Consider the following 115343-nt stretch of genomic DNA (forward strand, 5'->3'; position numbering starts at 1 on the left):
CGAAACAGTGTATTGATGAACTGAAGCAGATTCCGGAAATTCTGGATGAACAGCTGCTGTCCACTGCCAGCGAAGTCTATCTGGCCAAAGCCATGCAACTGGCCGATTCCTCCAATTGTAAAATCGGGATTTTAAGCAAACACCAGTCTGAAGAAAAACAGCAATTACAGCAGCAGAACTATCAAAAATGCCTCGATCAGCAGCTGTTTATGCTGGATAAAAGTATCCGTTATAGCTATGCCTATATGTTCAAGACCGAACGGGCGCCACAAGACCGGATTTTTGACAACCGTCAGGTACAAATCCGCGATTTTTATAATCAGGCCATTGCCAAACTAGTGTCCAGCTATACCCTGCGCTATCAGCCGGATGTGGTGGCCAGCCAGATTCAGGTCGGTGAAAGTACCTATCATATTGACTTCAATTATTTTCCAACCTTAAAACAGCAAAAAATCGAGCAGTTAAGAGCCACCTATGACCTGAACTTTTCAGGCTTGCGCTCCATTACCCGTCGTGATGGTTTTGGCTCGGAATTTCTGGTAATTCTGCCGGAGCAACGCGCAGATCAGCCAGAGAAAGCCCGTTATATTATTGATCCTTTAAGCCATCGTTATCCAAACAATCAGAATCCGAATATCCATCAGGCCCGTTATCTGGCGGCAACCCTGGTGGCTGAACCGCAGCAGTTTGGCAATGTAGAGGATATCCTGAACAAGGATTTTCGCCTGCGCGCCTATGATCCCTATAAATATGAACAGGCCCGCATTGCCAATAAAAACTATCCGCTGGCGGCTAATTTTTCTGCGCCTTATGGACTGTGGCTGGCGGAAAATAATCTGCTGAAATCGGCTTATCTGTCACTGATTGACCGTGATGACAAGCTGACCATGCCGCATTTATATTTTCTGGAACCATATAATCCGAATAAAAAAGTGCTGGTTTTGGTGCATGGTCTGGCCAGTAGTCCGGAAGCCTGGATTCGCTTAACCAACGATATTATGGGTGATCCAGTGTTACGCGAGCATTATCAGGTCTGGCAGGTGTTTTATTCGACCAATATGCCAATTATTGAAAGTCGTTTCCAGATTCATGCTCTATTGACCCAAGCCTTCCAGCAGGTCAATCCCAAAGCCGCGGCGAAAAAAGATGCGGTGCTGGTCGGCCACAGTATGGGCGGGATTATTGCCCGACTCCTGGTCAGTGATGCCGATGTGTCCAAAGAAGCCCTGTCGATGATGAGTGGCCGACAACTGGCCAAATACCGCCGTATTCCCGTGATTCAGCAGCGCCTGATTATGCAGGATATTCCTAACTTTAACCGGGCAATTTTCTTGGCCGCTCCGCACCGCGGCACCGAATATGCCGATCGCTGGTTTACCAAAGTGGCGCGTAAAATTATCCGTTTACCGGGGGCATTTTTAAATGCGGCCACCGATTCATTGTTAAATGAAGACCCGAGCCTGAAAGATCTGGTCAATGAACTAGATAAAGGCCTGATTCAAAATGGCCCAAGCGATTTAAGCCATCAATCCAAATTTATTGCCTTAACTCAAGATATTCAGCCACGTAAAGGACTGAAATATCATAGTATTATGGGCAATACCAGTCAGAGTAACGACCCTGCTCTCATCACCGATGATATTGTGGCCTATGAAAGTGCGCATCTGAAACAGGCCCAGTCTGAAAAAATTATTACCGGCGGCCACTCGATTCAGGAAACCCCGGAGGCGGTATTAGAACTGCGCCGGATTTTACGCTTACATTTGCAGGAGCTGGGTTTATATAAACCTTAACCTGCCAATAAAAAACCGAAGCCTTCAACCGCTTCGGTTTTTTATCTCTGGAAGATGGCTACATATTGCCACATATTAAAGTGTGGCAGGAGGCAAACCGGCATAAGCCTGCAGCAACAGCTGCTTTAATTCATCATCGTCATATTCACGCGGATTATAATACGGCGAATCACAAATCATCCGGGCAATGTCCGCCGGGGCATGTTCCGGTAACCCTAAGTCTTTTAAAGCCAGAGGAATCTGCAGGCGCTGGTTTAATTGATAGATAAAACGGCCCAGCTCCTCCCGACTGTCAACACCCAGTGCAGCGGCCAGTTGATCCATCGCCTGTACATCGGCATGGCGGTTATAGTGCACCGAATAGGCCAGCATAATCGCGTGGGTTTGCGCATGAGGCAGGTTAAAGGTGCCCCCTAGGCTATGACAGATTTTATGGTGAATCGCCATACCGACCGAACCCAGACAAATCCCAGCCAGCCACGCGCCATAGCTGACCTGTTCACGCAGCTGGATATCTTTCGGATGCTGTACCAGTTCCGGTAAAGCGGTGGCCAGACAGCGAATCGCCTCCAGCGCCATCAGGCTAATCACCGGATTTTTATTTTCTGCATACAAAGCCTCCACCGCATGCGCCATGGCATTCATGCCCGAACAGGCAGAAATATCTGCCGGCAGATTCAGGTTAAGCGCTGGATCATAAATCACGATTTTCGGTAACACCTGTGCAGCTTTGCCGGTGGTTTTCAGCTGATTTTCCGTAATACCATATACCGGGGTCATTTCACTGCCCGCATAGGTGGTCGGAATTGCCACAATTGGCAGATGGGTGTCCAGTGCAATGGCTTTGGCTAAACCAATAGCCGAACCGCCACCCAAAGCCAGACAGCAATCCACCTGTAATTCTTGTGCTGCCTGAACCGCCTGCCGTGCCACCTCTGCCGGCACGTGCATTACCGCATGAGCATAAACCGTAACGGTCAAATCACCAAGTTGCCGGGCCAGCTGCTCAGCGGCCTTCTGCTGGCCGGGCGTGGCAATCAGCAGAATCTTGTGATAACCGGCCTGCTTGAGAATATCCTGCGTGCGCTTGGCTTCCCCCGCACCAAAATACACCTGTACTGGCAAAGCCTGATAATAGAATTTGGGCATCATGGGCTCATCTTCATGTTGTTCTTTACCCCACTATAGAGTGCCTCTCCTGCTGCTTCGAGCGCATTGCTGCAACGCTGCTTTCCATATTTTCTGGTCTTCTCTGCTGCAATCTTCATCAGCTGTATTGCTCGCTTAATTTTCTCCGCCATAAGCTGCTCAGTTTCAGCACAGATTTTCCAGAATCGGTTTTTTCCGCCTAGCTAAATTTGTTAAGATGAAGCGCTTGTTGGGTCGTCAACAGCATCGACGTGCAGGATTTAAACACGATGTTTTATCTGCTCCAGCTGGCCCAAATGACATCCACGCGGTGAAAGCCATTCCAACACCCATGCGTTAATTGAAGGAACTGAATGTACATGAACATGCAAGAAATTGTGGCTGACTTATCTTCGCATACCCCGATGATGCAACAATATTTAAAAGTGAAGATACAACATCCACATTCTTTAATGTTTTATCGAATGGGTGATTTCTACGAATTATTTTTTGATGATGCGCACAAGGCGGCCAAACTGTTAGGCATTACCCTGACCCATCGCGGTAAGGCCAATGGCCAGCCAATTCCGATGGCCGGCGTGCCCTATCATTCTGCCGAAGGTTATCTGGCGCGACTAGTCAAAAAAGGCGAAACCGTGGTGATCTGCGAGCAAATTGGCGAGGTAACTGGCAAAGGCCCGGTGGAACGTGGCGTAGTACGGATTATTACCCCCGGCACACTCACCGATGATGCCCTGCTCAACAGCTATCAATCTTCCAATCTGGTCGCGCTCTGTTTACAGCAGAACCAGATCGGGATTGCACTGCTAGATTTAAGTGCCGGTATTTTCAAGGTCCAGCAGCAGGAGTATCAACCGGAACAGCTGGCGATTGAACTGTCACGTCTCATGCCAAGCGAAATTGTGGTCGATGAAGATATTGTCGATCCGAATATCATCGAGTCTGTTAAAAAACAGCTGGATTGCCCGGTTACCAAACGTCCAAATGTCGATTTTAACCTGAATAATGCCCAGAAAACCCTGTGTGACCAGCTAGGCGTAGCTACCCTATCTGGCTTTGGGATTGATCATTTGCCATTGGCCAAAGCCGCCGCCGCCGCCTTGATTCACTATGCCAAAGAAACCCAAAGAACGGCGTTGCCGCATATCCGCTCGATTCAGCTGGAACAAAGTAGCGATTTTATTGCGCTAGACCCGGTGACCCGGCGTAATCTGGAACTGATTGAACCTTTATTTGAACACGGCACCTCACTGTTTCAGCTGATTAATGACTGCCAGACCGCGATGGGTGGTCGTCTACTTAGCCGCACCTTAATGCAACCGCTACGTGATACCGCACTGCTGGATGCAAGGCTGGATGCGACCGAAGCGATTTTAACCGGTTATCACGATGCACCAATTCGTCTGGTACTGAAAGAAATTAGTGATATTGAACGTGTGCTGAGCCGGGTCGCTTTAGGCAGTGCGCGCCCACGTGATCTGGTGCAGCTGCGTCAGGCCTGTGCCCAGATTCCGTATTTACGTCATGCCGTGCAGCCGATTGTCAGTGCCGGCCAATCCAAATATTTACAACAGCTGAATGAAGAACTGGGCGATTTTCAGGACCTTTACCAGCGTTTAATGGCGGCCATTGTGGAACAGCCACCGGTGTTGCTGCGTGATGGTAATGTCATTGCCGAAGGCTTTGACAGCGAGCTGGATGAGTTACGTCAAATCCGTGATCATGCCGGCCAGTTCCTGATTGATCTGGAAATTCAGGAGCGTGAACGTACTGGCATCAACACGCTTAAAATTGGCTATAACCGCGTTAGTGGCTACTATATTGAACTGTCCCGTGCGCAGGCTGAACAGGCACCGGAGCATTATATTCGCCGTCAGACCTTAAAAAATGCCGAGCGTTATATCACCCCAGAACTGAAAAGTTTTGAAGACAAAGTATTATCGAGTGAATCACGCGCGCTGGCACGGGAAAAAATGCTGTTTGAAATGCTGCTGGATGAGCTGCGTCAGGACATTGGCAATTTGCAGATGATGAGCAGCGCCATTGCCCAGATTGATGTGCTGGCCAACTTTGCCCATCAGGCCCGCCTGAAAAACTGGACCCGTCCGGAATTTTCACCGGAAATTGGAGTCAAGATTGTCGCCGGCCGTCATCCAGTGGTGGAAGCCTTGAGCAAAACCGCATTTACCCCAAATGACACCACACTGGATTTTAACCATCGTATGGCAATTATTACCGGGCCGAATATGGGCGGTAAATCGACCTTTATGCGCCAGACCGCACTAATTGCCCTGCTTGGCTATTGTGGCAGTTATGTGCCGGCTCAAGCTGCGGTGCTAGGTCCGATTGACCGGATTTTCACCCGGATTGGTTCGGCCGATGACCTGTCTACCGGTAAATCAACCTTTATGGTGGAAATGACCGAAACCTCGCAAATTCTGCATCATGCCACCAATCAGTCACTGGTGCTGATGGATGAAGTCGGCCGTGGCACCAGTACCTATGATGGCCTGTCCCTGGCCTGGGCCTGTGTGCTGGATTTAACCAAACGGATCAAATGCTTATGCCTGTTCGCTACACATTATTTCGAGCTGACCGAGCTGGGCAAAGAATCAGGTATTGATAATTATCATGTTACGGCCAAAGAACTCAATGGCAACCTGATTTTACTGCATAAAGTCCAGCAGGGTCCGGCCAGCCAGAGTCATGGTTTGCAGGTGGCCAAACTGGCCGGTATTCCTGCCAATGTGATTAAAGAAGCACAAAATCGCCTGAAGATTCTGGAAAAGCAGTCACATCAGTCGGTACAAAAATCGGTCCAGCATGATTTATTCAGTGAACCGGTGGTAGAAACTGAAGTGATTGAACGGATTGTCGAAGTTGAAAAACCATCACCGGCCCTCGAAGCCTTACGCCAACTGGATGTTGATAATCTCACTCCACGTCAGGCTCTAGAACAATTGTATGCCCTGAAAGAGCAGCTAAACACCTGATTCAAGACTTGAATCTCATATATGGAAAGGCTCTCATTTGAGAGTCTTTTTCATTTATAAGTTTTTTTGATGGTTTTATAGCACTTTTATCAAATTTAGTAGCACTGTCTATATCAAATATCAGTAAAAGCAATTGTTAGTTCACATCATTTTTGCCTAAAATACAGCTTAGTTATTAGAACCATATTTTTAGGTAGCTGTCGCCATGACATTTGTTGTGACTGAAAACTGTATTAAATGTAAATATCAAGACTGTGTAGAAGTATGCCCTGTAGATTGTTTCTATGAAGGTCCAAATTTCCTGGTGATTAACCCGGATGAATGTATCGACTGCGCACTGTGTGAACCTGAGTGTCCAGCCAATGCGATTTTCTCGGAAGATGAGCTACCAGAAGGTCAGGAAGTATTTATCGAGCTGAATGCTGAACTGGCAGAAAAATGGCCAAATATCACGCAAATTGGTGAACAGCCTGCTGACCGTGAAGAATGGAATGGCAAGCCGGACAAATTACAATACTTAGAAAAGTAATTTTAAAAAGATCAGCAAAAGCTGATCTTTTTTTATACCTAAAACACACATTTGATTGCAATATTTTCAATTTTTACCGAAGCTTTTAGATTAGAATGCTTAGGATTTTAGTAAACGTTTGATTTGCATAATGACGCAATTTCTCAAGGCGGTGCTCTCGCTCAGCATCGTGCCCCTGATCATGCTCGGATGTACAACCACACCGCAGAAAGGGAAAACGATTCATTCGCCTGATGGAAAACGGATTTATATCCCACAAGAAAAAATCAGCTATGAACGCAAGGTCGCACCAAAAGTGGTGCCCTATGCCTATAACAGCTGGATTGCCGTGACCGATAACCTGCGCCAGGTCCGCGAATATGAAAAATTCCTGAATGCTGAAGGCGTCGGCAATATTATTCCAAGTTTTGAATTACTGCGCACCGCACGTGACTGGCAAAAATGTGGCCGCTCGCAATACATGGTGCCCAACCGCGAATTATGGCGCAATCAGATTCCAACCTTAAAAGTCTTTAAATATCTGGTTGCCTCCAAAGTCCTGACCGATTTTGAAGTCACTTCAGTCTATCGCGATTTACCGCTGAACCAGTGCGCCGGTGGTGCCAGTTCCTCACGGCATTTATATAATTCCGCTATTGATTTCCGGATTGGGCCGGAATTTCCACAGCCGCAAGATTATGCCTTTATTGAAAATACCAAGTTCAGACTGTGCCAGTTCTGGACCCAGTATGGTCAAAGCCTGAATATGGGCTTGGGACTGTATGCTTCAGGGCAAATCCATATTGATACGCAGGGCTATCGTACCTGGGGACCGGATTTAAGCCGCTATTCGTCAATGTGCTATTACGAATAAATCCGGATCTGAATACGGAGGTGCTGCGGCACCTCTTTTTATGTCTATTAATTCTGCAACTCTCCCGATAAAAATTGCACTCTAGGGGGAAAAGTTTAAAATGCATACATTGCAACAAAGGTGCCCCCGACTATGAAACAAATGTGGACCGACCTCGACCACTACATCGAAACACATTTAATTCCTGAAGATCCGATTCTGACCCAAACCTTAAAACATACCGATGATCGGGGTTATCCGGATCACCTTGCTGTTGCGCCCAACCAGGGCATGTTGTTACAGATGTTAATTCAGATGAACGGCTGTAAACGTATTCTGGAACTTGGTACCTTTGCTGCCTATAGCACCATGTGGCTGGCGCGTGCCTTGCCGGAAGATGGCTATATTCTGACTATTGAAGGTCGTGATGCACACGCCGCCGTGGCACAGGAAAATATTGATCAGGCCAAGCTGAAACAGACTATTGATTTGCGTGTGGGCCGCGCCGCCGATATTTTAAAAAGCCTGCCAGCTGATACTGCCCCGTTTGACTTTATTTTTATTGATGCGGATAAACAGAGCTATCGGGAATATCTGGAACTGAGCCTGAATCTGTCACGCTCCGGCACCTTAATTTTTCTGGACAATGTAATTCGCGCCGGTGACATCATCAATCCGGACAATCACAAGCCCAGCATTGAAGGCATTCGCGAGATGTTTAAGCTGATGCAGGAGCATCCACGTTTATTGTCCTCAACTGCCTTGCAAACGGTAGGCAGCAAAGGACATGATGGCTTTGCCTTGGCCATCGTTAAATAAGGCCCAAACAGAACAAAAAACACACAAAATAATATTTATTTTATTTTTTATAAACTTACATATACTGTCCATATAGTTATCCACAATAAATGCGGATAACCTTGGACAGTAATTCATCAGATGCGTGTAAGATATTTGGGCTTTATTTCACTACCAGTAACGGCACATTCGAATTCCGGAAAATGGTGGTGGTAATACTGCCCAAGAAAAACTGATGGATTTTGCTGTGGCTAAAGGCCCCAAGCAGAATCAGCTGAATACCATGTTCACGCTGATAATCCAGAATATTCTCCGCCACATCGCCATAACGATATTCCACCACCACATCTAAACCAGCGGCTTTTAAATACTGGGTCGGCTCATTCAATATTTCCGGATGATCACCCACATACAGCAAATGACATTGCAGCAGACGCAGCAAATCACTTTGGGTGATGCGCTTCATGATTTTTAAGCAGGTTGGTGAATATTCATAAGCGAAAATAAAACGGGTTGGCGGTTTAAACTGCTCGCCCACCGTCATAACGGCACAATTGGCTCCGCGGATAAAGTTTTCGACATTACTGCCCAGTGCTTTATTGCGTTCGGCGGAACGCTCCCCGACCCGGCCAATAACTGCAATATCATCTTCTTGTAAGACATTAAAACTTTGTTCAAGAAAATCGCCTTTTTCCTGAATCTGGGTCGGCACAATATTATATTTTTGCTGCACCATCTCGGAAATATGACGCAGCAGATTATTACTATATTCCAGCGCAATGTCACTCTGCTTCTGTTCCAGCTCGGCCAGTTCCTTCAATAACATGGCATTGCTTTCAAAACCAATGACCCCGCTAATTTCACCTAAGTGATAACTGGCCGGATAATAGTCCAGCACCTGTAACAGCACCAGTTCCCGCTGGGTCTGCTTGGCTATCCACGCTGCGGCTTCCGCGAGTGCATTGATACAGGGTGAAGAATCAATACAGGCAATTACTCGTTTCATTGTCGCCTCTCTTGTTGCCTGTCTGCCAGGCTTTCGTTTTAATTGTTATCTAAAACTTAGCATAAGTCCTCAGCGGATGACATGACAAAATGTAAATAAAACACAGACATTTGAAGATAGAGAGCTACGTATGAGATTAATCACGATAACGAATCAAACGTGCCGGATTCCCCGCAACAATGGCCCGGCTTTCAATATCTTTGGTGACCATGCTGTGCATACCGACAACCGCATGGGCGCCAATTTTAATACCATCCTTAACGCCGACATGAGCACCCAGCCAGACATCGCGTTCAATTTCAATGCCCTGCGAACGCACCGGCTGCTGGTAAATCGGCTGAGCCAAATCCATGCCATGATCAAAGGCATATAAATGGCAATAGGCGGCAATACGCACCTGATCGTGAATCTTAATCCCGACCCGGCCCCCATCTAGAATACTATGATGATTAATTGCCACTTCACTGCCAATATGCAGCGGACCATGCAAGGTACAATCTGCAGCAATGAAGGTATTATCCCCAATAATAATTTTACGTCCCGGTTCGGCAAAAATATGCGCCAGCGGTGAAATAAAGCAGTTCTCGCCAATTTCTACCGTTTCCATCTCCATCAAATAGGCCTGATAGTCTTTTTGCCAGGCTTCGGCCCAAACCCGGTTTTTCGGTTTCAGCGACCAGTACAGCCATGGCATATAATTCAGCCGATGTTTATGCTGTTCCCGATATTTCAGCAAAGGATCATGTTCAGTCATCTGCTGGCTCCTCCATGACTTTGAGCTGTTCCCGGCCGCGGGTAACGTCCTGAATTTTTAAGGCCAAAGGCTCAATCTGATGCACCTGTAATAAGGCATTGACTTGCACGCCATCTGCCCCGTACTGTTCCTCAAACTCGATATTCTGGCTATTCAGTTCATATTGGAAAATGGCCCATTCATTAAACTGGCACTGAAACTCGACTTTTTTCTTTTCAATCAGTTCAATTTTTTCTGCCAGCAACAGACATTGCCCAGCACACCCCCCATAAGCGCGCACCAGACCACCGGTGCCAAGTTTAATCCCGCCATACCAGCGATTGACCAGCACCAGCACATTGGTCAGCTCATTGCCCTCAATGGTAGCCAGAATAGGTCGGCCGGCAGTGCCAGAAGGTTCACCATCATCATTAAAACGCACCTGATGGCCAATTTTCCATGCCCAGCATTGATGGGTAGTGGTCAGGTCTTTGTTGGCTTCCAGAAAATCTTTAACCGCCTGTTCGTTTTCTACCGGTACGGCAATGGCCTCAAAACGGCTCTTTTTAATATCTTCTTCAAAGCGAACAAGGGAGGCAATGGTAAATGGCATAACACAGCTAAAATGCAATAATCTCTGAAATTATAACGTGTTTTCAGGCAAATTTTGGCAATAAAAAACCTCCCAAACTGGGAGGTTATGTTGAGTTGACGATTAACGCTCGCGTAATGCTTCCTGGGCCTTGTTAAACGGTTTAATCAGATAATCCAGTACGGTTTTAGAACCAGTTTTAATATCAACCGTGGCCACCATTCCGGGGGTAATACTGAACTGCTGGCCAGATTTATTGGTCAGTTTATCGGTATCAGTCCGGATATAGACCCGGTAATAAAACTGGTCCTGCTTGACTTCATCACGGATGGTATCCGGTGAAATCACCGTGACCTTACCCTTTAAACCGCCATAAATCGAATAATCATAGGCGGTAATTTTGACCAGTGCTTCCTGGTCTGGGCGAATAAATGCAATATCTCGCGGCGAGATCCGCGCTTCAATTAACAGCTGTTCATCTAAAGGCACAATGGTCATTAACTTGCCATTTTGCGGTACGACCCCGCCAATGGTCATCACATCAATTTCCTTGACCACACCCCGTACCGGCGACTTGAAGACTGTGCGGTTCAAGGTATCGGACTTGCCACGTACCACCTGTTGCTGGGTCTGTACATCGGTACTGGACTTGGACAGCTCTTCACGCGCTTTGACATAATACTGGTTACGAATATCATTCATCTGGTTACGCAGGTCATTGGCCTCGCGTTTCAGACGCAGCACTTCCACCTCACTGGCCGCACCTTTGGCCACCAAGGGTTCAGTCATACGCAATTCCTGCTCGACCAGCACCAGAGCCTGCCGTAAACCGGCCAGCGATTCTTCTAAGTTGGCCCGGCGCGAATTGTATAAAGCAGTTTCCTGCTGTACCAGTTTTGGCTCTTTCAGCACTTCTTCCGGAAAAACCAGGGGTGTGCCATTTACTTCAGCGCGTAACCGGGCCGAAGTCGCCAAGGAAGATACCAGCAAAGATTCCGATTCCCCCACATTAGAAGCAAACCGGGTCGGGTCCAGCTGGGCCAGCACCTGACCCCGATTGACAATTTCCCCTTCGCGGACATTCAAGGTGGTGAGAATCCCGCCTTCTAAGGACTGTACCACCTGCTCTTTCGAAGATGGCACCACTTTACCAGTGCCGGTGGATACTTCTTCCAGCTTGAACAGCCAGGCCCAGAGTAGCAAAACTGCCAGTCCAATACAGATAATCCAGATAAACAGACTGGCTTTAGGTAAAGGTGGCTCCAGCTCGGTCACCTGCATTGAACGTTTGCTTAATTGTTCACTCATGACTTCGCTCCTGCCATCTGACGTGGTTGAGATGCAGACTGATTAAGAATCTGATCTCGTGGCCCGTCCATCACAATTTTTCCATCATTGACCACAATAATCCGGTCCACCAGCTCTAACACTGCACGGCGATGGGTGGCCACCACCAAAGTCCGGTGCCCAAGCCACATTTTCAAATGATCAATCAGCTGTTTCTCGGAGACATCATCAATTGCAGCCGTCGGTTCATCCAGCAATAAAATATTCGGCTGACGTAGCAGCAAACGTGCCAGCAGCAAGGCCTGTTTCTGGCCGCCAGAGAACCCCACACCACCTTCCAGAATCAGATGGTCCAGCCCTTCTTTCTTTTCCTGCACAAAGGCCAGCGCACCGGTAATTCGAAGTGCCTGTAAAATATCGTCATCATTGGCCAATGGTGCACCCAAAGTCAGGTTTTCCCGTACCGTGCCAAAAAACAGATGTGCATTCTGATTCAAGAGGCCCATATCACGGCGTACATCAGCAGGATCAATCAGGCCCAACTCTACGCCATCGAGTTTAATTTTGCCCTGATTCGGGGTTTGCATGCCGGAAAAAAGCTGCAACAAGGTAGATTTCCCGGCACCATTACGACCCAGAATGGCAATTTTTTCACCAGCTTTAATTTCGAGCTTGGGCACCATCAAGGTCGGTTTAGGATCATCTTCGCCATATTTAAAGCTGACCCCGCTTAATTCATAATGACCATTTAACACCGGACGATGAATTAAGTGGCTATGTTCCGGCTGATCAACCGGTTTTTTCATTAATTCATCCAGTCCCTGTTTCGCCACTTTGGCCTGTTGCAAACGGCCCAGCACGCCGGCAATCTGTGAAATTGGTGCCAGCATCCGTGAAGATAAAATTGAACAAGCCACCAGAGCACCGGTGGTCATTTCTCCATCCATCACAGCAAAACAGCCGACCAGCACCACAATTGCAAAGGTCAGCCCCTGAATTTTCTGGGTCCAGGCCGTCATCACCCCAACAATTTTACGCTGACGCATAGCAATATCGGCGGAGACTTCATTCATATGATTCCACTGGTTCTGGAAGCGGGCTTCGGCGCGTAATAACTTGATGTCTTCAATGCCCTGTACCGATTCCACCAGCATGGCATTGCGGATTGCTCCTTCACGCATCCCCTCATTAGCCAGTTTAGCCAGAGGCTTTTGCGCCAGAATACCGGGAATAATCATGAGCGGTACCACAATCAGCATCACCCAGAACAGGTTCCCGCCAATCACCCAGAACACGCCCAGGAACAGCAGGAAGAAAGGCAAATCAGCGATTGCAGAAATGGTGGTCGACGTCACCAGTTCACGCACCCCTTCCAGTTCACGGATTTGAGAAATAAAGGTCCCGGTCGATTTAGAGCGTTCACTGTTTTTAATCCGCAGCGCATGCCCATAGACCCGGTCTGAAATACGCAGATCAGCACGCTTGCCGATAATATCGGAAAGGTAAATCCGTGCGACCCTTAAACTAAACTCGAAAATGGCTGCAATTAGCACCCCTCCTGCCAACACCCACAAAGTGGGAACCGATTGTGCCGGAATTACCCGGTCATAGACATTCATCGAAAACAGGATGGTGGCCAGTGCCAGAATATTGGCCATCAGGGAGGCAAACATTACATCGATATAACGTTTCCAGTCCCGTAGCACAATTGACCAGAACCAGTTATCTTCATAGGGTTTGACATATTCATCTACCCGCGCATCGGGAACCGATTTTTCCGGGCGCAGGATATAGACATGCCACACATGCTCCGCCAAAGTATCGCTGGCCAGCGTTTGTGATAAACCCTGATCGTCACTGAACTGAATGCTCAGGTTGCCTTCGGCATCGACCTTGTCAATTACGCCCACCTGACCATCCTGGAATTCAACCAGTACCGGCAAACGCCAGGGATTGATCACCTCGGCGCTAAAGTCGGTTTTGCGCAGACTTAGGCCCACCTGACGGGCGATCAGATTTAAAATATCATCAATGTTCTGGTTCGGATTCCAGTCCAGCTGCAAGCGGATACGTTCTGCGGATGGTTCAATCCGGTAATGCTTGGCAATGCTCAGCACTGCTTGAAGCCACGGTTGATAATTTATTTTAGTACTCATGGCTGAACTTCAAACCCCTGAATGGATATATGGTTTAAATCATAAATATCGCGTGTCCGTCCGGTAATGGAGATATAGCGCGCAATGGCTGCATAAATATCAAAACGCGTATTTTCAATTTCCTGGGCGGCACTATGAATTGCCTGTTCGGCATTCAGTAAATCGACAGCTGAGCGCGTGCCTAATTTATATTGTTCCTGATACAGCTCTTTGGTCTGGATGGTGGTGGCCTGACGCTTGACCAGAATATTCATCTGGCGCTGCTTGTTCTGGATTTCTTCACGCAGCATGCGGGTTTCATCCAGCACCTCTAGATACACACTATTGACCCGTGCCTTGGCCGCTTCTTCTGCATAACTGGCCGCCCGGGTTTGTGACGCAATTGCGCCGCCCTGATAAAAGTTGCTATTGGCTTCCAGCATGATCGAATTATAGAGGCCATCATCTTCATTGTTATTCGGATTACGACCATTGATGGCCTGACTTATAGAACCTTTCACATTTAAAGTGGGATAAGCACTTAAACGTGATTGCTGCTTGCGTAATTTGGCCACTTTAACTTCAGCCTGAGCAGCCATTAGTCCGGGAATCTGCTGAAAAACCGGCTCTGAATATAATTGCGCCTCTTTCACCAGCCGCTCTGGAATCTGCCAGTTACGCTGATGAACCTCAAACCCGACCAAGGTGCGCAGCTTTTGCTGAAATTGGCGCAGCTGGGTTTGCTGCACAATTAAATTGGCTTCCGCAGCTTCCAGATTGGAACGGGCCTGAATCGGGTCGGCCTGGGTACTAATTCCGGCCTCGGCACGTAAATTGGTGATTTCCGCAATGCGGGCAATCCCCTGAATCTGCTCTTCAGCAATACGGGTAATTTCCTGATAGCGTTTGATATTAATCATGGCATTGGCAGTCTGGTAAGCAATATCATCAATACTGACCAGCACATTGGCCTGCTCTGCGGCCAAACGGGCCTGTTCCAAGTTGACACTGCTTTTGACCTTGCCAAAATCATAAAGCACTTGCGTGGCATTCAGGCTCAGCAGCTGACGGCCGCGCTCGCCTTTGGTCAGGTCTGCTGTGGAAATACCACCAGATAATTGCGGATAATAACCGGACTTCGCCACATCAATACTGGCATTCTGGGCTGCCAAAGTGGAAATGGCCTGGGAAATTTCAGGATGACGCTGAACAGCAGTCCGAATGGTGTCATTAAAACTTAAAGGCTGTTGCACAGAGGATCGGGCTGATGCCGCTGTTTCTGAAACAGATGATGCTGGTACTGCCCGGGGCATTTCCTGAATATTTTGTGTATCGAGCTGAAACTGGCTCAGTTCACTAATACGGACACGAGTAAAATTCTGGTCAGATTGCGGGATAAATAAACGTGCCACGCTCTGTTGAAGTGTTTGCCGTTCTGAAGTCGTCGTTTCAGCATAAAGCGACTGGCTCAGCAGTCCACTCAGCAATAAAGCCTGCCACAGTAGCGTCTGCCTGAATAATTTATTTTTATGAACTGTTAAGCTCTTGCAACCCATCATTGTCGTCATTCAAACTAATATTTTTAAAATTGTAAATGTTTTTAAGCTAGTTTTTTATACTTTTGTTAATTATAAAACGCTTTCAGGATAAAACACATACAACAAATAACAATTATATGTGTTTTTCACCAACTACACCTTAAAATCTTCGCCCAAGTAGACCTGTTTCACAGTTTCATTTTCCAGAATTTCCTGTGGGGTTCCTTCGGCAATCACTGCACCTTCACTGACAATATAAGCACGCTCACAAATTGCCAATGTTTCGCGCACGTTATGATCGGTAATTAATACACCAATTCCGCGATCTTTAAGGGTGCTAATAATATCTTTAATATCCCCGACAGAAATCGGGTCCACCCCGGCAAAAGGTTCATCCAGCAACATAAATTTCGGATCGGCAGCCAGAGCACGGGCAATTTCCGCACGACGTCGCTCACCACCGGAGACACTCATACCCAGTGAATCTTTAATATGGGTAATTTTAAAATCAGCCAGCAGTTCGGTTAAACGCTGCTGACGCTGCTGCTTGTTTAAGTCTTTACGGGTTTCCAGAATCGACATGATATTTTCAGCAATGGTCAGTTTTCTGAAAATTGACGCCTCTTGTGGCAGGTAACCAATGCCTTTGCGCGCACGTTCATGCATGGCCAGGTCAGATAAATCCAGTTCATCCAGATGAATTTCCCCCTTGTCCATACGTACCAAGCCAACCACCATATAGAAGCTGGTGGTTTTACCAGCACCATTTGGGCCAAGCAGTCCAACAATCTGGCCACTTTGCATGCAGAAAGAAACATCTTTCACCACCCAGCGCTTACTGTAGTTTTTGGCCAGGTGTTTGATTGTCAGAGTTTGTGGCTGTACGACCTGATCCATTAATCGCGTGCTCCCGGGAATGATTTTGAACTGGATGGTGGAATCACAATCTGTACGCGACCTGAAGATGATCCGGTGTTGTTTGGCGTACCAATGGCTTCAATATCGCCTTTATTCATACTATAACGCAAGGTATTGCCGCGAATGCTGGCCCCATCCTGCTGTAAAAATGCCCCGCCCGACAAGGTAATAATACCGGTTTCCGCATTGTAGACAATTTTCTGCGCTTGACCTTTGGCCAGACCTTTATTCGGGTCAGTCTTTTGCTGGAACTGTGCCGGACTGCCGTTGGCGGTAATAGTGCTGATTTCTTTTTTACTGTTCAGATTGGCCACAATTGAATTGGCCTGCAAGCGCATTGTGCCCTGCTCGATAATCACATTACCGGTATAGGTGGTAATGCCGGTACGCTCATTAAATGTCGCACGGTCGGCCACCAAGGTAATTGGCTGGTTCCGGTCTGAAGGCAAGGCCCAAGCTGTAGCTGAGGACAATACTGCCAAACCTACAAGCGCGGCTTTCTGCAGGAAAGTACGAGGTGTTGCAAGCTTCGGATTAACGTTCATATGTTCCTCGAATATTAAAAAATTCGTATTGACCATCATTCAAATTGGCTTTCAGTCCTTGGCTTACAAATTCAGCTTGTGGAGACTGCACCATCACCTGTTTATCGGTTTCAATTTCCCGACTGTCCGGATAGCCCGTCAATTCTGTCGTCTGCAGTTCTAATTGACCTTGCGCTAAAATTTTGGTGGCACGCACCTGGTCAGATAACACCACTTTTTCATTGTCATTATAGCCATGCGCCTGCTTAGCATAAAAAGTGGCATCAACTTTCCCTTCTTTATACATCGACGCATTCAGGTTCTGTAATTGAGAGGTCTGCTTTTGCATATCCTGCTCTAAACGGTCAACCTGAGCGCGAACATATAAATTCCCCTGTTCATCGGTTTGAGTCAGGTTAATCTGCTCCGCCGTATAGGTCATACTTCTGGAACCCTCGGTATCCAGTTTATTGCCTTTACCGCTGTAATAGTAATAACCACCACTTACAGCTGCAATTGCAATCGCAGTAATATATAAAACTCGGGTATCCATAAGTGGGGTTTTAACTCAACTCAATCAGAGGAATATCTTATTAATGAGGGATCGCGGTATACTTTTCAAGTAACTGTTCGTATACGCCTTTTGACATCAGGATCATGTCGCAGATTTCACGTACCGCACCGCGGCCTCCTTGGGCCTGAGTCACCAGATCAGCACGACGACGCACTTCAACATGACCATTCGGCACCGTGACTTTCATGCCAGCAATGGCAAAGGCAGATAAATCTGGCCAGTCATCGCCCATATACAGACAGTCTTCTGGTGCCAGATTCAGCTGGGCACAGGCTTCACGTAAAGCCACACCCTTGTCTTCACGGCCCTGATAAATCAGGTCCACACCCAAGGCATTCATACGTTTTTCAACAATATGGCTGGTACGCCCGGTAATGATGATGACTTTCACCCCGGCCTGCTGCACCAGTTTCATGCCCAGACCATCACGAATATCAAAGTTTTTAATTTCATCACCGCTATTGGTTAAGGTAACAAAGCCATCACTTAAAATACCATCGACATCTAAAACCAAAGCCTCAACGTGACGTGCCTGTTCCAATAAAATATACGATGCCATTTTTTAATTTACCCCGGCCTGAATCAGGTCATGCATACTGATCACACCAATCACCTGATGTGCATCATTGACCACTACAAATTGATTAATTTTTTTATCGCGTAACTGTGCCAGTGCTTCAACCGCACGGGCTTCCTGAGAAATGGTCGCAGGCTGCTTGATCATGACTTCAGCCACCGGCAGATGAATATCAAAGCCCTGCTGTTTGTCGATTAAACGGCGCAAATCACCATCAGTGAAAATTCCCAATAAGGTGTCCTGTTCATCCACCACCGTGGTCAGCCCCAAACGCTTGTCGGAAATTTCATACAGCACTTTGTTCATTGGGGTTTCTGGCGCGACTTTTGGCAGCTCGGCGCCGGTATGCATTAAGTGTTTGACATGCAACAGCAAGCGTTTACCCAAAGCACCCGCAGGATGGGAACGGGCGAAATCATCTGCGGTAAACCCACGCGCATCAAGTAAGGCCACAGCCAGTGCATCCCCTAAGGCCAATGTTGCGGTGGTGCTCGAGGTCGGTGCCAGACCCAGTGGGCAGGCTTCCTGAATGTTCCCTAAAGTTAAAGCCACATCGGCATTTTGTGGCATTGGGCCGCTGTCATCTCCGCTGATGGTAATTAACGGCACTTGCAGATGTTTGATCAGCGGCATCAGCATCATGATTTCATCACTTTTGCCAGAATTGGAGATGGCAATCAGCACATCACCCCGTACCAGCATGCCTAAATCGCCATGTCCTGCTTCGCCCGGATGCATAAAGAATGAAGGTGTACCGGTCGAGGCAAAAGTCGCCGCCATTTTACGGCCAATATGCCCGGATTTCCCCATACCGGTGATCACCACACGGCCTTTACATTGCAAAATAATTTCGCAGGCGCGGCTAAAGCGCTCGTCAATTTGTGTGGCCAGTGTTTGCAGAGCTTGTTCTTCTATACGCAAGGTACTGAGCGCCACACCTTGAAAATCAATCGGGTTTGACATGTTTTCAGAATTCAAATTTTTAACCTTCGTTCAGGGCTGAACGGTCTTCATTCAAGCAGAAATTAATTTTCGCAATTTTAGCATATCTATGCAAATGTCACGTTTTTAAATGTATAAGATTTCACACGATTTCTTCATGATTCCGCCTGTTGTTGATAAACCACAGCACAGGAAGATGGTGAACATGAGTCTCATTTTTTAGCTCAGGCAGTTAAGCTAAGTTTGAGTGTAGATAATGGATAATGTTTCATATCTGGATAAAAACGCATAAAAAAAGCCTCAATCATTTGACTGAGGCTTTTAAAATTTTGGAGCGGGAAACGAGACTCGAACTCGCGACCCCAACCTTGGCAAGGTTGTGCTCTACCAACTGAGCTATTCCCGCAATATGGAAGTGCATTATAGAGAGTTTCATACAACTGTCAACTCTTTATGCTTCCAAGTGGTGATTTAATCAGCACGACGCCAAACGGTACCCTGACGGGTATCTTCCAGCACCACGCCCTGATCCAGTAAAGACTGACGGATTTCATCGGCACGGGCAAAGTTTTTGTCTTTTTTGGCATCTTTACGCTGTTGAATCAGATCTTCAATCTGTTCTTCAGATAAACCAAGTGCATCCTGGCCAATGTCTGACTTCAGGAATTCATCGACATTGTGCTGTACCAAACCAAGAATATTGGTCAGATGACGCAAGGTAGCATAGAAGATTGCTGCCTGTTCGGCATTTTCTTCTTTCACCGCGCGGTTCAGTTCTTTATTGACTTCAAACAGCACTGCAATCGCTTCCGCGGTATTAAAATCATCCCGCATTGCGGTATTAAAGCGTTCGACCAATGTGTCATCTAGCGTTTCTAACAGCTTGTCGCCATACACGGCCTGATAGGCTTTAAATGAATGATAGAAACGGGACAGCGCCGTCTTGGCTTCTTTTAGTGCTACATCCGAGAAGTTCACCGGACTACGATAGTGTGAAGACACGATGAAATAACGGATCACTTCCGGATGGAATTTCTCCATCACATCCCGAATGGTGAAGAAGTTGCCGAGCGATTTTGACATTTTCTCGCCATCGACATTAATAAAGCCCACATGCATCCAGTAATTAACATACTGCTCACCGGTAGAGGCTTCAGACTGGGCAATTTCATTTTCATGATGCGGGAACATCAGGTCTGAACCACCACCATGAATATCAAAATGATTGCCCAGGCAGCAGGTCGACATCGCCGAACATTCAATATGCCAGCCCGGACGACCTTTGCCCCACGGTGATGGCCAAGCCGGTTCATTTTCTTTGGCATGTTTCCAGAGCACAAAGTCAAATGGATGTTTTTTCTCTACTTCGACATCGACACGCTCTGAAGCACCAGCCTGCATATCTTCCAGTTTACGACCGGATAAACGGCCATATTTTGCAAATTTTTCAACCTGGAAATAAACATCACCATTTGAAGCCGGATAAGCGGTGCCCTTGTCAACCAGATTGCCAATCATGTTTTGCATCTGGTCGATATAGTCAGTGGCACGCGGTGCTTCATCCGGGGCCAGACAGCCAAGGTTTTCTGCATCTTCATTCATGGCCTGAATAAAGCGGTCGGTTAAAGCGGTAATACTCTCGCCATTTTCATTGGCACGTTTGATAATTTTGTCGTCAATATCGGTGATATTGCGTACATATTTGACTTTCCAGCCCTGACTCCGCAAGAAACGGATGATGTAGTCAAATGCAACCATGACACGCGCGTGACCAATATGACAGTAGTCATACACGGTCATACCGCAGACATACATGTCGATCTGTCCATCGACGCGTGGCACGAATTCTACTTTTTTGCGCTGCTCTGAGTTATAGAGAACAAATGGTTGCATAGCTGTTCAAAAGACTTCAAATAAAAGGATGGTTCATCTTAACCTAAGCATTATTTTTCATAAAGTTTTCTCGTTATTTTTATCAAAAATCACTTATGCGGGCTTAAACTCAGGCACAACCCGGCTATTATGAGGATGAGTGCCCAGTTGAACGGGCTTTTAGCTGCGCTAAGCTCTGGTAAATTTGCTGAGCGATTTCCTCTCGCAGCGTGGTCAAATCTTCAGAACCTAATCTCTGCCCGACCTCTACCGGTGGCAAAAACTGAAAATAAAAAGGTACCCGCTTGGGAATCAGGTGTTTCGGTAATGATGGAATCACATCGCCATGACGTAATAATTTATCCAGTTGAGGGACTTTGAGCAGTTTCTGAAACAGACGATGCTGCACCACGGTTCTGGCATCAAAACCAAACTCGAAAATATCATCAGGGCCAAAGGCAGCAAAAGGAATAATGTCGTACTGAAATTCCTGTGCCAACTGTAAAAAGCCGTAGCGCTGTTTCCAGATCAATTGATACTGCTCACCCGGATGTTTCAGCACTTCACGTCCGCCACCCGGAAAGACCAGAATCGAATAGCCCTGCTGCATCAAGGCACGCACATATTCACGCTGGCCATCGACTGCGCCGAACTTTTTGACAATATCGCGCCAGATTGGCAAATAAAAATGGCTGTGGTCGGCAATACTAACCACAGCCACCTGATGTTCATTGAACAGATAATCAATAATAACGGGGGCATCAAAAATCCCGTAAAGGGAATGATTGCCCACATACATGGCAGGTCGGGATGCATCAATATATTCACTGCCTAAAAAGGTCGGCGTGAAATAGCGTTTAGATAAGGCGCTCAGCGTCTTGATCCATTTTGCATCATGCTGGACCTGCAATCTCTGCCCCTTAAACCACGTGTTTTTGTACCAGGATACAGCCCACCGAGTAGCCGGCACCAAATGAACATAACACGCCATATTCGCCATCATTCACTTCATGCGCAGTACGATGCAAGGCAATGATGACCCCGGCAGATGAAGTATTGGCAAACTCATCAAGAATAATTGGCACCAACGCCGGATCTGCTTCCGCAGCCGCTTTACCAACCACCAGTTTCAGAATCAGTTCGTTCATGCTGGCATTGGCCTGATGCAACCAGAAACGTTTTACATCGGCTGGTGCAATCGCATTTTTCTCCAGCTGCGCGGTAATCATTTTCGCAACCAGTGGACACACTTCTTTAAAGACTTTACGGCCGTCCTGACGGAAACGCTTGTCATCAATATCGGCATTTTCAGACAGATTCAGGAAACCGAAGTTGTTACGGATGTTGTTCGAGAACTGGGTAAATAACTGAGTGTCCACAATTTCAAAACCGGTTTTGCTGTCGGTGTCTTCAATAATTGACGCAGTGGCAACATCGCCAAAAATAAAGTGGCTGTCACGCGAACGGAAATCATTGTGTGCCGATGTAATTTCGACATTCACCAGCAAGACACGGCGCGCACCGCTTTTAATGGCATCATACGCCTGTTTTAAACCAAAGGTTGCTGCTGAACAGGCCACGTTCATGTCATAGGCATAGCCCTGAATCCCGAGTGCAGTCTGAATTTCAATGGCCACCGCCGGATAGGCACGCTGCATATTCGAGCAGGCCAGAATCACCACATCAATGTCTTCAGCCGTGACACCGGCATTTTCCATTGCCTGTTTGGCTGCAATTACGCCCCACTCGGCCTGAAGCGAGATTTCATCATCAGCGCGTTCTTTTAAATGTGGACGTAAACGGTTTGGATCAAGCAGACCGGTTTTCTCTGACACGTAGCGACGTTTCACGCCAGAGGCTTTTTCAATAAATTCTGCACTTGAGCCACGGCGTGCTTCTAACTCGCCCGCTGCAATTTTGTCAGCATTGGCCGAGTTATACTGTTCCACATAAGCATTTAAACTTTCAACTAACTCTTCATTGGTAATGACATCTTCAGGATGGAATAAGCCCGTACCGGTAATGCGAATGCCCATGTAAAACTCCTTTTTGAAATTCTCTCTATCTTAACCGATTCCCAGCTTTTCCCATACTTTTTGTAGCCGGTTTGGCGAAATTGGCATCTTGGTCTTCATTGGCTGCGAGAATAACGAGATGCGCAATTCTTCCACCATAAAGTACAATTCTTTCAAGCGGCTGTCATTTTTAAACTTGAACAGTTTGTCCATCCACGGGTCAATCTGCACAATGGCGGCATCATCACGTTGCAGGTTATTCGGCAAACGTTCCAAACGCAGCACCAGCGCTTTCAGATAACGTGGATATTCGCTCCAGACGTCTGCTGGCTTGTTATACACGAAATCGGCCAGGTTCATGAGGTCCAGCTGATCTTCAATATCATCCATATTTTTGGCAAAGACCGACTCATCCAGCATCAGCAGTTTACGGCGGATATCCTGCCATTGAATATAAATCTCATTAAAGCTGAACAGCGCTTTCTGTCCATGACTGAGGAATGATTTTTTTACCTCAAGTAGCAGCGTTTGGAACTGTTCAGCGTTGACTGGCAAGTCATCAATTGACATCTGCAAGGTGGCATAGACCAGCATCTGTTCCAGCTGTGCTTTATCGCCCAACGGAGAATAAGCCAGCGCCAGCGGTTTAGAAATCTGTTTTTTCAGCTGGCGGATTAAATCGCCCAGCTGCATATGAATCAGGCGAATCACCCCGGCCCGATGCTGTTTAATTGCCTCTGCCTGATCATTAAAGGTTTGAATCACCACACCAGATTCATCTTTCTGTTCCAGCGCAGCAAAGTCTTTGGTCGGTACCAGCGCCTGATACTGCTTGACCACCACGCCAGTGACTTTTTGCGAGGCTTCAAACACAAAGTTGTCAGGGAAGGTTTTAAATTCACCTTTCAGCTGTTTCACCGGACTATGGGTTTCGGTGCGGCAGCGGGCTTTCAACTCACTCAGGTCACGGCCCTGTTCGATGACCCGGCCTTTTTCATCAATCACTTTAATAAACGGCAGCAGATACTGATCGATCCGTTCAAAGCTAAAGTCTTTTTCAGTGATCTGATCGCCGCGCAGCTGAAAAGCTAGGAAGCTGAAAATATGCTCACGCAGATGTGTCGCATCAATTCGTGCACTCAGTTTGCGCGCGGTATCCGGAATTGGCACCAGGTTACGGCGTTTATCTTTCGGCAAGGCTTTCAGTAGCGCTTCAATCAGCTCTTCACGCCAGCCCGGAATCCCCCATGACCAGATATTTTCATCGACCTGTGGCAGGGCCTGAACCGGAATTTTTACCGTCGCACCATCTTCATCATGGCTCGGATCAAAACGGTAGCTGGCCGCCAGACGCAATTCGCCATTACGCAGATAATCCGGGAATTGCTGCGTGGTCGGGCGATCATTCAGCCACAAGGCATCATCATCAACAAATAAATAACGTGGCTCTTTCGGCTCGACTGTCGCGCGCCAGTCTTCAAAAGAACGGCGGCTGGCCACATCTGTCGGCACTTTTGCGGCATAGAACTGATAGATGGTTTCTTCATCTACCACCAGATCGCGGCGGCGCAGCTTGTCTTCGACCCGCTCCACTTCTTCCAGTTTGAGTAAATTATGCTTTAAGAACGGCGGCATAATTCCCAGGTTACCGGTAGTCAAGGCATCGCGCAGGAAAATCTCATGCGCCGCCGGCTGATCGACCTTTTCATAATTCACCTGACGTTTCGGTTCAATGATTAAACCAAACAGTGAAATCTGATCATAGGCATTGACCACTCCGGCTTTTTTCGACCAGTGCGGTTCAAAATAATGATGTTTTAACAGATCACGCGCCGCCAGAAGAATCCACTCCGGCTCAATTTTGGCCAGGGTCCGCAAATACACCTGCGAGGTTTCCACCATCTCAAAAGCCATCACCCACGGGGTATTGGTCTTATGCAAGGTTGAGGCCGGGAAAACCCGCGCTTTTTGCTGACGCACTGCCATAAACACATTACGTTCATCGGTTTTATTGGCAATAAACGATAACAGTCCGGTTAATAAAGCCCGGTGCAGATTTTCATAACTGGCTTTCTTTTCATTGAAAGACAGTTTTAAACCCTGTGCCAGATCGACCAGCTGCTCATGGGTTTTCTTCCATTCACGTAAACGCAACCAGCTCAGGAAATGATTACGGGCAAAACTGCGGCGCTTGTTTTCACTCAAGTCACGATTGGCCAGCAAGGCATCCCAGAGTTTGAGATAAAACAGGAAATCGGAATCGGCTTCACGGAACAAGGCATGTTTTTGATCGGCCTGCATCTGTTTGTCGGCCGGGCGTTCCCGTGGGTCCTGCACCGCCAGTGCCGCCACAATTACCAGAATTTCATTTAAGGCACCAAAATGTGCCCCGCCCAGAATCATTCGTGCCAGACGTGGATCAATCGGCATTTTTGCCATTTGCTGGCCAATTTTGGTTAAGGAATCTCCCCCAACCCCTCTTTTAGACAGAGGGAGATTATTATTTTCGTCAGTCGCTTTAGACGGATTCGCTTTCTTCTCCGTCATTGCGCCAAGCTCAATCAAAAGCTTGCGACCATCATTGACCAGTCGATGATCTGGGGGCTCGATAAAATCAAAATCTTCCAGCGAACCGAGGCCCAGACTTTGCATCTGCAAAATCACCGAAGCTAAGTTGGTGCGTTTAATTTCCGGTTCGGTAAATTCCGGACGGCTTAAGAAATCTTCTTCCGAATACAGACGGATACAGACACCCGGTGCAATACGGCCACAACGGCCTTTACGCTGGTTGGCTGCGGCTTGCGAAACTGCTTCAATTGGCAGACGCTGTACACGTGAACGATAGTTATAACGTGAAATCCGGGCAAAACCACTGTCAATCACATAGCGGATATTCGGTACAGTTAACGCCGTTTCCGCGACGTTGGTAGCAATAATAATCCGTCGGCCACCGCCCGATGGATTAAAGATTTTCTGCTGCTCGGCCAGGGCCAGACGTGCATATAGCGGCAACACTTCCGTATGGCGCGGGCCATGCTTGATCAAGGTTTCCTGTAATTCACGGATTTCCTGCTCGGTGCTGGCAAATACCAGGATATCGGCATGTTCAGGATGACCTTTTTCCTGTGCATCGGCAAAGCATTCTTCCACCGCCTGCACTACCGCACGCGGCAGGTTTTCTTCAAAGTCATCAAACTCATCATCATCACTACCGCCAATGCTCAGTTCGGAAATGGGACGGTAACGCACTTCGACCGGATAGCTGCGCCCTTCAACTTCAAAAATCGGCGCGCCATTAAAGTAATTGCTGAAACGGTTTACGTCCAAGGTCGCTGAGGTAATGATCACTTTGAGATCTTTACGCCGTGGCAACAGCTGCTTTAAATAGCCCATGATGAAGTCAATATTCAGGGAACGTTCATGCGCTTCATCAATAATAATGGTGTCGTATTTGCTTAAGTAACGGTCATTGGCCAGCTCTGCCAGTAAAATACCATCAGTCATTAAGCGGACAATTGAATCCTGCGAGCCCTGTTCATTAAAACGGACTTTAAAGGAAATGGATTCACCAAGTTTTTCACCGACTTCTTCGGCAATCCGCTGCGAGACACTGCGCGCGGCCAGACGACGCGGCTGGGTATGACCAATCAGACCGGTTAAACCGCGCCCGGCCAGCATGGCAATTTGCGGCAACTGGGTAGTTTTCCCCGAACCGGTTTCCCCCGCCACAATAATCACCTGATGTTTTTGAATTGCCTCAACCAGCTTGTCGGCGTATTGGGTGACCGGCAAATCCTGATTCAGTTTGATGTTTGGAATACGGCCCAGGCGTTCCCGAACTTTCAGATTGGATTTTTCAAATAGCTCAGAATATTGTTTTTCATTTGCATCTTTTCCTTTACGCAGTCGATTTAAACGATGACGGTCACGCGCCATAACGAGTTGATCTACATTTAAATGACTCTGCACAGAACAAGATTCCTAATTTAAATAAAAAAATATCAATCGGCTATTTTACGCTGTAATGACAGCCAGCGGAAGAATCCGCCCATGAAATGAACGAACAGACCCTCCAGCCTGTCTGCTTTTGCAGCGAATCCGCTGTCCGCAAACTGAGTACGGTGGCTTCTAGATTGTGACGATGACGAACATTTCCAAGCAGTCTGCCTAAAAATAAAAAATATTTTTGCTTTACCCTTGAATTTTACCGAGCTTGACATCATGTTTGATGAGGAATGAAAAAGGTGTACTTTTTAATTGTCATGTGGTCATCATATTTTTCGGCTACATAATAATACACACCGCCTGAATATGGCTTAAACAATCATCAATTCGGTTTTTCCGATGGTGGTAATGTAAAAATACCATTTCAGCAATAAAGCAAATTTCTATAATCTAATTGAAATTCAAAACAAACCTCAATCATGGAGACAATGATGAGCTTAATTAATACTGAAGTTAAACCATTTAAAGCAAATGCCTACCACAACGGTCAATTCGTTGAAGTAACTGAAGCTGATCTTAAAGGCAAATGGTCAGTTGTATTCTTCTACCCAGCTGACTTCACTTTCGTTTGCCCAACTGAGCTTGGTGACCTTGCTGACAACTACGCTGAATTCCAAAAATTAGGCGTTGAAATCTATGCAGTTTCTACTGACACTCACTTCACGCACAAAGCTTGGCACGATTCTTCAGAAGAAATCAAAAAAATCCAATACGTAATGGTTGGCGACCCAACTTGGACACTGTCTAAAAACTTCGAAGTATTAATTGAAGCTGACGGTCTTGCTGATCGTGGTACTTTCGTCATCGATCCAGAAGGCAAAATCCAGATCATCGAAATCAACGCGGGTGGTATCGGCCGTGACGCGCAAGAACTTCTTCGCAAAGTAAAAGCTGCTCAATACGTTCACGCTCACCCAGGTGAAGTTTGCCCAGCAAAATGGAAAGAAGGCGACGCAACACTTGCTCCTTCAATCGACCTAGTTGGTAAAATCTAATCTGTATTAGATTAAACTGATTGAAAAAAACCACGCTTGATCGCGTGGTTTTTTTATTGAGGCACTTACATTTTTACTCAATTTTAGCTGCTGTAGATTCTTTTTATTTTCATCTGCGTTGATTAAGCTACTGAAAAATGCGCTATGGATAGACCGATGAAAACCCTATTAATTGCAGCCTTATTCACCACCCTGTCCCTGCCAGCCTGGGCTGATGTGCAGTGTAGCGGCAGCTTAAAAGATCGTTCGATTTCCGACAATATTTTCGTTGGCAAGCAATGCACCTTAACTAATGTGCAGGTCGATGGCAATGTCATGCTGGCCGATGGTGCCAAAGCCATTCTCCGAAACAGCCATATTGATGGCAATCTGGAATCCAAAGGCCGTTTTGCACAGCTGGTGGCGACCAATAACCGCATTGAAGGCAATATTCAACTGGAACGCGGCAAGCTGACCCAGCTGCACAATAACCGTGTAAATGGCAATATCCAGCTCAAAAACAATCGGGGTACGCTGAATATTAGCCGTAATCAGGTCGATGGCAATCTGGAATGTGAAAATAACGCGACACCACCGGTGGGTGGACGTAACACGGTACAGGGCGATAAAACAGGACAATGCCGCCGTTTATAAGGTGGGATGATTTTATGATAGATGAGGGTTTGATGATGGATCAAGCATTAACCATCTACAGGAATTGGATTGTCCGAAACTGGCGGCAAACCATGGATCACCTGATGAATCAGTTGTAATTTTTCTATCACCTTCGGACTAATCACAAAGGGATAAAAATCTTCCTGCCCCATACTCCGATTCACACTATTCATGGCAAAAGCCACTGGCAACCAGGCCTGAAAAATCTCGTTAAAGTCGGTCAAAAAATACGGATTTTCACGTTGCTTGAAGTACATAAAATGCTGCTCTTCATGCACAATTTGCGGATGAATACTCATGCCAAAAGAAGTTGCCGTTTCCAGCACATCAACAATATGTAAATAATGCGCCCAGCTTTCCGCCCAGTCTTCCCACGGATGCATGGTGGCATAGGCACTAATATAGGCATCCATCCAGTTGCTCGGCGCACCGTGCTGATAATAATCCTTCACCGCCTGCTGATAACAGGCGCGTTCATCCCCAAACAGTTGCCGAAAGCGTGCCAGATAATCACTGTTGGCCACCAGAACATCCCAATAATAATGGCCAATTTCATGCCGAAAATGCCCCAACAAGGTCCGATACACTTCGGCCATATTCTGCTTGGCCATCATCCGCTCGACATCATCGGCTTCGGCAATATTTAAAGTAATCACCCCGCTGGCATGACCGGTCATGACTTTGGGAGCACGATCATCATTCGGATTGGCCTTAAAATCAAATACCAGCCCACGTTCAGGACTTTCCAGCTTGCTCAGTAAAGGTAAATTCCAGCGCAGCAAGGCATAAACCAGACGATGCTTGGCCAGCTCGATTTTTTGCCAGCGGCAGTAATATTGCGGCTGGTTTAAATCCGGGATAATCCGGTTTAAACGGCAGGCCGGACAAAACTGCTCCGGACTGTCAAACGGAATAATCCAGTTACAGACCTGATGCTGATGATTCTGGCAAAAACGGTAAGCCTTTTGCGTGACCGCTTCAACAAATTCCCCTGCCCGCTGGCCCGGTTGCAACGCCAGCATATGCATATATTGCGCATCAAAACCTAAATGATGCTGGCACACGGTACACTGGGTATTGTCGAAATAAATCGGATGCTGACAATAACTGCACTGAAAAAGTTGCATGAGAATGGCTCAGTCGATTGTTTTTATTACAGAGATGCCGCTAAGCTTAGAAGATTCTGATTTTTCTGAGTGTAGTTTTTTTGCAGTGAATGTTTAGTGTTGCTGCAACCGTGGTGCAGATTGTCCCCATACGCTGCGCTTTGACCGGGAGTGTTGGCACACAACACTCGACTTTCGCGGATAAAGTTGAAAATTCTTACAAATCAGTAATACATCCGGCTCTGCATTTGGCATATGGTCAAACTATAACGATTCCAAACACAATAAAGGAGGAATGGCTAATGGAAACTGTCCTGACTGTAACCTTCTGCAAATACAATACCTCAACACGCTACTTAAAAATATTTTATAACAATGGGTTGGCAGAGCTTTATCATCCTGTGCCAGAATTTATCTATAACAATCTGCTACGCAGTCATGATAAAGCTGCTTTTGTGCAAAAATATCTGGAGTACGATTTACACTTTAACAAGGTCTCGTTGCGACCTTGAATTGAGGTGCAGCAATTTCACCTCTCACATCATTTCCTGAACCAGTTTAAAACGCGGTAATTCACGATCATCTTCCAGACTGATCGATTCGGTAAACATGCTCAGTGGTCGAACCCAAATGGAATAATCACCATATAAACACTGGTAGACCACCAGCTTTTCCTCGGTTTCACTGTGCGTGGCCACATGCAACACCTGATACAACTGCCCTTTATAATGCTGATAAATGCCTCGGCTTAAACTCATCTTGATACTCACCTTTGTAATTTTAAATGCCATTGCTCAGGATAATGCCTAGTTTTAGTCACAAATAGCAAATCTTTGATTTTCTTATTGTCAATTCTTGAAAATTCCAGTGACAAGCCACATCTTAGAAGATAAAGCCATACATTTTTATGTGCAACTTCTGCATAAATACATGATTTTTATTATTTGATTTAAAAAACCGATTGTTTTGATAAAAACAAACCGTTTCACCAATTAAATATTTTCTCCTATCATGTCTTTATCAAATACATTTTACTCCTCTGGAGACGTTAGCAATGTTAGATCAAAATACCACAGCCCAATTAAAAGCCTTGTTAGAACGCCTTGAAGGTCCAATCGAATTAGTGGCCACTTTAGATAGCTCTGACAAATCAGACAAAATCAAAGAACTGGTAACTGAAATTGCCGCCCTGTCTGATCAGGTGACTGCACGCTTCGATGGTAACAACAAACGTGCACCAAGCTTTGGTGTCGCCAAAGCCGGTGAGCAACCGCGTGTATTCTTCGCAGGTTTGCCAATGGGCCATGAGTTCACCTCTTTGATTCTGGCATTATTACAAACCTCAGGCTATGCACCAAAAGTGTCTGATGAAGTATTAGCTTCTATTAAAGACTTGGGCATCCAATCGGACTTTGATGTGTTCGTATCGTTAAGCTGCCATAACTGTCCAGACGTGGTGCAGGCATTGAACCTGATAGCCATCTATAACCCGGGTACTACTGCCACTATGATTGATGGTGCATTCTTCCAGGATGAAGTGGAAGAACGTAAGATCATGGCGGTACCGATGGTATTCCAGGACGGTAACCACATCGGTCAGGGTCGTATGACACTGGAAGAAATCATTGCCAAATTAGACACCAACTCTGCAGCCAAAGAAGCAGAAAAGCTGAATGCCAAAGCTGCGTTCGATGTACTGGTGATTGGTGGTGGACCTGCCGGGAACACTGCAGCGATTTATGCAGCACGTAAAGGCATTAACACCGGTATCGTGGCGGAACGTTTTGGTGGTCAGGTGATGGACACCATGGACATTGAAAACTTCACTTCAATCAAGAAAACCCAAGGTCCAAAATTTGCCGCTGAAATGGAAGCACACGTACGTGAATACGGTGTCGACATCATGAACCTACAACGTGTATCTGACATTAAAGGTGCAGATGAAACAGCCAACGGTTTAGTTGAAGTGACCTTGGAAAACGGTGCCAAGCTGGAATCGAAAACTGTGGTGCTTTCAACCGGTGCACGCTGGAGAGAGATGAATGTCCCAGGTGAAGCAGAATACCGTACCCGTGGTGTGGCGTATTGCCCGCACTGTGATGGTCCTTTATTCAAAGGCAAACGTGTTGCAGTCATTGGTGGGGGTAACTCGGGTGTAGAGGCCGCAATTGACTTGGCCGGTATTGTTGAGCATGTAACCTTAGTAGAATTTGATACCAAATTACGTGCGGACCAGGTATTGCAAGACAAACTGAACAGCTTGCCCAACACCACTGTCATCAAAAATGCACTTTCAACAGAAGTCGTGGGTGATGGTTCACAAGTGACAGCGCTGAAATATAAAGACCGTGCAACAGATGAAGAGCACACGGTTGAACTGGCGGGGATCTTTGTACAGATCGGTTTGTTACCAAATACCGATTTCTTGAAAGAAACAGCAGTTGAGCTGAGCAACCGTGGTGAAATTGTGATTAATGACCGCAACGAAACCAACGTCAAAGGTGTATTTGCTGCTGGTGACTGTACTACTGTTCCTTACAAACAGATCATCATCGCGACTGGTGAAGGTGCCAAAGCATCATTATCTGCCTTTGATTACATCATCCGTTCGGGGCAATAATTCTGCTGAATTAACTCTAGAACACCACAAGCCTATAGCGTGCACTACCCTATAGGCTTTTTTTGTATTTCATTTTCTTACATTTAATCAACAATTTGTTATCTATTGCCAGATCGGAACTGGTTTATATTTTTGAATATTCACTGCTGTTGTGGATATTTGCCTTGAGAATAGAATTAAAAGGAATATGACAATGAATAAATTACTTGTTGCTTTAGGTCTTGCTGCTACCGTTGCTTTAGTGGGCTGTAACCGTGATCAGGCGCCTGAAACAGGTGCAACCACTGGCGAGCATCTGGAAAATGCTGCTGAACAGGCAGGTCATGATATTTCCGGTGCTGCTGAAGAAGCTTCAGCTGAAATGGATGCTGCAACGGATGAAGCTGCTGCAGAGTTAGATCAGGCCGCGGATAATGCCGCTGCGGCAACCAGTCAGGCTTGGGATGAAACCAAGGAAGCCACCAAAGATGCAACTGCAACCGCAGCCGGTGCTGTTGAACAAGGTGCTGCGAACGTGCGTGAAGAAGCCCAGCAATAAAATTCACTTCCTCGCTAAAAGCTCCCTTCCGGGTAATGCCAGTCAGTTAAGAGATTGACTGGCATTACCCCAAAGTTGGGGCTTTTTGCATCTCTGGGTTAAGATAGCCGCATACAATAAGAAATCAGGCGGGCTATGAGTTATTCACATCATCATGAAAAACATTATATTTTAAGAACGGGCTGGTTACGTGCTGCGGTGTTGGGGGCCAATGACGGGATTATCTCAGTGACCAGTCTGGTGATCGGGATGGCGGCCAGTGGTGCTTCCAGCCAGACTCTGCTGATTACTTGTATTGCCGGCCTGATTTCAGGCGCCAGTTCCATGGCTGCCGGCGAATATATTTCGGTCAAATCCCAGGAAGATATCGAGCAGGCTGATCTGCACATGGAATCCAGAGAACTGCGTAAAAACCCCGATCTGGAACTAAAAGAACTGACCCATATTTATACCTTGCGCGGCCTGACGCCTGAGCTGGCGCATGAAGTGGCAGTACAGCTGACCGCCAAAGATGCCCTGGCCGCCCACGCCCGCGATGAAATCGGCATTCATGAAAATACTGCCGCCAATGCGGTACAGGCAGCGGCATCCTCGGCGATTGCATTTTCTCTAGGGGCGCTATTACCTTTACTGACCATTGTCTTTAGTCCGGTGGAATATCTGGACCGAAGCATTGTGATTGTAGGTGTCTTATCGCTGGCCTTACTGGGTGCCCTGTCCAGCTATTTTGCCGGCACCTCCATGCTCAGAGGCAGCTTGCGGGTCACGGTCTGGGGCGTGGTGGCCATGCTATTCGCACACTGGATTGGCTCGTTGTTCCATGTCACACCTTTATAAAAAAACCGCCCAGCAAATCGGGCGGTTTTTTTACCTTAGGGCTGTGTTTACTGTAAAGCCGCTTTCAGGTTACAGCCATAATTCATGGTTTGCTGCACCTGACGATAGCTGGTATAGCGGTTTAAAATAAAATCATAAAAATTGTCGGCATTGGCAAAATTCTGCTTTAAATTTTCCTGTTGAGCCTGGGGCAGCTGGATCTGATCAAGCAGTTCCAGATTATAATGTCCGAGACGATACATCTCGGCAAAATAGCCATTCATCATATCGCAATAGCCGGCTTTGGTCGGCTTTAAGGCGGTACTGCTGACCAGATGCTGGTTCAAGGTCATCAGATTATCGGCATCTAAAGGAAACTGCTGGGCAAAGGCAATACTTTCCAGCTGCTTAAACTGCTGAAAATCGGCTTCCAGTTGACGGTTTAAGGCACTAAAGCGCTGCTGTAGCTGCTCTGCACTGGCCACCTGGTACTGTTCAGGCTGGACCTGTACCTGCTCTGCCTCATGTGGTCCACATGCTGTCAAACCTGTTATTGTGAGCAAAACAGCCCCTACATACCCCTTCATGCTTTTACCTTTTCCACGATACAACCCGGGCATTATACTGATGAAACCGGCCGGGATGAAAGTTAGAGCGACTTTTCATTCATATAGCGCCAGTAACGTTTCGGTACATACTGAATATGCAGCTTCATGTTCTGCCGTGCCTGAATATTGACGCTGTGAAAATAATCTTTCCACAGCTGGTCATATAAAAATTCTTCAGCATCCAGCTCGATACTAAAGGCCTGACTGTGGCCACTGTCCAGCTGGAGATCCAGCTGCCGGGCATTCATCTGAACCTGATGCACATCATCCAGATCATAATAAATGCCGTAATCACGCTGTTCGTCATAAATCAGCCAGCGCTGATCTTGGTAACGCGCCTTAAAATGCCGCTCGATCAGCGGTAATACATTAAAATCTGGCCGCACCAGACTTAAGAACAGACCATCCTGACATTTTTTAAAGCGTACAAAAGCTTCCATGCGATGTTTTTCCCGGCCCACCTGCTTGGCCCACTGTGCCATGCCCAACACCGCCGGATGGCCATAATTACCATCCACCGCATGGCCGTGTTGAAAAACATAAATGCAAAAATCAAACAGATGCTGAAAGGCCTGTTCCTGCTCCGACAAAAAGCACAGATAAAACTGACGCAAGCTGCCGGGCTGGATTTTCTGTTTCAAGCCCTGCCAGACCCGCTGCCCCTGCACATCCTGTGAAGACACGACAATAAACTCATCAAACAGGCCATGCTGGGACTGCGGATTGGCGGTAATGTGTACATCAAACTCTTGAAAGCGAAATGCCCGAAACACACAGCAAAGCAAGCCGGTGAGCGTGCCATCAAAGCAGTAGGTGGCCATTAAAAAGCAAAGCCCAGTTGTGGCGAGAGCTGCTGCTGATATTTGGATTGCCCCGACTGTAAAATCTGCTGGCGAATCTGCTGCGCTGGCGGCTCTTTTTTAAATTTCGGGCTGTCGGCACAGCGAATAAAATGCTGGGCACGGTTATAGGCCACGCCCATGCGTTTTAGCTGATCTATATGAATGTGCCCAAACCGGCGCGCCTGCACAATTTTCTGCGCCGAACGCACGCCTATACCCGGCACCCGTAAAATCAACTGGTAGTCGGCACGGTTGATATCTACCGGAAAAGCCTCTGGATGACGCAGTGCCCAGCCCAATTTCGGGTCGACATCCAGGTCTAAATTGGGATGTTGATCATCCACCAGTTCATGCGCAGCAAAACCATAAAAACGCATTAACCAGTCACTTTGATAGAGCCGGTTTTCACGCAGCAACGGCGGCGCTGAACCGACAGCGGGCAAGGCCTTTTCCTGTGTATTAATTGGAATATAACCAGAAAAATAAACCCGTTTTAGCTTGAATTCTTTGTAGTGCCGATCGGCCATCATAATAATGTCTTGGTCGGTTTCATTATGTGCACCCACCACCATCTGCGTGGTTTGTCCGGCCGGAACAAACTTCGGTACCGATTTGATGATTTTCGATTCATCTTTCAGTTGAATCAGGCGATCGCGGACAATACCCAAATCCTTCTGCACTTCAGCATGACTTTTTTCCGGGGCAAACTGCTGTAGTCCGGCTTCGGTCGGCATTTCCAGATTAATACTCATCCGGTCAACATATAAACCGGCTTCGGTAATAATTTCCTGAGATGCGCCCGGGATGGTTTTTAAATGAATATATCCATTAAAGTTTTCTTCCAGCCGCAGCTTTTTCACCACCTGTAGCATTCGTTCCATGGTGTAATCGGCCGATTTAAAAATACCGGAACTTAAAAACAGCCCTTCAATATAATTGCGCCGGTAAAAATTTATGGTCAGATCGACCACTTCCTGTACGGTAAAGGCTGCGCGTTTCACATCATTGGAACGCCGCGACACGCAATAGGCACAGTCATAAATGCAAACATTGGAGAACAGGATTTTAAGCAGCGAAACACAGCGCCCATCTTCGGTATAGCTGTGACAGATGCCATTACCGGTATTGCCCAGCCCTTGGTCTTTATTTTTGCGCCGACTGCCACTCGATGAGCAGGACACATCATATTTGGCAGCATCGGCTAAAATTTGCAGTTTTTCACGGATACGTTCAGACATGCGTTTCAGCAGAAATCAGGAGATAAGCTGATTATAAAAAAGCGAAAATGTTGCGCCTAGCAAGCCGATGCGTTAGCACGACCCAGCTTGTCGCAACGAATGTAACTGCTGTGTAAAAACCGGCAGATTATTTAAAAAATAAATAATGATTATGATTTGCTAATTTTGTTCAGCTTGGGCAAAGTGTAGGAAGAATAAGGAGAAATCGCATGTCTATATTGGAACAGCTCGGCATTAAACATCCTATTTTTTTAGCGCCGATGGCCGGTGTTTCGACACCTGAACTGGCTGCCGAAGTTTCCAACCAGGGCGGCTTGGGTTCACTGGGTTTAGGGGCCAGTTCAGTGGCGTCTGCCCGAGAACAGATTTTAAAAACCCAGGACCTGACCGACTGCCCTTTTCAGGTCAATTTCTTCTGTCATCAACCCGAGCCGCTGGATGAAGCTGCTGCTCAGGTCTGGCTGGATTATTTAAGTCCGCATTTTGTACATTATGGCGTAGCGCTGCCGACCCAGCTCAAAAATCTGTATCCTAGTTTTTTAAGCAATGATGATTATCTGAATCTGGTGCTGGAAACCCGTCCTCAGGCGGTGAGTTTTCATTTTGGTATTCCGCACGCGCATCAGATTCAGGCGCTAAAACAGGCCGGGATTATCACCATGGTCTCTGCCACCAATCTGGCCGAAGCACAAGCCATTGAAGCGGCGGGTATTGATATTATTATTGCCCAAGGCGTAGAGGCTGGCGGTCATCGTGGCCTGTTTAATGCCGCTATTGATGGCGGTATCCGCACGGTAGATTTAGTGACTTTACTGACCCAGCACTGTCAGATTCCGGTGGTTGCGGCTGGTGGAATTATGAATGGTCAACATGCACAACGTGTCATGAACCTTGGCGCAGTCGCGGTACAGCTCGGGACCGCCTTTGTGCAATGTAAATCTTCCAATGCCAATGAGGCGTATCGCAAGGCTTTATTTAGCCAGAGCTGTACCCAAATTACCGATTCAATTTCCGGCCGTCCGGCACGTGGTCTGGTCAATCAGTGGCACCGTCTGGTGGATACGCCAAACCGTCCGCCGGTACCGACCTATCCGTATACTTATGATATTGGCAAGCAGTTACATGCCGCAGCTAGCCAGCAAGGTGAACAGGGATTTGGTGCATTCTGGGCCGGTGCCAACGTGGGCCTGATTCGTGACATGGAAGCCGGTGATTTAATTAATCAACTGGTGCTGGAAATGACCAGTCACTAAGCGCGAACAATAAACAAAAAACATCTCCGCGGAGATGTTTTTTTATTGGCCTGATAGTGTCTTGAATACTTTAACGGGTGACACGTTGCCAGGCATCTTTAGCTGCAAATTTAGCTTCTTCCCAGTTTAGACGGGAATCGCCTTTCATCTGTTCCCATTTGGTACGCAGTTCTGGCTCGGCCCGGTCAAAATCGACATTTTGTTCATATAAAGGACGGTTTTCATAGCCCAGTCGATAGGCGCCGCGATAATCACGATCATAGTCGACATCGGCATAGACACTGCGGGTTTCATTATAATATGGACGGTTCTGGTACTGATCACGCCAGTATACATCTTCTGCAGTCGGATCAATCGCATCGGCAATTTCATTACCGGCCAATCCACCCACTACACCACCGGCAATACCGCCTACTACGGCACCGACCGGTCCAGCTGCAGCACCGACGGCCGCACCGGTTGCCGCACCCCCTAATACACCGACACTAGTACCCACAGGATGATCGCCTGCTTCATTCATATCCGGGACACGATTGGTGTCCAAATCAGGACGTGCGTTGACATCGGTCGGGTCGACATTTAAACCCTGGCTTCGTTCTTGTGGTAATTCTGTTGAGGTCTTATGGCTAAATTCAGTCACAGGACGATTAGTATTGGTCATGTTGAAACTCCCTGGATCATTGTTATTAACAAGACTGGAATATCATCTTGCCAAGTGAAGACTTACCTAGCATAGAGCAAGCCAAGCCCTGCAATGTCCAAGTCCTGTCCGTGTTCAGTGAGCGTATGTTGCCCTGTGTTCAGGTCTGTAGAGATTGTAAACGGATAAAATCGGGGATAAAAAATGGCGCTCTAATGCGCCACAATTATGATAGATATTTAATCATTTGGTTTCTAACAGATTCACCTGTTCAACCTGCACATCACTCATGATGTTGCCATGTTCTAACAGTTGATTAAAATAGTTTTCCACCACCTGATACTGCTCGGCCGTGCTTTCCACACGGTACATATTCTGGCGGAATTCATTGCTAGAACGCAGTCCTTTGGTGTACCAGGCAATATGTTTACGTGAAATACGGCAGCCTGAATATTCTCCATAAAAGCTATAAAGTTCAGATAAATGCCCAAGCAATACCTGTTTGACTTCTTCAATACTCGGTGCAGCCAAATATTCACCGGTCGTCAGATAATGGGCAATTTCACGGAAAATCCAGGGACGGCCTTGTGCCGCACGGCCAATCATAATTGCATCTGCACCGGTATAATCCAGCACCATTTTGGCTTTTTCCGGACTGTCGATGTCGCCATTGGCAATCAGCGGGATATTCAGCTCGGCCTTAACCTGCTTGATTAACTCATAACGCGCCGTGTTCAGGTACATATCTTCACGGGTACGGCCATGCAGGGCCAGTGCGGCAATACCGGCCTGTTCCGCACGCTTGGCCACACGCAGAATATTTTCCTGACCGTTTAAAAAACCGAGTCGGGTTTTTAAGGTCACCGGCACATCGACTGCTTCTACGACTGCATCTAAAATCCGGGCGACCAGATCTTCATCTTGCAACAACGCCGAACCGGCCAGCTTGTTACATACTTTTTTGGCAGGACAGCCCATATTGATATCAACAATCTGTGCGCCATTCGCCACCTGATAGCGCGCGGCTTCGGCCAGGTCAGCCGGATCGGAGCCGGCAATTTGTGCAGAAATCGGGGCGATTTCGCCATCAAAATTGGCCCGATACAGACTTTTTTTGCTCATGCGCAAAGTCTTGTCCGAGGTCATCATTTCACTGACTGCATGGCCTGCGCCAAAATATTTGCACAGCGTTCTAAACGGCCGATCCGTGACGCCTGCCATTGGTGCCACCCACAGCTTTCGTTCAATAGGACGATCAAACAGTTCTTGAATGACAGGATGTGAACTCAATGTAGGAACCTCGGGAAACAGAAAATGCGCAGCGAATCTTTCAGATGGGAGAAAATTGGATACGGCGCTGCAAACCGGGCTAGTTTAAAGCCTTCTGACTAAAATTTCTATGCATCTGTACCGGCCGCAGCACATGTGTTTTTAGCAGATGCTAAAAAAACAAAAGCCCATCAGAAGATGAGCTTTTTGCAGCGAAACCGGCAATTAGATTGCAGTAATACCGCTGGCCTGGTCGCCTTTTTTACCCGCTACGATGGTAAATTCAACGCGCTGGCCTTCATGTAAAGTTTTGAAGCCCTGGTTGGTAATTTCGCTGTAATGAGCAAAAACGTCCTGACCTGAATCTGCCTGAATAAAACCAAAACCTTTAGTTTCATTAAACCATTTCACAGTACCAGTAACTGTATTTGACATAAGATAATCCTGTATTAAAAAACTTTTAAATTGGTCATAGATAAACCAATAATTAACTGGAAAATGACTTTGAAACTAAAAATCTGATACTACGAAGGATATTAAAAAACGACGGAGGGAAAAGATTTGCTGAAACAATAGTAATTCTTCTAGTTAACGACCACTATACAGACTTCTGTTCTGAATGCAATAAAAATAAATTAATTCAATTTATATAACTGATTTAAAGCAATATAAAAACTTTTACCATCCAGGTTAAATTCTACCTGCTGTCCGGACTGAAGCTCAATCATTTTACCGACTTCCACCCAGATAAAACCCTGGCTCGAGCGCTGCTTCTTTTTCAGCGGCATTACTTTTACAAAAATTTCCTGACCATTGACTGCAGTGGCCAACTGCCAATTTTCTACATTATTCAACATAACTGACTCATTATATGAGCTTAGGTGATCATTTAAGAAAGCTGTTCAATTTTATTAAAATTTCATCTTTCAAAAATCGGAGAAAAACACAATCAAATTTGATTATTTTAAACTTTTCACTGTCCCAATTCTCACAATTATGGACAAATATTCAATCACTATAAGCATTAAAAGTTGGATGCGGGAGCCGGATTTGAACCAACGACCTTCGGGTTATGAGCCCGACGAGCTACCAGACTGCTCCACCCCGCAAAGGAGAGTTAGCTTTATACGCTCTATATTTGCTAAACACAAGGTTTATTTAAAATACACACTAAAATAACCACGGTTCTACGCTAAAATAATTCCCTTTATTTTGATTAGAAAATTTTGCAATCATTAAAAAATAATTCAGATGATTTTATACAGCATCTCCCTTATTTATTTAAATATTTTCTTAAAATAACAGAAGATCATCAAATTAAAATCAGTGCTTTATTTTGAAATAGAACTCAGTATCTAACCCTACAATATCCGCTTTTTGAGCCACTCAATTCTCTGGCATCTTGCAGATAAAAATTGACAGTGCAACGTAGGCCGTATACATATATATTCACACCTGTATAGCCGAATTTCTGTATACTTCATCTGCCCTGTAGGCTGACCCGTCTGGACCGAGTTTTCCTGTTTATGAAACACACCTTCCTGTCATCTGTAATCAAACCTTTAAGCCTGATTGCGTTATCTTTAAGTTTAGCTGCCTGTGGCGACAGCGCCTGGTGGAATAAAGGCGATGAGCCAAGTCTAGATGCAGATCAGATCAAACGACTAATTCCTTCCCGCGTGAAAGATCGTGATTCATGGGCCAAAGATATTTACGATATTAGTGAACAATTGGGTATTCCGCAGACCAAGGAAAATATGTGTACCATTGTCGCCGTGGTCGATCAGGAATCCAACTTTGTTGCCGATCCGCAGGTTTATGGTTTAGGTGAAAAAGCGGTTAAAGAAGTCCAGGAACGCTTAGACGAGAAGTTTAAAGATAAACTCGGTGAAGCCATTGGAGGCACCATTGCCGGCTATTTTCAGGATGTACTGAAAAACCATCCAAGCCCGGAAGATAACTATTTAAGCCAGATGCGCCGGGTCAAAACCGAAAGGGAACTGGATGAACTTTACCGTGAAATTTTTGACTATATGGCCAAGCATTATCATGTGTCGGCCCTGACCGGCGCCGCCAAGCTGTTTGGTCAAAATATCGGAGAAAAGCTGAATCCGATTACCACCTTAGGTTCAATGCAGGTGCATATCAGTTATGCCAAGGAACATAAACGCCAAGGTGGCAATATTGCAGAATTACGCACCGATTTATACAGCCAATATGGTGGCCTGTATTATGGTATTCATCGTCTGATGATGTATCCGGCCGACTATGATAAACCGCTATATCGCTTTGCCGATTATAACTCGGGCATGTATTCCAGCCGCAATGCCGCTTTTCAGAGCATGCTGAATGATTTAACCGAAGCCGAATTATCTCTAGATGGTGATTTACTGCTCTATAGCAAAGATGGCGGTGTTCGCAGTGCCAAGAGCCAATCTGAACGCGAGCTGATTAGTGTTTTTGCCAAACATAATATTGTGCTCACCCCACGTCAAATCCGCTCCGATCTGAAAAAAGAAAAAGAGCAGGATTTTGAAGATACCGCTTCGTATCGCGCCTTATTAAAACTGTATCAGGAACAAACTAGCAAAGAACCATTTTATGCGATGATGCCGGAGGTGGTGATTTCCGGGCCAAAACTCAGCCGTGATTATAATACCAACTGGTTTGCTACTCGGGTCAACGGGCGATATACCACATGCATGCAAAAAGCCAAAAATATAAAAATCTAGCCTTATTCGATTTTGATGGAACCCTGTATGAGCATGACAGTTTTACCGGCTTTATTTTCTACAGTCTGGACAAACGGCATATTCTCAAGCGTGGTATAAAAGTTTTGCCCTGGATCATGGCATATTATCTTAAGCTGTACCCTGCCCATAAAATGCGCCCCAAGCTATATTCGGCCATGTTTAATGGCTGTGATCTCAAAAAAATTTACCCTTTGGCTCAACAGTATGCAGGTAAAATATTAAAAAGCCTTGAACCTTCTTTACTCAAACAATTAAAACAACATCAGCAATTGGGACATAAAGTTATCCTCGTTTCTGCAACCATTGACCTATATCTTGAAATAATTGCTCAGGCTTTAAATATAGAGTTAATCTGCTCCAAAGTTGAAATGAAAAATGGAAAACTGACAGGTAAATATCTGACACCGGACTGTAGTTGTATGCAAAAGAAATTACGGGTTTTAGAAGTCATTAAGCTTGCAGATTTTGAGACGATTTATGCGTATGGGAATAGTGAGGAGGATGCGGAGATGTTAAGTCTGGCTCAATATTATTATATGATTGGACAGCATAATGTATTGCCTAATCCATATTAATAAGAGAATAAAAAACCACTTCAGTTGAAGTGGTTTTCCATATTACATATAGCGAATCGTTCCGGTGGTAAATGACTTTATATATCCTGGCAAAGCGGAACTTGCATCATCAGCACCTAAAAGTTTAAGTTTAATATTACCGTTCATCTCGGTAACATCTGTTTCACCAGTAATCATAATATTGCCTTGAATTTTAATAATACCAGTACCCACGAATTTCCCAGATGCTTTACCAGTGCCACCCGCACCCTTTGAAGCTATAATATTTCCGAAAAAATCAACAGAGTTGGCATCCTCTTTATTACCATTTCCACCTAGATTGCCAGAATCAAGTTCAACAGTACCATTAGTCATAAATAGGATATTACCAATATTAGCTGGGAACTCTTTCAACTCTTCTGCATCTTTTAAAGTCCCATCAGAATTGCAATACTGAGAGGGAATAGCAGGACTTACTCCACAAATTTTTGTAATGACAGCATTATTACGAACCAATTTATAAGGTAAAGGCGCGTAAGCATAATAACTTTGTTTGGTATTACCATTTGGAATTGTAGATTCAATTCCAGTTTTACTAATAATTGAACTTACCAAAGGAGTTGAAGTGATCTTGACTTGAACTTGTTCTTCAAACCATAACACTCCAGCCGGGATATTTTTCGATGTATCCACAGTCCATTCTGAACCCGAAAAACTAATTCCATTAAAATCAGTACAAGTAAACCTTTCTTTAGCAGAAGGCGTATTATTCCCTGTACTTAAAAGATTTTGTTTCTCACATTTGTCTTTCGAAAAAACATAATTAGCATAAGGTTTTAATACCTCCGAATCTATGAAACTTGTAGGTTCATATTTCTCGACTGTAATACCTGTTAACTGATCATTAAGAGTTTTCCCACTATTATCAACAATTTTTTTATCTTTAACTGTAATAGTAACCCCATCACCACTGATGGTATCTTTACTATTTACTTTTAAACCACCTGCAAATATTGAACCTGTCGCCGTTGTCTTACTTAATTGATCAATGATTTCAAAATTTGCTCTGAGAACCGCACTTGCTCCACCACTTTTACCGATGACATCAAAGCAATAGTGATTAACTGCACACGATGCAGCTTTTTCATAATGAATTGTTGTACCACTTTTGGTGATATTACCCTGTTGGATCTTGATTATATTTGCTAACGGTTGATTTTTTAAGAATTCAGCCAGTGCCTGATAACCTATCATTGCCTGCATTTGTGCTTGAGTCTGTGCATGTGCAGTTGTCGCACTCGACTGCAAATTGCGCATAGAAGACATATAGCCAGCAGTTAAAACAGTCAGCGAGAAACCAACCAATACAATAAATAAAAGCGAGGAAATACCTGCCTGCTTAGCAAAAGAAATCGATTTTTTAGAATTTCTTTGATGTTCTGCCGCATTATGCATGACTTTATCCTCCCCTATTTAAAATTAAATAGGCATGTAATATTTTGAATTGTTCTTGCTGTGCTATCACTACTTGCCGCATAAGTATTCGCCTCAAGCACTACCTGATATTTCCCTAAGTCAATACCAGCTCCTCCTTTAATCCCAAAAGGACTACAGCCACCGGTTACAGGTTGAACTTTAATATTAATTGCACCAATTTTATTCGTATCATTGCCAAGACCAGAATCAGTTAAAGCAGCCTGATCAATTTGAATAAGTAATTCTTTTGCAATCGTATCCACAGGTTTGACAAGGCCTGAGCATGTATACCCCGCTGCTGTTGGGCCATATAAATACAAGCCATTCTCATGGCTATATAAGGCTCGGCAATGAGTATCGGAAACTTTCCAGACCAGATATTTACCTATCGTATTTAAGGCAACTGCATCTCCGGCCGCATCTAATACTTTAAAATCGGCCTGAGTTGGACTGGTTAAACCATAACCCATTCCTTGCAAAATCCGGTCTGTGGCAATTAGACCAAGCATAATATGGCTATCTACTTTTGCACCTAATGAAGCTTCTGCTGTCACTTTTCCTGTAGTCACAAAAGCACGTAGCATGGCCAGAATAATAATAATAGACAATGCCAGGGCGATTAGAATTTCAATTAAAGTCACACCACGCTGTGAAAATTTTAGGCTATTCATCTTCCTCTCCTTTTCACGGTGCAATTTGCACTTTAACCGGTACAAAAGTATCAGCTTCGTCAACTTCAAGAGTTGCTGCACTCACTTTAATTCCGCCCACCGTAGAGGAAGCAACCCCACCTCCAGTGGAGTCATTGGCGACCACCGTATAAGCACCCTCGCTCACAATACAGTCCAGGTTTACATTGTTGCCCGCTACCTGTACCTGAACAGTATGTGTGCCTAGAGCTTTCCCACCACATTCATTGGAGTTTTCCAACTGCTGTCGCATTTGATTAATGGTATGCAAATGAATATTCTGATCACGGTGCACCACTGCTGTTCGACCAGAAATATAAGCAGCACCCAAGCCAATCACAGCCATCAGCACCATTGAAACCAATACTTCGATTAAAGTCGCGCCCTGCTGATACTTTGGTATTCCAAGATCGTTAGAAGTAACCTGCTTCATCTTGACCTCCTGATGCTTGAATCAAATACTGGGTACATGTGTTTGTCTGTAAAGACGCATTATTATTTAATTCAACCTTTTGAGTTGCTGAGTCACAGGTTGCTGAGGCTGGTAAAGTTGACAACTGAATTGTCACCGTTGGAGTAATATTGAAACTCCAAATAGTCGCATTGTTACTGTCTTTTACCACCACTGTAGTAGAAGTCACTTCCAGACTGGCAGCCTTAGCTCCTTCCTTGACAGCATTCGGGTTTCTTAACGCTTCATTTTTAGCACGCGCATATGCTTCCAATAGTTCTTTTTCAGTTTTGGTAATTTGCGCATTCGCCACCCAAGCCCGGCCCAATGGAAAAATAGCCACAGCAAGAATTGCAAGCAAAGCAATCCCAATCATCAATTCGATGAGGGTCACGCCACGTTGCCTTACCATGAGCTTAACCCGCCACAGCCATTACTAGTTTCAGCAATATTTTTATAATTATTACTTCTGAAGGTCAGTACACATCCGGCATTCCTCCCCTCTCCCGTAGCAATCAACTCATAACCAGGTTTTGAATCAATATCTTTAATTTCTACTGTATATTTAAAGGTATCTGCTGCCGCGGGTTGCCAGCCTTTTGCGTGATTTTGAGTTTGAGCAGTAGTTGTTGTTGGATTTGTTGTAGGGGCTGCATAGCTTAAGTTGCGCTGATACATACTTTCCAATACCAAACTTAATGCAACTAAATCTGACTGGGCACTACGTGCTTTGGCTTTGGTAATGTAATTTGAATACATAGGCATGGCAATGGCTGCGAGAATAGCCAAGATAATGACAGCCACCATTAATTCCAGGAGCGTAAAACCTGCGCTAGACGTGTGGAAGTTCGAGCCTTGTTTCTTATACATTTTCTTTCTTTACCAAAAGCATACTTACTTCTATAAAACTAGCATAGGATTTGTTTAGTATATGTTGTATAAACTTTCAAATTGTTTAGCAATAATTCACTGTATTTTAATTATGATTATGATTTTCAATTAAAAAATGTTTAATCCTAAATATTTTTACCAATTGTTAAAATGTGTAAATAATTAACATGTTTTTCATATACATATTTAACTGAGTGTCATCAATCTTGTTGTGCTTTAAATTTTCATCAAAACTATATACTTATACTCACATAGAGTATATAAGCTTGGATATCATTGTACTTATCAAGTAATTGGCATAAATGCTCAAAGTTAATCATTTATGTGAATTATTTTATAAAGAATTAAAAAAATCATACCAAATAACCTTTTTCTCCAAATTTCCGAGTTGGCGGCTTGGTTTTAGTTTTTGTAACTCTTCTATTCAATAAAAAAGGCAATTTCCTATGAAAATTGCCTTTTTGTCTTAACGCATTTTATGCCTATTTTTTAAACGGAAACGCATACTTGGCAATCCGTTTCAGTACACTGCCATATTGTTTAAACAGGCTGGCATTGTTGTAGTGCAAACCATATTTTTCACATACTGCCTGTACTTTTGGCGCCATCTGACGGTAACGGCGTGCCGGCACATCCGGATATAAATGGTGTTCAATCTGGTGGCTTAAGTGGCCAGTCAGAATATGGAACGCTTCTGAACCAGTCAGGTTAGAAGAACCGCGAATCTGGCGCATATACCAGTGACCACGGCTTTCATTTTTCAGTACCGATTTTGGGAATACCTCAACATCTTTGGTGAAGTGACCACAGAAAATAATACTGAAGGTCCAGATGTTACGAATCCCGTTGGCCACCAGGTTGCCAGTGAATACCGGTAACGCAGCAGGACCAGCAATCAGCGGGAAGAACACATAGTCTTTAAACAGCTGTTTAGAGATTTTGCGCTGTAAAGGTTTCCACTCTTCTTTCAGCTCAGCCTTGGTTTTACGGCCCATCCACACTTTACCAAGTTCCAGGTTTTGAATCGCAACACCCCACTGGAACAGTAAACAGAATGGAATACTGTAAATCGGTTGTAGCAGATGACCCGGTTTCCAGCGTTGTTCTGGAAACAGACGTACCAGACCATAGCCGATATCATCATCCATACCTTTAATATTGGTATAGGTATGATGCTTGTAGTTGTGGGTTTGACGCCAGTTTTCAGAGGTACCGACAATATCCCACTCATAGGTCTGACCGTTGAATTTTGGATCGTTCATCCAGTCATATTGACCGTGCATGACGTTATGGCCAAGTTCCATATTTTCCATGATTTTGGCAAAGCCGAGCAGACCAGTACCCAAAATCCAGGCTGGCGGGAACCAGCCAGCAAACAGGCAGGCACGACCCGCAATAGAAGCATAACGGATGGTTGAGTATACACGGCGGATGTATTTGGCATCTTTTTCGCCTAAATCATCCAGCACTTCCTGCTTGATGGCGTCTAATTCACGCGCCAATTCATCCAGTTCTAATTGGGTTAATTCGCGGTTTTTAGGATTTTTAAAATATTCAAATTTGACTGGCATATTCATAGTGAGTGTACCCGCTTATAAGTCAATAACTAAGTCTGTTTGTGCCGAATTCACGCAAAGCTTGAGCAAATTACCCGGTTCGGTGTTTTGCGCACCATTCACCAGATTTTTGGTCGAGCCTTCGACTTTGTTGCAGGCACATTTATTACAAATTCCCATACGGCAGCCATGCTTCGGTTGAATATTCTGCTGCTCCAGGCTGGTCAAAATAGATTGGCCTTTGGGAATGGTCACGGTTTTATTCGATTGGGTTAAGGTCACCTGCACAAAACCAGCTTCTTCATTGAGCATTGGGCTCATGCTAAAGGCTTCAGTTTTTAATTGCTGTGCATGCGCAAACAGTTCTTCTACCCGTGCAGCAAAACCCGATGGACCACAGGCATAGACTGCGCTCTGTTCAATCTGCTCAAGGGCTTGCAGATGGCTTTCATTCAGACGCTGTGCCGGTGTTTCCCCTGCCTGGGTATAAAACACGTCAAAGCTAAAGTGTGGATATTGTGTCGCCCATTGTTCAAACTGGGTTTTAAAAGCAACATCGGCAAAGGTTTTTACCCAGTACATCAGTTTAACCGGGGTCTGCTTTAATTGACCCGATTTGGCCAAAGCATCGACCAGGCTATACATTAGGGTAATACCACTACCGGCAGCCAGCAAAATGAGTGGCTGTGTCGCTTCAGGCAACAACATATCGCCATAAGGCTGGCCAAATTCCAGAATATCGCCCACATTGGCCTGATTGACCAACCAGCTGCTGACTTTACCCTGATCGACTTTTTTAACGGTTAACAGCACATGCTGAGTATCCAGTTGCGTCAGGCTGTAGGTACGCTCATAGCGAATTCCTTCAATGGTGACAAAGACCGGGTGATGTTGGCCCGCCTGTCCAAGCTGGAATTTCTGATTGAACTGCACCATCAGGCTGACCGTGTCCTGCGCGGTCTGCTGCTTTTGCACAATCTTGCCCAATGCCTGATTCACAGACCACAACGGATTGATTTTTTGTAACCAGAAGTTTGCCGAGTACGGATCAACAATCGCACTCGCAAGAGATTTGAGGGGAGATTTCGACTTTTCGATAACGTGCATAGCCTACACCACGCGATGAATTCTCAATTATTATACACATGTATATATATTTGTATATACGCCTGTATTGTTTCTATTCATTTCACAAGTTCACACACAACGGCTATACTACTGAAAAGCCTTTCAGCTCTGGACCCTATGACTCAGCCTGCCATGAAAATAAGTAATGATGTTCTTGCCCAAGATGTTCCCAACATCCGTGAACCCATGACGGTGCGTACGGTCGGCAGGAAAGCGACCATTACCAAGGAAGAGCTGTTTCAGGCTGCACTGAATCTGATCGGACCCCAAAAAAGTATTGCCTCTTTAAGCCTGCGTGAAGTCGCGCGCGAAGCCGGTATTGCACCGAATAGTTTTTATCGTCACTTTAAAGATATTGATGAGCTGGCCATTGCCCTGATTGACCGGGCCGGCCATGTGCTGCGTCAGATTCTGAATCAGGCACGTTTAAAAGCATCCAAACAGAACAGCATTATCCGCACCTCGGTTGAAGTCTTTATTGAACAGCTAGATGCTGATGAAGGTAATTTAAGTCTGCTGTTGCGTGAAGGCTATACCGGATCGACGTCTTATAAGCAGGCAGTGGAACGTCAGCTGAACTATTTCCAGCAGGAACTGAAAGATGACCTGATTCGTCTGGAGCGTTTGAATAACAGCAAACTGTCCCATCCGGAGATTGTTTCTTCAGCCATTACCCAGCTGGTGTTTAATATGGGTGCCAAAGTGATTGATATGCCCGCCAATGAACGTAAAATCATTGCCGAGCAAACCATGATCATGATCCGGATGCTGCTCGAAGGCGCACGCCATTTAGATGAAGCACAAATCCGTTAACTGGATTTTAAACTGCTTATTTAAAGTGTTGATCGAATCCGCTGCTGCACATCGCGTGCGCTCTGCTCAGGAGATTCCAGCGGGAACATATGCCCACCCGCTACAACACTAAACTCAATGCCATATATCTTTTTTAGTCCCTGCGGGAAACCTTGCTTATAAAAAGCACTCTGCTCTGCCGTGATTAAATGCACCGGTAAATTTGGGGCTTTACGCGGCCAACGCCACCACCAGCTTGGTACAGTTCTAAAAATATCTGCCTCGACCTGTTTTGGAATCTGTAAGCTGATGCCGGCCTCATCTTCTCTAAGACCATGCCGGATAAAATCCTGAAAACAGCGCTCATCAAACTGTTTAAACAAGGCATTGCCACGTAACTGCTGATAAGCCTGCTCACGGCTAGACCAGGCGTCTTTACGTTTCAGACTCAGCCCGGCCGGGGTTAAACGGTCAATCTGTTTTGAACCCAGCTTTTGCAATAACTCGAATATCGGCGCTGTTTTACCAATCACAAAAGGCGGGTCCATTAAAATCAGCTGGCTAAATAAATCTGGCCGTTGATAAGATGCCATCAGCAACACCAGCGCGCCAAAAGAATGCCCCAAACCGACCACCGCCTGTTTTGGTGTTTGTAACTCGATATCGGCAATGACCTGCGCCACCAGTTTTTCCCATTTTGGCTCAACCGGATAGTCCGGATTCAGGCCAATGACTGGAATATATTTCAGCTCAATATCGGCATCAAAATAATCAAAAAAGGTCTGATAGCAAGGACTGGCGATGCCATTGGCATGGGCAAAATAAACAACAGTTTTGGTCATAAAGGTATTTGAAGCAGATAATCCATTTTGCAGGAGGTAATTTTAATTTTTGCTGCGATTCTCAAGATTAGCCAGGCTGGTTCAACACTCTACGCCTGACCAATATATTTATTTAGCCGACACCACCAGATTCTGGCTAGGCAAGAAAGTTGCGCCGCAGGTGGTTTTATCACCAACAATCACCACACCACGCCCTTTGACCTGGGTGGTTGGATCGGCCGCAATGGCCGCTACTGTAGTTTTACATTTTGGACAATAATGCTTCATGCCATTTAAATGCACGGCAATGCCATTAATAACAAATGAACTTTCACATTCAGCAACCACACCGCCATGTGAAGTTTTAGAGCCTAAAGTGACTAATGCTTTACCCATCGTTGTTATATCTTTTAAAAATTTGGCTCATCTTAGCATGAACATTTTACCGGACTCTAGTGCACTGATCGCCGGGCTGTTTATGTCAGGCAAATCAGCATAAAAAAGCACCCTTCAAATTAGACTAAAAGTGTCCAACTTTCGGGGTGCAGTTCACGAAGGTGCTTTTCTAAAAATTACGACTGTTATGGTTTAACCACCACCATCACCTGAATTGCTTCCGGGGTAACCGCAATACCGTCAAGCAGGCTTAAACCTTCTTTTTGCAATTTCTGCAAACGGCTGATTTCATCTTCACGGATGCTTGGGTTAAATTGCTTCAGATACGTTAGACGGTCAATTTCATATTGCCATTTCGCGCCATACATCTCTTTGGCCTGCTCTTTTAAGCCCGGCAAGGCAGTTTTGGCAATGTCCAGCGCCTGTGCATAACGCTGCTCAATCACTTTACGGCGTGCTTTTACCACCTGACGGCAGCTATTGCCATCTAAATGATGTAAATACGGTTTTAAGATTTCAGGGGCAATTTTTTGCGACAGATCCTGACCTTTTTCACTCAGCAATACACGAATCAATTGCTGCGGCAAGCTTGATGGCAGGTTCAATGCTTTTGGTGCAATCACATCAACCTTGAACCACACTTCCAGCAGCACCGAACCTTGCGGTAATGCAGCTGACTTTAACACCGCCACATTGGTACTACCAAAGCTTTGGGTATTGATCATTTCCATCACGCTTTCGGTAAATGGATGTTCCAAAGTCAGATATTGTGCATCTTCGCGGATTTGAGCCTGATCACGATAGAAAGTCGCAGTCATGCCCTCTTCATCTAAAGTCAGACCTTGTACCTGCATCTGGTCTGTTGGCTTGATGATGACTGTGCCATTGCTTTGTTCATCAAAGTCGATGTTGGTTGAAGCCATAAAGCGCTTCATGAACATTGGCAAGGTAGTGTTGTCATCATAATCTTCCAGCGCCTGGACAATTTCCTGCGCCACCACCGGACGGCAAGAGTTGTATTCCAGTAAACGGTCACGGCCTTCCTGCAGTTCAGCTTCCAAGGCTTCGCGCTGTACGCTAACCGCTTCCAGCAATTCTTCAAACTGCTGGCCTTGATCTGCCAGTAAGCAGTCTTTTAATTCAACAATGAAGTTTTCCTGCAAGGTCTGCGCCGTTGGGGAAATATTGCTGAATATATTCAACGCTTCGTTATACCAGCGGAACATGCGTTCTTGCGCCGTGCCAAGTAAATACGGCACGTGAATCTGAATCCGGTTTTCCTGACCAATCCGGTCTAGACGGCCAATTCGCTGTTCCAGTACGTCCGGGTTCGCCGGTAAATCAAATAAAATTAAATCCGATGCAAACTGGAAGTTACGCCCTTCTGAACCAATTTCCGAACAGAGCAGGATTTGCGCACCATAGGAATCTTCTGCGAAATACGCCGCCGCCTGGTCACGTTCCAGCAGGCTCATACCTTCATGGAACATCGCAGTACGAATACCGGCGTGTAAACGCAGTGCATTTTCTAGCGCTTCCACCACCGGACCACTACGTGCAATCAGTAGCACTTTTTTGTGTTTTAAATCGCTGCGCAGCTTTTCCATCAGCCACATTACACGCGGATCGGTTTCCATCCACGCACCATCAAGCTGGCCTTCTTCTGGCCACATCTGTTCACGTAGCTTGCCCTCTTTGGCCCAGTGGTCTGGGGCTGGCAGTGGTGCTGGCTGACAGTCACGGCCCGGGAAACCCTGAATCGCTTCACGGGTGTTACGGAATAAAATACGGCCGGTACCATGACGGTCTAACAGTTCATGAATGGCGCGAAAACGCTGTTCCGGATGGTCTTCAATACGATGACCGAGCAAGCCTTCCAAAGCAGCCAGATGACCTTCTTCCAGTGGCATGTCGGACATCAGCACTTCGGCAATTTTGGCCGTTTGCTGATATTGTGCTTCTTCAGCCAGGAAACGGTCCAACGAACTAAAACGCTGCGGATCGAGCAGGCGTAAACGAGCAAAGTGGCTTTCAACACCCAACTGTTCCGGGGTTGCAGTTAAGAGCAGCACACCCGCCGTTTGTTCAGCGAATTCTTCGACCAGATCATAACGGTCATTGCCGCCTTCTTCTTCTGACCACATCAGGTGATGCGCTTCATCGACCACGAGTAAGTCAAAACCAGCTTCAAGTGCCTGCTCACGCAGATCTTCGTGGTCAATCATCAGGTCAATGGAGGCAATAATGCATTGCTCGGTCAGAAACGGGTTTAAATCCGGGTCGTGTTCTTTAATTGACGCTGTACGGGTCAGATCAAATAAAGAGAACTGCAGGTTGAAACGGCGGCGCATTTCAATCATCCACTGATATTGCAGTGAATCTGGCACCAAAATTAAAATACGTTCAGAACGGCCGGTTTTGAGCTGCTGATGGATAATCAGACCGGCTTCAATGGTTTTACCCAAACCCACTTCATCGGCCAGTAATACACGCGGTGCAAAACGCTTACCGACTTCGTGGGCAATATAGAGTTGATGCGGAATCAGGCCAACGCGTGAACCAATCAGGCCACGCAGCGGACTGCTGTGCATATTGGCCTGCATCAACAGCGCTTCAATACGCAGGTCGTACCATTCTTTATAGTCAATCTGGCTGGCCAGTAAACGGTCTAAGGGTTTAGACAGCTGGATTTGCGCGCCAATTCGGGTTTCATTCAGCGATTTCTGTTCTTCTGAACCATCTTCCAGCTGACGTACCACGTTATAACGCACCACGCCACCGCGATCTTCCAGACTCTGAACCGTCCATTTCAGGCCTTCCTGGTCCTGTACTTCATCGCCCGCATTAAACACGATACGGGACAAAGGTGCATTGTTACGTGCATAGACACGGGTTTCGTCACTCTTGGGGAATAAAATGCTGATTGAACGTTCATCTACATCAATAAGAACGCCTAAGCCCAGTTCTGTTTCTGTATCTGACAACCAACGTTGACCAATAGCAAACTGCTGCAATTTTTCCACCTTTTTCTAGAAGTTAGGACTGTCGCGTTATCACTCAAGGACTGCTTGCCATTTGAGCAAAATTTGACATCGTAAAGCAATATATTTTGACATAAAGCCCACCAAAAAGTGAGCTTAAATTCATGAGGATATATTTCCCTTAAAACGGCACCTGGCAATTAAACTCCAGTGTTTCTCCCGTTTGAGGATGTTGAAAACTTAAATACGCCGCATGTAAACACAGGCGTGAAGACAGCTGTTGCTGCTCTGGCGTGGCATATAGGGTATCGCCAATAATCGGATGTCCCAGATATTGCATATGCACCCGCAGCTGATGCGAACGGCCGGTAATTGGAATAAGTTTGACCCGCGTAACCGCCTGTCCATTTATTTCAAACTGTTCCAGCGCCTGCCAGTGGGTAAGCGCCGGTTTCGAATGAGAAGGATCGGCCATATGCAACGGTGGACGGGTTGGATCATAGACCACCGGCACATCAATGGTGCCTTCGCCGTATAGATGCCCGGCCACCACTGCCTGATAATGCTTATCGGTCTGGCGTTCCTGAAACTGGCGTGAAATCTTGTTTTGCCCCAAGCGGCTAAGACCAAACACCAAAATACCTGAGGTGTCACGATCCAGACGATGAATTAACAGGGTTTTAGGCTCAATGGCGACCAAACGGCTGATCAGGCAGTCTTGTAAATCTGCTGTTTTTCCTGGCACTGTGAGTAAGCCGGCCGGTTTATGGATGAGCATAAAATCTTCATCTCGATAAATCAGGTGTTCGGTTAGAAAATTACTCAAAGTACACTTCCAGGCTGATCGCGAAAATAAGGCGGCAATGATAAAAACCTTGCACCACAATTACAATGCAATTTGCGCAAATTGCAGACGTTTTTTCCGATTTTGCTGAATAAAAATGTCAATTTTCTGAAAATGGCAAATTTAGTCCGTTAAAATCTGCAGCAATCCGTGAAGTGTGGGTTTGGACTGCAGATCTTCATAGCGAATATTGGCACCATTGGCACGCCATAAACCGACCAGACTGACCATACTCACCGAATCCAGACCATAGTGACGCAGGTCTTCATGCGGGTCGATGTCCAGCGCATCCATATCCAGCCGTTCGGCTATGGCCAGTAAAATGCCTTTGCGGGACAGGATATATGCCAAGGGCGCACTGAGACTCCAAAGCCGGTTCAGGCTATAGCTAGTCAGATGATGCAGCCCCTGCTGGGAGATATTTTCAATCCATTGGATATGCTGCTCCTGATTGGCCAGTAGAATCGCATCATCCACCACACAGAGCTGTTCGGTCACGCTATACAGATGCGGTAAAATCTGTTTCAGCATTGGCGTGACCTGCCCTGCAAAAATCAGTTGTGGATGCGTTGAGGCATATTCTCCCAATTGCTGCATGCCTTGCATCAGGTCATCACCATAGAGATCAACAATGGGAATATCCAGCGCTTTGGCTTTATTGGTCAGTTGAATCAAATTTGCCATGAGTCCACTCTCTTGTATCCCCTGCTGCATACGTAAGTTTTGCAATCCGACTAAAACCAAAACGGATTCATTTGATGCAAGCTGCCATTTGGCTTGTGATGGCGCAAGTTGGATTTTTTTGGGCACGGGGTAAAGCATTTAAAAAAACTTCATAAGATAATTTAATAAATGAGAATATGCTAACTCACAACATCAAAAGCACATATTATTTTCTGTACTGACTTACATTCCAAATACTTAATAAATGCCAAATATTTCGATCTACAACTTTCCAGTCATTCAAGGAGTCACGAGTCATTCTCCACTCGACTCGCACATTCGGATATAAGGGTGTTTCAACTGTTGTTGTAATGATCTGTTGATTCTCAATATTTTTGGTAATTTTCATTAAAAATTCTGTTTGGTATTGGTCTGATGCACGACCAATACAATGATAAGCGATCGAAGAGTCAAAATTTAATGAATAGCAATCTAGATCAAACTTTTTAAATGAGTCTTCATATTTTACATATTGATGCGATATTAAATAATTTATCCATTCTCGTGGTGTCTGTTTATATTTAAAATATAAGGGATCAGCTTTACTAAAATTTTGCACATGTACTTTAACTTGGTTTTTATGATTTTTATCATAAAAATTATTTATTGGTATATCTTTAGCTTGATTGAGTAATAAATTAAATTGCATTGGATTTTCAAAATCCGCAACATTTTCGATATTATCTAGACTATTCGAAATATGTGTGGTTGGCTCAAAATTTATTGGAAACTGGCCTAGAAAAGGACTACTCAACACTGTATTTTCAGCAATATTCTGTTTCGCGCCAACATAAGTTTTAATGATTAATTCAGGCGAAATTCCCCACATAATTAAATCGCCAGTTTGGGAATTATCTTCATAATATTGTACATCATCATAGCTATGATCCACTTCTACTGAATCACTACAGGCGCTAATAAAGATACTATTAAGCAAAATGAAAATTATTTTTTTGATCATCCATTATTCCCAAAATTTATTCTTATTTAGTTGGTATCAGCTCAAGTAATATTCAAATCTTAGATAGAGCTTTGTTTAAACTGATTCGCCTAGAACTATCAGTCTAGGCTGTTATATTTTGATTTCCTACTGTAAATCAATCTAAACCACATGTTCTAAAAACTTCTCAATCGCTACCTGTGCAATCTCCGCATCTTCAAACGACTTCACACCCGACACACCCATCGCACCGACGAGCTGCCCTTGGTACATAATTGGCTCACCACCCTCCAGCATTCCTGAAAATGATTCCATAGTCAGAAAGCCCATCTGCCCACCTTTGATAATGTCTTCAAAAAGTTTGGATGGATGGCGACTCATGGCAGAACATTTAGCTTTTTCGATGGCCAGATTTGCAGTCATTGGTGCTGCACCATCCATACGCTTCATCACAAGTAAATTACCCGTTTCATCCACCACAGCAATACTGACATTAAAACTGTTCTGAATCGCATATTGATGAGCTTGATCTAATAAAAATTCAGCATCACTTAAAGTCAAATAGTGTTTGGTTTGCATGAATAAATATCCCTAATTTTAAATGTAATTTTCCCTAAGCCTGAGCCCTATATGGCGCAAGAATACAGTAAGAAGTCTTTAAATTTTCATTTCTATTCGATAGATGAAAGCCCTCTCCTTTAAGGAGAGGGTTTGGGAGAGGTATAAATTACGCTTTCATCTCAGCAAAAGTGGCTTTTGCCGCCTGAATGGTAAACTCGATATCTTCATCGCTGTGCGCGCTTGAAATAAAGCCAGCTTCAAATGCAGATGGCGCCAGGTTCACCCCACGCTCTAACATGCCGTGGAAGAATTTACGGAAAGCGTCGACATCGCATTTCAGCATCGAATCAAAGCTGGTGATATCTTCCTGATCGGTAAAGTACAGACCAAACATCGCGCCCACTTGCTGGGTTTTAAACGCAATACCGGCTTCATCTGCCGCTGCCTGTAAACCGGCCAGCAGTTTTTCCAGTTGTGTACTTAATTTTTCATAGAAGCCTGGTTCCCGCAGATGCTTAAACATCTCGATACCGGCACGCATTGCCAGTGGGTTCCCCGACAATGTTCCGGCCTGATACACCTTACCCAGTGGCGCAATACATTCCATCACTTCGCGTTTACCACCAAAAGCACCGACCGGTAAGCCGGCACCAATGATTTTACCCAAGGTGGTTAAATCTGGGGTAACGCCATAATGCGCCTGCGCACCGCCTAAGCCAACACGGAAACCGGTCATCACTTCATCAATAATAAACACCGAGCCATGTTCATCACAGACATCACGAATGGCTTGCAAGAAACCATCAATTGGCGCAACCAGGTTCATGTTACCGGCAACCGGTTCCACAATCACCCCGGCAATTTCTGAACCAAACTTGGCAAAGCATTCTTTTAAGGTGGCAATATCGTTATATGGCAGGGTTAAGGTGTGTTTGGCAAAATCCGCAGGAACACCGGCAGAGGTCGCTTCACCCTCACCTTTGGTTAACAGGCCAGAACCGGCTTTCACCAGTAATGAATCTGAGTGACCGTGGTAACAGCCCTCAAATTTCACGATCTTGTCACGGCCGGTATAACCACGTGCCAGACGAATCGCGGTCATGGTCGCTTCAGTACCGGAGTTGGTCATACGCACCAGTTCAATTGATGGCATGATGTCACAGATAATATCGGCCAGCGTCGTTTCATGAACGGTTGGCGCACCAAAACTTAAACCGTCTACTGCAGCATCCTGCACCGCTTTAATAATCGCTGGATGGGCATGACCCAAAATCATTGGCCCCCATGAACCGACATAATCGACATAGCGTTTGCCATCTACATCATATAAATATGCGCCTTGGGCTTTTTCAATAAAGACCGGCGTGCCGCCTACACCATTGAACGCACGTACCGGTGAGTTCACGCCACCTGGAATATGTTTGCTGGCTTGTTTAAATAATTGTTCTTGCTTTGGAGATAGGCTCATGAATCGACTCAACTCAAAATAAAATCAGACAAAAATTTCGGCTTAAACCGCCTTTTTAAATAGTTCAGACCAGTCATATACGCGTTGAGCAACGGTATGCATCGGACGACCTAATATATCACTAATCACCGCACAAAGGTCTGCACCGGCATCAATCACCTGCTGACCATTTTCAACGGTTAACCCCCCAATCGCGCAGATCGGTACATTCAGTTTTGCTTTGGCCTGCTTTAAGGTTTCCAGACCAATATTGCCGGCTTCCGGCTTGGTGTCGGTGGCGAAAATTGCCCCAAATGCCACATAGTTAGCGCCATCGGCAATGGCCTGCTCTGCCAGTTCAAGTGAATTGTTACAGCTGCGGCCAATCAGGACATTCTTCGGTAAACGTGCTGCGGCTTCGACAATTGAGCCATCATCCTGCCCCAAATGCACGCCGACACCATATTTTACCGCAGCCTCCAAATCATCATTAATCACAAATGGCACTTTGTACTCTGCACACAATGATTTCATATATTCAATTTCATAAGCCTGATCTTCTTTTGCCACCTTTTTACGGCGATATTGCAAGACTGCAACTTCATAGGTCGCCATTGCACCTTCAAGTTTGGCTAAAAGCAGTTCAATCGGATCATCATTGGTAATTAAATATAAGCCACGCATTTTGCCTGCCTGAAACACCTCAAAAAATTGGCTCTCATTATTACATAGTTACAGCTCAAGAGCAGGCCTTGCCTGTATTTTCGCTGATGCTTTGTTTCAGTTCAGATTTTTATGCAAAATCCCTAGTATTGGGGATAGAGTCAGCGCCAGTTTCGGTATTTACTAAGACTCACAATAATAACGATATAAGTTGTTGTTTTTTTATTTTTTTATATCAATAACAACCAACGTGCATTCATGGTCTCATGGACGTACTAGAATTTGATGCCAGGACGCATTTGGGGAAATGTGATCAAACGCTAGTACGTCCACACTCTTTTGACTCTCTTCATTCTTTTTATTTCAATGATTCCAGCTATAAAAAAAGCCCGGAGAAAGGTCACTCCAGGCTTGGAAAGTTAAAAACTGATGTCATCAAAGTGTCATACACTCTGCATTGCTTCAATTAATAGAACATTCACTCTACAATTTCAATGAATTTTTTGACCATTCATCTTATTTTTGACCGAAAGTTTTAGTTTTGCTCGAAAAATGAAGATTAGCTGTCAATTTTATCCAGTGCGCGGTCTTTAAGACTCAGGTTGCCGCGCAGAATGTCGGCAAACATTCGCCAGTCAGAAATAAAGCTATACAGCGGCTGTTTAAAGCTGGCCGGCTTGTTTTTTTCAAAGAAAAAATGACCGACCCAGGCGCAGGCATAACCGGCCACCAGTCCATAGACAAAGTAACGTGGCTTACGCTGCCTGACCATTTGCGTCAGGCAAATCAGGCCGATACCACTGCCCAGCATATGCAGACGCCGGCTCATGATATTGCGGTGTTCGGTTAAATAAAAACGATAAAACTCGTGATAATTTTGAATTGGACCTTGAGGCGTGTCATCCGGTTTTTTCGCCCATTCGGTGTTGAGGGGTGCGTTCATATTCATCATCCTGATGCTCTGTTCTTGCTCAAATTACCGCATTTTCTGTACAAATAAAAGCCACTTTGTTCGCGCTATTTTTCTGGCTACTTTTTTCAGGACAGATTTTGGTTACAATCAGAAGCCTTAAACAATGAACGCCTTTTCTGGACGCTTGATAATAATTTGGTATAGCGGCGTCATCTGCCAGAAAGCTACTTTTTTGCTGTATTGCTCAATTTTTTAGGACCAATTGAATGACCGAGATTGAATTAAAATTTCAAATTCCTGATGCGCGCCGTAATGCCTTACTTAAAGCGCTGGATCCTAAGAAATCTGAAACCATTTCGCTGCAAGCCCGATATTATGACACTGCCGACCGCCTACTGGCACAGCATGGTATTGCGCTGAGACAACGCTTGGAAGGCACGCGCTGGGTGCAAACACTGAAAGCCGGCAAAACCCATATTGAACGTTTTGAACATAATCATGACTTGGGCGAACTGCACCAGCCACCTGCGCTTGATTTAAGCATTTACGATGCCGCTCCCGAAGCCAGACAGCTATTAGATGCAGTTCTCAGTCAGACTGAAAGCCCGCTGCAACTGCAATTTGAAACCGATATGACACGTACTTTGCGTGTTATCCAGCTAGATGAAGTCGAGATTGAAGCCAGTTTAGATGTAGGCTGTATTCGCAGCGGCGAGCGTGAATATCCCGTCCATGAGGTTGAGTTTGAATTAAAATCTGGTTCGGTGCAGGCCCTGCTGGCCTTCTGTTTTGAATGGGTCAAGAAATACCAGCTCTGGTTAGATGTACGCAGCAAGGCCGAAATGGGCAATTTGCTGGCTTTAGACTTACAAGTCAGCCCGCCGCGTCTGGCAGAAGAATTCCGTTTAAATAAAAAAGCCTCGGCCGATCAGAATTTAAGATTGTTAATTGCCCAGCAATTGCAGCATTTACTGCCGAACATTGCGGCCATTTCAGCCGGTGTTAATGAAGCCGAGCATATTGTGCAGGCACAGAATGCACTAAATCAGCTGTATTTAACCGTGCATTTGCTCAAAGACTGGAGTGCGTCTATTTCGGAAAAATGGGCCAATCAGTTACTGGCGTTTAGACAGCAGTTTGACCAGCTGCAACATTTGCAGCACATGCAAAATACCCTCGGCACCTTTTTGCAGAACCCGAATACCGCCTCGAATCTGGCCAAAGATATTTTATATGCCAAAGAGAAACTGGCCAATCTGGTGAAATCGACCCAGAATGTACATCATTATCTGGAACTGTTGATGTTTAGCCTGGATGAAGATGCCTCCCACCCTGCGCAGGATTTAAAACAGGCCGCCCAGCAGACTTTGCAGCATCAATATAAATTACTGCAAGAACAGTTGAACCAGACCAGCCAGACCGATTTTGACAGTCTGGATCAGCTGGCGCAGAAAATTAATGCCCTGAAGTTTATTTTCCCGGTCCTCACCACGATCTATGATGTTAAAAACCTGCAAAAGTACAGCAAAGCCCTGAACGATGCTCAGCTGGCCACGCAGGAATATCAGGTTCTTTCCTCCGCTGCGTTGTATATCCAGCAAACCGAGCTGGAAGCCAGCGACTGGTTTGTACTCGGCTGGCTGACCGCAAAACAGGAAGTCCATGCACAAGCCTTGCTGGATGCCACCGAACAATTCCTGGTGAGTCGCAAGTTTATTAAGTAAGTTCAGCCACTCCCCGCTCCGGCCAGACAAAAGAATACGCTTTATGGCTACTTTTTATGCATGGCTTGGCCTATAGTAAGGCCAATGAAAGATAAAATTGCAGGAGTTGGTTATGGCGGAAATCGAGCTGAAATTTCAGGTGCCGGAGCATCAGCGCCGAGCCTTTGAAAAAGCCATTGCCAAGAAAAAAGCCGTGCCGCTACAGCTGTGGGCCAAATATTATGATAGTCCCAAGCAGCAGCTGGCACAGCATGCCATCGCCCTGCGTCAGCGTCTGGAAGGTCAATACTGGTGTCAGACCCTGAAAGCACCGGGACAACATCATTTTGAGCGTCTTGAACTGGAACTTGCCCTCGGTCCGGATGAACCGCAGCAGCTGGATTTAAGCCTGTATCAGGAACATAAACAGGCACAGACTTTGCTGAAACAGGCGCTGGAGCTGAAAAAGGCCGATTTAAAAAATACCGGTCTGGAGCTGCAATTTGAAACCGATGTGCAACGCCTGATTGTGCTTGAACAAGTCAAAGACAGTGCAATTGAACTGGCCTTTGATCAGGGCGAAGTCCGCACACCAACAGCACAAAGCGATATTTACGAAGTCGAGTTTGAACTGAAACATGGCGATGTTAGCGACCTGATTGATTTTGTGCAGCCATGGGTAAAACGCTATCAGCTCTGGCTTGATGTTCGCAGCAAATCACAGCGCGGCCAGATGCTCAAGAATCAGCAGGACATCTTGCCCGTTCAACATCAAACGCCTTTTAGTCTCGATAAACATGATTCGAGTAGCCGCGCGCTGGCCAAAATTGTCAGCAACTGTCTGACTCATTTATTACCAAATGCCACCGCGATTGCCAACAATCATTATCAGAGTGGTCATGTGCATCAGGCCCGTGTGGCCATTCGCCGTTTACGCAGCGCGCTGAAAATTTTTGGACACTGGTCCGAACAGGTACAACCCGAGTGGCAAGCGCAGCTGGCAGAACTGTTCCGGCAACTTGGTTCCACCCGCGACCGCGATGCGCTGAGTGAAAGCCTGATGCCACGTCTGGCCGAGGCCGGCTCTCCCCTCGCAGAACTACCGGCAAGTAGCGAAAGCAGTGATGAAATTGATGCACTATTTCGCGCGCCAGAAACAGTACGCCTCTTGCTGGAGCTGCTACAGTTTAGCCAGGGCACAGCACATGAAAATGATCAATCGCTGAAAAAACAGGTACGAAAACAGCTTACAAAAATGCATCGGCAAATTTGTCAGAATGCCGTGCAGTTTGAACATCTGGACAGTGAACAGAAGCATCGCACCCGTAAACGGGTCAAACGCCTGCGTTATTCGGTCGAGTTTATTGCCTCTTTATTTGAAGCTGATGCCGTCAAACAGTATCTGAAAGCATTGAAACCGGCACAGGAATCTTTGGGGCAGTTTAATGATCTGGTGGTGGCCGAAGCCCTGTTTCAACACGAGGTTCAGCAAAATCCGCAGGCTTGGTTTGTTCTGGGCTGGATTGCTGCCGAGCAAAAGCATGTTCTGGCCGAAGCCCAGCAGCATTTGCTGGAATTTACCCACAGTAAAACCTTCTGGTCCGACTGACTCCGTACGGAGATAATCATTTAGCGGTACTTGCCAAATACCTTCCAGGTACCGTTATCGGCCAGCGGATCATGATAACTATCGCTCCGCTGCTTGCGCGGTTTTTCCCTAGCATCCACCAGCTGAAAATGCGGTTCGACACTCAGCACAATACCGTTGACATAAAAACGGGTGCGGGTGTATTCACTTTGCCCATGCTGAAACACATAGGTACGCAAATCAATAAACTCACGGTGTGCCACCAGTGCGGCGCTGTCGTCACTCTCCAGCCACTGTTTCATCGCCAGCATCTGCGTAGCATCAAACTGGCCGCACTTTTCCATCAAGCTGGCCAGACCGCGAAAAGTTTTTGATTCTTTGGCCCGGGTTTTATTAATCCGGATTCGGTCAACATGAAAGAAAAATAAAGGCAGGTTTAAGTGACTTGGCAGATGAATGGCATCCAGCACTTCATCTTCCATAAAGGGCTGAAACAGCTCTTGTGCCCGCTCAATCAATCCGGACCATTGCTGGAAATAGGCTTCAACTTCAGCCGGATTGCCATAATAAATTGGCAGCCCTTCTACATTGGCCAGATGTGCCGGCGGCCAGATGTTTTGTCGCAGCAGCGCAATATCACTTTTTAGACTTTGAACCGCAATTGCATCTTGCATCGTGATTCCTTTTTCTTGCTTAGGCTATTTTTAGAGTAAGACAAAGGTTTAGTTTCTGCAAGGCTTTGCCTATAATTATTGTTTATGATTTTAGCTTAGGAAAAATTCATGGTTCAAAAGATTGAAGCAACCGATGTTACCGAAGAAGAAGCGTTAAATGCTGCTTTCTTTGAACGTGCTGATGAATTTATCAAACAGGCCAACGAATTTTGTCGCGTCGAAAAAGGCTCACAGGAACAACCGGCGGAAAAACGCGGTCAGGTCAGTGCTGCCATGTTGTTCGGCACGGCGCGTTTTAATACCTGGGTCGCAGCCAATAACTTCAAAGATGGTGAGGAAATGCGTGCTGCCAAAGATCAGGTCATGTCCTACATTTTGCAGCAGTTCCAGATGATGCTGGAAGACAATTATGATGAATACTGTGAACAGTTCGAGAACTATTTACGTTTCCGTCGTAATGAAGAATTTCACAGCAATAAACACAAACATGATCACGATCATTAAATTGCTAAAAAAAGTCCATCCAGTTGGGCTTTTTTAATGTCATCTTTTCGATAAATACCCTTTTCTTTTTTGCAGACTTGGCTTTGAATAAAATAGACATCTTCAAGGATCAAACCAACCTGCTATGCAAAATCTTGGATTTGCACTGATTGATGCGCATATTCATCAATGGGACCCATATAACACACCACACAGCGCACGCCTGGCGGTCAAGCTGCTGGGGAAATATCCACGCTTACTGGATAAAACCATCCGTACGCTAAAATCCAAAGCGCTAATTGACACCTTGGGACACACCCAGCATGTCACCGCACCGTATTTGCCCGAGCATTATTGCCGCGATGTCGGCTTTTATCCGGTTGAAAAAGTGGTACATGTGGAGGCCAGCTGGCATGACCACAAAGGCAAAGGTGTGGTCGGAGAAACCCGTTTTATTGAATCGCTGGATTTTGCCAAAAATGGTATCCAGCTGGGTGCAGTGGTGGCCACGGCCGACCCGCGTGACAGCCAGTTCAAGCAGATTCTGAAAATGCATCAGAAAGCGGCGCCGCAGCATTTTCGCGGAATTCGCAAAATGGCTGCGGTACATGAAGATAAAGACATTTATGCCTGGGCCGATGATCCGCATTTATACCGCGACAAAAAATTCCTGAAAGGCTTTGAACTGCTGGCACAGCATAATTTAAGTTTTGATGCCTGGGTCTATTCCAGTCAGCTGGAAGATGTGATTACCCTGGCAAAACAGTTCCCGGAAACCTCAATTGTGCTGGATCACCTCGGTACACCGGCCGGTCTGTTTGGTCCGGTCGGCTCGCATACCGGCATTACCCAAACTGCACGCGACAATATCCTGTTTCGCTGGCAGGAAGATCTGGCAGAACTGGCGCGCTGCCCAAATGTCTATACCAAATTGTCCGGGCTGTTCATGCCGGTGCTGGGCCATCAGTTTCACCAGCAGCAACGGCTGGCCTCAAAACAGGAAATTATTGATTTAACTGCCCCGCTGATTCAGCACGCACTGAAAAGTTTTGGCATGTACCGGGTGATGTTTGGTTCCAATTTCCCGATGGATCGGGTCAGTAGCGACTTAGTCACGATTATTGATGCCTTTAGTGATGTGGTAACGACGTATCATCCACAGGCGTTGCAGCAGGTGTTCCATGATAATGCCAAACAATTCTATCGGCTCTAATTCGCTGTGATAAATTCACCTCATACTTGCCCATAGCGCCTATAAGGATTGCAGGTGGATGATATCAGTGCCAACATAACTGGCTTCATAAAAAATCTCCCATTGCGGGAGATTTTTTATATGAATGATCTGTAGTCAGCGCTTATTTCACCGGCTGGCCATATTGATCGGCCATGACTTCGACCCAATGTTGCGGCAGCAGATATTTCTGGATCACCGCATCAATATCGGCTTTGCTGAGTCGGGCAATGGCCTGATCGCGTTTTTCCCGATACGGTAAATCACGGTCAAGTTCCAGCTGTGCCACCAGCATCCGGTGAATACGGCGCTCATCTTCCAGCGCTGTGACACGCTGTTTCAGAATGTCAGCCTTGGCCGCCGCTACTTCCTGTGCAGTCACGCCATTTTTGCGCAACTCCTGAAAGACTTTATGTACCGCCTGCGACAACTGCGCCGCTTTACCGGCAGTATAGTTGGCACTCACACTGAGGGCACCGGAATTTTCAAAGCTGCTTAAACTGAGCGAACTGCCAAAACTGTAGACCAGCGCATTTTTTTCACGCAGCTCTTGCGCCAGACGTGAGGTCAGTTGTGAGTCCCCTAAAATATGACTCATGACCATTAATGCGGCTGCATCGGGATGATCATTTCCCACGGGCAGGGTCATCACGCCCTGATAACTGCCAAACTCACGCTGTTCGGACAGTACATGCTGTTTTTGCGCCGCATAGCTGTTATACGGCACGCTTAAACGCTGATACGGCTGTGCTCCGTTCCAAGTGGCAAACTGCTGTTGCAACAGCTTGAGAACCGGCTTGGCCTCATAATCGCCGGTAATGGCAATCCGGGCATGATCCATGGCAAAAAACTGCCGATACAGCTGTTTGACTTTCTCATTGCTGGCCTGGCTCAACTGCTGCTTGGCAAATTCCGGCTCGAAGTGATAACGCAAATCTCCCGGCTGATAACGCTCGATCAAACGTGCCATATTTAAGGCAGCCACGGTTTCCGGCTCGGTATACGGCCGGTCCAGACTGGCCAGACTTTGTGCCTTGATCAGATCAAACTGGGCCTGTTCAAACAGCGGCTTTTTCATGATTTCCAAGACAAATCTGAAAAACTCATCAAATTTATCTTTTTTGGCCACAATCGAAATGGCCACGCCATTGCTATTGGCCTGTGCCGAAGCTGAACCACCGGCGTCAATGGATTTGTCGGCAATATCCTGCAGGCTGTACTGATCTGAGGCACGCAGCATTAAATAGGCCATCAGGTCAATAATCTCGTCCTGATTAAACAGCGATTTTTCATTGCCAAAATCCACTATAATGGTGGCGTAGGTTTTATCGTCCCGGGTCGAGGTGGGAAACAGTGCATATTTCATGCCATTGGCCAGTGTGCCACGCTGGATTTTGGCTTCAGTCTGGCTTAAGGCCTGTTTGGATGTGTGCAGATACTGCTGAATTTCCTGCTCATAGCTGCTGATGTCTTTGAGTGGCTCGGCCTGTACATCCATTTGATCGAGGGTTTTCAGCGGTTCAGCAGCCTGCTGTTGCTGGGCCTTTTTCTGCTCTTCTGGTGTCGGCTGAATATGCCCGCGCATACGATGTTCAGGAATCAGGAATTGCTGTAAACGTGTATTGACCTGATCCACCGTTAAGGCCTGTAATTCCTGTTGATGGACAAAATACTGTGCCCAGTTGCCCTGCTCCGATACCACATAATCACTTAGCATACCGGCAAGAGCACTGGCATTGCTAAACAGACTGTCCTGGCTATTGCGAATCAGGGTTTTGACCCGGTTCAGCTCGGTCTGATTAAAATTTTTGCCCTGCTCGACACCCTGCTGCAAGGCAGTTTCAACCTGCTTGGCATTATGAGTCGGTGCATACAAGGCACCCATAAAGACCAGATTAAAATCCTGATCCAGCCAGGTGGTCGATTGCACCATGGTGCTGATACCGGTTTCAACCATGCCCTGATACAAATGCCCGCTCGGCTGCATGGTGTATAAATACGGCGCCAACACCAGAGCGGTTTTATGCTGGCCGTTCTGACCATTTAAATAGATATTGAACTTGGCCAGCTGGCTGCCTTTTTGCACTAAAAAATCCCGGTTTTTGATGGTACGGGCATCCAGCACTGGCACCTTGACCTGTGCCGGAATCTGGCGTTTGGCCAGCGGACTAAAATGCTGATCAATCTGCTTGAGTACCTGCGCTTTATCAAACTTGCCGGTCAGCACCATCACGGCATTATTCGGTGCATACCAGTTACGATAAAAACGCTGCAATTCCGGCATCTGAATCGACTGCAACTCATTCAGATCACCAATCGGTAAACGGCCCAGATACTGGTTGCCATAGGCCGCTTTCCAGACCTGATCCATTAACACCGCATAGGGCTGATCCATACGCACTTCGCGTTCACGCTTCACAATCGCAATTTCTGCCGGCACAAATTTTTCTTGCAGCACCAGCTTGTCCATACGCTCGGCTTCAAGATAAATCATCTCATTAATGGCTGTCTGATCTGGGCGGATGGTGTTCAGATATTTGGTCGAGTAGTAATCGGTGCTGGCATTATTGCTTAAGGTGTACTGGTTTAAACGGCGCTGGAATTCATCTCCCGGGACATTCTGGGTGCCTTTAAACGCCAGATGTTCCAGTAAATGCGCCATACCGCCTTTGCCTTGGGGATCATTCAGGGAACCGGTAAAGTAGATGGTACTCATCACCACTTTATTTTCTTTGGCATTCGGCGCCAGAATCACCCGAAAACCATTATCCAGCCGGTATTCTTCAATCTGCTGTTCAGATTTTACCAACACCGGCTGGGCAAATGTCGTAGCCCCCACACCCATGATCAGCAAAGACAGGCTGAGCTGTTTAAACCGCATTAACATAATTTTTTCAATACCTTTTACCTGCTGCAGCCGCTTGCATGACTGCAGCATTAAATTGTTTGTTGTTGTGACTTATGTTTGAAAATCACCGGCATACCCAGCGTGATTTCCCTGTTCTGTTTTAATCTAAAAATAACTCGGCCACCAGATATAATTTGGCATAACCGGAAATTTCAATACGCTGCTCTGCTTGTAAGGCACAGTACAGCATTCCACCTCGCGCCGAAGCCTGATAAGCCACCAGTTCAGTTTTGCCAGTTTTTTCTGCCCATAACGGCGCCAGACCGGTATGCATGGAACCAGTCACCGGATCTTCATCAATCCCTTTATGCGGGGCAAAGTAGCGAGCAATATAGTCATAGTCCTGAGAGGGCGCGGTCAAGACCACATCTAGGTCTGTCGCGGTAATTGCGGTGCTGACCTGATGCAGCTCTGCAATCTGCCGGATTTTGGCCAGAGCGGGCTGGGCGGCTAACACTGCCTGCTCAGATTCCAGTACCAGAATATAGGCCTGTGCATTTAAATAGACTTCCTTAACCGGCTGATCAATCACATCCAGCAATTGCGCCGGAAATTCATCTTGCAGTACCGGCACACGGGTTGGAAAATTCATGCGGATTTTGCCATCATCATCTTGCGTGACAATAAAAAGACCTAAATTTTTGACATGAAAATGAATGGTTTTGGCGCGGGTATAATCCTTAAACAGTACAAAGCTGCTGGCCAAAGTGGCATGGCCGCAAAAATCGACTTCAACTGTGGGGCTAAACCAGCGAATCTCGAAATTTTCAGCATCCATCGGCTTGACAAAGGCAGTTTCGGAAAGGTTATTTTCCAGTGCAATATTCTGCATTAAAGCGTCATCAAGCCAGTCTTCGACCACTATTACTGCGGCCGGATTTCCCTTAAATAATGCTGTTGTGAATGCATCAACCTGATACATTTTCATGAATCTGTCTCCCGCTGTATTTTGTGCTTTTTCCCAAGCATGCATCAATGATATAAGTTTTAACACCCGGTACAATGCAGAATTGTTGTTTTCCTGCATATCTCAAGAATGATCTCTGATTGAGGAATAAAAAATATGACGCTCCCTGCTGATCTGCAAGCCGTGCCTTTGGAAAAGGCCTATCGTTTGATCAATCATGGTCCGACCGTGCTGGTGTCTGCACAAGATCAGCAGGAAACCGATGTCATGGCTGCAGCCTGGGCCTGTGCGCTTGAGTTTAATCCCGCTAAAGTTACGGTAGTGCTGGATAAAAGCACCAACACCCGCGCCATCATTGAACAGTCAGGTTATTTTGCCTTGCAGGTGCCGACCTTAAAACAGCTCAAGATGGTGCATCAACTGGGAAGCATCAGCCTGTTTCAGGAACCGAACAAGCTGGACCGCTGTGGGGTCGAGCTATTCCAGTTTGAGCATTCTCCTGTGCCGACAGTGGCCGGATGCGCCGCCTGGCTGATCTGTGAACTTATTCCGGAGCCGCACAACCAGCAAACCCATGACCTGTTTATAGGCAAAGTCATTACAGCCTATGCCGATCAGCGGGTATTTCGTGACGGGCACTGGTATTATCATGAAGTGGCCGATGAATGGAAAAGTATCCACCATATTGCCGGCGGGCATTTTTATAGCAGTGGTCAGCCGGTTTCAGTGGAATAAACAGTTGTTAGATTAGCAAACAAATTGGCCAGATCAGCGCGCAACTGTAATAGCCCGCGCGCCATACAACAATATTTTAAGCATAATAAAAAGCGCAAGGAATCTGCATGGATGCACAGCAACGCCGCCTCAGCCTGTTTTTACTGCTGGCCACCTGTTTAGGTATCGGTATTTTTCGTTTTTCTTATACCGCCTTATTACCCAGTACCCGTCTGGCTTTTGAATGGAGTAGCGAGTTTGCCAGCCTGTTAGGCAGCGCCAATTTACTCGGTTATTTAATTGGTGCGGTCTGGGCCATGCGCTTAAACCGGCAGCTATTAAGCTGGATTCAGGCCGCGGCCTTTCTCGGCAGTTTAAGTTTATTCTGCTGTGCGTTCGCCGGTTTTGAGGGCAGCTGGTATCTGTTCTGGCGAATATTGTCCGGCATCTGCGGTGGCTGGCTGATGATTCTGGCGCCGAGCGTGGTTGCGCAGCACTGTGAATTGCAGCATCGGTTTAAAATTAATGTGATTGGTTTTAGTGGCATCGGACTTGGTGTGCTGCTCGCCACATTATTTTTGCCCTATTTAGATCATATCTCCACCTCAAGCGCCTGGCTGATTTTATGTGCCTTTGCCGTGCTGTGCAGTCTGGGTTTAATCCTGCTCAAACCCAAAGCCCTACCGGTTAACATCCAAAGCCAGCCTCAAAGCGCTGCTGCTGTGCCCATCAATAAAAAGGTCTTTGCCAGCCTGCTCTTGGTGTATAGCTGTAGCGCGTTTTCCTATGTACCACACTCACTCTTCTGGATTGACTATTTAAGTCAGGTGCAACAACTCAGCCTGTTCTGGATCAATAGCCACTGGATTTTATATGGCCTGGGCAGTGCCTGCGGAGCGGCCTGTGCCTATTTTCTGGCAAAACAGCTCGGCAATTTCAAAGCCCTGAAAATCCTGTATTGCCTGTATGTGGCGGCCATTTTAGCGGCAATCGCCCCTTGGTCAGTGATGACCTTTCTGTCTTCCTTTTTTACTGGCCTGCTGAATCCGGCGGTGGTGTTTCTGACCTCTTATACCCTGCTCCAGCTGTATGGTCTGGCCTATAAAAAATTATGGGGCATGGCTACTTTATGCTTTGCCAGCGTGCAGCTGATAGGAGGCTTAAGCTTTAGCGGCTTACAAGTCGCCGGCTGGTCTTATCCGCAGCAGTTTTTACTGGCCGGTGCGGTTCTGGCACTGGGAAATCTATATTTTATTTGCAGCCTGCCGGCCACCAAAACACCGGTTTCCACAGCCGAGGTAAACTGATTTAGCTTATTCATCGGTCAGCTCTTGTACCAAATAGGGATAAGGATTCACGGCGCCTTGACCACTGAGATAAATCCCATAATGCAAATGTGGCGGTGTATTTTGAGCATTGCCGCTATTACCGACATAACCAATGATTTCACCGGCTTCAATCCAGTCGCCTTCCTGAATCTCCGCTGCATAATCCTCTAAATGTGCATAATAATGATGGCTTAAGCCCGGACCAATCACCCAGACCACTTTACCCCCAAGGTTGTTGGTGCCCACCCGCGATACAATTCCAGCCGTGGTTGAGCGTACCGGCGTGCCGCGTTTGGCAAAAATATCAGTGCCTTCATGCCGACGCCCTTCACTGCGCGCCGCACCCCAGGTATCACTGATCTGCCTGGCCTGCACACCTTCTACCGGGACCGGTAAAGGCGCCATGAATTCCTGCTGTTGCAATTTCAGATACAGCATCGGATAGCGCATACCGGCGGCATCACCCGAAGGCGGTGGCTGACAGCCGACCAGCAGCACACTCAAACTTAAGCCAAGCGCCAGACCGGCGAGCCGTTTAGAAATCAAGATATTCATGGCACCTGCATCATCAAGGGATGACTTGATCTTAAGGTCTGCTCAGGGGTAGATAAAACACGGTTTTTGTACAGGTTTTGCTGATCTGGGTTTGGAGATGATTCCTCTGCTGCTTTCCGATCTAGATCGTCATGGGCTATATAGATATGACAAAGGCTCTCATCATGAGAGCCTTTGTGAGTAAATCAATTTAAAAACCTATCTGCGCCTTTAGGCGATGAAAAAGTTTTTAAATTGGGGGTGCGACATCATTGCTGACGTTGGTTTTTCTGTTTTTGATTTTGTTGCTGAGGCTGTTGCTGCTGTTGACGTTGATTGTCATTCTGCTGCTGATTTTGTTGACGTTGGTTTTGCTGATTCTGTTGATTCTGCTGGTTTTGTTGATTAGCCATTTCATATCACTCCTGTATCAGTTCGATATGTCGCACAATATGTACAGGTATTACTCTACCGGGTTTTGTTTTTTGCCCAAGTCATAAGCTGTATCAAATTGCCTCAATGTAATTGGGCACAGGATTATCCATTACAAATCAAGTGAAAAAAGTTCTGTCATTTTACTTTACTCACCCAAAGCATCACTGTGGTTACTTGTCATTACATTGACACAAATAGATGGGAAGATAAGGCATAAAAAACCCGCGTTAAACGCGGGCGGTTACACCGAATAGATAGTGTTTTTATTGGTCCATCTTGTCAATAATCGCCTGACCAAATTCGGAGCAGCGCAGCAAGGCGGCATCTGGCATCAGGCGTTCAAAATCATATGTCACTGTTTTGGCCGCAATCGCACCGGATACACCCCGAATAATCAGATCGGCCGCTTCGGTCCAGCCCATATCACGCAGCATCATTTCCGCAGACAGAATAATCGAACCCGGATTGACCTTGTCCTGCCCGGCATACTTTGGCGCAGTGCCATGGGTGGCTTCATACATATGAATTGCCCCGCCAATATTGGCTCCCGGTGCAATGCCAATCCCGCCGACTTCTGCCGCCAGTGCATCGGAAATATAATCCCCGTTCAGGTTTAAGGTGGCAATGACCGAATAATCTGCCGGGCGCATTAAAATCTGCTGTAAAAAGGCATCGGCAATTACATCTTTAATCATAATCTCTTTGCCGGTTTTCGGATTTTTCAGCTTTACCCACGGCCCGCCATCGAGCAATTCGCCGCCAAAACGCTCCAGCGCCACTTCATACCCCCATTCCTTAAAGGCGCCTTCGGTATATTTCATGATGTTGCCTTTATGTACCAAGGTCACACTCGGCTTGTCATTATCAATCGCGAACTGGATGGCTTTACGCACCAGACGCTGAGTGCCTTCTTTGGAGACCGGTTTAATGCCTATACCGCAGTTTTCTTCAAAGCGGATTTTGGTGACACCCATTTCCTCTTTCAGGAATTTAATAACTTTTTTCGCTTCCGGTGAATCGGCTTTCCATTCAATCCCGGCATAAATATCTTCCGAGTTTTCCCGGAAAATCACCATATCGGTCAGTTCCGGATGTTGCACCGGTGAAGGCACGCCTTCAAACCAGCGTACCGGACGCACACAGACATACAGGTCCAGTTCCTGACGCAAGGCCACATTCAATGAGCGGATCCCACCACCAACTGGTGTGGTTAGCGGTCCTTTAATCGACACCACAAATTCACGCAAGACCTCAAAGGTTTCTTCCGGCATATAGGTGCCATAAATCTTGTTGGCCTTTTCGCCGCAATACACTTCCATCCATTCAATCGCACGTTTGCCACCATAGGCTTTTTGTACTGCCGCATCCACCACGGCTTTCATAGTCGGGGTAATATCCACCCCAATCCCGTCACCTTCAATAAAAGGGATAATCGGATTGTTCGGCACATTCAGGGATAAATCTGCATTTACCGTAATTTTGCTGCCATCTGCAGGCACGACGATTTTCTGATAACCCATAATCCTTGCTACTCCCTGTGATTGGTGGGCGGGCAAATCCATACTATTCTTGCCCGGCACCGGTCTTTTTTGGCTGTCTGCTTAATTGTATTTTTAACTCGATGATCTTTTCAGTTTAATCAAAATTTAACCAGCCCGGGATTTATAAGGGAAATGGCCTTATTTCTGTGCTTAATAAATCGGCATATATCCTGTGGCATCTCTCAGCAAGTTTTACATTTCCAATCAAAATCATCTGCTCAGCTTTGCCATAAAGTTCAGGCAGATCAGACAGAATCTGCTATAGTAGCCCGATATTGTGGACCTTCTTTTTGCTCATTGTCACCCTTTCTCTCCCATGCCGGGTTGTATTACAGTTAGCATAAGAATCACACCCATATTTTGTTATATTTTTTAGCAGGTTACAGTGAAAATAGTTATTCTTAACAAGCCTTATGATGTGCTGTCGCAGTTTCGTCCCGATGAAAAGCACCCAACCATGGCCGACTTCATTGACGATCCGGATTTGCGGATTGCCGGTCGTCTGGACATGGATTCAGAAGGTTTAATGTTCCTGACCGATCATGGCGGTTTAAACCAGTTTATTACCAACCCGGCCAATAAAAAGTTTAAAACCTATCTGGTCCAGGTCGATGGTGACATTACCGAAGAAGCGCTAGAACAGCTGCGTAAAGGTGTAGAACTGAATGATGGCATGACCTTGCCGGCCAAAGCGATTAAAGTGGCTGAACCGGAGTGGTTATGGGAACGTCATCCGCCGGTACGTTACCGTGCTTCGGTGCCGACCTCCTGGGCTGAAATTTCAATTTGTGAAGGCCGTAACCGCCAGGTGCGCCGCATGACCGCTGCGGTCGGCTTCCCAACTTTGCGTTTAATTCGCACCAAAATCGGTTCGATTGATCTGGTTCAGCTGGGCCTGCAACCGGGTGAAACCCGTGAAATTGAACCACTGCTCTATAGCGACTTTAAAGATGTACCAGCCGAACAGCCGTATCGCTCACGTTCTTATGTGAAGAAACCGGGCGGCACTGGTGGCAAACCGATGCAGAAAAAAGTCAACAAAGATGGTACCGCCAAGAAAAAATCCGGCACACCACGCATCTGGCAAATGGAAGAAGGTGAAAAGCCACGTCGCAAGACCAATGGCACCACCCGTCCCAACACCAAATCACGTGGTCGTCGTGCCCGTTAATGGGGCTGGCATCTGTATAGCTAAAAAAGCTGTTGCAAAGATGCGTTGAATAGACGATGAAAATAAGGCTCCAACGGGGCCTTATTTTTTTGCTTGTATTTTCAGCATCACAATGCTATTTATGATTCACATAATTTTAAATTTAAAATAAAACGTATCTTAAAAAAGGAGTCTGCTATGGATCAGCAAGTTAATCCCATGTTTCATCAGGACCGATTAATGCAGCATCTGGGCGCCCATTTGGTGTCGTTTGGTGAACACAGCGCACAGATTGAATTAAAAATTACCGAGCAGCATTTACAAGGCCATCAAACCTGTAACGGTGCGGTGATTTTTGCGCTGGCGGATGCGGCTTTTGCCATTGCCTGCAACACCGGCGAACATCCGGCGGTGGGTCAGCACTGCGGCATTCATTATTTAAAACCGGGCCTGCTCGGCGATACCCTGACTGCGGTGGCAGAACATAAGGCCAGCAGTGGCCGCAGCGGCATTTATGATATTCGGGTCACGAACCAGAAGCAGCAGATTGTGGCGGAGTTTCGCGGTACTTCCCGCCTGATCATCAAATAAGGTGTGATTACGATAGGGTTTATGACGATAGATCTGCATAAAAAAACCGATGCCTGAGCATCGGTTTTTTATAGTATAAATTTCAGACTATGATTTTACACTTTTAACCAGCGATCCAGTTTGGCCTGATCTTCAACTTTTAATTCAACTTCAGTCAGTTCAGAACCTGCTGCATTCACTTCAAACTGCATCAGTTCATCACGGCGGAAAGCATGTACTGTAAAGCTGCCGCTCTGTTTGGCATACTGTTCGATCAGTTTGCTGCTGGCTTTGAGGCCATCAATGGCAATGATTACATCATGCGCCGACAGACCGGCTTGCGCTGCCTGACCATCACGGCGTGCGGCCTGTACCAGTACGCCTTCCGGTTTATCGGCCAGTTTTAGCCCCAATGGCAAACGCTTGTCATTTTTTAAGCTGTAGCTCAGACCAAATTCCGGGAACAGCTGATCCAGCGGTAATTCTTCGGTGGTGTTAATCAGATGGTTAATCTGCTCAGCCCAGCTATCACCGGTTAATTCCTGACACAATTCATAAATCGTGCGCTCATGCACCTGAATCCCCTGCTGCGCATTGTCATACAGCTTGCGCATTAAGGCATCCAGACTAGAGCCACGCAGACGTAAACCAAGATCTAGACACAAGGCCACCAGACAGCCCTTGTTGTAATAGCTGGTGCCGGCATGGTTGGAGTTTTCATCCTGACGGTAGAATTTCACCCAAGCATCAAAGCTTGATTCAGCCACGGTTTGGATTGCCCGACCCGGATTTTGCAAATAACGGTCAATCTGCGCTTTTAATAAAGCAATATAAGACTCCTGATTAACCACACCGCTGCGTAATAAAATCAGGTCATCATAATATGAGGTGAAACCTTCAAAAATCCACAACAAAGAGGTGTAACCTTCCCGGTTCAGGTCATAATTGACAAAGCTGTCCGGACGGATAAATTTCACCAGCCAGGAGTGGAAATATTCATGGCTGCACAGCCCCAGAAAACGCTGATATTCTTTCGACGGCTCTTCCGGCTCATTGGCTTTTGGCAAGTCATCGCGCGGGGTAATCAGGCTGGTACTGTTTGGATGCTCCAGACCACCATAACTGTTCCCGGTCGCCATGGTCATAAAGGTATAATCCTGAAACGGTGCAGAACCGAACATGGCAATTTCAGTGGCGCAGATTTTTTCCAGGTCCTGCTGCATTCTCGCAGCATTCATGGCATGTTTGCCCGACACCACAAATTCATGTGGAATGCCTGCTGCATCAAAACTAAAACGGGTCTGCTCAGCCAGTTCAAACGGCGCATCAATCAGTTCGGCATAGTTTTTGGCTTTTAAGGTATAACGCCCCTTCACCAGACTTTTGGCCGCCAGTCCGGTCGCCAGCTGGAAATGTTTCAGTTCATTGGGTAGGAACACTTCGACTTCAATGGCTTTATCTTCCTGACCTTCCAGCCCTAAACAGGCACAGGCCGGATTGACATATAACCGGGTCTGATCAACATAGGCACCACGCACCGACAGGTCGTAGGCATAAACATCATATTCCACCGTAATCAGTTCATGATCGGTATTAAACAAACGCCATTTGTTCTTTTCAAATTTCTGGATTTTTAAAATACGCCCGGCTTCATCATAAGCCTTGACCGCTTCAATATGTTTGGAAAATTCACGAATCAGATAGCTGCCCGGAATCCAGGTCGGTAAAGCTAGAACCTGTGTCGGATTGGCCAGAAAGCGCAAAGTGACATGAATAAGATGCTGACGATAATCGTCAAATTCGATTTGATAATGCAACATAATGGGCGATATAAAAGATCAAAGAGATAACTTATCAATTAGCTTAACATTTTTTTGTCATGCAATGCGCAGTCGTCTTCATTGTCGAAAATTATCGCTAGTCAGGCGGCAAAAAAAAGCATAGCATGCCTAAAATTTTTATGTTTATGACCAACGGACTGGTTAAAAAAGGAATCCCCTTGAAACGTGTCATCTACCTGATTGCGCTGCTGTGCTGGCTATGCAGCTCGCTTGCGCATGCCACCTTATTATCTTTTAATCCTGAAACGGTTGAAGCAGAAGCCTGGACCGTGCTTGATCCACAATCGGGTCAGGTCATTGCAGAACACAATAGCCAGATTCAGCGCGCCCCGGCCTCGCTGACCAAGATGATGGTGGCCTATATTGTGCTCAAGGACATTCAGGCCGGCAAGCTGAACGTGGCAGATGTGCTGACCGCAACGTCGGTGGTGAAACAGGTGATGTGGGATGAATCCCAGATGTACCTGAAAGAAGGTGAGCAGATTTCTGTTGATCAGCTGCTAGCTGGTTTAATTGTGATGTCTGCCAATGATGCCGCCCTAACTCTGGCCGAACGGATTTCTGGCAGCGTACCGCAGTTCGTGGCACGTATGAATCAGGAAGCACAGGCCTTGGGAATGCAAAATACCCATTTCCAGAATCCGGCCGGGATTACCATGCCAGAGCATTATTCTACCGCGGCCGATCTGGCCCGTCTGGCACAGGCGGTCATCAATGACACTCCGGATTATCTCGCTTATTCCAAACAGACCAGTTTTACCTATAACCAGCGTTATCACCGTGCCACTAACATTCTGCTCAAACAGGACCCGACGGTGGATGGCTTGAAAACCGGTTATACCCGTGCCGCCGGTTATAACCTGGCGCTGACGGCCAACCGTCTCACCCAGAATTTTGATGATCCGAACCGGCGTTTAATTGTGGTGGTTTTGGGTGCCAAAAGTGCATTTAAACGCGCTGAAATTGCCCAGCAACTGATGAACATCAGTTATGCCTACACCCGCAACGAAGTGGCTTTAAAAAACAAGCAGCTGATTGCTGAGTTGCCAGTGGTAAAGTCGACCCTGAAAATGTTCAAGGTTGAAGTGCAGCAACCGAAAATTGTCACCACGTCTTTATATGGCGAAAATAGCGCGATTGATTTAAAACAGTTTGATGTGACCCAGCAGCGCCTGTTTGTTAACGATACCTTCGGTCAGACCCGACTGATTGAACCCTTAACCCAGACCGAAACCCATTTGAATGTCGAGCTGAAAGAAAAGTTACTGACGGCCCCGCTGGCACAGGTGATGCAGCTGGCCACCGTGCATGTTTATCAGAATAACCGCCTGATCAATACCATTCATCTGGAAGAAGAAGTACATATTGCCGAAGCCAGCCTGTTTGAAAAACTGCTGATCTGGCTAAAAAGCCTGTTTAGCTTTTCCTCCAAGGATGAAACCGCAGCCAAAACTTATCCGCTGGTTTAATCCTGTGAACAAGCACAGTGGAAATGCTACATGATGTAAGTTGTCGAACAATCTGAGCCATTTTCCTGACCGGGAGATGGCATAAATTGAGCCTGTTCTTGCATTAAAAATAACAATATAGGTTCATCATGTCAGTATTACATCGTATTGTGATTGTCGGTGGCGGCGCCGGCGGTCTGGAGCTTGCTACCCAACTCGGTCATCGTCTGGGTAAATCGGGCAAAGCACAGATTACTCTGGTCGATCAGAAACTGACCCATATCTGGAAACCGCTGCTACATGAAATTGCAGCCGGCACGCTCAATCCGCATCAGGAAGAAACCAACTATTTTGTGCATGCTGCCCAGCATCATTATCAGTTTACATTAGGCACACTGGTTGGCATTGACCGGACCCAGAAAAAAATCCAGCTGCAGGCACCGCAATTTTCCAAAAAAGAGCAGCCACCGAAGCAGATCGACGTAGACTATGACACGCTGGTGCTGGCGCTGGGCTCCACTTCCAATGACTTTAATACCGAAGGGGTGAAACAGCATTGTCATTTTCTGGACAGCCTGCCTCAGGCCACGGTGTTTCATCAGGACCTGCTGCACCTATATTTAGAAGCCCAAAATCAGCCGCAAAGCCGCGCCCTGAATATTGCCATTATCGGTGCCGGTGCCACCGGTGTTGAACTGGCGGCAGAGCTGTATCAAGCCAAACAGACCTTTGCCCAATATGGTTTAAACCGGATTGACCCGCAGCAGGTTCTGATTACGCTCATTGAAGCTGCCGACCGGATTTTGCCGGCCCTGTCACAGCAAATTTCCCGACATACTCAAGCCCAGCTGGAGCGCTTTGGCATTGAAGTGCTGACCCAGCATCGGGTGGCCAAGGTTGATGAAAAACAGGTTTATTTTGCTGCAGGTAATCCGCTAGAAGCAGAAATTAAAGTCTGGGCTGCCGGAATTCAGGCCCCGGAAATTTTTAAACAGTGGGATGATTTTGAAAAAGATCATCTGCACCGTTTAAAAGTCTATGCCACCTTACAGACTTATACCGACCCCAACATTTTTGCCTTTGGCGATTGTGCCCATTGCCAGCCCAAAGCCGATGAACCGGTGCTGGGTCCGCGTGCGCAGGTGGCCAGTCAGCAGGCCGGCTTTCTGGTTCGTTCCCTAACCCAGCACGTGAATGGGAAACCGCTACCGATGTTTAAGTTTTCCGACAAAGGCTCGCTGATTTCTTTAAGCCAGTATACTGCCGTGGGTGAATTACTCGGTCGGGTCAATGTACAGGGTATGGTCGCCAAGTCAATGTATGTGTCTTTATACCGGCTGCATCAGGCCACCATTCATGGCTATACCCATGCCGGGGTGCTGACCGCCAAAGACATGCTCGGCAGAAAAATTGGCCCTAAAATAAAATTGCATTGAAATTTTATCGACTGCCCCAATATCTGGGAAAATGTCATAAAAAAGCCAAATGTGAGTTTTTTGAGTAAAAGTATTCAACAAATTTGCCTTTTCACTTTATGATGTACCCTTAGAAAACTAAATGGATCTATAACATGACTGCTATTGCAAATGACCTCGTGGTTTCTTTCCACTACACATTGACTAACGCAGAGGGTGAAACTCTCGACCAATCTCAAGGTGAACCACTTGCCTATTTGCATGGTGCGGGTAACATCATCCCTGGTCTTGAAAAAGCCCTAGAAGGTAAAACCGTGGGTGAAAAATTCACTGTAAACGTACCTGCTGCTGAAGGTTATGGCGAATACAACCCTGACCTGGTTCAAGAAGTTCCAGCGCAAATGTTCCAAGGCGTAGACAGCATTCAGCCTGGCATGCAGTTCCAAGCACAAACTGATGATGGCGTACAGATCGTAACGGTTAAAGCAGTTGAAGGCGAAAACGTAATCGTTGATGCAAACTTCCCGCTTGCTGGTCAAGACCTGACTTTTGAAGTTGAAATCGTAGAAATCCGTGAAGCGACTCAAGAAGAGTTAGACCACGGTCACGTACACGGTGTTGGCGGTCATCACCACTAATCTTGTGACAAGATGGAAAAGGCAAAGTCTGACTTTGCCTTTTTTTATGCCTGAATTTTAGTGGGTGAATAAACCATCACGATGCTGATTCGCCCGCTGCAGACAAGGCTTGGGCCAGATTGTGTTTGGCCTGTGCTTCATAATGCTGCTGGAAATACCGGGTCTGATATAGCGGTTGCATCTGATAAAACTGCATCAATACCGCACGGCGCTTGGGCTGATAAAGCTGCTGCTCAACCAAGGCATATTCCTGACGAATCTGTTGCTGATATTCAGCAAAACGTACTGGCGGCGCAGCCAGAATTGCCAGATCAATATCCAGCAAGGCATTTAAATCTGGCTCATCACTAGGCTGATGCTGCCGGGTCGCGAGAATCCAGCGGCTCACGGTTTCCAGTTGTGCTGCCGTTAAAAAATCTGCACATAACTGCTGGCACAATGTCGCACTTTGTGCTTCATTGTCCTGCGCTTTAGGATGATAGACCGCATCATGAAACCATAACGCCAGCTCGACCAGCGATGCTTGCTGCAACTGTGTGCGAATCTGATCGAAATGCTGTAGACATTCCAGAATATGCTGCACGCCATGATAGTGCCGCTGCGGCTCACTATAGGCCGCCAGCAGCCGCGCATACAGCTGCTGCGTCTGGCAGCGATTCAGCGAAAACTGCTGAGCGCAGCGTTGCCAATACAACTGAAAATCAGCAAGTTCTGATTGCATGGCACGCACTCCCCTGTTTATGCGGCTTGCTCATCTCGCTTAAACACCAGCTCACCTTTTAGGGAGCTGTCAGCATCGAAATAATAGCCATCGCTATTAAAGCCTTTTAAATCTTCAGCACGTTCAATTTTATTTTCGATGATATAGCGCGCCATCAAACCACGGGCTTTTTTGGCATAGAAGCTGATGACTTTATATTTGCCATTTTTCTGGTCTAAAAATACCGGCTTGATGATTTCTGCCTGAATCTTGCTTTCTTTCACCGATTTATAATATTCATCCGAAGCGATATTCACCAGCAATTCAGACTTGGCCGCAGCCAGATCTTCATTGATCAGATCAGTAATGATGGTGCCCCAGAATTCATACAAATTGCTGCCACGCGGATTTTTCAGCTTGGTGCCCATTTCCAGACGATACGGCATCATTAAATCCAGCGGGCGCAATAAGCCATACAGACCTGATAACATGCGCAAATGCTGCTGTGCATAATCAATGTCCTGATCCTTCAGGCTATAGGCATCCAGACCGGTATAGACATCGCCTTTAAAGGCAAACAGCGCCTGACGCGCATTGGAAAAATCAAAATCGGCCTGCCAGTCGCGGAAGCGTTCTACGTTTAAATTGGCGATTTTTTCGCTCACACTCATTAAATTGGCGATTTCTGAAGCAGATAGCGTACGACTAACGTCGATAAGTTCTTGTGAATGCGCTAATAGTCTTGGTAAGGTGTGGCTGTCGGTGGGTAATGCAGATTCATAATCTAAAGTCTTAGCAGGAGAAATTAAGGCGAGCATACACATCCTGATCAAAAAGTGGTTAAAAAATAATTAATCAAACTATAACAGTCAGCTTATTTTAATGCCAATCTGTGTTTTTCCTAAACATAATCGGTAAAATAATCGATTCTCCTGCCATTATTCGATTATCTTATGTCCGAGCAAATTTTCATTCCAGGTCCTGTGGGTCGAATTGAAGTTTTCGTAGATTATCCACAGGGTGAAGTGAAAGGATTCGCGGTTGTCAGCCACCCCCATCCATTGCAAGGCGGCACCCCGCAACACAAAGTTCCTGCATTATTAGCACAAATGTACCTAGAGCGCGGCTGCGTGGTATATCGCCCAAGCTTCCGCGGTTCAGGCCAGAGTGAAGGTGTGCATGATGAAGGCTTTGGCGAAACGGATGATATTCTAGAAGTCATCAAATATGCGCGCAGCCAGCACATTGGCCTGCCGTTCTATGCCGGCGGTTTCAGCTTTGGTGCGCATGTGATGGCAAAGAGTTATGCAGCGCTACCGGTTGAATTACAGCCAAAACAGACCATTTTATGCGGCCTCCCAACTGCGACAGTAGCTGGTGTACGTCATTATGTAACCCCTGAAATTAAAGGTGACATCCTGTTTATTCATGGCGAAGCCGATGATGTGACCCTGCTCTCGGACATGATTACTTGGGCCAAACCACAGCGTCATCTGGTTACCATTTTACCGGGCGCCAACCATTTCTTTACCGGCTATTTAAAACAGCTGCGGATTGCAATTACCCGCTTCCTGGCCTTAGGCTAAAAACAAAAAACCCATCTGCTGATGGGTTTTTTTATGGGGGGGGGAGATCAGTGACGGTACTGTTAATTTTAAAATGGATACAGACGAAATAGCTTCGCGATTTCCTTCTGGAATTGTTTTAATTTTTCCATTCAAAGGCCGTAAAGTTTTCATCCTGTTTTAAGGTCTGCTCGACCGCCTGGGCCAGCTGATTTAGCAGGCTTTGCGATTCAATCCGGTCAAACCAGTCCTGCTCTTCTTCCGGATAAGACAGGATTTCACACACCAGTCGTCCTTCGGCATCGCGGCTTTCACAGCTCACGCTTAAGGGCAAAGGATGCTCTTCCACACTAACCGCAATTTGTGCGCCACTTTGCGGCAGGGTTTCAAAGCCGTGCTGGTTTAACTGTCGGGCCAGCAAATCTGCCACATAGTTCTGGGCAATCTTACAGTCCTGTAATTCGGCCTTGTTATCACATTGTGCGGTAAACTGGAGTGTTTTCATAAACGACCCTACTGCTGTTCTTGTTGTATTTTTAGCATAAGCAATATAAAGCAAACAGCCAAGCAAAAGCTTGGCTGTTTTGGGTTATTTTTCTCTTTATTCGGTCACTTCAATCTGCAGACCGGCCTGAGCGGTCAATTGGGTAAAGGTCGGGAAGCTGGTCGCGACCGTTTCTGTACCCACAATTTTAATTACTTCCGAGTTACGTAAACCGGCAATCGAGAAGCTCATGGCAATACGGTGGTCATGATGTGACTCAATTTCACCGCCGGTGAACACAGGCGACCAGTCACCTGCTTTGCCCTTGCCTTCAATGATGATGCCATCTTCAGTTGGGGTACAGTCAATGCCCATGGTTTTCAAGCCATCTGCCATCACCTGAATCCGGTCAGATTCTTTGACGCGAAGTTCAGCTGCACCAGTCAATACAGTCTGACCTTCCGCACAGGCTGCTGCAATAAACAGCGCCGGGAATTCATCAATCGCCAGTGGCACCTGATCTTCCGGAATATGAATGCCTTTTAAGGTACGGCTGCCCTGAATACGAATGTCGGCAATCGGTTCACCACCGGCAATACGCTCGTTGGATACAGTAATATCTGCACCCATTTGTTTGAGGATTTCAATCACGCCAGTACGGGTCGGGTTAATGCCCACAGCTTCTAAAGTGACATCGGCATTTTCAGTAATGGCCGCGCCCACCATAAAGAACGCTGCAGATGAAATATCTGAAGGCACCTGAATATTGGTTCCCACCAGTTTACCGCCGCCTTGCAGGGAAATACGGTTACCTTCGGTTTTCACTTCATAACCAAAAGCACGCAGCATACGCTCGGTATGGTCGCGGGTTGGTTCCGGTTCAGTTACTGCAGTTTCACCTTCGGCCCACAAACTGGCCAGTAAAATTCCTGATTTCACCTGTGCCGAGGCCATTGGTAAATCGTACTGAATGCCTTTTAACTGCTGGCTGCCCGTAATTGACACCGGTGGCGTACCACGCTCACCTGTGGTCTGGATTTGCGCCCCCATTTCACGTAATGGCTTGGCAATACGCTCCATTGGACGCTTGGACAAGGATGCATCACCGGTCATCACCGAATCAAAGGTCTGCGCCGATAACATGCCTGACAGCAAACGCATGGAGGTGCCAGAGTTCCCCATATACAGTGCACCGGCTGGAGCTTTGAGGCCCTGCATACCAACACCATGAATGGTCACTTCACCATTTTTCGGGCCTTCAATACTGACACCCATATCGCGAAAAGCCTGCAAGGTCGCCAGCGCATCTTCACCTTCCAAAAAGCCGGTGACATGGGTGGTGCCTTCTGCAATCGCACCAAACATGATTGAACGATGTGACACAGATTTATCACCTGGCACAGTAAATTTACCCTGGAAATTTTTAGAGCCCGGTAAAATCGTAAATTGTTGTGTCACTTTATTGTTCTCCATCAACGGTTTTTTGGCCAGCATATGATTAAAATGCTGACGCGCTGCTTGAGCATGTCCCAGCAGGCCCATTAAAGCCTGCGAGTTTTCCTGTTCGATCAGCTGGCGCAAGATTGCCAGCTGTTGTTCAAAGCCATCGACTGCATTCAAAATTGCCTTTTTATTGGCAAAGAAGATGTCGTGCCACATTTGTGGATCACTGGCTGCAATTCGCGAGAAATCACGAAAGCCGCCTGCAGCATAGCGAAAAATATCTAAATTGTCTTCCCTGTTGGCCAGTTGCTCCACCAGGTTAAATGCCATTAAATGCGGAAGATGACTGGTATGTGCCAGCACTTCATCGTGCTTGTCCACATCCATACAGATCACTTCCGCTTTGGCTGCTTCCCACAGTTGAATCAGTTTATTGACCGCCCAATCCGCACTGGTCGGTAATGGAGTCAAAATCACTTTATGATTGGCGAATAAATCGACCTTACCGGCATGGACCCCGGTATGCTCGGCTCCAGCAATCGGATGCCCCGGCACAAAACCGGCAGGCAGCTGCTCACCAAAAACTGCTTTGGCTGCATCGACCACATTGCCTTTGGTGCTGCCGACATCGGTCAGGATTGCATCAGGTTTTAAATACGGTTTAATCTGCTGCAATACATATTCGGTGGCACGTACCGGCAAGGCCAGCACCACCAGATCAGCATCTTTCACCGCCTCGACCGGATCGCTATAACCGGCAGCAATTAAACCCAAGGCTTTGGCATCTTCTAGCGTTTTTTGCGAACGGGTCGATGCCACTACCTCATGAGCCAGCTGTTCAGCCTGAATCACACGCGCCAGACTTGAGCCAATCAGCCCAAGTCCAATAAAAGCGACTTTTTCAAACAGGGGTTGCGTCATGGCTTATGCCTTTGCGTCCAGACCTAACACCTTCGCCAGTGCAGTCAGGAATTTGGCATTTTCTACTTCTGTTCCAATCGATACACGAAGATGGTTTGGAATACCAACCGGACGTACAATCACACCTTCTTTAAGCAAGGCATTAAAGGTTTGTGCCGGATCAGCCTGTACATCAACCAGAATAAAGTTGGCACGTGAAGGCACATAGTTCAGGCCCAGTGCCTTAAAGCCCGCTTCCAGCTGCGCCATACCAGCCTTGTTCACTTCACGTGATTTTTCGATAAAGGCTTCATCTTTCAGCGCTGCTACAGCTGCCACCATAGCTAAATGGTTCACGTTAAATGGCTGACGGATACGGTTTAAATAGTCAGTCACCTGTACAGAGGCCAGAGCAAAACCAACTCGTAGCGCTGCCAGACCATAGCACTTCGATAAAGTACGGCTAACAATCAGGTTTGGATACTGATCCAGATATTTCAGGCTGTTGAAGTTTTCCGGGAAGTATTCCACATAGGCTTCATCCAGTACCACAATTACATTGGCCGGTACTTTCTGCATGAAGGCTTCAAATTCAGCTTCTTCAAACCAGGTGCCAGTCGGGTTATTCGGATTGGCAATGAACACCAGCTTGGTGTTGGCCTGAATAGCCGCAGCCATCGCATCTAAATCGTGCGAGAAACCTTTGGCTGGCACTTCAATGGCCTGCGCATTAATGGCCTGAGTCACCAGCGCATAAACCGCAAAGGCGTGCTGGCTATATACGATTGAGTCCTGCTCGGACACAAAAGCGCGGGCAAACATTTCCAGCAGGTCATTTGAACCATTACCCAAAGTAATCCGTTCATGACCAAAACCAAACTGCGCTTCAATCTGATCTTTTAAAATAAAACCACCACCATCTGGATAACGACCAATTTCTGCCAGCTCGGCAGCCACGGCCTCTTTGACTTTGTCTGAACAGCCCAACGGGTTTTCATTGGATGCCAATTTCACAATATCGGTAATACCCAATTCGCGCTCAAGTTCACTGATCGGCTTACCTGGTTGATATGGCTTTAACTTAGAGATGCCTTCATTGGCTGGGACAAACGACATTTTTTACTTCCAGATTTACAGGTGAAAAGCAGCCGCATGCAGCGCACACGGCCACCAGAGAATTTTATAAAACTGCCGCCGGATAAGAGCCGAGTACACGGACTTCTTTCACCAATGGACGGATTTCTTCAATCGCAGCTTTAACATTGTCTTGCTCAATATGACCTTCCAGATCAATAAAGAACACATAGGCCCATTTTTCAGGTAAAGCCGGACGGGTTTCAATACTGGTTAGACTAATGTTGTGTTTGGCAAATGGCGCCAGAATTTCCAGCAAGGCACCGGCACGGTCATGTGCAGATACCAGCAATGAAGTTTTGTCATTGCCGCTTTGTGGCACTTTCTCACGGCCAATCACCAGGAAGCGCGTGGTGTTTTCCGGGTTGTCTTCGATATTGCTGTGCATGATTTCAAGATCATAAATGGTTGCCGCAATTTCAGATGCAATGGCCGCAGAATGCCATTCATTGCGAATACGGCGCGCTGCTTCACCATTGGAACTTAAAGCCACACGCTCCACCCCAGGATAATGCGCATCTAGCCATTTACGGCACTGTGCCAGCGTTTGCTGGTGGGCATAAATCTGTTTAATGCTATCTTTACGGGTATTTGCAGAAATCAGGAACTGATGGTGAATCGGCAATTCAACTTCGCCAATCACATTCAAATTCGAAGTTTTAAAGCAGTCTAAGGTATGGTTCACCACCCCTTCAGAGGAGTTTTCTACCGGTACCAGACCATAATGCGCACTGCCCGCTTCCACTTCACGGAAGACTTCATCAATGGTTTGTAAAGGGCGCACCAGGGCATCATGACCGAAATGCTTGAGTACCGCAGAATGGGTATAAGTCCCAACAGGCCCCAGGAAGGCAATACTTTGTGGTGCTTCCAGTGCCAGACAGGCCGACATGATTTCACGGAATAAACGCGCCATGGTCTGATCCGACAATGGGCCTTCATTACGATCCATAACATTACGTAAAACTTGTGCTTCACGTTCCGGACGGTAAAACAGCGGATTCTCTTCAGCGGCAAATTTGGCTTTGGCCACCGCTTCTGCCAATCGTGCGCGACGGTTAATCAATTGTTGAATCTGCATGTCTACAGAGTCAATTTCCTCACGAATATTGTTCAGGTCAAGAGAAGTCGTTGTGTTTTGATCGTCGTTGATCATTGTTATGTCGCCCTTCATAAACGGTATGCAAACAGTATAACAATAGTTAGCTTTCAAATGTTGCGCAATACAACTTTGATTGATTCAGTCTTAAAAACAAACAGTTGGTTAAACTCTCTGCAACTTGTGAAACTGTTTATCAATTGAGCAGCTAAAGCTCATGAATAATTCTGAACAAGTCACGACGCTTTGCCTGTTTTTCCATCCAGAGTGTAGCGAATTTAAGCAGATGAAATAGGGTCTTTTTCCAATCAGCCGATAGCTTTTGCATCTGAATTCGATAAATAGTGATAGGATTTTGCAAGTTTATTGCGTAAACTGAACAGGCGTCATAATTACTTACATAGAAAATTACGCCCATAAATATTGAATAAAATTCCAGAAATTTTAACTTGAAAAAGAAATAAGAAAACTGGTTACAAAGCAGCAATGAAATTTTGCTTTTTCCCCTTTACTCTTTTATTTAAAGCAATTCGGAGAATAATAATGTCAAAAAGAATCGCGGTGCTGATTACCCATGATTATGAAGATGCAGACTATCCAGAATTGATCCACGCCTTCCGTGCAGCGCGGCATAGCGTGGTAAATGTTGAAAACAAGGCCGGCAATATTATCTATGGTTATCAACGGCGCAGCTCGGTAACCATCGACCAAAGTATAGATGATGTGACCATTCATGATTTTGATGCGCTGCTGATTCCCGGCGGCCAATCTCCGGCACAACTGCGTGATGATTTACGTTTTGTCGATTTTGTCCGAAACTTTGCCAATGCCCAGAAACCAATTATGAGTACCTGTCATGGTCCGCAACTGCTGATTCATGCCAGCGTGGTCAAAGGCCGGCGCATGACCAGCATTGCCCCGGTGATGCTGGAACTGATGGATGCCGGCGCCGTGTATTTTGATGAGGCGGTGGTAAATGACAATAACCTTTATATTTCCTCACGCTCACCAGCAGACCTGCCGATTTTTATTCGGGAAAGTCTGCATGTACTCAGCCTGCACTAAAAAGCATGCTCAGAAATATACCCACAAAAAACACCCGCCCAGTCCATGCTGGGCGGGTGTTTTCATTTGCTCTGATGTACAGGACTTAACGGCCCAATAAACCGCGCGCCACAATCTCTTTCATAATTTCATTGGTGCCGCCATAAATCCGCTGGATACGGGCATCGACAAAGAAACGAGAAATTGGATATTCAGTCATATAACCATAACCACCAAACAGCTGCAGCAGCTGATCGGCCACTTTCATCTGCATATCGGTCGAGAAGCTTTTCAGTGCTGCTGCGGTTTCAACATCCAGTTTGCCCTGCATATACAGCTCGACATTCTGGTTGTAAAACGCAGCCGTGGCCAGCTCATCAATTTTGGTCTGCGCCAAAACAAAACGGCTGTTCTGGAACTGGCCAATTTTCTGACCAAAAGCCTGACGTTCCTGGACGTATTGCGTGGTGATGTCAATTGAACCGCGGATAGCGCCCAAGGCGGTGGCGGCAATCGCGGTCCGTTCACGTGGCAATTCCTGCATTAAATAGGCAAAGCCCTGTCCCGGCTGGCCCAGTAACTGTTCTTTGGGTACTTTCACGTTATCAAAGAACAATTCCGAGGTGTCCTGAGCGTGCAGGCCAATCTTGTCGAGGTTGGTGCCTTTTTTAAAGCCATCCAGATGGGTATCGACTAATAATAAAGACACGCCTTTGGCGCGTGCCTGCGGATCGGTCTTTACCGCCAGCACCACCAGATCGGCATGTTGACCATTGGAAATAAAGGTTTTAGAACCATTTAAAATATAATGATCATCCTGCAAAATGGCATGACTGCGCATGGCTTGCAGGTCAGAACCGGCACCCGGCTCGGTCATACCAATCGCACCGACCACTTCACCGCTAACCATTTTGGGTAGCCAGTACTGTTTCTGTTCTTCTGAACCAATATTTAAAATATACGGCGCAGCAATTTCTGAATGACAGGAAATACCGGTAGACAGTGCGCTATAACCAGCACGTGCCGATTCTTCCACCAGCATCAGCGAATAATGGGTCGGTACACCATAGCCGCCATACTGTTCCGGTACATCTACACATAAAAAGCCGTTTTCACCCAGCTGGTTCCAGACCGAGCGCGGCATAATTCCTTCCCGTTCCCACTGTTCATAATGCGGGGCAATCTGTTCGCTCATAAAGCGGCGGAAGTTGTCACGGAATAATTCTAAATCTGCATCATAAGCCAGCATAGTCCATCCTTGTAAGGTATACATTCTTGTTTTACATTCAGCCCCATGCTATGCATTTTTAAGCGTACTGTCATGGTCTCGCCCGGCTTTTTTATTGACTGCCAAGTAATAAAAAAAGGAAGCCGAAGCTTCCTTTAGTCACCGCCCTGCTGTTAAGCCGAAGCAGATTGCTGGCTTTGTTCTGCCATCTTGCGGTCAATTTCTTCCGGATTATTTAATGCATATTGCAGCTTTTCCTGATCCAGCTGACCGACCCACTTCGCTACAACAATGGTCGCCAATGAATTACCCACCAGATTGGTCAAGGCACGCGCTTCAGACATAAAGCGGTCAATACCCAGAATTAGCGCCAGACCGGCCACCGGAATATGCCCCACAGCCGCCAGTGTTGCCGCCATCACAATAAAGCCTGAACCGGTCACCCCTGCTGCGCCTTTAGAGGAAATCAACAGCACCAGCAATAAAGTAATCTGATGATGCAGTTCTAAAGGTGTATTGGTGGCCTGAGCAATAAAGATTGCGGCCATGGTCAAATAAATCGAAGTACCATCCAGGTTAAAGGAATAACCCGTTGGAATGACCAAACCCACCACCGATTTTTCACAGCCGGCAATTTCCAGTTTCTTCAACATGCGCGGTAATACCGATTCTGAAGATGAGGTCCCCAATACAATCAGTAATTCTTCGCGAATCATGCGGATCATTTTTACGATACTGAAACCGGTCATACGCGCAATACTGCCGAGTATGATAAAAATAAACAGCACACAGGTCAGGTAGAAGCAGATAATTAACTGCGCCAGTTGCGCCAGACTGCCAATCCCGTATTTACCAATGGTAAAGGCCATCGCACCGAAAGCACCAATTGGCGCAACTTTCATGATCATGTTCACAATGTTAAAGAACACATGCGAAATCTGATCAATTAGTTTCAAGACCGGCTTACCTGCTGGCCCTAAACGGTGTAAGGCAAAACCAAACAGAATGGCAAACATCAGCACCTGCAGGATTTCACCTTGGGCAAATGCACCGACCACGGTATTTGGAATGATATTTAACAGGAACTCGACTGTAGATTGTGCTTCACCAGTTTCTACATATTTGGAAATACCTGTGGTATCCAAAGAAGCTGGATCAACGTTCATGCCAACGCCTGGTTTCCAGACGTTAATCACCACCAGACCAATAATCAGGGCGATGGTAGAGACAATTTCAAAATACAGTAATGCCACGCCACCGGTTTTACCGACCGATTTCATGCTTTCCATTCCGGCAATACCACTCACCACGGTACAGAAAATCACCGGCGCAATAATCATTTTGATTAAACGGATGAAGCCATCACCTAAGGGTTTCAGCTGCTCACCCAGACCCGGAACATACTGTTCCACGCCATTAATAATTTGTGTGCCACTAGGAGAATAATGACCGACGAGAATACCTGCAATAATTGCAATAATCACCTGAAAATACAGGGATTTATAAATAGGTTGTTTGGCCATAACAGATCTACTTTTGTTCTTGTCCAGAGGACAAATACCCTTGATTTTTTACCCACGACCTGTTCTGCCTGTTTTTAAAACAACAGGCATACGCTGCCTTGAGCCATGGCTCAAAACATTCAACGCTTTATTTTCATCGGCAAAAGTCGGACTTACTTTGAGCCGCCAGAATCAACAGGCTCAAACGCAAAAGCGGCTTTTAGAACAGGAGATGAGTAAAAATAAAAAACAATATAAAACGCTGCGAATTTTACCTAAAATTCAAATGTAGTGCTGCTAAAAACAGCGAGAACTGGCGAACTTTAAAGCAGAAGCAGCTTAGACATTAGTCTAAATCCGAGCAAAGCATACGGTTTTTAAAAAGCCGCAAACATGTGTATATTGTGGGAAGCGACCGGCGCCATTTATTTGAGATTCAGGCAGTTACATGAGCACGAAAAGAAACATTTATAAAGACGTTGAACATCCTTTTGCCCAGTACGTACGTATTGTGGGAAAAGGCAAAAATGGTGCACGTTCCCTCACCTATGAAGAAGCCTATCAGGCCTTTTCCATGATCCTGAAACAGGAAGTACTCGATGTTCAGCTCGGTGCTTTTTTGATGCTGCTGCGGGTCAAGGAAGAATCGGTCGATGAACTGGCCGGCTTTGTTCAGGCCACCCGTGACCAGTTGCAGTTTAAAGCTTTAGATGTAGATCTGGACTGGTCCTCCTATGCCGGGAAACGCAAACATTATCCGTGGTTTTTACTGGCCGCGCTGACTCTGGCCAAACAGGGTTTTAATATTGTCATGCACGGCGCTGCTGGGCATACCATTAACCGGGTCTATACCGAACAGGTGCTGGAATACTTAGGCTATCCAATCTGCCAGTCAGATACGGAAGTCGAACAGCAATTACAGCAGCGTCATTTTGCCTATCTGCCTTTAGACGTGATTTCTCCGGTGCTGGCCGATTTGATTGCGCTACGGAATGTAATGGGCCTGCGTTCACCTATTCATACTCTTGCCCGGCTGATTAACCCCTTTAATGCCAAAGCCACGGTACAGGCCATTTTCCATCCGGCCTATCGCAGTTCCCATCAACAGTCGGCGTTTAAACTGGGCTATCTGAACAGTGCGGTGATTAAAGGTGAAGGCGGCGAGTTTGAACGGAATCCGGATGCCAAAACCTTAATTTGTGGCATTCGTAACGGCGAGCTGTATGAACATGAATTGCCAAAGCTCACCAACAACCGCAGCCCGATTGAAGAAGAACTGGACCTGGCGGTATTTAAAGCCGTCTGGGAAGGCCAGCAATCGCATGACTATGGTGAAGTGGCGGTGGTGGAAACCATGGGCATCGCGCTGTATACCATGGGCGTCTGCGACAGTTTTGCAGCAGCCATGGACAAAGCACAGCAATTCTGGGCTGCGCGTTTAAATGCTTAAGCCACAAAAGACTGCCAATAAAAAAGGTAAGCCGCGGCTTACCTTTTTTGCATGAATCCGTTTCCTTAAAGTTTAAATAAACTTGATCGGCTGGAAATCTTCATTTTTGTGATGATCATCATCACATTGTTCACCTTCTTCCTTGGTGCCACGGTCGATATAACCGCTACGTTCAGTTTCCGGTAAATGCTGGATTTCCCAGGCATACACGGCCTGCATACAAATTTCGCGCTGCTCTTTGGTCAACGCCACACCATTCGGCCATTTACCAATCTCTACCGCGGTTTTTAGACGACCAACAATTTCAGGATTGAGTACGGCCAGCATCTGTTCAATATTCATCATAAATCCTGCTGTTGCAAAGAATCAAAATCTTGGTTCCAGCCGAGCTTGGTACGACATGCCATATAGAAATCATAACCCGGTGGATGAAGTAGGTTTAACTTATAGGGATGCTTGCGGATATGCAAACTGTCCCCGACACTGAGTGAAACACTGTGCTGACCATCGGCACTTACCATTGGCAAGACACGGTTTTCACGAATCTGTATTTTAATTTCACTTTGTCCACCCACCACAATCGGGCGTGAAGACAAGGTATGCGGATGCATCGGCACCAGCACAATCGCATCCATACTCGGATGCACAATCGGGCCACCACCAGACAAGGCATAGGCGGTAGAACCAGTAGGCGTAGATACAATTAAACCATCACTGTGCTGACGATAAACATACTGACCATCAATATTCAGGTCAAAATCAATCATGTGTACCGATTTACCGGAATGCAGCACCACATCATTTAAAGCCACTGCTTCATAAATGACTTCACCTTTGGAGCGTACTTCCATTTCCAGCAGGAAACGGCGGTCCAGCTGAAACTCGCCTTTTAACACCTGATCCAGCTTGAAGATGACTTCCGTGGGTTTAATGTCGGTCAGGAAACCTAAACGGCCACGGTTTACCCCGATGACCGGCGTATTGTATTTGACCAGTGCGCGCGCTGCATGCAGCAACGAGCCATCACCGCCGACCACAATCACCAGATCAACCACTTCGCCCAGTAAGGCGCGGCTGACGGTTTGGGTGTTCGGATAAGGGACCAGTTCTGCTGTTTCTGCATCAAATACCGGATGCAGGCCTAAATTCAGCAGATGATCATGAATTAAACTGAGCGTTTCTACGACCGAAGTTTTGCCAGGACGTCCAATCAATCCGATATTACGAAAGTTCTTGTGTGAAATTTGCACCTACGACATCGCTCCGCTACGATCCGTTGACTATAATAGCACTAACCCGAATGTTTTAAAAAAACTTTAGAAATCTGAATCCAACCGTTTTTTCTCCTCGATTGGCCGCTTCATTCACAGATTAAATATTGCAAATTATGTAAAAGCTTCGCATGATTAGCCTAATTTCTTAGGGTTTTATTGCGATTTATGAAGTCTGAACGTGGCATAGGTATTATTGCACTTCTATTTTGTATACTGGTGATTGGGGCATTTCTGGCATTAAGTATCTACCTGATTCGATTAGATAATATTGTTAGAGATAAATTTGAAGGACAGCGCTGGGACATTCCAGCCAAGGTCTTTGCTCGTCCGCTGGAAATCTATACCAATGCACCGCTCAATAAAGCCGATTTCGTGCAGGAATTAAAACTTTTAGGCTATAAAAGCGCAGAAAGCTATAACAAAACCGGCAGCTATGTCGATGCGGGTGATACCTTGTTTGTACATACCCGCGGCTTCGATTTTGGTGAAAGTGTTGAACCGGAACAGGTACTCAAAGTCAGCTTTGCCAATAACCAGATTGCTGAAGTCAGTGCGACCAAACCATCGACCACCGGTATTGCCCGTTTAGAGCCCATGCTGATTGGCGGGATTTATCCGCAGCACAATGAAGACCGGGTGCTGATTAAACTGAACCGGGTGCCAAAACCGTTAATTGAAGCCTTAATTGCCACCGAAGACCGTAATTTCTATCTGCATCATGGCGTGTCGATTCGCGGGACTGCGCGTGCCATTGTCAGCAATATTACCGGCGGGAAACGTCAGGGCGGTTCGACCCTGACCCAGCAACTGGTGAAAAACTTTTATCTGACCCCGGAACGTACATTAAAGCGTAAAGCCAATGAAGCGCTGATGGCGATGCTAATTGAGCTGCATTATGACAAAGATGAAATTCTGGAAGCCTATTTAAATGAAGTGAACCTGGGTCAAAACGGCAACTATTCTATTAATGGTTACGGTCTGGCCTCACAGTTCTATTTTGGTCTGCCGCTGCGTGAACTGAATATTGCCCAGCAGGCTTTTCTGGTTGGTCTGGTGCAGGGACCGTCTTTATATAATCCATGGCGTAATCCGGAAGCAGCAGAAAAACGCCGTAATATTGTACTGAACAATATGCTGGTGATGGGCTATCTGACGCAGGAACAGTATGAAACCGAAACCGCGCGTCCGTTAAATGTGATTGCCAAACCGACCATGGGCCCTGCCCGCTTCCCGGATTTTCTGGACATTGTGCGTCGTCAGTTACGTGCTGAATATCAGGAAGGTGATCTGACCAATCAGGGACTACGGATTTTTACCACTTTAGACCCAATTGCACAGACCAAAGTACAAAGCGCATTTAAAGAATCAGTAAACCGTCTGGCCAATGCCAATCCGCGCCGTTTAAAAGATTTGCAAGGGGCGGTGCTGGTGTCCCATCCTGAAAATGGTGAACTGGTGGCTGCAGTCGGTTCTACCCAGGACTTTACCGGCTTTAACCGTGCGCTGGATGCCAAGCGTCAGGTCGGCTCGCTCTTGAAACCGGTCATCTATTTAAGCGCACTAGAATCGGGTCGCTATAACTGGGCCAGTCCGGTACAGGATACCGAAATCAGTATTCCATCTGCCGGCAAGTCATGGACACCGCGTAATTACAGCGGCAGCGAACATGGCGTAGTCCCGATGGCGCAAGCGCTGGCCAATTCCTATAACCTGTCGGCGGTACGTTTGGGTCAGGAATTTGGTCTATCGACCTTCCGTAACCATCTGATTAAATTTGGCGTCAGTAGCGAAAATATTCCACAGTATCCGTCCATTTATCTAGGCGCGGTCGATTTATCACCTATGCAGGTGATGAATATTTATGGCAACTTTGCCACCGGTGGGTTCCAGTATCCAACCAAAGCCATTCGCGCGGTGGTCGATTCTAATGGTCGTCTGCTCGAGCGTTATGGCCTGTCAGTACAGCAGACCATTGAACCGTCTGCGGCCTATATGCTGAATTATGGCCTGCAACAGGTAATGAGTGCAGGAACCGGACGTGCAGCCTATAACAGCCTGTCCAGCGATTTAAAACTGGCCGGTAAATCGGGCACCACCAATGATACCCGCGACTCCTGGTTTGCTGGTTATTCGGGTAACTATTTAAGCGTGGTCTGGTTAGGGCTGGATGATAACAAAGTCACCGGTTTGACAGGTTCATCGGGTGCCCTGCCGGTGTGGAGCAATGTGATGCGTCAGCTGCGCCAGAAGCCGGTGAATCTACGCCAGCCGGACAGCGTACAGTGGCACTGGATTGACCGTGACTCTGGTCACTTGTCGGCTCAAGGCTGTGCCGGTGCGATGTATATTCCGATTTATCGTAATCATGTGCCGCGTCAGGCCACCGCCTGTGGTTTACCGCATTATCAGGTTGAGCCGGTTTACAATCCGGATACCGAATATTACCAAGCTGTACCTGAAAGCAGTGACAGTATCGAGAATTATATCCAGGAAAGTGAAGCCGAGATGGAAAGACAACTTTCCGAAAATGATGCACGCATCATTTCAAGCGGCAGTTATACGCAATAAGTGGACCCTTAATTAAATGACCTTGAAATATCTGATCTTGGGGATGGGACTGGCTGGACTGGTGGGCTGTCAAAGCCTGCCGGAATCCAAGCCGGCACCGCAACCGGACCAAGAAAAAACGACTGAACGAAAAACCATTCGCACACCCACCGGCGTGGTGATTCATCCTTATGAACAGGAAGAAATTCAGCGCAAGAAATTACAGGTCGTGGTTCCTGAACAAAAAGTACAGCAGCGTTTTGAAGATGGCCGCTCTTTACCAGCGTTTAAGAAACTGATGCAGCAGACCCAGACGGCTTATCGTCAGGGACAATGGCCGCGTGCCGAAGCTGCCGCCTTACAGGCACAGCGTCTGGCACCGCAATCGGCTGAAACCTATATGTATTTAGGGCTGGTGGCGAACCAGAAAAAACAGCCGAAAAATGCAGAAGCCCTGGCCCGCCGTGGTCTGAGCTATGCACAAACACCGGCGATGAAACGCCAATTATGGCTGATTATTCAAAAAGCCGGCCAGCTACAAAACAATAGCCGTACCGTGCAACAGGCACAGCAAGCGCTGAAACAACTTTAGGCTGAAGCGCTATCCAACGCATCCATAAAGCGGATCCCAGCAATACCATAGGCATGGTGTTGCTGGGCCTGCGCCAAGTCCTGCCGATGCATCCCGCCTAAGGCAAACACCGGAATATCGACCTGTTTGGCCCAGTCCTGAAACTGTGCCCAGCCTAATGCCGGAGTATCCGGATGGCTGGCTGTTGGCAGCACCGGACTTAAAATTGCAGCATCACAGCCAATATTCTGCGCATGTTGTAACGATTCCAGATCATGACAAGCGGCAATATAACGCTGACCGGCCTGCAGGCTGCCCTTGTGCAATTGCATACATTGTTGCTGCTTTAAATGGATGGCAGCGACCGAGACCTGCTGCACGCTATTCAGCTGCTTCCACAGCTCCAGATTAACAATTAATGATTTTAAACAGCCAATATTCTGCTCAGCCAGTTCAATACTGCGTTCCGGTGCCGGCGCAACTCGCCAATACAGTAGTTGCTGGGTATCCGGGGTATCCAGACAGTTTAAGTCTTCACTAATTTTGATACATTCAGGCCAGTAGAGGCGTTGCAGCATACGCTGGTTGGCTTGCGGGAAATTCAAACGAGCCAAATCCTGCCGTTTATACCAGGTCCACGGTTGCTGGATGTCTGAGAGCAACGCCGCCGGCACAAAGGCATGGAACACATGCAAATTGACAATCACATCTTCATATTCATGCCGGATAAAATCAAACTCATGCCACTGGATCAGGTCAATGCCTACTTCTTCGCGCACTTCACGGCGACAGGCCTGCACTGGCGTTTCATGCTGCTCTACCTTGCCGCCGGGAAATTCGTGCTTATTGCCCTGATGCTGTTTGGCTTCGCGCCAGCCGACCAGGACCTGGGTCTGATGCAATAAAATCCCAATCGCGATATGTAGATGTGGCTTTGACATGAAACGTCCTGTTTTTGAAATATGAGCAAGTGTAAGCAAATTTATACTTTTTATAAATTCCCCAAATCAAGCGTTGACAGATATATTTGATAATGATTATCATTTATATCGTTCAACATACACCACGGAGTCGAAGGAATGAACGCACCATTTAGCCTGTTTAGCCGTAATGCAGATCAACAGCATGCCTTACCAATGTTACATTCTAATAACCTGTTTGCTCTCGGTCGTGAAATTCGCATCATGCATGCCGGAGAAGAATACCGCCTACGCCTTACCCGTAATAATCGCCTTATTCTCACCAAATAAGAAACATCTGAATAATAATAATCGTGGGAAGCAGCAGTATGAATCAGCGCATACTGCTTTTTAACTGCCCATGCGTATCTCAAGATTGAACTCAATGTTGTTATTTTCGATTTTGTTATTTTTGCTTCACACCGGGCAAACTCAGTTCCACCAGTAAACCGCCTAAAGCTGAACGGCTAAACTGCAATTGGCCCTGATGCAGGCTGATAATCTTTTTACAGATCGAAATACCAAGACCACTGCCTTGGGTTTGTGTGCCCAGCGCCCGATAAAAACGCTCACCCAGACGTTGTAACACCTCATCACTGATCTGTTGACCATTATTTTCAATACACAGCTGCACCTGTTCAGCATCACCATTGATACTGACCACCACCTCACTCTGTTGCGTGGCATAGCGGATGGCATTGTCGATCAGGTTACGGATACAGGTATATAGCAATTCCGGATTGGCCTGAATGATCGCCGGTTGTAGCTGCAAGCGCGGTTTAATCTGTTTTTCCAGACTAAACGGTGCCAAGGCCTCGAGCACATCCAGCACCAGCTTTTGTAAATCAACCTCGGTTATAGGCAAGTCTTGTAGATGTGCCGGGTCTAAACGCGCCAGTAATAGCAGATTCTCCAGTACCTGAGTGCCGCGGTTGACATCGCGTTGAATCTGGGCCAGATCTTCCGCTAATTGCGGCTGATCCTGATATTTGCGTTTTAACACCTGCAAGCGCATTTGAATGGCAGAAAGCGGCGAACGCAGTTCATGTGAGGCGTCAGAAGTAAAACGCTGCTCGGCTTCTAAAGAATGTTCCAGCCGGCTAAGCAAACGGTTTAACTGCTGCACCATCGGCTGTAATTCCAGCAATTCTGGCTGGGTACTTTGTACCGGACTCAGGTCCTGCACATGCTTTTGCGCAATTTGCGCAGACAAAGCCTGTAAAGAGCGGAACTGTTTACGAATAGCAAAATGTACAATGCCCCATTGAATCAGCCACAATAAAATTAAAATCGCGGCATAGCCCAGACCTGTGGCCCAGATTTCCTGGAAACGCACATTCATTTTCTGGGTCATCAGTACGCTTAAATCATCATCACTGGCCACATAAACACGCCATAAACGCTGATCCGCCCAGACAAAGGAAAACCCCTCTTCCTGCTGTGTGATTGTAGCTGGTGCTAAGGGAAAATCTTCCGTTTCGGTCAAGGTCTGCTGACCCAGTCGCAGCTGATAATGCATCTTGAACTGTTCAGTGAGTTCATCAACCTGCTCGCCAGCGCCACTGCTAATATCCTGCAATAACAGCATATCGGCCGCTTCATCCATGATTTCATCTTGCAGCTGCATGGTCTGATAAATTGACACGGCAAACAGCAGCACCAGTGCCAGCAGGCCGGCAATCATCGAACTCAGTACCGAGGTTTTGACCAGGGTTTTCTGTAAAGAAACCGCACCCGTTTGCTTCATTTACGCCTGTTCCTGCTGCATGCGATAGCCCAAACCGCGAATGGTTTTAATTAAATGGCTGCCAATTTTTTTACGCAGCTGATAAATAAACACTTCAATGGCATTGCTTTCAATTTCATCGCCCCAGGCATACAGCGATTCTTCCAGCTGCTCCCGGGTTACCACATGCTCGGGCTTTTGCATTAATTTATACAGAATCTGAAATTCCTTAGCGGTTAAATTCACCGCGTGGCCATCCTGGGTTAAGGTTTTGGCTTGAGTATCTAACAGCAGATTGGCAAAACGGATCTGATGATCGGGCTGAGTCTGCCGGGTGCGTAACTGGCTGCGCACCCGTGCTGACAGTTCTTCCAGACTAAAAGGCTTGACCAGATAGTCATTGGCGCCTAAATCCAGTCCATCGACCCGGTCCTGAATGCTGTCTTTGGCGGTAATAAAAATCACCGGGGTATCCAACTGTTTACGGCGCAAAGCGGTCAGAATTTCATCGCCGGTATTGCCCGGCAGGCCACGATCCAGCAGCACACAATCATAGTGATGCTGCTCAATGGCCAAAATGGCATGATTGCCACGCTCGACCCAATCGACGTTATAACCGTCCATTTCCAGCCAGGTTTTAATACTTTCTGCCTGAGAGGCGTCATCTTCTGCCAGTAAAATACGCATTGGTTCTACTCTAGCTTTTTTTACATCATGCCTGATTTTTCACAAGATTCAAAAAAACCACATGCATGGAGCCTGTGGTTTTGTGTGGAGCTGCAATCAATCTGATTAAAAGGTCGGCTTAGAAACGAACCTGCTCGACATCAATTTCAACACGTTTAGAAGGTTTATAATCAATGTCCACTTCACCGGTAATCACTACTGGAGTTTTGGCAGAAATCGCTTTACCATTCCACAGGTCATCATCAATATCTACTGTGATGGTGCCAGTGCTGTCACGGAACTGGTATTTTTCATCACCAATGGCTTTTACGATATAACCTTTCAGCTGGACATTGCTGTCATCTTTCATGGTTAACGCCTGTTTCACCGTGGTTGCTTGCGCCAATGCAGACTGGTTCACCGCGGTATCTGCAACAGCAAATGTAGTTGCGCCCACTAGACCTGCAGTTAAAAGTGCTTTTGAAAATAGGTTCATCTGTCTTTCCTCATTCAGTGTTGTTCGTTTCGATGTAGTCATTAAAACAAAGCAAGATGAGCTGAATCTTAAGATTTCCTCATATTCAAAAATTTTTCACTTTTTTGGGTTTTAGTTTAACGGTACCACCCGCAGTACTTCTTCCAAGGTGGTAATACCGGCCATGACTTTACGCGCCCCGGCAATCCGTAGTGGCTCGATGCCTTCTTTCTTGGCCTGCTGGCGTAACTGGGTCAGATCAGCATTGGCACCAATCAGCTGTTTGGTGTCCAGACTCAGCGGCATAAACTCATAAATCCCGATCCGGCCTTTATAACCGGTCTGACGGCAGGCTTCACAGCCCACCGGCTTATAAACTTTTTCCGGCATCTCCATGACATAGTCAAACGTCAGATGTTCCCATTCATTGGTATTAATCATGCCTTCCTGTTTGCAATGCGGACACAGCTTGCGCACCAGACGCTGCGCCAATACCCCCAGAATGGTGGCTGCAGTTAAAAAAGGCTGCACACCTAAATCATGCAAACGGGTCAGACTGGACGGCGCATCATTGGTATGCAAGGTCGATAACACCAGGTGACCGGTTAATGCCGCTTGAATGGCCATATTGGCCGTATCCTGATCACGAATCTCCCCGACCATAATAATATCCGGGTCCTGACGCATCAGCGCGCGCACGCCATCGGCAAAGCCCAGCTCAATGCCCTGATTGACCTGCATCTGGTTAAAGCTCGGTTCAATCATTTCAATCGGGTCTTCAATGGTACAGACATTGACTTCATCGGTGGCCAGCTGTTTCAGTGATGAATACAGCGTGGTGGTTTTACCCGAACCGGTCGGCCCGGTGACCAGAATAATGCCATGACTATGACCGGTCAGACTTTGCCAGCCCTGTAACAGACGTTCTTCAAAACCGAGCTGCTGGAAGCTGCGTACCAGCACTTCCGGGTCAAAAATACGCATCACCAGTTTTTCACCAAAAGCCGTCGGTAAAGTCGAAAGACGCAATTCGGTTTCCTGCCCTTTGGGAGTACGGGTTTTTAAACGGCCATCTTGGGGTTTGCGTTTTTCTGCCACATTCATGCGGCCGAGAATTTTAATCCGTGAAATGACCGCAGTTAAGGTATTGGCCGGCATGTTATAAATGGTATGTAGTACGCCATCAATCCGGAAACGGATTTTACCCTTGTCTTTACGTGGCTCCAGATGAATATCACTGGCGCCCTGTTCAAAAGCAAACTGCAGCACCCAGTCCACCAGTTTAACAATATGCTGGTCATTGGCATCGGGGTTTTGGGTATCGCCCAGCTGTAATAAGGCTTCGACACCTTTATTTTCACGGTCATGTGCTGCGGCTTTTTGTGAACCACTGACCGCACGACTGACCTGATAATATTCTACCAGATAACGCTGTAACTGCTCTGGACTCAGCAGCACGCGCTGGATTTTACGCGGCAATAAACTGTGTTCTAAATTGGCGACCCAATCGGTCATAAACGGCTGATCGGTGGCAATGAACACCGTATCGGGCTGAATCTCTACCGCCAGAATTTTATTGCGCAGGGCAAATTCCTGGGACATCACCGCGGTTAAAGCGGCCACATCGGCCTTTAACGGATCAATCACATAAAAAGGCAGCTCGGTCTTTTCTGCCAGCCACTGACATAAACGGTTCAGTGTCAATGTGGTTTGGGGATGTTGCTGATCGGTCAGGTTAAAATGCGCAATCCATTGCAACGGATGCCATTTCAGCTGCTCACGCTGGCGATGCGTGGTCTGTACCAGCATTTTATCGCGTTCGCTGATCCGGCCATCTTTTAATAATTGCTCTAAACACCAGGTGGTATCAATTTCAAAATTAAAATTCATTGTTTTTGTTCCCCCAACATCAGCACACTATAGCAGAGTTTATTTTTCCCGCCTGCCTTTGCCAGTGGAAAATCTGATGCAGATACGCATCAAGCGCAGCTCCTGCAAATTAAACATACAGTTCCGCATAGCAATCTTCACAGAATCAATTATATGATGGAGACGTCGCCCCACTGCCGCGGGATATAAAGATGGAATTTTTAACTGCCCCTTCAATCTTGAGTACCTCTTTTCAGGAGCTGATGACCATGCTTGCAGCCGCACTTGGCTGTGGCCTGTTAATTGGTCTGGAACGTGAACGCAGCAAGCACAATGAAGCCAACCATCATTTTGCCGGGGTGCGCACCTTTGCTGTGTGTGCCTTGCTCGGTGCGATCTGCTTTTTGCTAGGGCCAGTTTTTGGTATTGTCGGGGCCGTGATTATTGGCGGAGTTGGGCTGTTTTCGCTTAAAAATCAGGTTGAAGACCCGGGTGCGACCACCGAACTGGCCTTTATTATGACCTATTTTATTGGCGCGCTCTGTTTGTGGAATATTCCGTTGGCGGCTGGTCTGGCGGTTATTTTAACCGGTCTGCTCATGACCAAACACCTGATGCACGGCATTGTCAGCAAATGGATTACCGAAGCAGAGCTGCGTGATGGTCTGTTCCTGCTGGCACTGGTTCTGATTGCCCTGCCTTTGACGCCAGATACCCCCTTATGGGGCAATGTGCTCAATCCTTATGTGATTTTAAAACTGCTGATTCTGATTTTATCGGTACAGGCTTTGGCGCATATCGCCAAGCGCCTGCTGTCCACCAATAATGCACTGATGCTATCCTCAATTGCGTCCGGCTTTGTGTCCAGTACCGCCACCATTGCCAGTTTAGGCATGGAAGTGCGTTCCGGCCGCGGCGATGCCCAGATTAATGCGGGCGCGGCGCTCATGTCCTGCGTGGCGACGCTGTTGCAGATTCTGATTATTATTGTGGGGATTAATCTGTCCTGGTTTAAGGTATTTGTGGTACCGAGTGCAGTGGCGATTATGATTCTGGTGGCGGTGGGTTACTGGCTGCTCAGAAAAAATACCGGCTCACAGCCAAAAGCCAAAGAAGCCGATAGCCGCATGTTTAGCCTCAAAGAGGCCGCGATTATTGTGGTCACGCTCACCCTGATTCAAGCCATGGTCTACGGACTGGATCAGGCACTGGGCAGCACCGGTTTAATTGCCGGAACCTTCCTGGCATCCTTATTTGAAATTCACGCTGCCGCTGCCGCGGTAATTACCCAAGGCTCGCCCAGCAATTTAACCCTGTTTTATGCGCTGATTTTGGGTCTGGGTGCACATGCACTGGCCAAATGCGTGAATGCCTTTTTAATTGGCGGACCACGCTTTGCCCTGTATTTTGCACCGGCCCAAATTCTGCATATGGCGGTGCTGATTGCGATGGCTTATTTTATGTTTAAGCCGGCTTAAGCGCTAACATCTGAATCAGCACCTGATCTGGCTGTACTAGAAATCCGACATCAATATTGGCAAAGTGCATTTTATAGAGCCGGGTTTCATCCTCCTGATAAGCCGGACGCGGGTCTAAAGACAACACCTGTTCCAGCTCACTCAGCATCTGCGCGCTAATTTTATGCTGCTGCAATAATTGCTGTTTTTGTACAGCGGCCTGCTCTGTCCACACCACCTGTTTACGTTCAGGCTCATCCTGCGCATAGCCACTTTGCGCCTCCATGACCGCATCAGAATACTGGATATAAGGCTTGATATCTAAAATCGGTGTACCATCGAGTAAATCACTCCCGGTCACATAAACCCGTACTGCCTTGCCGACTTTTTTCACCTGTTTTAATTGCACCACTGACAAGCCCACCGGTGATGGCCGGTACATACTGCGTGTCGCAAATACTCCAATTTTCTGGTTACCACCCAAACGCGGCGGCCGCACCTGAGCACGGAATTTTGTCTGCTGCTGGTTTTTATTGTCATGAAATTGCCACAGCAACCACAAATGACTAAATGCTTCAATGCCCTCAAAGGCCAGCAAATCGTTATAAGGTTCCAGCATGTCAATATAGGATTCAACCTGAACCAGATTCGGCTGCCGCGGGATGCCAAACTTTTCTTTATAAGGAGATTTCATAATCCCGATAATGGGCAAGGTCAGATCAGTCATAATCACTTTTTTTGATAAGCTCAATTAAATATATTCAGTTTATCGAGTATGAATTTAGATTAGAATAGCAACCTGTTCTAATTTGATAATTTATTGAGACCTTTAATGGCTGCTTTTAACGTCGAAAAGATTACTCACGTCCACCACTGGAATGACACTTTATTCTCTTTTAAAACGACTCGTGACACTGCACTGCGTTTTAAAAACGGTCAATTTGTAATGATCGGTCTTGAAGTGAATGGTAAGCCTTTGATGCGTGCATATTCGATTGCAAGTGCCAACTATGAAGAAGAGCTGGAATTCTTCTCGATTAAAGTGCCAGATGGTCCATTAACCTCGATTTTGCAAAAAGTTAAAGTGGGCGATGAACTGCTGGTTTCTCGCAAACCAACCGGAACTCTGGTACTCGATGACTTAAATCCGGGTAAAAACTTATACCTGCTGTCTTCAGGTACCGGTCTTGCACCGTTCCTGTCGGTGATTCGTGATCCGGAAACCTATGAACGTTTTGAAAAAATCATTGTTGTTCATGGTACACGTTATATTTCTGAACTGGCGTATCAGGACCTGATTCTGAACGAAATTCCAAACCACGAATTCTTCTCGGAACTGGGCGCGAAAGAAAAACTGGTTTATTATCCAACGGTAACACGTGAAGATTTCCATACTCAAGGTCGTGTCACCACTGCAATTGAATCTGGTCAATTGTTCGAGAAAATCGGTTTACCACGTTTTAACCCGGAAACTGACCGCGCGATGCTGTGTGGTAGCCCAGCCTTCCTGGATGATGTTGCTGCGCTGCTTGATCAACACGGCTTAAAAGAATCACCACGTATGGGCGTTTTAGGCGATTACGTGATTGAACGTGCATTCGTGGAAAAATAAGCTTTTCCAGAACTAAAAAAACCGGTCAGATTGACCGGTTTTTTATTTGTCTCAATGAGTCGAGTTCTATATCACCCATTGATTTGATGTTATAGCAACGTCCTTATGCACACTGATCTACAGCTCGGCTTTCCCGTCTCTCCGCCCAGGCTTTTTTAATCACCTGATAACCCGCAGTTAAACCCAGCCCTGCCATAATCACCGCGACAATAATATCCGGCAATAAACTACCCGTTCCAAACACCCCTACTGCCGCCAGAATCACCGCAACATTGCCAATTGCATCATTACGGCTACACAGCCAGACCGATTTCATGTTGGAATCTCCATCACGAAAGCGATACAGAATCACGGCTGCCACCACGTTGGCCACTAAAGCCAGTCCACCAATTACCCCCATGGTAATGGCTTCCGGGGGAATGCCCTGCATATAGTTATAGACCGTTTTGGTCAGCACCAGACAGCCAAACGTGGCCATGGTAATGCCTTTTAATAAAGCCACGGTGGCGCGCCAATACAGGCTCATCCCTAGCACAGCCAGTGAAATGGCATAGTTGGCCGCATCACCAAAGAAATCCAGCGCATCGGCCCAGAGTGCTGCCGAATGGGCATACATCCCGCCAAACAGTTCCACCACGAACATCAGCAAATTAATAATCAGGGCAATCCAGAGTGCGGTACGAAAACGGCCATCGGGTTTGACCGGTGCAGGCTGACATTGACAGGCCATAAAGCCTCCTGTTGCATTTTTCTATGACTGTATTATGCTCATTAGAAACTATGGTCTAACTCCAAGGTCAAGTCATGGCACATTATCTGATTCGGGATTTGGTCAAAAAAACCGGTCTGAGTGCAGACACGGTGCGTTTTTATGAAAAGAAAGCGCTCATCCAACCCACCTTAAGGGCCGAAAATAATTATCGTTATTATGATGATGACACCTTAAAACGGCTAATTTTTATTAAACGTTGCCGCGCACTGGATTTATCCTTAAAGGAAATTGAAACCCTGATTGCGCTGGAACAGCAGCCCGATCAGGACTGTCAGGCGGTAAATGAACTGCTTGATCATCATTTAGTACAAATCGAAAGCAAAATTGCTGAGTTACAGCATTTTCAGCTGCAACTGCAGCAATTACGGCAGTCTTGCAATGCCCGAACCACCATCGACCATTGCCAAATTTTAAAACAGCTAGAGGCCGATGAAACGCCTAAATCGACTTCTGATTAACCCGTTTCGACAGTTCCGCAGCCGATTCCTTGCGCTCGGAATAACGGTTGGTCAGATAGCTGGCCTGACCGCGGGTCAATAAAGTGAACTTGTACAGCTCTTCCATAACATCGACAATCCGGTCATATAAGGAAGAGGGTTGCATGCGTCCGGCTTCATCAAACTCCAAAAAGGCTTTCGGAATTGACGATTGGTTCGGGATGGTGATCATCCGCATCCAGCGCCCTAAAATACGCATCTGATTCACCGCATTAAAGGACTGCGAACCACCACTAACCTGCATCAGCGCCAGAGTTTTACCTTGGGTCGCACGAATAGCACCGGCAGCCAGAGGAATCCAGTCAATCTGTGCCTTTAGAATGGAACTCATGGCACCATGACGTTCCGGACTGCACCAGACCATGCCTTCTGCCCAGGCCAGCAATTCATGCAATTCCTGAACTTTAGGATGTGAAGCATCGCCATCTTCCGGTAACGGTAAACCTTTGGGATGGAAAATTTTAACTTCTGCGCCAAAGTGCTCCAGAATCCGGCCGGCTTCCATCACCGCCAAACGGCTATAGGAACGTTCGCGGTTTGAACCATACAGCAATAAAATTCGCGGCGGATGCGGCAATGCTCTGGCCTGAACCTGCTCAAAACTCGGCTGTTCAATTAAGTCTACATCAAGATTGGGAAGTGACATCATCCACCTGTTCCATTATAAAATTTACGTTTCAGCCACAGCGAGACACTCACCAGGGCAATTAACACTGGCACTTCCACCAGCGGGCCAATAATGGTGGTAAATGCCACCGGTGAGGTCAGACCAAAGGTTGCAATCGCCACCGCCAAAGCCAGTTCAAAATTATTGCCGGCCGCGGTAAAAGAAATGGCCGTGGTACGTGGATAGTCATTGCCCATCCACTTGCTCATCAAGAAGCTGACAAAGAACATCAATACAAAATAGATGGTCAATGGAATGGCAATGCGCAGTACATCCATAGGTAACCCAACCACATCGGCCCCTTTCAGGCTAAACATGGCGACAATGGTAAACAGCAGCGCCAGCAGGCTAAGTGGACTGATTTTGGGAATAAAACGCTGCTGATACCAGTCCAGTCCTTTGTTTTTCACCAGAATCAGCCGGGTCAGAAAGCCCAGCAAAAACGGAATGCCCAGATAGACCAGCACCGCATGGGTAATGGTCCAGAAACTGACATCAATCACCTGACCGGCCACACCAAAATAAGGCGGTAACACACTTAAGAACAACCAGGCATAGGTACTGAAAAACAGAATCTGGAAAATACTGTTAAAGGCCACCAAGGCAGCGACATACTGGTTATCGCCACAGGCCAGATCATTCCAGACCAGTACCATGGCAATACAGCGCGCCAGTCCAATCAAGATCAGGCCAGTCATATATTCCGGATAATGCTGCAGGAAAATCAGTGCCAGTGCGAACATCAAACACGGTGCAATCAGCCAGTTTTGTACCAGCGACAACAGCAGCGTGCGTTTATCCTGAAAAATTTGCGGTAAAGCGGCATAGTCCACTTTGGCCAGCGGTGGATACATCATCAGAATCAGGCCAATGGCAATCGGTAAATTAACATTGCCCATGCTCATCTGGTCCAGACTGCTCGACACCTGCGGGAAATACACCCCAATGCCAATTCCGAGCGCCATGGCAATAAAAATCCACAGCGTCAGATTGCGGTCTAAAAAGGAAAGTTTGCGGGTGCTGGCCATGACTTACTCGATATGGGAAATATTGTTGATGGCAGCAATCAGTTCGGGACGGGTCATCTGCTCAGGCTGTAACGCAAACAGTGCATCCAGACGCTTGTTGATATGCGCGACTGTATCTAAAAAGGCCTGCAACTTGGCCGCTTCCGGCAAATCCAGATGCGATGGATCAGCCAGTCCCCAATGCGCTTTAATTGCACCACCCAAATACAAAGGACAGGCTTCTTGGGCAGCCGCATCACATACGGTAATCACCACATCGGGCTGATACTGCTCACAGTCATCAATACTTTTACTGGAGAGCCCTTCAGTCGACAGGCCCAGATTTTCCAGCGTCTTTAACGTCAGTGGATGGACACGACCGGTCGGTTTGCTGCCGGCGCTATAGGCTGTCCAGCCTTCTGGAGCACGACTGTTAAATAACACTTCAGATAAAATGCTGCGGCAGCTATTTCCGGTACATAAAAAGAGGAATTTCATGGTTTTACTCACAATAACTTGAAAGCGTTGCTGTCAGCGAATTCATCGGACTGACATCTTGCTCCGCGATAATATTCAGCACACTCACTGCCCACTCGGGTAAATCTGGATTCAGGCGGTAATACACCCACTGCCCCTGACGCTGGTCCAGTAAAACCGATAAATTTCTTAGCAAAGCCAAATGACGGGAAATTTTAGGTTGGCTTAAATTTAATGCCTCGGTCAGCTCGCAGACACAAATATTCTGTTTGGCCAGCACCAGTTTCAAAATATCCAGACGGGTCGGATCGGACAGGCATTTAAAAAAATCAGTTTGATTCATACAGCTTCCCCATATTTATACTTGCGAATATACGTATATCCATATATAAAAGCAATATCCCTCTTTTACCTGAGTTTTAGCACTATGGCGGCTCCAATTAAAATCTTTCACAATCCTGACTGCGGCACTTCACGCAACACTTTGGCCTTAATCCGTAATACTGGACAAGAACCTGAAATTATTGAATATTTAAAAAATCCACCAACAGCCGAAGTGCTGGCTGACATGATTCAGCAGGCCGGTTTAAGTGTACACGAGGCGATCCGTCAAAATGTAACGCCGTATAAAACCCTGCAACTGGCTGAGCGTGATCTGAGCGATGCAGAACTGATTGCCCTGATGGTACAACATCCACTGCTGATTAACCGTCCTTTTGTGGTGACTGAACGCGGCGTTAAACTGTGCCGACCTTCTGAACTGGTATTGGATTTACTGACCCAGCCGCAGCTCAACGCCTTCCGTAAAGAAGATGGTGAACTGGTAATTGATGAACACGGTCAGCGTGTCAATTAACCGTTTTTCCTCTCACCTGCTGCCGCTCATCTCTCAGCGCTAGCAGGCTGAGTGCCTGATAATCCCGAGTTTTTTACTAGGTTGAATCGAAAAATTTTATCCCTACAATAAAGCCACAATTTTTTTATGCCTTTTTGATTGATCATGCATCTTCATTCCGTTACCGAACTTCTCTCTCCTGCCGGTTCTTTAAAAAATATGCGCTATGCCTTTGCCTATGGAGCAGATGCCGTGTATGCCGGGCAGCCGCGTTATAGTTTGCGTGTCCGGAATAACGAGTTTGATCATGACAATCTGGCCATCGGCATTAAAGAAGCACATGAATTAGGCAAAAAATTCTATGTGGTGGTCAACATCCAGCCGCATAACTCCAAACTGAAAAACTTTATCCGTGATCTTGAGCCAGTCGTGGCCATGCAGCCTGATGCACTAATCATGTCCGATCCGGGCCTGATCATGATGGTGCGTGAACACTTCCCGCACATGGACATCCACCTGTCGGTACAGGCCAATGCGGTCAACTGGGCCACGGTCAAGTTCTGGAAAAATATGGGCTTGACCCGGGTGATTCTGTCGCGCGAACTGTCCATTGAGGAAATTGAAGAAATCAAAACCCAAGTTCCCGATATGGAAATTGAGGTCTTTGTACATGGTGCCCTGTGCATGGCCTATTCGGGCCGGTGCATGCTGTCAGGCTATATGAACAAACGCGATGCCAACCAGGGTGCCTGCACCAATGCCTGCCGCTGGGAATATAAAGTGCTGGATGCCGCCGAGGATGAAACCGGCGATGTAATTCCGGTAAAAAATCTGGACGCAGGCTGTTGCTCGCAAGATGCCGATGCGCTCCACATGCAGGCACAGCACCAGTTTAATGAACCGGTACTGCTGCAACGTAATGAAGAAGATATGTTTGCCGCCGAAGAAGATGAGCACGGCACCTACTTCATGAACTCCAAAGATTTGCGTGCGGTACAACACGTAGAACGTCTGACCAAAATTGGCGTACATTCACTGAAAATTGAAGGCCGTACCAAATCCTATTTTTACTGCGCCCGTACCGCGCAAATTTACCGTAAAGCGATTGATGATGCTTTAGCCGGAAAACCGTTCGATCCATCCTTGATGACCCAGCTCGAAGGTCTGGCCAATCGCGGTTATACCGAAGGTTTCCTGCGCCGCCATGTGCATAGCGAATATCAAAACTATGAAAATGGTTCATCCAGTTTTGATCATCAGCAATTCTGCGGCGAAGTGCTGGAGCGCAATGGCGACTACATTAAAATTGATGTCAAAAACCGGTTTGTCGTGGGTGATTCTTTAGAACTGATGACCACCAAAGGCAATATCAGCTTTATTCTCACCGAAATCAAAGACAAAAAAGGCAATTCAATTGAGGAAGCCAAAGGCTCTGGTCATATTGTGGAAATTCCGGTCCCGGCTGATGTCGATATGCGCTATGCCCTGCTGATCCGTAATTTACCGAATTCGACTGCTGATATTTCAGCATCCTCCTTGGCCTATCAGGCAGGTTAACTCATGGCGCTGCTGATTACCGATAAATGCATCAATTGTGATATGTGCCTGCCAGAATGTCCGAATGATGCCATTTATGAAGGCGACAAAATCTACGAGATTGATGTCAGCCGCTGCACCGAGTGCGTTGGTTTTTATGATCATCAAACCTGTGTTGCAGTGTGCCCGATTGAATGTATTGTGCCGCATCCTGAACACCGGGAAAGCCCGGAAGAACTGACTGAGAAGTTCAAGCGCTTAAACTTGCTTCATCCCTAAAACTGGGGTACAACAAAAAAAGGAACTGAGCTGTTAGCGATCTCAGTTCCTGTAAAAAAAACAATAACTATTTTTTGATATTTTACCGCATATAGGGCCTGGGTATTGGGGAACTCAGGCCCTATTCTAATTCTGCTTACTGTCCTGAACGGATGATGTAATCAAAGGCAGACAACGATGCTTTCGCGCCTTCACCTGTAGCAATAATAATCTGCTTATATGGGACTGTAGTACAGTCACCCGCCGCAAATACACCTTTGACGTTGGTTTCGTTGCGGTCGTTAATCACAATCTCACCACGATTGCTCAGCTCAACTTGGGTGTCTTTCAAGAAATCGGTATTTGGTAACAAACCGATCTGTACAAAGATCCCTGCCAGTTCAACCGTGTGCTCTTCATCCGTTGCACGGTCTTTGTATTTCAGTGCTGTCACTTGTGAACCATCACCAACCACTTCTGTCGAAAGCGCATTTTTAATCACTGTGGTATTTGGCAAGCTGTTTAGCTTGTCTTGCAATACCTGATCCGCACGTAACTTGGTATCAAACTCTACTAAGGTCACATGCTCAACAATACCCGCCAAGTCAATCGCCGCTTCTACACCCGAGTTACCCCCACCAATGACTGCAACACGTTTGCCTTTGAATAAAGGACCATCACAGTGTGGGCAATACGCCACACCACGGGTACGGTATTCTGCTTCACCCGGAACGTTCATCTCTCTCCAGCGTGCACCGGTTGAAAGCACCACAGTTTTCGATTCCAGCTTGGCACCGTTTTCCAAGGTCACTTCAACTAAACCGTTGGCTGTTTCATCTGCACCTTTAATGTCAGATACACGTTGTAGGTTCATGATGTCGACACCGTATTCACGTACGTGTGCTTCCATTTCAGCGGCAAATTTTGGACCTTGGGTTTTCTTGATTGAAGTGAAGTTTTCAATGTCCATGGTGTCCATCACCTGACCGCCAAAACGTTCCGCCACGATACCGGTGTTAATGCCTTTACGTGCTGCATAAATCGCTGCGGTATTCCCAGCAGGACCACCACCAATCACCAGTACATCAAAGGCCGCTTTGGCATTTAACTTTTCAGCTTCTTTGGCTGCAGAGTTGGTGTCTAATTTGGCAATGATTTCTTCCAGTGTCATACGACCCTGACCGATGTGGTTACCGTCCTGGAATACCATAGGTACTGCCATGATTTTGCGTTCTTCCACTTCATCCTGGAAGAATGCACCATCAATCATAGTGGCAGTAGTACCCGGGTTGTAAATCGCAATCAGGTTCAATGCCTGCACCACATCTGGACAGTTGTGACAGCTTAACGATACGAATACATCGAAATCAGATTGGATGCCCAAGTCTTTAATAGAAGCTAATACTTCATCAGATACTTTTGGTGCATAGCCTGAGGTTTGTAACAATGCCAGAATCAAAGAGGTGAACTCATGGCCCATTGGCAAACCTGCGAAGAATACACGCGGTTGCTCACCGGCTTTGGCGACACCAAAGCTTGGTGCACGTTTGTTGTTACCATCGAAGCGTGCAGTCACCTGATCAGACAAAGCGGCAATTTCAGTCACCAGTTCTTTGATTTTTTCTGATTTGTCAGAGCTATCTAAAGTGGCCACTAATTCGATTGGACCTTCAAGGCGTTCTAACAAGGCTTTTAATTGGGCTGTAGTATTTTGATCTAACATTGCTAACGTCTCCTAAGGAGTCAAATTTTTCAATACCGCTATCATAGGCCAAATTTAAAAATAGATAAAACAGTTTGTTTTTATATTAATGATCGTTTTTATAAATCATTATCTTTTATGAATAGATCAATTTAAATTGTAACAACGCGATAGAAATCATCTACCAGAAAAAGGCTCCCACAGGAGCCTCATCATCAGCATTAAAAAATCCGCTGCTCAATTCTTAATGCCCGCTTTTTAAAACTCTGTGCCAGCACAAAGAAAATCAGGCTAAAAATGGCCGACACAATCGCCACTGCAATGACCAGAATCTGTACAAACTGGCTTAAACGCTCGGCTTGAACCACCTGTTTATTCACGCTTTCTGCCATTGGGGTCAGGGTTTTGCCATAAACCTGTTGCTGCATTGACCAGAGCTGTTCCGGTTTAAAGCCATACTGAATAAAATCCGGATTCTGCTGCTCGGCCTTCACCAGATTCAACACATGCGGAATGGCTGCGGCTTTATCCGGTGGTTGATGCAACAAAGCGGTTTGTGCCAGTAAATAGGATTTGACTGGTGTATCCAGCGGTGCATCTTCCAGATAACGCGCCAGCTCACTTTTTGCCAGCTGCTTGTCGTAATAGACAATTTTTTGCTGCGCATCATAATCATCATTTTTCAGGTCATATTGCAGATAGGTCAGACCTGACCACAGCATGATAAAGACAATTAACCAGCCGACAAACTTCAGGATAAAAGACTGAAAGCGTACATAGAAAAAGCGGATTTTCTTGAGAAAATGCAC

General features: G+C 46.4%; 112 protein-coding genes and 2 tRNA genes (2 of these 114 running past the window's edge). 39 read left to right on the forward strand and 75 right to left on the reverse strand.

The genetic code is table 11. From position 1 onward, the window contains the following. Positions 1 to 1793 carry the 3' portion of a triacylglycerol lipase gene (locus FTU54_RS00510; protein ID WP_163145713.1) on the forward strand. Its footprint begins 211 nt before the window's first position, so only the last 1793 of its 2004 coding nucleotides appear in the window; its start codon lies beyond the left edge, outside the window; it ends in the stop codon at positions 1791 to 1793. 75 nt (positions 1794 to 1868) lie between these two features. Here FTU54_RS00510 and FTU54_RS00515 read toward each other — a convergent pair whose 3' ends face one another. Both FTU54_RS00515 and FTU54_RS00520 read right to left on the reverse strand, forming a co-directional pair. Next, a complete protein-coding gene (locus FTU54_RS00515) occupies positions 1869 to 2942 on the reverse strand; it encodes a maleylacetate reductase (protein ID WP_180074239.1) in 1074 nt (357 codons plus the stop codon). Continuing rightward, positions 2942 to 3094, reverse strand: coding sequence for a hypothetical protein (locus tag FTU54_RS00520; RefSeq protein WP_180074241.1), 153 nt, complete (start codon positions 3092 to 3094; stop codon positions 2942 to 2944). Before FTU54_RS00520 ends, FTU54_RS00515 begins: the two co-directional genes overlap by 1 nt. A gap of 207 nt (positions 3095 to 3301) precedes the next feature. Between FTU54_RS00520 and mutS the strand changes: the two genes are divergently transcribed. The 4 genes from mutS to FTU54_RS00540 all read left to right on the forward strand — a co-directional run bounded on the left by mutS (position 3302) and on the right by FTU54_RS00540 (position 8115). Further along, the gene (mutS, locus tag FTU54_RS00525; protein WP_180074243.1) at positions 3302 to 5935 is read left to right on the forward strand and encodes a DNA mismatch repair protein MutS; all 2634 of its coding nucleotides are present in this window, start codon (positions 3302 to 3304) and stop codon (positions 5933 to 5935) included. Positions 5936 to 6140: 205 nt separating this feature from the next. Beyond that, on the forward strand, positions 6141 to 6464 hold the full coding sequence (gene fdxA, locus FTU54_RS00530; RefSeq protein WP_005178805.1) for a ferredoxin FdxA: 324 nt from the start codon (positions 6141 to 6143) through the stop codon (positions 6462 to 6464). A gap of 130 nt (positions 6465 to 6594) precedes the next feature. After that, positions 6595 to 7317: a D-Ala-D-Ala carboxypeptidase family metallohydrolase gene (locus tag FTU54_RS00535; RefSeq protein WP_005178806.1), complete on the forward strand. Its 723-nt coding sequence runs from the start codon at positions 6595 to 6597 to the stop codon at positions 7315 to 7317. 132 nt (positions 7318 to 7449) lie between these two features. Next, entirely contained in the window at positions 7450 to 8115 is a 666-nt protein-coding gene (locus tag FTU54_RS00540; RefSeq protein WP_180074245.1) for an O-methyltransferase, read from the forward strand. Between the two features lie 142 nt (positions 8116 to 8257). Here FTU54_RS00540 and FTU54_RS00545 read toward each other — a convergent pair whose 3' ends face one another. The 16 genes from FTU54_RS00545 to hrpA form a co-directional block, all read right to left on the reverse strand. Then, on the reverse strand, positions 8258 to 9100 hold the full coding sequence (locus FTU54_RS00545; protein ID WP_005178808.1) for a universal stress protein: 843 nt from the start codon (positions 9098 to 9100) through the stop codon (positions 8258 to 8260). 136 nt (positions 9101 to 9236) lie between these two features. Next, complete coding sequence (locus tag FTU54_RS00550; protein ID WP_104471028.1) at positions 9237 to 9854, reverse strand: DapH/DapD/GlmU-related protein; 618 nt, start codon at positions 9852 to 9854, stop codon at positions 9237 to 9239. Next, positions 9847 to 10446: a YigZ family protein gene (locus FTU54_RS00555; protein WP_016659117.1), complete on the reverse strand. Its 600-nt coding sequence runs from the start codon at positions 10444 to 10446 to the stop codon at positions 9847 to 9849. Before FTU54_RS00555 ends, FTU54_RS00550 begins: the two co-directional genes overlap by 8 nt. 102 nt (positions 10447 to 10548) lie before the next feature. Continuing rightward, the gene (locus FTU54_RS00560) at positions 10549 to 11733 is read right to left on the reverse strand and encodes an HlyD family efflux transporter periplasmic adaptor subunit (RefSeq protein WP_005178811.1); all 1185 of its coding nucleotides are present in this window, start codon (positions 11731 to 11733) and stop codon (positions 10549 to 10551) included. Continuing rightward, positions 11730 to 13868, reverse strand: a complete 2139-nt coding sequence (locus FTU54_RS00565) for a type I secretion system permease/ATPase (RefSeq protein WP_180074247.1) — start codon at positions 13866 to 13868, stop codon at positions 11730 to 11732. Before FTU54_RS00565 ends, FTU54_RS00560 begins: the two co-directional genes overlap by 4 nt. Further along, positions 13865 to 15406, reverse strand: a complete 1542-nt coding sequence (locus FTU54_RS00570) for a TolC family outer membrane protein (RefSeq protein ID WP_180074249.1) — start codon at positions 15404 to 15406, stop codon at positions 13865 to 13867. Before FTU54_RS00570 ends, FTU54_RS00565 begins: the two co-directional genes overlap by 4 nt. 132 nt (positions 15407 to 15538) lie before the next feature. Further along, a complete protein-coding gene (gene lptB, locus FTU54_RS00575; protein ID WP_005178814.1) occupies positions 15539 to 16282 on the reverse strand; it encodes an LPS export ABC transporter ATP-binding protein in 744 nt (247 codons plus the stop codon). Next, positions 16282 to 16848 (reverse strand): lipopolysaccharide transport periplasmic protein LptA, encoded by a 567-nt coding sequence (gene lptA / locus FTU54_RS00580; RefSeq protein WP_045794900.1) that lies wholly within the window; start codon positions 16846 to 16848, stop codon positions 16282 to 16284. Before lptA ends, lptB begins: the two co-directional genes overlap by 1 nt. Then, on the reverse strand, positions 16838 to 17380 hold the full coding sequence (gene lptC, locus FTU54_RS00585) for an LPS export ABC transporter periplasmic protein LptC (RefSeq protein ID WP_005178816.1): 543 nt from the start codon (positions 17378 to 17380) through the stop codon (positions 16838 to 16840). Before lptC ends, lptA begins: the two co-directional genes overlap by 11 nt. Positions 17381 to 17420: 40 nt before the next feature. Then, positions 17421 to 17960: an HAD family hydrolase gene (locus tag FTU54_RS00590; RefSeq protein WP_005178818.1), complete on the reverse strand. Its 540-nt coding sequence runs from the start codon at positions 17958 to 17960 to the stop codon at positions 17421 to 17423. A gap of 3 nt (positions 17961 to 17963) precedes the next feature. After that, a complete protein-coding gene (locus tag FTU54_RS00595) occupies positions 17964 to 18941 on the reverse strand; it encodes an SIS domain-containing protein (RefSeq protein WP_005178820.1) in 978 nt (325 codons plus the stop codon). 309 nt (positions 18942 to 19250) lie between these two features. Further along, positions 19251 to 19326: transfer RNA gene (locus FTU54_RS00600), tRNA-Gly, on the reverse strand. 65 nt (positions 19327 to 19391) lie between these two features. Continuing rightward, positions 19392 to 20813, reverse strand: coding sequence for a cysteine--tRNA ligase (gene cysS, locus FTU54_RS00605; RefSeq protein ID WP_127798772.1), 1422 nt, complete (start codon positions 20811 to 20813; stop codon positions 19392 to 19394). Positions 20814 to 20940: 127 nt separating this feature from the next. Next, positions 20941 to 21702, reverse strand: a complete 762-nt coding sequence (locus FTU54_RS00610; RefSeq protein WP_127798774.1) for a lysophospholipid acyltransferase family protein — start codon at positions 21700 to 21702, stop codon at positions 20941 to 20943. A gap of 10 nt (positions 21703 to 21712) precedes the next feature. Continuing rightward, positions 21713 to 22828, reverse strand: a complete 1116-nt coding sequence (locus tag FTU54_RS00615; RefSeq protein WP_016659123.1) for a beta-ketoacyl-ACP synthase III — start codon at positions 22826 to 22828, stop codon at positions 21713 to 21715. 30 nt (positions 22829 to 22858) lie between these two features. Continuing rightward, the gene (gene hrpA / locus FTU54_RS00620; RefSeq protein WP_180074251.1) at positions 22859 to 26776 is read right to left on the reverse strand and encodes an ATP-dependent RNA helicase HrpA; all 3918 of its coding nucleotides are present in this window, start codon (positions 26774 to 26776) and stop codon (positions 22859 to 22861) included. Between the two features lie 467 nt (positions 26777 to 27243). On the opposite strand from hrpA, the gene ahpC reads away from it, so the two are divergent. Both ahpC and FTU54_RS00630 read left to right on the forward strand, forming a co-directional pair. Beyond that, positions 27244 to 27807 carry an alkyl hydroperoxide reductase subunit C gene (gene ahpC / locus FTU54_RS00625; RefSeq protein ID WP_005178834.1) on the forward strand — a complete coding sequence of 188 codons (564 nt, stop codon included), beginning with the start codon at positions 27244 to 27246 and terminating at the stop codon, positions 27805 to 27807. Between the two features lie 156 nt (positions 27808 to 27963). After that, positions 27964 to 28440 carry a hypothetical protein gene (locus FTU54_RS00630; RefSeq protein WP_016659126.1) on the forward strand — a complete coding sequence of 159 codons (477 nt, stop codon included), beginning with the start codon at positions 27964 to 27966 and terminating at the stop codon, positions 28438 to 28440. A 47-nt stretch (positions 28441 to 28487) separates the two neighbouring features. Here the strand turns inward: FTU54_RS00630 and FTU54_RS00635 are convergent, their stop codons facing one another. Next, a complete protein-coding gene (locus FTU54_RS00635; RefSeq protein WP_180074253.1) occupies positions 28488 to 29588 on the reverse strand; it encodes a putative zinc-binding metallopeptidase in 1101 nt (366 codons plus the stop codon). Positions 29589 to 29869: 281 nt separating this feature from the next. Here FTU54_RS00635 and FTU54_RS00640 point away from each other — a divergent pair, with 281 nt between their 5' ends. Further along, positions 29870 to 30079 (forward strand): KTSC domain-containing protein, encoded by a 210-nt coding sequence (locus FTU54_RS00640; RefSeq protein WP_005178841.1) that lies wholly within the window; start codon positions 29870 to 29872, stop codon positions 30077 to 30079. A gap of 24 nt (positions 30080 to 30103) precedes the next feature. On the opposite strand, the gene FTU54_RS00645 is transcribed toward FTU54_RS00640, so the two are convergent. Next, entirely contained in the window at positions 30104 to 30325 is a 222-nt protein-coding gene (locus FTU54_RS00645; protein WP_005178842.1) for a DUF1653 domain-containing protein, read from the reverse strand. Between the two features lie 296 nt (positions 30326 to 30621). Between FTU54_RS00645 and ahpF (FTU54_RS00650) the strand changes: the two genes are divergently transcribed. The 3 genes from ahpF (FTU54_RS00650) (at position 30622) to FTU54_RS00660 (ending at position 33562) form a co-directional block, all read left to right on the forward strand. Next, the gene (gene ahpF, locus FTU54_RS00650) at positions 30622 to 32187 is read left to right on the forward strand and encodes an alkyl hydroperoxide reductase subunit F (RefSeq protein WP_005179083.1); all 1566 of its coding nucleotides are present in this window, start codon (positions 30622 to 30624) and stop codon (positions 32185 to 32187) included. A 193-nt stretch (positions 32188 to 32380) separates the two neighbouring features. Beyond that, positions 32381 to 32725, forward strand: a complete 345-nt coding sequence (locus FTU54_RS00655) for a hypothetical protein (protein WP_005178845.1) — start codon at positions 32381 to 32383, stop codon at positions 32723 to 32725. Between the two features lie 135 nt (positions 32726 to 32860). Next, entirely contained in the window at positions 32861 to 33562 is a 702-nt protein-coding gene (locus tag FTU54_RS00660; RefSeq protein WP_005178853.1) for a VIT family protein, read from the forward strand. A gap of 47 nt (positions 33563 to 33609) precedes the next feature. On the opposite strand, the gene FTU54_RS00665 is transcribed toward FTU54_RS00660, so the two are convergent. The 3 genes from FTU54_RS00665 to FTU54_RS00675 form a co-directional block, all read right to left on the reverse strand. Continuing rightward, positions 33610 to 34128, reverse strand: a complete 519-nt coding sequence (locus FTU54_RS00665; protein WP_005178855.1) for a hypothetical protein — start codon at positions 34126 to 34128, stop codon at positions 33610 to 33612. A gap of 62 nt (positions 34129 to 34190) precedes the next feature. Then, complete coding sequence (locus tag FTU54_RS00670; protein WP_152342434.1) at positions 34191 to 34970, reverse strand: TIGR03915 family putative DNA repair protein; 780 nt, start codon at positions 34968 to 34970, stop codon at positions 34191 to 34193. Next, positions 34970 to 36229 carry a putative DNA modification/repair radical SAM protein gene (locus tag FTU54_RS00675; RefSeq protein ID WP_005178869.1) on the reverse strand — a complete coding sequence of 420 codons (1260 nt, stop codon included), beginning with the start codon at positions 36227 to 36229 and terminating at the stop codon, positions 34970 to 34972. Before FTU54_RS00675 ends, FTU54_RS00670 begins: the two co-directional genes overlap by 1 nt. A 209-nt stretch (positions 36230 to 36438) precedes the next feature. Between FTU54_RS00675 and FTU54_RS00680 the strand changes: the two genes are divergently transcribed. Further along, positions 36439 to 37482, forward strand: a complete 1044-nt coding sequence (locus FTU54_RS00680) for a nitronate monooxygenase family protein (protein ID WP_016659133.1) — start codon at positions 36439 to 36441, stop codon at positions 37480 to 37482. A gap of 70 nt (positions 37483 to 37552) precedes the next feature. On the opposite strand, the gene FTU54_RS00685 is transcribed toward FTU54_RS00680, so the two are convergent. The 5 genes from FTU54_RS00685 to FTU54_RS00705 all read right to left on the reverse strand — a co-directional run bounded on the left by FTU54_RS00685 (position 37553) and on the right by FTU54_RS00705 (position 40500). Beyond that, the gene (locus FTU54_RS00685; protein ID WP_005178874.1) at positions 37553 to 38143 is read right to left on the reverse strand and encodes a hypothetical protein; all 591 of its coding nucleotides are present in this window, start codon (positions 38141 to 38143) and stop codon (positions 37553 to 37555) included. A 222-nt stretch (positions 38144 to 38365) separates the two neighbouring features. Continuing rightward, complete coding sequence (gene dusB, locus FTU54_RS00690) at positions 38366 to 39385, reverse strand: tRNA dihydrouridine synthase DusB (protein ID WP_257223784.1); 1020 nt, start codon at positions 39383 to 39385, stop codon at positions 38366 to 38368. Positions 39386 to 39616: 231 nt separating this feature from the next. After that, positions 39617 to 39826, reverse strand: a complete 210-nt coding sequence (locus FTU54_RS00695; protein ID WP_005178879.1) for a cold-shock protein — start codon at positions 39824 to 39826, stop codon at positions 39617 to 39619. 200 nt (positions 39827 to 40026) lie between these two features. Next, complete coding sequence (locus FTU54_RS00700; RefSeq protein WP_005178882.1) at positions 40027 to 40248, reverse strand: hypothetical protein; 222 nt, start codon at positions 40246 to 40248, stop codon at positions 40027 to 40029. Between the two features lie 175 nt (positions 40249 to 40423). Beyond that, positions 40424 to 40500: transfer RNA gene (locus tag FTU54_RS00705), tRNA-Met, on the reverse strand. Between the two features lie 417 nt (positions 40501 to 40917). On the opposite strand from FTU54_RS00705, the gene FTU54_RS00710 reads away from it, so the two are divergent. Together FTU54_RS00710 and FTU54_RS00715 are read left to right on the forward strand one after the other, a co-directional pair. Beyond that, on the forward strand, positions 40918 to 42123 hold the full coding sequence (locus FTU54_RS00710) for a DUF1615 domain-containing protein (protein ID WP_180074256.1): 1206 nt from the start codon (positions 40918 to 40920) through the stop codon (positions 42121 to 42123). Next, a complete protein-coding gene (locus FTU54_RS00715) occupies positions 42090 to 42719 on the forward strand; it encodes an HAD-IB family hydrolase (protein ID WP_180074258.1) in 630 nt (209 codons plus the stop codon). Before FTU54_RS00710 ends, FTU54_RS00715 begins: the two co-directional genes overlap by 34 nt. A gap of 42 nt (positions 42720 to 42761) precedes the next feature. Here FTU54_RS00715 and FTU54_RS00720 read toward each other — a convergent pair whose 3' ends face one another. From FTU54_RS00720 to FTU54_RS00750, 7 genes are all read right to left on the reverse strand, one after another. Further along, on the reverse strand, positions 42762 to 44153 hold the full coding sequence (locus FTU54_RS00720) for a hypothetical protein (protein WP_180074260.1): 1392 nt from the start codon (positions 44151 to 44153) through the stop codon (positions 42762 to 42764). A 14-nt stretch (positions 44154 to 44167) separates the two neighbouring features. After that, entirely contained in the window at positions 44168 to 44845 is a 678-nt protein-coding gene (locus FTU54_RS00725) for a prepilin-type N-terminal cleavage/methylation domain-containing protein (protein WP_163170240.1), read from the reverse strand. A gap of 13 nt (positions 44846 to 44858) precedes the next feature. Further along, entirely contained in the window at positions 44859 to 45296 is a 438-nt protein-coding gene (locus FTU54_RS00730; protein ID WP_127800257.1) for a type II secretion system protein J, read from the reverse strand. After that, on the reverse strand, positions 45277 to 45726 hold the full coding sequence (locus FTU54_RS00735; protein WP_127800259.1) for a Tfp pilus assembly protein FimT/FimU: 450 nt from the start codon (positions 45724 to 45726) through the stop codon (positions 45277 to 45279). Before FTU54_RS00735 ends, FTU54_RS00730 begins: the two co-directional genes overlap by 20 nt. After that, entirely contained in the window at positions 45720 to 46184 is a 465-nt protein-coding gene (locus FTU54_RS00740) for a type IV pilin protein (RefSeq protein ID WP_163170242.1), read from the reverse strand. Before FTU54_RS00740 ends, FTU54_RS00735 begins: the two co-directional genes overlap by 7 nt. 503 nt (positions 46185 to 46687) lie before the next feature. Beyond that, entirely contained in the window at positions 46688 to 47782 is a 1095-nt protein-coding gene (locus FTU54_RS00745; protein WP_075166920.1) for an acyl-CoA desaturase, read from the reverse strand. 15 nt (positions 47783 to 47797) lie between these two features. Next, a complete protein-coding gene (locus tag FTU54_RS00750; protein WP_180074261.1) occupies positions 47798 to 48868 on the reverse strand; it encodes a ferredoxin reductase in 1071 nt (356 codons plus the stop codon). A 207-nt stretch (positions 48869 to 49075) separates the two neighbouring features. Between FTU54_RS00750 and fabR the strand changes: the two genes are divergently transcribed. Next, positions 49076 to 49702: an HTH-type transcriptional repressor FabR gene (fabR, locus tag FTU54_RS00755; RefSeq protein ID WP_228151050.1), complete on the forward strand. Its 627-nt coding sequence runs from the start codon at positions 49076 to 49078 to the stop codon at positions 49700 to 49702. Positions 49703 to 49722: 20 nt separating this feature from the next. Here the strand turns inward: fabR and FTU54_RS00760 are convergent, their stop codons facing one another. From FTU54_RS00760 to FTU54_RS00805, 10 genes are all read right to left on the reverse strand, one after another. Next, the gene (locus FTU54_RS00760; protein ID WP_016659144.1) at positions 49723 to 50523 is read right to left on the reverse strand and encodes an alpha/beta fold hydrolase; all 801 of its coding nucleotides are present in this window, start codon (positions 50521 to 50523) and stop codon (positions 49723 to 49725) included. A gap of 108 nt (positions 50524 to 50631) precedes the next feature. Next, on the reverse strand, positions 50632 to 50898 hold the full coding sequence (locus FTU54_RS00765) for a PAAR domain-containing protein (protein WP_005178913.1): 267 nt from the start codon (positions 50896 to 50898) through the stop codon (positions 50632 to 50634). A gap of 185 nt (positions 50899 to 51083) precedes the next feature. Beyond that, entirely contained in the window at positions 51084 to 53921 is a 2838-nt protein-coding gene (rapA, locus tag FTU54_RS00770) for an RNA polymerase-associated protein RapA (RefSeq protein WP_180074263.1), read from the reverse strand. Positions 53922 to 54060: 139 nt separating this feature from the next. Further along, the gene (locus FTU54_RS00775; protein WP_218949457.1) at positions 54061 to 54705 is read right to left on the reverse strand and encodes an RluA family pseudouridine synthase; all 645 of its coding nucleotides are present in this window, start codon (positions 54703 to 54705) and stop codon (positions 54061 to 54063) included. A gap of 141 nt (positions 54706 to 54846) precedes the next feature. After that, the gene (locus tag FTU54_RS00780) at positions 54847 to 55545 is read right to left on the reverse strand and encodes a phosphopantetheine-binding protein (RefSeq protein ID WP_180074265.1); all 699 of its coding nucleotides are present in this window, start codon (positions 55543 to 55545) and stop codon (positions 54847 to 54849) included. Between the two features lie 67 nt (positions 55546 to 55612). Then, complete coding sequence (locus tag FTU54_RS00785) at positions 55613 to 56407, reverse strand: hypothetical protein (RefSeq protein ID WP_163141690.1); 795 nt, start codon at positions 56405 to 56407, stop codon at positions 55613 to 55615. Between the two features lie 141 nt (positions 56408 to 56548). Next, positions 56549 to 56965: a heme-binding protein gene (locus FTU54_RS00790; protein WP_100534953.1), complete on the reverse strand. Its 417-nt coding sequence runs from the start codon at positions 56963 to 56965 to the stop codon at positions 56549 to 56551. A gap of 148 nt (positions 56966 to 57113) precedes the next feature. Further along, complete coding sequence (gene hemL, locus FTU54_RS00795) at positions 57114 to 58415, reverse strand: glutamate-1-semialdehyde 2,1-aminomutase (RefSeq protein WP_180074267.1); 1302 nt, start codon at positions 58413 to 58415, stop codon at positions 57114 to 57116. A 42-nt stretch (positions 58416 to 58457) separates the two neighbouring features. Further along, positions 58458 to 59078, reverse strand: a complete 621-nt coding sequence (thiE, locus tag FTU54_RS00800) for a thiamine phosphate synthase (protein WP_180074269.1) — start codon at positions 59076 to 59078, stop codon at positions 58458 to 58460. Positions 59079 to 59616: 538 nt separating this feature from the next. After that, complete coding sequence (locus FTU54_RS00805) at positions 59617 to 60000, reverse strand: DUF962 domain-containing protein (RefSeq protein ID WP_016659152.1); 384 nt, start codon at positions 59998 to 60000, stop codon at positions 59617 to 59619. A 236-nt stretch (positions 60001 to 60236) separates the two neighbouring features. Here FTU54_RS00805 and FTU54_RS00810 point away from each other — a divergent pair, with 236 nt between their 5' ends. Continuing rightward, positions 60237 to 61694: an inorganic triphosphatase gene (locus tag FTU54_RS00810; RefSeq protein WP_180074271.1), complete on the forward strand. Its 1458-nt coding sequence runs from the start codon at positions 60237 to 60239 to the stop codon at positions 61692 to 61694. Positions 61695 to 61806: 112 nt separating this feature from the next. After that, entirely contained in the window at positions 61807 to 63282 is a 1476-nt protein-coding gene (locus tag FTU54_RS00815; protein ID WP_180074273.1) for a CYTH and CHAD domain-containing protein, read from the forward strand. Between the two features lie 20 nt (positions 63283 to 63302). Here the strand turns inward: FTU54_RS00815 and FTU54_RS00820 are convergent, their stop codons facing one another. Then, positions 63303 to 63935, reverse strand: a complete 633-nt coding sequence (locus FTU54_RS00820) for a hypothetical protein (protein WP_016659155.1) — start codon at positions 63933 to 63935, stop codon at positions 63303 to 63305. Between the two features lie 108 nt (positions 63936 to 64043). Here FTU54_RS00820 and FTU54_RS00825 point away from each other — a divergent pair, with 108 nt between their 5' ends. Together FTU54_RS00825 and FTU54_RS00830 are read left to right on the forward strand one after the other, a co-directional pair. Further along, positions 64044 to 64439, forward strand: a complete 396-nt coding sequence (locus FTU54_RS00825) for a DUF3144 domain-containing protein (RefSeq protein ID WP_005178954.1) — start codon at positions 64044 to 64046, stop codon at positions 64437 to 64439. A 124-nt stretch (positions 64440 to 64563) separates the two neighbouring features. Further along, positions 64564 to 65631 (forward strand): amidohydrolase, encoded by a 1068-nt coding sequence (locus tag FTU54_RS00830; RefSeq protein WP_180074276.1) that lies wholly within the window; start codon positions 64564 to 64566, stop codon positions 65629 to 65631. A gap of 142 nt (positions 65632 to 65773) precedes the next feature. Here the strand turns inward: FTU54_RS00830 and FTU54_RS00835 are convergent, their stop codons facing one another. Beyond that, positions 65774 to 68536 carry a pitrilysin family protein gene (locus tag FTU54_RS00835; RefSeq protein ID WP_180074278.1) on the reverse strand — a complete coding sequence of 921 codons (2763 nt, stop codon included), beginning with the start codon at positions 68534 to 68536 and terminating at the stop codon, positions 65774 to 65776. A gap of 121 nt (positions 68537 to 68657) precedes the next feature. After that, on the reverse strand, positions 68658 to 69485 hold the full coding sequence (locus tag FTU54_RS00840) for a PhzF family phenazine biosynthesis protein (RefSeq protein ID WP_180074280.1): 828 nt from the start codon (positions 69483 to 69485) through the stop codon (positions 68658 to 68660). Positions 69486 to 69620: 135 nt separating this feature from the next. On the opposite strand from FTU54_RS00840, the gene FTU54_RS00845 reads away from it, so the two are divergent. Both FTU54_RS00845 and FTU54_RS00850 read left to right on the forward strand, forming a co-directional pair. Beyond that, positions 69621 to 70199 carry a flavin reductase family protein gene (locus tag FTU54_RS00845; RefSeq protein WP_180074282.1) on the forward strand — a complete coding sequence of 193 codons (579 nt, stop codon included), beginning with the start codon at positions 69621 to 69623 and terminating at the stop codon, positions 70197 to 70199. A 107-nt stretch (positions 70200 to 70306) separates the two neighbouring features. Then, positions 70307 to 71485, forward strand: a complete 1179-nt coding sequence (locus FTU54_RS00850; protein WP_005178962.1) for a YbfB/YjiJ family MFS transporter — start codon at positions 70307 to 70309, stop codon at positions 71483 to 71485. Positions 71486 to 71491: 6 nt separating this feature from the next. Here the strand turns inward: FTU54_RS00850 and FTU54_RS00855 are convergent, their stop codons facing one another. The 3 genes from FTU54_RS00855 to icd form a co-directional block, all read right to left on the reverse strand. Continuing rightward, positions 71492 to 72061: a M23 family metallopeptidase gene (locus FTU54_RS00855; RefSeq protein ID WP_005178963.1), complete on the reverse strand. Its 570-nt coding sequence runs from the start codon at positions 72059 to 72061 to the stop codon at positions 71492 to 71494. Positions 72062 to 72309: 248 nt separating this feature from the next. Continuing rightward, a complete protein-coding gene (locus tag FTU54_RS00860) occupies positions 72310 to 72453 on the reverse strand; it encodes a hypothetical protein (RefSeq protein WP_005178964.1) in 144 nt (47 codons plus the stop codon). A gap of 285 nt (positions 72454 to 72738) precedes the next feature. Further along, a complete protein-coding gene (gene icd / locus FTU54_RS00865) occupies positions 72739 to 73995 on the reverse strand; it encodes an NADP-dependent isocitrate dehydrogenase (protein WP_180074284.1) in 1257 nt (418 codons plus the stop codon). Between the two features lie 406 nt (positions 73996 to 74401). Between icd and FTU54_RS00870 the strand changes: the two genes are divergently transcribed. Together FTU54_RS00870 and paaI are read left to right on the forward strand one after the other, a co-directional pair. Further along, a complete protein-coding gene (locus FTU54_RS00870; protein ID WP_045794865.1) occupies positions 74402 to 75187 on the forward strand; it encodes an rRNA large subunit pseudouridine synthase E in 786 nt (261 codons plus the stop codon). Positions 75188 to 75364: 177 nt separating this feature from the next. Continuing rightward, positions 75365 to 75757 carry a hydroxyphenylacetyl-CoA thioesterase PaaI gene (gene paaI, locus FTU54_RS00875; RefSeq protein ID WP_005178971.1) on the forward strand — a complete coding sequence of 131 codons (393 nt, stop codon included), beginning with the start codon at positions 75365 to 75367 and terminating at the stop codon, positions 75755 to 75757. A gap of 95 nt (positions 75758 to 75852) precedes the next feature. Here the strand turns inward: paaI and FTU54_RS00880 are convergent, their stop codons facing one another. Continuing rightward, positions 75853 to 77556: a M61 family metallopeptidase gene (locus FTU54_RS00880; RefSeq protein WP_075166933.1), complete on the reverse strand. Its 1704-nt coding sequence runs from the start codon at positions 77554 to 77556 to the stop codon at positions 75853 to 75855. Positions 77557 to 77735: 179 nt separating this feature from the next. Here FTU54_RS00880 and FTU54_RS00885 point away from each other — a divergent pair, with 179 nt between their 5' ends. From FTU54_RS00885 to slyD, 3 genes are all read left to right on the forward strand, one after another. Beyond that, positions 77736 to 79046 carry a D-alanyl-D-alanine carboxypeptidase family protein gene (locus FTU54_RS00885; RefSeq protein ID WP_257223782.1) on the forward strand — a complete coding sequence of 437 codons (1311 nt, stop codon included), beginning with the start codon at positions 77736 to 77738 and terminating at the stop codon, positions 79044 to 79046. Positions 79047 to 79174: 128 nt separating this feature from the next. After that, positions 79175 to 80461, forward strand: coding sequence for an NAD(P)/FAD-dependent oxidoreductase (locus FTU54_RS00890; protein WP_180074285.1), 1287 nt, complete (start codon positions 79175 to 79177; stop codon positions 80459 to 80461). A 134-nt stretch (positions 80462 to 80595) separates the two neighbouring features. Next, positions 80596 to 81078: a peptidylprolyl isomerase gene (gene slyD / locus FTU54_RS00895; protein WP_005178991.1), complete on the forward strand. Its 483-nt coding sequence runs from the start codon at positions 80596 to 80598 to the stop codon at positions 81076 to 81078. A 76-nt stretch (positions 81079 to 81154) separates the two neighbouring features. Here the strand turns inward: slyD and FTU54_RS00900 are convergent, their stop codons facing one another. Next, positions 81155 to 81799: a metal-dependent hydrolase gene (locus tag FTU54_RS00900; RefSeq protein ID WP_180074287.1), complete on the reverse strand. Its 645-nt coding sequence runs from the start codon at positions 81797 to 81799 to the stop codon at positions 81155 to 81157. Between the two features lie 17 nt (positions 81800 to 81816). Continuing rightward, a complete protein-coding gene (gene yaaA / locus FTU54_RS00905; RefSeq protein WP_005178997.1) occupies positions 81817 to 82596 on the reverse strand; it encodes a peroxide stress protein YaaA in 780 nt (259 codons plus the stop codon). Between the two features lie 135 nt (positions 82597 to 82731). Here yaaA and FTU54_RS00910 point away from each other — a divergent pair, with 135 nt between their 5' ends. Beyond that, positions 82732 to 83364 carry an alpha/beta hydrolase gene (locus FTU54_RS00910; protein WP_005178998.1) on the forward strand — a complete coding sequence of 211 codons (633 nt, stop codon included), beginning with the start codon at positions 82732 to 82734 and terminating at the stop codon, positions 83362 to 83364. A gap of 118 nt (positions 83365 to 83482) precedes the next feature. On the opposite strand, the gene FTU54_RS00915 is transcribed toward FTU54_RS00910, so the two are convergent. The 4 genes from FTU54_RS00915 to pheA form a co-directional block, all read right to left on the reverse strand. Continuing rightward, the gene (locus FTU54_RS00915) at positions 83483 to 83848 is read right to left on the reverse strand and encodes a hypothetical protein (protein WP_180074289.1); all 366 of its coding nucleotides are present in this window, start codon (positions 83846 to 83848) and stop codon (positions 83483 to 83485) included. Positions 83849 to 83944: 96 nt separating this feature from the next. After that, complete coding sequence (locus FTU54_RS00920) at positions 83945 to 86191, reverse strand: bifunctional prephenate dehydrogenase/3-phosphoshikimate 1-carboxyvinyltransferase (RefSeq protein WP_180074290.1); 2247 nt, start codon at positions 86189 to 86191, stop codon at positions 83945 to 83947. Positions 86192 to 86194: 3 nt separating this feature from the next. Continuing rightward, on the reverse strand, positions 86195 to 87286 hold the full coding sequence (gene hisC, locus FTU54_RS00925) for a histidinol-phosphate transaminase (RefSeq protein WP_180074292.1): 1092 nt from the start codon (positions 87284 to 87286) through the stop codon (positions 86195 to 86197). 64 nt (positions 87287 to 87350) lie between these two features. Further along, complete coding sequence (pheA, locus tag FTU54_RS00930; RefSeq protein ID WP_005179005.1) at positions 87351 to 88460, reverse strand: prephenate dehydratase; 1110 nt, start codon at positions 88458 to 88460, stop codon at positions 87351 to 87353. Positions 88461 to 88946: 486 nt separating this feature from the next. Here pheA and FTU54_RS00935 point away from each other — a divergent pair, with 486 nt between their 5' ends. After that, positions 88947 to 89468, forward strand: coding sequence for a type 1 glutamine amidotransferase domain-containing protein (locus FTU54_RS00935; protein WP_016659170.1), 522 nt, complete (start codon positions 88947 to 88949; stop codon positions 89466 to 89468). An 85-nt stretch (positions 89469 to 89553) separates the two neighbouring features. Here FTU54_RS00935 and FTU54_RS00940 read toward each other — a convergent pair whose 3' ends face one another. Both FTU54_RS00940 and FTU54_RS00945 read right to left on the reverse strand, forming a co-directional pair. Next, positions 89554 to 90696, reverse strand: a complete 1143-nt coding sequence (locus tag FTU54_RS00940; protein WP_005179008.1) for an acyl-CoA dehydrogenase family protein — start codon at positions 90694 to 90696, stop codon at positions 89554 to 89556. Between the two features lie 152 nt (positions 90697 to 90848). Next, entirely contained in the window at positions 90849 to 92198 is a 1350-nt protein-coding gene (locus FTU54_RS00945; protein ID WP_045794853.1) for a dicarboxylate/amino acid:cation symporter, read from the reverse strand. A gap of 40 nt (positions 92199 to 92238) precedes the next feature. Here FTU54_RS00945 and FTU54_RS00950 point away from each other — a divergent pair, with 40 nt between their 5' ends. Further along, the gene (locus tag FTU54_RS00950) at positions 92239 to 92469 is read left to right on the forward strand and encodes a hypothetical protein (RefSeq protein ID WP_163170260.1); all 231 of its coding nucleotides are present in this window, start codon (positions 92239 to 92241) and stop codon (positions 92467 to 92469) included. A gap of 156 nt (positions 92470 to 92625) precedes the next feature. Then, positions 92626 to 93627 carry a glycosyl transferase family protein gene (locus tag FTU54_RS00955; RefSeq protein ID WP_171431737.1) on the forward strand — a complete coding sequence of 334 codons (1002 nt, stop codon included), beginning with the start codon at positions 92626 to 92628 and terminating at the stop codon, positions 93625 to 93627. A gap of 72 nt (positions 93628 to 93699) precedes the next feature. On the opposite strand, the gene FTU54_RS00960 is transcribed toward FTU54_RS00955, so the two are convergent. Further along, a complete protein-coding gene (locus FTU54_RS00960; protein WP_005179016.1) occupies positions 93700 to 93969 on the reverse strand; it encodes a YeaC family protein in 270 nt (89 codons plus the stop codon). Then, positions 93969 to 94877, reverse strand: a complete 909-nt coding sequence (locus FTU54_RS00965) for an NAD(+) kinase (protein ID WP_005179018.1) — start codon at positions 94875 to 94877, stop codon at positions 93969 to 93971. Before FTU54_RS00965 ends, FTU54_RS00960 begins: the two co-directional genes overlap by 1 nt. A 189-nt stretch (positions 94878 to 95066) precedes the next feature. On the opposite strand from FTU54_RS00965, the gene mrcB reads away from it, so the two are divergent. Beyond that, positions 95067 to 97469, forward strand: a complete 2403-nt coding sequence (gene mrcB / locus FTU54_RS00970) for a penicillin-binding protein 1B (protein WP_104472396.1) — start codon at positions 95067 to 95069, stop codon at positions 97467 to 97469. A gap of 16 nt (positions 97470 to 97485) precedes the next feature. Continuing rightward, entirely contained in the window at positions 97486 to 98040 is a 555-nt protein-coding gene (locus FTU54_RS00975; RefSeq protein ID WP_180074294.1) for a tetratricopeptide repeat protein, read from the forward strand. On the opposite strand, the gene FTU54_RS00980 is transcribed toward FTU54_RS00975, so the two are convergent. Then, positions 98037 to 98960, reverse strand: coding sequence for a thiamine phosphate synthase (locus tag FTU54_RS00980; RefSeq protein ID WP_180074296.1), 924 nt, complete (start codon positions 98958 to 98960; stop codon positions 98037 to 98039). The two genes, FTU54_RS00975 and FTU54_RS00980, sit on opposite strands and share 4 nt — an antisense overlap. Before the next feature lie 138 nt (positions 98961 to 99098). Between FTU54_RS00980 and hemP the strand changes: the two genes are divergently transcribed. After that, positions 99099 to 99269, forward strand: coding sequence for a hemin uptake protein HemP (gene hemP, locus FTU54_RS00985; RefSeq protein ID WP_016659175.1), 171 nt, complete (start codon positions 99099 to 99101; stop codon positions 99267 to 99269). A gap of 115 nt (positions 99270 to 99384) precedes the next feature. Here the strand turns inward: hemP and FTU54_RS00990 are convergent, their stop codons facing one another. From FTU54_RS00990 to FTU54_RS01005, 4 genes are all read right to left on the reverse strand, one after another. Further along, positions 99385 to 100725 carry a HAMP domain-containing sensor histidine kinase gene (locus FTU54_RS00990; protein ID WP_180074298.1) on the reverse strand — a complete coding sequence of 447 codons (1341 nt, stop codon included), beginning with the start codon at positions 100723 to 100725 and terminating at the stop codon, positions 99385 to 99387. Continuing rightward, positions 100726 to 101391: a response regulator transcription factor gene (locus FTU54_RS00995; RefSeq protein WP_005179040.1), complete on the reverse strand. Its 666-nt coding sequence runs from the start codon at positions 101389 to 101391 to the stop codon at positions 100726 to 100728. A gap of 118 nt (positions 101392 to 101509) precedes the next feature. Continuing rightward, positions 101510 to 101866, reverse strand: coding sequence for a NirD/YgiW/YdeI family stress tolerance protein (locus tag FTU54_RS01000; protein ID WP_005179042.1), 357 nt, complete (start codon positions 101864 to 101866; stop codon positions 101510 to 101512). Positions 101867 to 101977: 111 nt separating this feature from the next. Then, the gene (locus FTU54_RS01005; protein ID WP_168414882.1) at positions 101978 to 103735 is read right to left on the reverse strand and encodes a GspE/PulE family protein; all 1758 of its coding nucleotides are present in this window, start codon (positions 103733 to 103735) and stop codon (positions 101978 to 101980) included. Positions 103736 to 103926: 191 nt separating this feature from the next. Here FTU54_RS01005 and FTU54_RS01010 point away from each other — a divergent pair, with 191 nt between their 5' ends. Beyond that, positions 103927 to 105192: an MgtC/SapB family protein gene (locus FTU54_RS01010; protein ID WP_180074299.1), complete on the forward strand. Its 1266-nt coding sequence runs from the start codon at positions 103927 to 103929 to the stop codon at positions 105190 to 105192. Here FTU54_RS01010 and tsaA read toward each other — a convergent pair. Next, complete coding sequence (tsaA, locus tag FTU54_RS01015; protein WP_005179050.1) at positions 105179 to 105898, reverse strand: tRNA (N6-threonylcarbamoyladenosine(37)-N6)-methyltransferase TrmO; 720 nt, start codon at positions 105896 to 105898, stop codon at positions 105179 to 105181. The two genes, FTU54_RS01010 and tsaA, sit on opposite strands and share 14 nt — an antisense overlap. 105 nt (positions 105899 to 106003) lie before the next feature. Between tsaA and FTU54_RS01020 the strand changes: the two genes are divergently transcribed. Next, positions 106004 to 106783, forward strand: a complete 780-nt coding sequence (locus FTU54_RS01020) for a ferredoxin--NADP reductase (protein ID WP_005179053.1) — start codon at positions 106004 to 106006, stop codon at positions 106781 to 106783. 103 nt (positions 106784 to 106886) lie between these two features. Here the strand turns inward: FTU54_RS01020 and FTU54_RS01025 are convergent, their stop codons facing one another. After that, positions 106887 to 107513: a cation transporter gene (locus tag FTU54_RS01025; RefSeq protein ID WP_180074300.1), complete on the reverse strand. Its 627-nt coding sequence runs from the start codon at positions 107511 to 107513 to the stop codon at positions 106887 to 106889. A gap of 74 nt (positions 107514 to 107587) precedes the next feature. Between FTU54_RS01025 and FTU54_RS01030 the strand changes: the two genes are divergently transcribed. Further along, on the forward strand, positions 107588 to 108013 hold the full coding sequence (locus tag FTU54_RS01030; protein WP_005179057.1) for a MerR family DNA-binding protein: 426 nt from the start codon (positions 107588 to 107590) through the stop codon (positions 108011 to 108013). Here FTU54_RS01030 and arsH read toward each other — a convergent pair. From arsH to FTU54_RS01050, 4 genes are read right to left on the reverse strand one after another with little or no spacing between them, the layout of a single operon-like run. Next, positions 107994 to 108698 carry an arsenical resistance protein ArsH gene (gene arsH, locus FTU54_RS01035; protein WP_035363285.1) on the reverse strand — a complete coding sequence of 235 codons (705 nt, stop codon included), beginning with the start codon at positions 108696 to 108698 and terminating at the stop codon, positions 107994 to 107996. The genes FTU54_RS01030 and arsH overlap by 20 nt on opposite strands. Beyond that, positions 108698 to 109747 (reverse strand): ACR3 family arsenite efflux transporter, encoded by a 1050-nt coding sequence (gene arsB, locus FTU54_RS01040; RefSeq protein ID WP_168396142.1) that lies wholly within the window; start codon positions 109745 to 109747, stop codon positions 108698 to 108700. The genes arsH and arsB overlap by 1 nt, the downstream gene beginning before the upstream one ends. A gap of 3 nt (positions 109748 to 109750) precedes the next feature. Further along, positions 109751 to 110224, reverse strand: a complete 474-nt coding sequence (locus FTU54_RS01045) for an arsenate reductase ArsC (protein WP_163145668.1) — start codon at positions 110222 to 110224, stop codon at positions 109751 to 109753. A gap of 4 nt (positions 110225 to 110228) precedes the next feature. After that, positions 110229 to 110546 (reverse strand): metalloregulator ArsR/SmtB family transcription factor, encoded by a 318-nt coding sequence (locus FTU54_RS01050; RefSeq protein ID WP_005179068.1) that lies wholly within the window; start codon positions 110544 to 110546, stop codon positions 110229 to 110231. An 84-nt stretch (positions 110547 to 110630) separates the two neighbouring features. On the opposite strand from FTU54_RS01050, the gene arsC reads away from it, so the two are divergent. From arsC to FTU54_RS01065, 3 genes are all read left to right on the forward strand, one after another. Continuing rightward, positions 110631 to 111059 (forward strand): arsenate reductase (glutaredoxin), encoded by a 429-nt coding sequence (gene arsC / locus FTU54_RS01055; RefSeq protein ID WP_180074301.1) that lies wholly within the window; start codon positions 110631 to 110633, stop codon positions 111057 to 111059. Positions 111060 to 111203: 144 nt separating this feature from the next. After that, on the forward strand, positions 111204 to 112595 hold the full coding sequence (gene yegQ, locus FTU54_RS01060) for a tRNA 5-hydroxyuridine modification protein YegQ (protein WP_168382039.1): 1392 nt from the start codon (positions 111204 to 111206) through the stop codon (positions 112593 to 112595). A 3-nt stretch (positions 112596 to 112598) separates the two neighbouring features. Continuing rightward, positions 112599 to 112853, forward strand: a complete 255-nt coding sequence (locus FTU54_RS01065; protein ID WP_005179080.1) for a YfhL family 4Fe-4S dicluster ferredoxin — start codon at positions 112599 to 112601, stop codon at positions 112851 to 112853. A 136-nt stretch (positions 112854 to 112989) separates the two neighbouring features. On the opposite strand, the gene ahpF (FTU54_RS01070) is transcribed toward FTU54_RS01065, so the two are convergent. Together ahpF (FTU54_RS01070) and FTU54_RS01075 are read right to left on the reverse strand one after the other, a co-directional pair. Further along, positions 112990 to 114555, reverse strand: coding sequence for an alkyl hydroperoxide reductase subunit F (gene ahpF / locus FTU54_RS01070; RefSeq protein WP_180074302.1), 1566 nt, complete (start codon positions 114553 to 114555; stop codon positions 112990 to 112992). A 200-nt stretch (positions 114556 to 114755) separates the two neighbouring features. Beyond that, on the reverse strand, positions 114756 to 115343 hold the 3' portion of the coding sequence (locus FTU54_RS01075; protein WP_180074303.1) for a hypothetical protein. Its footprint extends 327 nt past the window's final position; 588 of the gene's 915 nt are visible here — the last part of the coding sequence; its start codon lies beyond the right edge, outside the window; the stop codon is at positions 114756 to 114758.

This window comes from Acinetobacter sp. YH12116 (assembly GCF_013418895.1).
Taxonomy (GTDB): domain Bacteria; phylum Pseudomonadota; class Gammaproteobacteria; order Pseudomonadales; family Moraxellaceae; genus Acinetobacter; species Acinetobacter indicus.

What these genes read in the sequence shown, in the direction of transcription:
- FTU54_RS00515 (WP_180074239.1), bottom strand. Translation starts at nt 2,942, where the DNA reads ATGCCCAAATTCTATTATCAGGCTTTGCCAGTACAGGTGTATTTTGGT.
- FTU54_RS00520 (WP_180074241.1), bottom strand. Translation starts at nt 3,094, where the DNA reads ATGGCGGAGAAAATTAAGCGAGCAATACAGCTGATGAAGATTGCAGCA.
- mutS (WP_180074243.1), top strand. Translation starts at nt 3,302, where the DNA reads ATGAACATGCAAGAAATTGTGGCTGACTTATCTTCGCATACCCCGATG.
- fdxA (WP_005178805.1), top strand. Translation starts at nt 6,141, where the DNA reads ATGACATTTGTTGTGACTGAAAACTGTATTAAATGTAAATATCAAGAC.
- FTU54_RS00535 (WP_005178806.1), top strand. Translation starts at nt 6,595, where the DNA reads ATGACGCAATTTCTCAAGGCGGTGCTCTCGCTCAGCATCGTGCCCCTG.
- FTU54_RS00540 (WP_180074245.1), top strand. Translation starts at nt 7,450, where the DNA reads ATGAAACAAATGTGGACCGACCTCGACCACTACATCGAAACACATTTA.
- FTU54_RS00545 (WP_005178808.1), bottom strand. Translation starts at nt 9,100, where the DNA reads ATGAAACGAGTAATTGCCTGTATTGATTCTTCACCCTGTATCAATGCA.
- FTU54_RS00550 (WP_104471028.1), bottom strand. Translation starts at nt 9,854, where the DNA reads ATGACTGAACATGATCCTTTGCTGAAATATCGGGAACAGCATAAACAT.
- FTU54_RS00555 (WP_016659117.1), bottom strand. Translation starts at nt 10,446, where the DNA reads ATGCCATTTACCATTGCCTCCCTTGTTCGCTTTGAAGAAGATATTAAA.
- FTU54_RS00560 (WP_005178811.1), bottom strand. Translation starts at nt 11,733, where the DNA reads ATGAGTGAACAATTAAGCAAACGTTCAATGCAGGTGACCGAGCTGGAG.
- FTU54_RS00565 (WP_180074247.1), bottom strand. Translation starts at nt 13,868, where the DNA reads ATGAGTACTAAAATAAATTATCAACCGTGGCTTCAAGCAGTGCTGAGC.
- FTU54_RS00570 (WP_180074249.1), bottom strand. Translation starts at nt 15,406, where the DNA reads ATGATGGGTTGCAAGAGCTTAACAGTTCATAAAAATAAATTATTCAGG.
- lptB (WP_005178814.1), bottom strand. Translation starts at nt 16,282, where the DNA reads ATGGATCAGGTCGTACAGCCACAAACTCTGACAATCAAACACCTGGCC.
- lptA (WP_045794900.1), bottom strand. Translation starts at nt 16,848, where the DNA reads ATGAACGTTAATCCGAAGCTTGCAACACCTCGTACTTTCCTGCAGAAA.
- lptC (WP_005178816.1), bottom strand. Translation starts at nt 17,380, where the DNA reads ATGGATACCCGAGTTTTATATATTACTGCGATTGCAATTGCAGCTGTA.
- FTU54_RS00590 (WP_005178818.1), bottom strand. Translation starts at nt 17,960, where the DNA reads ATGGCATCGTATATTTTATTGGAACAGGCACGTCACGTTGAGGCTTTG.
- FTU54_RS00595 (WP_005178820.1), bottom strand. Translation starts at nt 18,941, where the DNA reads ATGTCAAACCCGATTGATTTTCAAGGTGTGGCGCTCAGTACCTTGCGT.
- cysS (WP_127798772.1), bottom strand. Translation starts at nt 20,813, where the DNA reads ATGCAACCATTTGTTCTCTATAACTCAGAGCAGCGCAAAAAAGTAGAA.
- FTU54_RS00615 (WP_016659123.1), bottom strand. Translation starts at nt 22,828, where the DNA reads ATGGGCATTCGCATTACCGGTACGGGCTTATTCCATCCTGAAGATGTC.
- ahpC (WP_005178834.1), top strand. Translation starts at nt 27,244, where the DNA reads ATGAGCTTAATTAATACTGAAGTTAAACCATTTAAAGCAAATGCCTAC.
- FTU54_RS00630 (WP_016659126.1), top strand. Translation starts at nt 27,964, where the DNA reads ATGAAAACCCTATTAATTGCAGCCTTATTCACCACCCTGTCCCTGCCA.
- FTU54_RS00635 (WP_180074253.1), bottom strand. Translation starts at nt 29,588, where the DNA reads ATGCAACTTTTTCAGTGCAGTTATTGTCAGCATCCGATTTATTTCGAC.
- FTU54_RS00640 (WP_005178841.1), top strand. Translation starts at nt 29,870, where the DNA reads ATGGAAACTGTCCTGACTGTAACCTTCTGCAAATACAATACCTCAACA.
- FTU54_RS00645 (WP_005178842.1), bottom strand. Translation starts at nt 30,325, where the DNA reads ATGAGTTTAAGCCGAGGCATTTATCAGCATTATAAAGGGCAGTTGTAT.
- ahpF (WP_005179083.1), top strand. Translation starts at nt 30,622, where the DNA reads ATGTTAGATCAAAATACCACAGCCCAATTAAAAGCCTTGTTAGAACGC.
- FTU54_RS00655 (WP_005178845.1), top strand. Translation starts at nt 32,381, where the DNA reads ATGAATAAATTACTTGTTGCTTTAGGTCTTGCTGCTACCGTTGCTTTA.
- FTU54_RS00660 (WP_005178853.1), top strand. Translation starts at nt 32,861, where the DNA reads ATGAGTTATTCACATCATCATGAAAAACATTATATTTTAAGAACGGGC.
- FTU54_RS00665 (WP_005178855.1), bottom strand. Translation starts at nt 34,128, where the DNA reads ATGAAGGGGTATGTAGGGGCTGTTTTGCTCACAATAACAGGTTTGACA.
- FTU54_RS00670 (WP_152342434.1), bottom strand. Translation starts at nt 34,970, where the DNA reads ATGGCCACCTACTGCTTTGATGGCACGCTCACCGGCTTGCTTTGCTGT.
- FTU54_RS00675 (WP_005178869.1), bottom strand. Translation starts at nt 36,229, where the DNA reads ATGTCTGAACGTATCCGTGAAAAACTGCAAATTTTAGCCGATGCTGCC.
- FTU54_RS00680 (WP_016659133.1), top strand. Translation starts at nt 36,439, where the DNA reads ATGTCTATATTGGAACAGCTCGGCATTAAACATCCTATTTTTTTAGCG.
- FTU54_RS00685 (WP_005178874.1), bottom strand. Translation starts at nt 38,143, where the DNA reads ATGACCAATACTAATCGTCCTGTGACTGAATTTAGCCATAAGACCTCA.
- FTU54_RS00695 (WP_005178879.1), bottom strand. Translation starts at nt 39,826, where the DNA reads ATGTCAAATACAGTTACTGGTACTGTGAAATGGTTTAATGAAACTAAA.
- FTU54_RS00700 (WP_005178882.1), bottom strand. Translation starts at nt 40,248, where the DNA reads ATGTTGAATAATGTAGAAAATTGGCAGTTGGCCACTGCAGTCAATGGT.
- FTU54_RS00710 (WP_180074256.1), top strand. Translation starts at nt 40,918, where the DNA reads ATGAAACACACCTTCCTGTCATCTGTAATCAAACCTTTAAGCCTGATT.
- FTU54_RS00715 (WP_180074258.1), top strand. Translation starts at nt 42,090, where the DNA reads ATGCATGCAAAAAGCCAAAAATATAAAAATCTAGCCTTATTCGATTTT.
- FTU54_RS00720 (WP_180074260.1), bottom strand. Translation starts at nt 44,153, where the DNA reads ATGCATAATGCGGCAGAACATCAAAGAAATTCTAAAAAATCGATTTCT.
- FTU54_RS00725 (WP_163170240.1), bottom strand. Translation starts at nt 44,845, where the DNA reads ATGAATAGCCTAAAATTTTCACAGCGTGGTGTGACTTTAATTGAAATT.
- FTU54_RS00730 (WP_127800257.1), bottom strand. Translation starts at nt 45,296, where the DNA reads ATGAAGCAGGTTACTTCTAACGATCTTGGAATACCAAAGTATCAGCAG.
- FTU54_RS00735 (WP_127800259.1), bottom strand. Translation starts at nt 45,726, where the DNA reads ATGGTAAGGCAACGTGGCGTGACCCTCATCGAATTGATGATTGGGATT.
- FTU54_RS00740 (WP_163170242.1), bottom strand. Translation starts at nt 46,184, where the DNA reads ATGTATAAGAAACAAGGCTCGAACTTCCACACGTCTAGCGCAGGTTTT.
- FTU54_RS00745 (WP_075166920.1), bottom strand. Translation starts at nt 47,782, where the DNA reads ATGAATATGCCAGTCAAATTTGAATATTTTAAAAATCCTAAAAACCGC.
- FTU54_RS00750 (WP_180074261.1), bottom strand. Translation starts at nt 48,868, where the DNA reads ATGCACGTTATCGAAAAGTCGAAATCTCCCCTCAAATCTCTTGCGAGT.
- fabR (WP_228151050.1), top strand. Translation starts at nt 49,076, where the DNA reads ATGACGGTGCGTACGGTCGGCAGGAAAGCGACCATTACCAAGGAAGAG.
- FTU54_RS00760 (WP_016659144.1), bottom strand. Translation starts at nt 50,523, where the DNA reads ATGACCAAAACTGTTGTTTATTTTGCCCATGCCAATGGCATCGCCAGT.
- FTU54_RS00765 (WP_005178913.1), bottom strand. Translation starts at nt 50,898, where the DNA reads ATGGGTAAAGCATTAGTCACTTTAGGCTCTAAAACTTCACATGGCGGT.
- FTU54_RS00780 (WP_180074265.1), bottom strand. Translation starts at nt 55,545, where the DNA reads ATGCTTTACCCCGTGCCCAAAAAAATCCAACTTGCGCCATCACAAGCC.
- FTU54_RS00785 (WP_163141690.1), bottom strand. Translation starts at nt 56,407, where the DNA reads ATGATCAAAAAAATAATTTTCATTTTGCTTAATAGTATCTTTATTAGC.
- FTU54_RS00790 (WP_100534953.1), bottom strand. Translation starts at nt 56,965, where the DNA reads ATGCAAACCAAACACTATTTGACTTTAAGTGATGCTGAATTTTTATTA.
- hemL (WP_180074267.1), bottom strand. Translation starts at nt 58,415, where the DNA reads ATGAGCCTATCTCCAAAGCAAGAACAATTATTTAAACAAGCCAGCAAA.
- thiE (WP_180074269.1), bottom strand. Translation starts at nt 59,078, where the DNA reads ATGCGTGGCTTATATTTAATTACCAATGATGATCCGATTGAACTGCTT.
- FTU54_RS00805 (WP_016659152.1), bottom strand. Translation starts at nt 60,000, where the DNA reads ATGAACGCACCCCTCAACACCGAATGGGCGAAAAAACCGGATGACACG.
- FTU54_RS00810 (WP_180074271.1), top strand. Translation starts at nt 60,237, where the DNA reads ATGACCGAGATTGAATTAAAATTTCAAATTCCTGATGCGCGCCGTAAT.
- FTU54_RS00815 (WP_180074273.1), top strand. Translation starts at nt 61,807, where the DNA reads ATGGCGGAAATCGAGCTGAAATTTCAGGTGCCGGAGCATCAGCGCCGA.
- FTU54_RS00820 (WP_016659155.1), bottom strand. Translation starts at nt 63,935, where the DNA reads ATGCAAGATGCAATTGCGGTTCAAAGTCTAAAAAGTGATATTGCGCTG.
- FTU54_RS00825 (WP_005178954.1), top strand. Translation starts at nt 64,044, where the DNA reads ATGGTTCAAAAGATTGAAGCAACCGATGTTACCGAAGAAGAAGCGTTA.
- FTU54_RS00830 (WP_180074276.1), top strand. Translation starts at nt 64,564, where the DNA reads ATGCAAAATCTTGGATTTGCACTGATTGATGCGCATATTCATCAATGG.
- FTU54_RS00835 (WP_180074278.1), bottom strand. Translation starts at nt 68,536, where the DNA reads ATGTTAATGCGGTTTAAACAGCTCAGCCTGTCTTTGCTGATCATGGGT.
- FTU54_RS00840 (WP_180074280.1), bottom strand. Translation starts at nt 69,485, where the DNA reads ATGAAAATGTATCAGGTTGATGCATTCACAACAGCATTATTTAAGGGA.
- FTU54_RS00845 (WP_180074282.1), top strand. Translation starts at nt 69,621, where the DNA reads ATGACGCTCCCTGCTGATCTGCAAGCCGTGCCTTTGGAAAAGGCCTAT.
- FTU54_RS00850 (WP_005178962.1), top strand. Translation starts at nt 70,307, where the DNA reads ATGGATGCACAGCAACGCCGCCTCAGCCTGTTTTTACTGCTGGCCACC.
- FTU54_RS00855 (WP_005178963.1), bottom strand. Translation starts at nt 72,061, where the DNA reads ATGAATATCTTGATTTCTAAACGGCTCGCCGGTCTGGCGCTTGGCTTA.
- FTU54_RS00860 (WP_005178964.1), bottom strand. Translation starts at nt 72,453, where the DNA reads ATGGCTAATCAACAAAACCAGCAGAATCAACAGAATCAGCAAAACCAA.
- icd (WP_180074284.1), bottom strand. Translation starts at nt 73,995, where the DNA reads ATGGGTTATCAGAAAATCGTCGTGCCTGCAGATGGCAGCAAAATTACG.
- paaI (WP_005178971.1), top strand. Translation starts at nt 75,365, where the DNA reads ATGGATCAGCAAGTTAATCCCATGTTTCATCAGGACCGATTAATGCAG.
- FTU54_RS00880 (WP_075166933.1), bottom strand. Translation starts at nt 77,556, where the DNA reads ATGTTGCATTATCAAATCGAATTTGACGATTATCGTCAGCATCTTATT.
- FTU54_RS00890 (WP_180074285.1), top strand. Translation starts at nt 79,175, where the DNA reads ATGTCAGTATTACATCGTATTGTGATTGTCGGTGGCGGCGCCGGCGGT.
- slyD (WP_005178991.1), top strand. Translation starts at nt 80,596, where the DNA reads ATGACTGCTATTGCAAATGACCTCGTGGTTTCTTTCCACTACACATTG.
- FTU54_RS00900 (WP_180074287.1), bottom strand. Translation starts at nt 81,799, where the DNA reads ATGCAATCAGAACTTGCTGATTTTCAGTTGTATTGGCAACGCTGCGCT.
- yaaA (WP_005178997.1), bottom strand. Translation starts at nt 82,596, where the DNA reads ATGCTCGCCTTAATTTCTCCTGCTAAGACTTTAGATTATGAATCTGCA.
- FTU54_RS00910 (WP_005178998.1), top strand. Translation starts at nt 82,732, where the DNA reads ATGTCCGAGCAAATTTTCATTCCAGGTCCTGTGGGTCGAATTGAAGTT.
- FTU54_RS00915 (WP_180074289.1), bottom strand. Translation starts at nt 83,848, where the DNA reads ATGAAAACACTCCAGTTTACCGCACAATGTGATAACAAGGCCGAATTA.
- FTU54_RS00920 (WP_180074290.1), bottom strand. Translation starts at nt 86,191, where the DNA reads ATGACGCAACCCCTGTTTGAAAAAGTCGCTTTTATTGGACTTGGGCTG.
- hisC (WP_180074292.1), bottom strand. Translation starts at nt 87,286, where the DNA reads ATGTCGTTTGTCCCAGCCAATGAAGGCATCTCTAAGTTAAAGCCATAT.
- pheA (WP_005179005.1), bottom strand. Translation starts at nt 88,460, where the DNA reads ATGATCAACGACGATCAAAACACAACGACTTCTCTTGACCTGAACAAT.
- FTU54_RS00935 (WP_016659170.1), top strand. Translation starts at nt 88,947, where the DNA reads ATGTCAAAAAGAATCGCGGTGCTGATTACCCATGATTATGAAGATGCA.
- FTU54_RS00940 (WP_005179008.1), bottom strand. Translation starts at nt 90,696, where the DNA reads ATGCTGGCTTATGATGCAGATTTAGAATTATTCCGTGACAACTTCCGC.
- FTU54_RS00945 (WP_045794853.1), bottom strand. Translation starts at nt 92,198, where the DNA reads ATGGCCAAACAACCTATTTATAAATCCCTGTATTTTCAGGTGATTATT.
- FTU54_RS00955 (WP_171431737.1), top strand. Translation starts at nt 92,626, where the DNA reads ATGAGCACGAAAAGAAACATTTATAAAGACGTTGAACATCCTTTTGCC.
- FTU54_RS00960 (WP_005179016.1), bottom strand. Translation starts at nt 93,969, where the DNA reads ATGAATATTGAACAGATGCTGGCCGTACTCAATCCTGAAATTGTTGGT.
- mrcB (WP_104472396.1), top strand. Translation starts at nt 95,067, where the DNA reads ATGAAGTCTGAACGTGGCATAGGTATTATTGCACTTCTATTTTGTATA.
- FTU54_RS00975 (WP_180074294.1), top strand. Translation starts at nt 97,486, where the DNA reads ATGACCTTGAAATATCTGATCTTGGGGATGGGACTGGCTGGACTGGTG.
- FTU54_RS00980 (WP_180074296.1), bottom strand. Translation starts at nt 98,960, where the DNA reads ATGTCAAAGCCACATCTACATATCGCGATTGGGATTTTATTGCATCAG.
- hemP (WP_016659175.1), top strand. Translation starts at nt 99,099, where the DNA reads ATGAACGCACCATTTAGCCTGTTTAGCCGTAATGCAGATCAACAGCAT.
- FTU54_RS00990 (WP_180074298.1), bottom strand. Translation starts at nt 100,725, where the DNA reads ATGAAGCAAACGGGTGCGGTTTCTTTACAGAAAACCCTGGTCAAAACC.
- FTU54_RS00995 (WP_005179040.1), bottom strand. Translation starts at nt 101,391, where the DNA reads ATGCGTATTTTACTGGCAGAAGATGACGCCTCTCAGGCAGAAAGTATT.
- FTU54_RS01000 (WP_005179042.1), bottom strand. Translation starts at nt 101,866, where the DNA reads ATGAACCTATTTTCAAAAGCACTTTTAACTGCAGGTCTAGTGGGCGCA.
- FTU54_RS01005 (WP_168414882.1), bottom strand. Translation starts at nt 103,735, where the DNA reads ATGAATTTTAATTTTGAAATTGATACCACCTGGTGTTTAGAGCAATTA.
- FTU54_RS01010 (WP_180074299.1), top strand. Translation starts at nt 103,927, where the DNA reads ATGGAATTTTTAACTGCCCCTTCAATCTTGAGTACCTCTTTTCAGGAG.
- tsaA (WP_005179050.1), bottom strand. Translation starts at nt 105,898, where the DNA reads ATGACTGATCTGACCTTGCCCATTATCGGGATTATGAAATCTCCTTAT.
- FTU54_RS01020 (WP_005179053.1), top strand. Translation starts at nt 106,004, where the DNA reads ATGGCTGCTTTTAACGTCGAAAAGATTACTCACGTCCACCACTGGAAT.
- FTU54_RS01025 (WP_180074300.1), bottom strand. Translation starts at nt 107,513, where the DNA reads ATGGCCTGTCAATGTCAGCCTGCACCGGTCAAACCCGATGGCCGTTTT.
- FTU54_RS01030 (WP_005179057.1), top strand. Translation starts at nt 107,588, where the DNA reads ATGGCACATTATCTGATTCGGGATTTGGTCAAAAAAACCGGTCTGAGT.
- arsH (WP_035363285.1), bottom strand. Translation starts at nt 108,698, where the DNA reads ATGTCACTTCCCAATCTTGATGTAGACTTAATTGAACAGCCGAGTTTT.
- arsB (WP_168396142.1), bottom strand. Translation starts at nt 109,747, where the DNA reads ATGGCCAGCACCCGCAAACTTTCCTTTTTAGACCGCAATCTGACGCTG.
- FTU54_RS01045 (WP_163145668.1), bottom strand. Translation starts at nt 110,224, where the DNA reads ATGAAATTCCTCTTTTTATGTACCGGAAATAGCTGCCGCAGCATTTTA.
- FTU54_RS01050 (WP_005179068.1), bottom strand. Translation starts at nt 110,546, where the DNA reads ATGAATCAAACTGATTTTTTTAAATGCCTGTCCGATCCGACCCGTCTG.
- arsC (WP_180074301.1), top strand. Translation starts at nt 110,631, where the DNA reads ATGGCGGCTCCAATTAAAATCTTTCACAATCCTGACTGCGGCACTTCA.
- yegQ (WP_168382039.1), top strand. Translation starts at nt 111,204, where the DNA reads ATGCATCTTCATTCCGTTACCGAACTTCTCTCTCCTGCCGGTTCTTTA.
- FTU54_RS01065 (WP_005179080.1), top strand. Translation starts at nt 112,599, where the DNA reads ATGGCGCTGCTGATTACCGATAAATGCATCAATTGTGATATGTGCCTG.
- ahpF (WP_180074302.1), bottom strand. Translation starts at nt 114,555, where the DNA reads ATGTTAGATCAAAATACTACAGCCCAATTAAAAGCCTTGTTAGAACGC.